Consider the following 115,343-nt stretch of genomic DNA (forward strand, 5'->3'; position numbering starts at 1 on the left):
TGCTAGTGGACGAGTATTGGAGCTTGGCTCCGGTACGGGAGTGAATTTTCCCTTTTATCGCGATGTAGAGGTAACAGCAATTGAACCGAGTCCTTTTATGGTCACTCGTTCATTAAAACGGAAGGAGCAATCACCAGTGCCGATTGAAGTTGTTCAAGCAGGTGCAGAACAGCTTCCCTTTCCCGACAATAGCTTTGACACGGTGGTCGCGACGCTTGTTTTTTGCACAATTCCTAATGTTGAAGCTGCATTGGAAGAAATCAAACGAGTTTGTAAGCCAGATGGGAAAGTATTAATGTTTGAGCATGTTAAAATGACGCAACCAACTCTAGCAAAAGTACAAGAAGTTTTAACACCTTATTGGGAAAAGGTTTGTGATGGGTGTTGTTTAGATCGAGAAACTCATGTGTTAGTTGAAAAGAAAGGATTTTATATAGAGGAAACGAAAGATTATTATAAAAGCCTTTTTAAAACGATGATATTAAAAAATGAAAAAAAGGGTTAAGCCATGCTTTTCATCATAAGCTTTATTATAGAGGCAAACAGATTAGAGGTGGGAATTTGAAAGGAAAAGAGCGAGTTATTCAACAGTTTGGGAAGAACGCGAGCCATTATGTGACAAGCCAATCACATGCTAAAGGGGAAGACCTTCGAAAATTAGTTGAAATTATCGCGGAGAAAAATCCTTCTGGAGAACTTTTGGATATTGCAACAGGTGGGGGACATGTTGCAAACGCGTTAGCTCCTTATTTCAAACAGGTTGTTGCATTGGATCTAACCCCTGAAATGTTGGAGAAGGCGAAAGGATTTATCGAGTCAAATGGGATTAAAAACGCCGCCTTTGTCCAAGGAGATGCGGAGAACATACCATTTCCTAATGATTCTGTAGGAACAGTGACCTGTAGAATTGCGGCGCATCATTTCTCTGATGTACGGAAATTTGTTAAAGAAGTTCAGAGAATCTTAAAAGAACAGGGCATGTTTATTTTAATCGATAACGTAGCCCCAGAGGTTCGCGAATATGATTTATTTTATAATAAAGTCGAAAAGAAACGCGACCCAAGTCATGTCCGTGCCTATAAAAAATCTGAATGGATTTCGATGCTTGAACATGAAGGGTTTCTTGTTGAGGAATTGATTTGCTTTAGGAAGAAATTCTTTTTCGATACTTGGTGTGAAATGATGGATGTAACAGAAACTGAGAAGCAAAAATTAAATGACTTCATGACCCAAGCTACAAAGCCTATCCTTGATTACTTTTCAGTTGAAATTGAAGAGGGAAAGGTCCAAACATTCCAAGGTCAATCTGCGCTTATCGTAGGTACAAAAATTTAAGGGTGAAAGAAAACAGCTTTGTGTCATCATCTAAACACCTAAACATATAATATTGAAGGATTCTAGATTATATGGAGGACATGTTGATGAAGGTGATAATACTATCCTTATTAACTACTTTATTAGGTGTTTTAATCTTTCTAAATATCTCCTTGAACAACGCGAAAACAGTCTCAAACCAAGTAGAGAAAGAATATGTAACCTATCAGTATACGATTACAGAAATTGACCAATTTGGTTATTTTGGTGAAGGGGAAGATGGGCGACGCATTTACATAAAAAAGGAAAATGTGAATGTTGAGGACAACCTGAAGGAAAATGACACTATCATCGTCTATTTTGAAAAGAATAATATAAAAGATGGTCTGGTAAAGGTAGAGAAAGAACTATAAGGTTGATGAAGGCTTTATATGATGAAAAGGAGATCCCAATAAGGTTAAAAAACACGATTCTCATCGAGAATCGTGTTTTTTATGCGTAATAATTACTGTTTTGTATAAAGCTTTTGCGGAGGACTTTGTAATACATCTGAGATTGAAGCTGTGAGACTGTATGGTCCTTTCGCGTCGTGCCCTGCTTCCCACAACATCATACCACCAAAGCCGTGGCTAAGTGCTAGCTTTGTTTTTCTTTCCATCGTTTTTATACCATTAAAGTGATAGGTTGTTCCATTCATCGTGATTGTATCATTAGCTGAACTTTTGGAATCATGATTGACAATTGTTGCATAGGATAGTTGCTTTGCTGCCGGGTCTTCTGGTTGTGCATAGAAAGGCACGCCTAAAACTAGCTTTTCAGTCGAAATTTGCTGGTCTTTAAAAAGGTTGGTCCAATAAGATACGATATTTTCAGTATAGGAGTATGGTGATAGATTAGCTGCATGGTAACCACCGTCCCATTGACCGTCATAAGCCATGATGTTGACATAGTCTACATATTTAAACATTTCGGGTTCATAGACGACTGAGGTGATTTCAGTGCCTGCAACACTATGCACTTTAGCATTAACAGCAATCGATAACTGTTTATTCATGCTTTTAAGGCGCTCGCTTAACTCCTTCGTAAATGCGGCTAAAACCTTTGCATCTTCCTGTGAACGTGGATGTTCAAAGTCAATATCAATGCCGTCTAGATTTTCACGTTCTACCAAGCTAATAAGTTCGTTTACTAATTTAGAACGTGTTTTCTCGTCTTGGATAGCGGACTTGAAATAATCATATGATTCACCACCGTTGAGGTGAAACCATCCTCCGATAGCGAGCATGACACTTTTACCCTGATTATGCGCTTTTGATACCAAGGTCTGAAGATTTTTTAAGGCTGTTTCTCCACTTAATACTAGATCGCCATCTTTTGTTGGATGAGCAAATGAGAAAATGATATGAGTCAACTCTGATAGATTGATTGTTTCAGGATCACGAAAATCTTGAACGTACCCAATTAACACCTTAGAATTGGGAGTTTGAATGTTTGGCATTTGTTTCGTTTCTACTATGATCCCTGAGTGAGCCATTTCTTCAATATTTCTAGGAGATGTAGCTTCCTGGCTCGAATAATTCGAGTACAAAACCCCTGATAGAAACCCGAAGACTGTAAAAAACACAGCGATAATAAGGGGAATAAGAATTTTCCGTTTAGTCATGCAGATTCCTCCCAATTGTGATTTATAAATTGTATCAGAAAAAAACACCCCTGAGGATGGTAGAATCTAACATGTGTCAGGCACCATCCAGTTATTTACCAGATTCATATGTTAATGCATAAATATCATAAAATATGATTTTTTATTCAATTTTTTCTTGCGCCGAAGGATTTCATGCTTTATATTATAGAAAGAAGTTTTTCCTTCATCATTTTCTTGAAAGGAGATTGGAATGGGAGAGATACCGTTAAATCAAATTATTAAGGAATGCTTTTCTTCCTTGTCTCCTGGACAGAAAAGAGTGGCTGAGTATATTAAGGGGCATATGGATGAGGGTGCTCTACATACGGCTTATCAAATTGGTAAAAAAGCTGGTGTGAGTGAAACGACCGTGATTCGGTTGGCTTATGCATTAGGATTTTCTGGCTTTTCAGATTTGCAGGAAGGTTCGCCGAGACTGGTTGGAGTCAAAACAATACTTTCAGAATGAAGTTTCAGCTGCAATCAACACGGCTGAGGAAAGCCAATTATTTGAGGCTGTCATCCAGCGAGAAAAGGGAATTCTCCAGAAATTACTAAGTCAAGGAAGTTCAGAGGATTTATGGCAAGCAATTGATAAGATTATGCAGGCGGATCGTATTTTTATCGGTGGATTTGGAAGTTCCTATGCAGCAGCGTATTGGTTCTATTATTCTTTGAGACAACTACGAGAACATGTCACCATCACGAGCCCAACCGGTTTTATGCCAGAAGATGTTAGCGAGCTTACAGACAGATCATTGCTTATCGTGTTTTCCTTTCCTCGATATCGCAATGAAACCTTAAAACTTGTAAATCTAGCGAAACACCAAGACGCGCAAGTACTGGCAATCACCAACAGACAGTTATCCCCTATAGGGCAGGTTGCTGATTGGACGTTAACAACAGAGGAACAAATCGAATCAAGCCACAACTCGATTGCTTCTGTGATTACCTTGTTAGAGGTGCTGATCGCTGGGATTCATCATAAGGACGGGAAACGAATTAGCAGCAGACAACAGAAATTAGAACGAATATATGCTGATTATGGCTTATTTATAGAATAGCAGTCTTTCATATTACTAAAAACAAACTAGAGGTGCTAAACAATGACAACAAATACAGAAACAAGAGTAGAAGAACAAGTAAGTAGTAAATCAATTCCCATTAGTGACTACTTAAAGTTCATTCTCCCTTCATTAATTGGTATTCTACTATTTATTACTCCAATAAAAACAGAGGATGGAATTACCATTCCAGTTGCTTTTCTATCCAATCAAATTAACGGGGCAATTGGGGAGTTTATTCCAGCATTGGTGGTGTTGGTCATGGCAATATCAACAGTCGGATCAATCATTGCTACATTCATTAAACCGAATTTTATAACTCAAAATAAAACGTTGAATACACTATTTAGTGTAAGCAAGTTTTGGGTGGTTGCACGTTTATTGGGGACAGTATTCGCAGCGATGACTTTATTCAAAATGGGTCCGGAAATGATTCACTCAGAAAATACTGGGACACTTTTGCTATATGATTTGATTCCAATTTTATTTACAACCTTCTTACTAGCTGGCATTCTTTTACCACTATTATTAAACTTTGGTTTACTTGAATTCGTTGGTGCTTTATTTATGAAGGTTATGAGACCCATTTTCACTTTACCTGGACGTTCCTCTCTTGATTGCTTAGCTTCTTGGGTTGGTGACGGTACCATTGGTGTCCTTCTAACGTCAAAGCAATACGAGGAAGGGTACTATACAAAGCGTGAAGCAGCAGTAATCGCAACGACTTTTTCAGTGGTTTCGATTACGTTTTCAATCGTTATTCTTCAGTATCTTGAACTTGAACAATATTTTGTACCATACTATTTAACGATTATCTTTGCTGGCCTTGTAGCGGCTGTTATTATGCCAAGAATTCGTCCACTTTCTAAAAAAGCAGATACTGGCTATGAACTCACAGAATTAAAAGCAGAAGAAAAGATTCCAGAAGGGGTTTCTCAAGTTAAATGGGGACTTGATAATGCAGTAAACAAAGCGAGAAAAAATGATTCAGTTGCCAATATTTTTACAGAAGGCTTTAAAAATGTCTTAGACATGTGGCTTGGTGTACTGCCAATTGTCATGGCAATTGGAACTGTAGCTCTTGTTATTGCTGAATTCACCCCAGTGTTTACCATCCTTGGTAAGCCATTCGAGCCAATTCTGGCCCTGATGCAGGTACCTGAAGCTGCGGAAGCTGCTCAAACCATGGTCATTGGATTTGCCGACATGTTATTGCCTGCGATTATCGGAAGTGGAATTGAAAGTGAATTAACTCGATTCGTTATTGCCTGTGTTTCTGTGACGCAATTAGTTTACTTGTCCGAGATGGGTGGCTTGCTTCTAGGCTCCAAGCTTCCTGTAAGCTTCAAAGATTTAGTTCTTATTTTTATCCTACGTACTGTGATTACATTGCCAATCGTGGTACTTGTTGCTCATATTATTTTCTAATCTTATTTGACTCTATGTCGGGAGGGAGTTATTTCCGTGGATCCAATCCAATTTATTGAGGCCCAGAGAAATACGATTTTCAAAACCTATCATGAATTGCATCAGCTGGCAGAGCCTAGTTGGAAGGAAGAGAAAACCTCCCGCTTCCTTCAACAGAAATTGATCGATGCAGGGTTTACGGTTCAGACTTTTTCAGGGCATTACGGTTTTGTCGCCAATCTCCAGGGAGAAAACCCTGAGGTGATTGCGCTTCGTGCTGATATGGATGCACTAGTTCAAGAGGTAGATGGCGTCGTTCGTCCTAATCACTCATGTGGGCACGATGCCCATAGTACAATGGTATTGATGTCGGCTCTTTCACTATGTAAAACTAATATAAAATTCAAGCATAGCGTTCGGTTTATTTTTCAACCAGCTGAAGAAGTAGCTGGTGGTGCCCTCAAAATGATCGAAGATGGCGCTCTTAAGAATGTTAAATTTCTTGGTGGGGTTCATCTTCGTCCTTCATTTGAAGTTCAATATGGCAAAGCAGCTCCGGTAATCCTACATGGTTCCACGACAACCATAAAGGGCGTTATCAAAGGAGTTCCAGCGCATGCGGCAAGACCGGAAGAAGGGAATAACCCAATAGAGGCCGCCTCCCTTTTGATCCAGGCCATGAAGCAAATTAAGCTTGGGTCAGTTGGGCGTTATTCGATTAAGATGACGGAACTGCATAGCGGAGAAGCATCTAATGCAATTCCTGAGAATGCTCGCTTTACCTTTGATTTACGCTCCGAAACAAATGAGGGAATGGAATTATTGATTGCGAAAGCCCAGCAAACAGTACAGAAAATCGCTGAATTGACCGAAACGAAGATAGATACAGTCATTGAAGAATATTCTCCTGCAGCGGTGAAGAACCCCGATGCCATTCGCTTGGCAGAATCAGCAATTCTTTCAATTCTTGGGGAAGAGAATCTAGAAGTGGCTTGTGTATCCCCAGGAGCAGAGGATTTTCATTTTTATACACTAAAAAATCCACATATTTTTGCAACGATGGTTGGCTTAGGATGTGATTTGACACCTGGTTTGCATCATCCTAATATGAAGTTTAATCAAGAAGCCCTCGTTTATGGAACAAAGATTTTAACAAAACTACTAATGGAAGCAGATCAGGATAATTGGAGCTAATAGTCATTGGAGGAATAGGAAGTTGAACAAACCTGTTTTTGAAGAAATTGAAATCCGAAACCTGCAAACTGTGGTGGAGTTAGAGCGAGTACGCCAGCTTGAAGCCATTGTTTGGAGTTTCGAAGATTCGGTACCAGTGAACCAAACCATTACGGTTGTTAAAAATGGTGGGTTCATTTTAGGTGCCTTTTTACATAATGAATTGATTGGTTTTCAATATAGTTTTCCGGGTTTTGATGGGAAGCAAGTATACCTTTGCTCACATTCACTTGGAATTCATCCTGAATATCGTAAGTATGGTGTAGGAGAAAAATTGAAGTGGGCTCAAAAAGGACTTGCAGAGGCTATGGGCTATGAGTTGATTTCATGGACATATGACCCGTTAGAAACAGTAAATGGGAATTTGAATTTACATAAGTTGGGTGCGATTTGTACCTCTTATTTGGAAGATGCCTATGGGGAAATGGGTGATGGTTTAAATTCTGGGATTGCGACTGATCGATTTTTAGTGGAATGGCGAGTGGACGAGATTCAAGACAAAAAAGGGGCAACGAAATTTGAGCAAAGGGATAAACAAGTTGACCTTCAGAATTTTGTAATGGAAACCACTGAGAAGGATGGCTTTTTAATACCGGGTGAAATAAATTTCGGTTTGGATTCTGATCTACTATTTGTGCCGGTACCTGGTAATTTTCAAGAAATAAAAAGTGCTGATTTCTCACTCGCAGTTGAATGGAGAAATATTACCCGAAAAATTTTCACTCATTATTTGCCAATTGGGTGGCAGGTTACGGACTTAATAAAAAAAGATCAGAATCATTATTTGTATGTACTAGAAAAGAGGGGTTAAGGATGGAGATAGAGAGAATTATCCTACGTCAGATTAAAATGGATCTCCTGACACCTTTTACAACAAGTGTTGGGACGGAAGTGGATAAAGATATCATTTTGGTTGAAGTAGTGGGGAAAGATGGGTTATCTGGCTGGGGTGAGTCCGTTTCAATTGTCCAGCCGATGTATAACGAAGAAACGGTGAAAACGAATTGGCATATAATGACTGACTTTCTCATCCCTCTATTACTAAAAGAGCCGATTGAGCATCCTGATATGGTTTTCCCTCGTTTTCAATATGTTCGTGGCAATTACAATGCAAAAGCAGCTATTGAGGGGGCTGTTTGGGATCTTTATGCTAAGAGCCAAAATCTTTCGTTATCGAAAGCTCTTGGTGGAGTGAAAGATAAAATTGAAGTCGGTGTTAGTGTTGGTATTCAACATTCAGAACAACAGCTTCTTCAGCAAATTGAAGGGTATTTGCAGGAAGGGTATAAACGCATAAAAGTAAAAATTAAGCCTGACTGGGATGTATCGATCCTTAAGATGATTCGAAAGTCTTTTCCTCAAATCCCGTTAATGGCAGACGCAAATTGCGCTTATACGTTAGATGATATCGATCACTTACGTCACTTAGACGAGTTTAATTTAATGATGATTGAGCAACCATTGGCACATGATGATATTATTGACCACGGTGTGCTACAGGCTAACTTAGAAACACCCATTTGCCTCGACGAAAGTATTCACTCTGCTGAGGACGCTCGAAAAGCAATTGAACTAGGAAGTTGTCGGATCATTAATTTAAAAATTGGTAGAGTCGGCGGCTTGTCAGAATCAAAAAAAATTCATGATCTTTGTGTAAAACATGATATACCACTTTGGTGTGGAGGCATGCTCGAGGCAGGAATCGGCAGAGCCCATAATATCGCAATTACCTCCTTATCGAATTTTACTATCCCTGGCGATACGGCACCTTCTGCACATTATTGGAAACAGGATATCATTGAACCTGAGGTGAAAATGGAAAATGGTTTGATTGCTGTTCCAGATGGGCCAGGGATTGGATATGAGCCTAATCTTTCGTTGATTGAAAGGTTAACGGTAAAACAAAGTTCCATTTGTTTATAAGGATTTCAATATTTTAGTCTAAATAAGATATTTCGTTCATACAAATCTTTAAAAATGAAAATGTTTCCAAATGCTTCGATGGGAGATCTTTTTATGCCCCTATTGAAGCATTTTCAATTTCGAAAACAAAGCAGTTGATGAACGGAACCTCTTTGCTTTATAATGAATGAATATTCAATCATTTTTTAGTGGTAATTACATTCATTTTTTTGATACGAGGTGACAAATATGGATCGTATAGGTCCGATAAAAATTATTGAAGGGCCCAATAACAGTAGCAAAGTGCCTTTCTCACGAAGTTTGTATATTGATTGCACAGAAAAGGTATTAATTGACTCTGGTGCCGATCCAGAAAGCTTGCTGAAGCTAAATAAGGAATTTGGGATTGAACTTATTATGAATACGCATTACCATCCCGATCATACTACTCATAATTATTTGTTTCCAGAGGCTACAAAGCTAATCAATCCAATTGAATATGAAACAGCACAATCGATTGATGGTGTGGCACGTGCAAATGGAGTATATCAAGAGTGGGGCCCTAGAGGAGTCGAGGTGTGGAAAAAGAACCTCCCTGCAAGATGGGTAAAGAGTCTGGGCTTACTATCTGGGACCTATGATTATGATAAGGAGTATAACTTTGGTGGGGTAAAGGTTCAATTTTTACATTCCCCTGGACATACAAGTGGGTTATCCTGCCCGTATTTTCCAGAACTAGGCGTGGTGTTTGCAGGTGATTATGATATGACTTCTTTTGGTCCGTGGTATAACGGAACTGATGGAGATATTGATGATTTCATCCGCTCTGGGAAAAGGCTTCTTGAACTAGATGCAGATACCTATATTACTGGTCACCAAAAGGGTGTTTTTACAAAGAAAGATTTCGCAAAAGCGATGGAAGTATACTTAGCGATTATTGATAAACGTGATGAGAAAGTTGAGCATTATGTTCGTCAAGGGTTAACTTTCGATGAACTCACAAGCATTGGGATATTCTATCCTAAACGAACGTTAGAGAATGGAATTCTTAAAACGTGGGAACGAACCGGGATTAGAAAACACCTCGATCGATTAGGGTTAACGGTGCCTGAAGCTGATAGAGTTTACTTAAATACAAAATGAGGAGAGCAATAGCATTGTCTATTGCTTTTCTTTTTGAATAATAAAAGGTCAGTAGAGAAAACTATGTTCGGTTCACATACATTTGCATGGGGGTTGTTTCATGGATAAGAATATGTCTTATGGCAGTGATTATAAATACATTCCAGCTACCTCGGTCGGCAGTGGAGTGGGGATTGAGGTTTTGCCGGATATATATTCGCATACCATCCAAATCGTTAATATTTGTTTGGTGGGAAATCCTGAGGATAAAAATTATGTGTTGGTAGATGCGGGAATGCCAGAATCGGCAGATGAGATTATAGCTGTTACGGAAGAACGATTTGGGAAAGAGAATCCACCAAAGGCAATTATCCTTACACATGGGCATTTCGATCATGTTGGGGCAATTGTTGAATTGATTAAGTATTGGAATGTACCTGTTTATGCACATGAAATGGAACTCCCTTATTTGACCGGGAAAAAGAGGTACCCAGAACCAGATTCAACGGTAGAGGGGGGAATGGTTGCAAAAATGTCTCCAATGTTTCCAAACGAACCGATTCAACTTGGTGAAAATGTAGAGGCCCTTCCTAGTGATGGGAGTGTTCCATATATGTCTGAATTCCGCTGGATTCATACACCAGGACACTCAGAGGGACATGTATCGCTCTTCAGGGAAAAAGACGGTGCTTTGATTGCTGGTGATGCTTTCGTGACGGTCAAACAAGAATATTTATATAAAGTGTTGACTCAAGAGCAGGAAATTAGCGGTCCACCACGGTACCTCACTACTGATTGGAAGGCAGCTAAAGAATCGGTAAAAACGTTAGCAGAGTTGAAACCTTCAGTTGCTGTTACAGGACATGGTTTGCCTATGACCGGGCAGTTGCTTACCGATAGCCTACAAAAGCTTGTGAATGAGTTTGATCAGATTGCTGTCCCGGATTATGGGAAGTATTTGAATTAGGAAGTAAGGACAGATGCTCGGCTTTTTCATCTGTCCTTTTTGTGTTGCGATTGTCTACAACACCCTTGCAACTCAAAGACAGACAAAGCTCTATCGATTTTACTGAAATTAAACTCGTTTGGTCCAGTTATAAAAACGATAAATAATGGTTAAAAAAACAAAGTAACCGAAAAAAGAATAATAGTGTTTCCACACATCTGCATGAACGAAATAACCGAAGGGTTCGGCAATTTTCTCAAAAACAGACATCGCCAGACTCAATAGGAGAATGAAAAGGAATCTTTTAGTTCTGGTCAGTTTTGTACAAATGAAAAGAAACATAGCAACCATCAAAGGAATTCCCACTAAAGTAAAAAAAATGTGAATCGAAAATATTTCTGGGAATGGTCTCATTGGAAAGGAGTAATATTCTTTTCCAGTAAAATAAAGATCAAGATAGGTCCCCAGTAAAGAAGCCAATAATAAAGAGGGTGTTAGTTTTTTACTCCAGAATTGAGATGGCTTTTTTGGCGTAGGTGGCAAGTTCGAGTTTTTCGATTGTTCGGCAATAGTCATACTGTATCTCCCCACTAATTTTTTCTTCTGTGTCCTGTAAATCATAAACAACCTTCCAATCATGAAACCAATCCCCAATTTCTGCGCTTTCATGTTCTTGGTTTTTCCAAGCAAGCTCAAGCTGAGGACTATAGATACGAGGTGATCCACTTGTCAGCTTACAAGCTACAATTCTAGGTTTCCATTGCAAACCAGGTACCCCTTCATCCACATAATGAAAGAGTTGTGGCCAATAATCCATGCGTGATCCAGTATGGGGAGTATTGTATGCCCATTGGACTATTTTTTCGAGAAGCTGGGAATCATCAAAAAGAACCTTATACAGTCTTTTTCCTAAGAGAATTCGCTCTTGTAACCTTTCAAAATGATGAAGAGTTGCGCCTATAAGTTGTATTTTGCCGCTATTTTCGTAAGGGAATAGAATATGATTCATAGAGAGTATATCCTGTAATTTAAATTCTAAGCTGTCGAGTATAATCTTTTTATAGATAGGGTCTTGTATGACTCTTGTTTCTAAGTAATTTTGTTCATTCATAATTAACCCTAGGGTCAAAATGGACGAATCTCGCTGTTGCCAAAAATGGCTCCAAATTGTTTCCATGAATAAAGAAACATTTAAATAGGGCAACAGGTAAAATAGATTCTTCCCTGTCTTTATGCTTTCTTCATAGAGCAAAAATTGCGGATAGGCGTCTTGGAAAATCAACCAATTTCCCCGTTCCAAAAAAGCAAAAAAGTTTTTTCTTTCCTGTCCTGTCATAAGTTTAGTAAGGAATCCCCCCTTTAAATCAGTCATATTATAACCACCATTACGTGACACCATATGACCTAGAAAGGCCCAATGAATTTCGGGGAATTTTTTATAAAAATCAAGGTAGGCTTTCGTTCTCGTCACATTATTTTTATTCAACCTTCTCGTACGACTATTAATGGTTTGAATAAGGAGTGCCTCTTTTGGAAGCAGCTTGGGTGCATGTTCTGCTTTCTTGCTTTTTCGTTTAAGCTCTTTTTTTATATTAACCAGGGATGGGGACAGTGGTTTTGTTTTCGCCTTTTTAAGTAGATTCAATATGGTTCCCCCCAATAAATGAATGCTCCTACTGTCCATTGAATATGTATGGTTGAACGCCATTTTGTAGCGAGAGGAGGAGAATGATGGAACGTAAGGTAGCTGAAGGGATGGAACAGATTATTGATACGTTGAAACAAGATCAATCTCCCAATGGCTCGTGGAATTATCCCTTTGAAACAGGTATTTCAACCGATTGCTATATGATTATTTTATTAAGGTCGTTAGAAATAAATGAAGAAAACTTGATAGAAGCTTTAACTAAGCGGATATTGAGTAAGCAGGAAGACAACGGGGCTTGGAAGCTTTTTTATGATGAAGGAGAAGGGAACTTGACAGCAACAGTGGAGGCATACTACGCACTCCTCTATTCAGGGTATTATCCCAAAAATGATCAGAGATTGAGAAACGCGAAAAAGTTTATCCTTAGAAATGGCGGATTGGAAAGTGCGCATATGTTTACGAAAATCATGCTAGCGTTAACAGGACAACAAAAGTGGCCAGCGTTTTTCCCCATCCCAATCGAAATGATTCTACTCCCACAAAGCTTTCCGTTGAATTTTTACAGTTTTTCTGAGTACGGGAGAACCAATCTTACGCCAATAATGATTCTTGCTGACAAGAAATATAGTGTTAAGACTGATAAAAGCCCTGATTTGTCAGATTTGTATACTAGAAGAAATGAATTCTTTTCTGATAGGGAAGAGGAAGAATGGCGATCGCTTCATTCCACTTTTAAGGACATGATTAAAAAACTAATCGGTTTCCCTAACGAACTCCATCGCTTAGCAACAGAACAGGCAAAGCAGTATATGCTCCACAGAATTGAAGCAGATGGAACGTTTTATGGCTATTTTAGTTCTACTTTTTTAATGATTTTTGCGTTACTTTCGCTAGGATATTCGAAAAACAATTCTACGATTACCAACGCGGTTGCTGGTTTAATTTCCATGAAAACTGAAATAAAGGGTTATCCACATATGCAATATACAACTGCAACGGTGTGGAATACCTCATTAATTAGCTATGCCTTGCAAGAAGCGAGAGTTTCGCCCTCAGATCCAATGGTAAAAAAGGCGAACGAGTACTTAATTCGTCGCCAGCATGTTAAATTCGGGGATTGGGCGGTTCATAATCCCAATGCATTTCCTGGGGGATGGGGATTTGCTGACCAAAACAGTATTCATCCAGATGTTGATGATACAACAGCATCCTTAAGAGCCATTGCGAGAGAAGCCGTGTTGAGGCAAGAATATTTATACCCATGGCAACGAGGAACAGAGTGGGTTTTGTCAATGCAGAATGACGATGGAGGATGGCCAGCGTTTGAGAAAAACACCGATAGCAAAATCTTAAAGCTATTGCCAATAGAAAAAGCGGAATTTATTTTAACGGACCCTTCATCAGCGGATTTAACAGGGAGAACTTTGGAGTACCTTGGGGCGATGACCAATCTTCAAAAAAATCATGATGCAATAAGAGCAGGTATCCGTTGGCTAAAAGCGAACCAGGAGCAAAATGGCTCATGGTACGGGAGATGGGGGATTTGTTATATTTATGGGACATGGGGGGCCGTTACAGGTCTTATAGCAGTCGGTATGTTACCAACTCGGTCTGCGATTACGAAAGCGGTAAGCTGGTTAAAATCCATTCAAAACCCTGATGGCGGTTGGGGTGAATCATGTAAGAGTGATGAAAAAGGTGAATACGTACCTTTAAAGGCAAGTACAATAACTCATACAGCCTGGGCGGTGGATACATTAATTGCGGTAGCTGATAAGCCTTCTAAGGCTATTAATAGTGGGATTCAGTATATCTTAAATCATATCGATAAGGATGACTGGACGACTGATTATCCTAAGGGACAGGGAATGGCCGGTGATTTTTATATCCATTATCATAGCTATCGTTATATTTTCCCATTGCTGACACTGGCTCATTACCGAAATAAATTTATCGGAAAATAATAATTTATTATTAGAATATTTGATAAATTTGTATTATACTAGTTTTATGTTAATGAAATTAGTTGAGAGGAGTAGAGTTGAGGATGAAGAGTGTGAGCGAAGAGGTTAAGGGATTTTACGGAGAATTTGGGGGAAGCTTTGTCCCAGATAGTCTACAGGAAGTTATGAACATTCTTGAAGAACAATTTTTAAGATATAAAGATGATCCTGAATTTCAAAAAGAATTTAAGTTTTATTTAAAAGAATATGTTGGGCGCGAGAACCCACTTACATTTGCAGAAAACTTAACTAAGCAAGTAGGTGGAGCAAAGATTTACTTGAAACGAGAAGATTTAAACCATACAGGTTCTCATAAGATAAATAATGTCTTAGGGCAGATTTTACTAGCAAAAAGAATGGGTGCAAAGAGAGTAATCGCGGAAACAGGAGCCGGCCAGCATGGGGTTGCCACTGCAACAGTTTGTGCAATGTTCGGGATGGAATGCGTGATTTATATGGGGAAACTCGATACAGAACGGCAAGCGCTTAATGTGTTCCGTATGGAATTATTGGGAGCAAAAGTTGTTCCTGTTGAAGCTGGGCAAGGACGCTTAAAAGATGCGGTAGATGCAGCACTTGGTGACCTTATTGAAAACTATCAAAATACATTTTATCTTTTAGGTTCTGCGGTTGGTCCACATCCGTATCCAAGCATGGTAAAGCATTTTCAAGCTGTAATTAGTGAAGAATCTAAGCACCAAATTTTAGAAAAAGAAGGCAAGTTGCCAACCGCTGTCCTTGCTTGTACTGGTGGTGGGAGCAATGCGATTGGAGCCTTTGCTCATTATATCGATGAACCGAATGTTCGCTTGATTGGGATCGAGCCTGCTGAAGCGGCAACAATGTCCGAGGGAGTACCTGCCGTGATTCATGGCTTTAAATGTTTGACGTTAATTGATGAACAAGGTCAACCAAAACCAACTTATTCGATTGCAGCTGGATTAGACTATCCAGGGGTTGGACCTGAACATAGTCACTTGAAGGTAAGTGGCAGAGCGGAGTACGTTACAGCTAGTGGGCAGGAGGCGTTGGAAGCTTTTCAGTTATTGTCCAAAACAGAAGGAATTATTCCTGCACTTGAAAGCTCACATGCCGTAGCACATGCGGTTAAATTGGCAAAGGAACTTACACCTGAGGATATCTTGATTGTAAACATCTCTGGTCGTGGTGACAAGGATGTTGAACAAGTATTTAAAATGCTAAGCGAAAACTAAATGGAGAAATGAAACGAAAGCAGCCTCGCATGAGGCTGCTTTCATCGGTATATGTGACTAGTCCTTGGTATTATCATCATCTTGGCTTCTTACATCAGGTTTTACTGGAGTAAATTCCTCTGCATTTTCAGCTGAGTATTGTAGCTGTGGGAGACTTCGACGATTGATTTTAACGTCATCGTTTGAATCGACAATATTCCTTTTAAGATACTGATGAAAAAAGGCCTCGAATAGTGTAAGCCCAATGGCTGCAATTAATGATACCCCAAAGGTACGAACCCCGGTGGTCATACTCAAGGTCATCAGCCATATAAGTGGAAACGCTAGACCGAAATCGGCAATGGTAGCGATTGTATTATTTGTTTTTGGCAAGATGAGCATATCTCCTAGGAGATACGAAATCACACCAAGAACTAAGGTTATTAGAAACACGTTTATAAACGACATTCCAAAGAATAGGCCTAGAATGACATACAATAATACAAGGGTGGACACAAACTTAATGGCCATTGCTGTTAAATGCTTCATATAGAACCCCCTTTAACAATAGCTTGTTTGATTTCACTGTTAATATTCAAAAGGTACGTTAGTAGTATCTGGGAACAGTTCAAATTAAAAACGAACGAGATCCAATGTCTCGTTCGTTTGAATTATGCAGCTTGCTTGGCGTAGTCGTTTTTGTCCTTTTGTTTAAACGAAATGATGCGTAAAACATACCAGCCAAGTATGATTGTAGTTAGAATTGAGCCAATAATCATGGAAATTCTATAGCTTAGTTGGAATCCTTCCGGAGCATAAAAAATATAAGTTGAAACAACAGCTGTCATAAATAAGGCAGGAAGTGCGCAAATCCAATGGAATTTCCTGTTCTTTAGTAAGTAAATCGCACCGGTCCAAAGCATAACGGTAGCAACAAGTTGATTCGTCCAGCCAACATATCTCCAAAGAAACGTATAGTCAATTGTAGAAAGGTAAAAGGTCGGTACCGCAACAGATAAAGTGACAATTGACACCTTCCATTTCCCGTCCATATTCATTACAGAGGAAAGCATGTCGGACAACATCATCCGCGAGGACCGAAGAGCGGTGTCTCCAGTGGTGATTGGAAGAATGATGACACCAAGAATTGCTAATACACCACCGAGTGATCCAAGCAAACTTTGGGAGATTTCATTGACTGCTCCTGCAGGACCACCAGCGGCAATCGCTTCCTGTAGGCCACCGGTTCCACCAAAAAAGGTCATCCCAGCAGCTGCCCACACCATGGCGATGATACCCTCTCCAATCATCGCTCCGAAAAATACTTTGCGTCCTTCAGACTCTTTCTTCAATGTTCTAGCCACAATCGGGCTTTGGGTTGAGTGAAAACCGGATATCGCTCCGCACGAGATAGTAACCATTAACAATGGCCAAACTGGCAGATCACCAGGGTGCAGATTAGCCAAGGTTAAGTTTGGAATTTGTTTCCCACTAAACATTAATGCGACGGCTATGGAAACGGCCATAAAGATGAGAATTGCCCCAAACACTGGATAAATTTTCCCAATAATTTTATTAACTGGCAATACAGCTGCCACCAAAAAATAAATAAAAACGACCACTAATGAACTAATAAAACTCAATGGAGTCAGGCTTGAAATTAGCTGCGCTGGACCAGCTGTGAAGGCCGCAGCTACTAAAATCATTAAAATGATTGAAATGAAATTGATGAATTTTTTAACATTTTGTCCTAAATAACGACCTACAAGGGCTGGGAATTGTTCGCCATTATGGCGTAAGGACATCATGCCTGAAAAATAATCATGAACAGCACCAGCAAAAATACAGCCGATTACTATCCAAAAGAAAGCAACAGGTCCATAAAGCGCACCTGAGATGGCTCCGAAAATCGGACCTAGACCAGCGATGTTCAATAACTGAATTAAACTGCCTTTCCACCAACTCATAGGAACGTAATCCAACCCGTCTTGGTTTTTATAGGCCGGAGTTGGAATTCGATCATCAACACCAAAGATGCGGTCAACTATCTTTCCATAAATAAAATAACCAGCTACTAATAATAAAATAGCCCCTAAAAAAGTAATCATGATGTATGTACCCCCTGATTATATTGTCAGAAAATTTTAGATTGAGGTAATTTTACAATTTTAGAATAACAAAATCAATATATTTTCAGAAAAAAATATTATTTCAAAAAAGTTAAGCGATTACATAGGGGAATATGCTTTTATAAGGTAGTTATGATAGTAGAAATATCGATATTCAGAGAGGGTGCATGAAAAATAAAAAAGCTAGAAAGAACGTGGGGAAGTTCTTTCTAGCCTTTTTTAATTTTCGAGGGGTTGTTTACTTTATAAGCAACAGGCTCATCGACGATGAACGCTTCATCTTCAATGTCTTTTCCTTTTGCTAATTTCTTTTTAACCATTTTTCCATCGAACTCTAGTGATTCACCTGGGGTAAGCTCGTGCTTCTTTAATGTTTTTGAGTGAGCACACCAGGCGAGTCCAATTTCAAGGGGCGGATCTTGTTGAATGATAACATCCTCCAAGACTATCACTTCATCATTGTCTTCGTTAAAGTGATTCCAAGTAAGGCCGAATTGCTTAACCTTAGCTGTGAAATGTACCTTTTCTTCAGGTAAATCAATTTTAGCTGCCTTTTCTTTCGTATCTTTCTTTTTTAGTTTGCTCGAACTTACAGGTGCCGCTTTTATAGGAGGCTTGGCAGTTTTCTTTTCTTTTTGCTGCGTACCTTCTTGCTTTTGATCGTCTACAGACTCGGGTGTTTTAATAGTCGTATTGATAATCGAGTTTTTTCCAAAGCCTGAGGATTGCATTTCTTTTAAATAAGCTGGATGGATGCAGCTAAGGTTCCCATCTTGAAATTCAATAATAATGGTATTGTAATCATCTGTTTCTCCGTATACTTGGTACCCTTTGATAGAAACTAATCTTTGATGGTCTTTTTCTTTATACCAAAATTGTCCTTTACTTGAAGATAACCCCCACTCTTTAAGCTTGGTTGCATAATGTTCGTCATCTGTGAAGGTTTCATAATCACCTTGCGGAGGGAGATAAGCTGTGCGATTTAAATCTTCAATATGTGGCAACGTAATCGCCATATTTACACTTCCTTTCAAGCATCTATTCTACACCAACTAATCTTTTTATTTGAAGGTTTTAGCATAGGTTCTTTAGAATATAATCTAGAATATAGTAATTTTACACAAAGGAGTGTTTCAATGCCAACGTTCACAGAAAGAAACGAAGTACCTGAACAGGAAAAATGGAATTTAGCTGATATTTATTCAGATTTAAATCAATGGGAAGAGGATTATCGTAAAATTGAAGCAATGACAGATTCTCTAAAGAAGTATGATGGCAATATTAACGATGGACAAAGTTTGTATCAGTATTTAAAGCTTAGTGAAGAGTTGTCGTTTTTATTCGGAAAACTTTATGCATACGCAATGCTGAAAGTGGATGAGAACACGCGCGAAACAGATCCACAAGCGTATTTAGAACGCGCAAAGCAATTAAGTGTCAAAATTAGTGCAGCGACCTCGTTTTTTATGCCATTTTTACTAGGACTTGAAGAAGCGACTCTTAAAGGATACATAGAAGCAGAAAAAGGGTTAAAGTATTTTGGAGAAGATTTACTAGAGTCTTTCCGATATAAAGCACATGTGCTAAGCAAAGAGCAAGAAGCTGTGCTTTCTCAATTAGGGGAGGCGCTTTCCGTTCCAGGTCATACCTTTGGGATGATTAATAATGCTGATATCAAGTTTGGTGAAGTTACTGGAGAAAATGGCGAGAAGATTGAGCTGACAAGGGGAATGTATTCAAAGTTAATTGAAGATGAAGACCGAGAAAAGCGGAAGGAGGCTTATAAGGCGTATTACAAACCTTACCTCCAGTTAAAGAATACTATAGCTTCAACACTTTCAGCAGCCATAAAAAACAATGTAACAACTGCAAGATTAAGGCAATATCCTTCCGCGCTTGAAAAAGGACTATTCGGTGATAAAGTTCCAAAGGAAGTGTATGAGAATCTAATTCGTACTACAAAAGAAAATATTGGGCCAATGCATCAGTACACGAAGATTCGTAAGGAGAAGCTTGGTCTCGAGGAACTTCATCAATATGACTTAAGCGTTCCGCTAGTTAGTGGTGTAAAACAGGTAATTTCATATGAGGAAGCATTTGAAACAATGCGCAAAGCCTTAGAGCCACTTGGTAAGGAGTATATTCAAATCCTAGATACCTTTAAGGAGGGGCGCTATCTTGATGTTCGTGAAACGCCGGGGAAGCGCTCTGGAGCTTATAATCTTGGGGTGTACGGGGTTCATCCATACATTTTGTTAAACCACCAAGATGATTTGGATAGTTTATTTACCTTGGTTCATGAATGTGGACATGGTGTTCATAGCTGGCTCAGTTCAAAACATCAGCCGCAAATTACCGCTCGTTACAGCATTTTTGTAGCAGAAGTTGCCTCAACGGTGAATGAGGTTTTACTAATTAATTACTTATTAAAAACGGAAAAAGATCCGGACATTCGCAAACACTTATTGAACCATTTTATTGACCAGTTTAAAGGGACTTTCTTTACCCAAGTGATGTTTGCTGAATTTGAAAAGACTACACACGAGCTCGCGGAAAAAGGAGTCCCGCTTAACGTGGATGTGTTTAGTCAAACATATGAGAAGTTATTTAGGGAGTACAATGGGAATGAGATTGTGTTTGATGATGAGGTAAAATACGGTTGGTCTAGGATACCGCATTTTTATCGACCATTTTATGTATATAAATATGCGACTGGATTTGCCTCTGCCATTCATTTAGCCACCAAGATCCTTGAAGGCGATAATAAAACATTAACGGCGTATCTAGAATTCTTAAAAAGTGGAAGCTCTGATTACCCGCTTGAGTTGTTAAAGAAGACTGGTGTTGATTTATCAACTCCTGAACCGATTGAGAACGCATTGGAGCGATTCACAGAGTTAGTAGATGAGTTAGCACAACAGTAGTGTTATATAGAATAATTGAGTGAACAGAAATAAACATTAGGGTTGTCAGTGAGGTGACAGGGTGACACCCCTAATGTTTATTTGCTTTAAGAGTATAAATTAAAAACACCAATACTTTTTAAAAGTGGGGTATGAAAAAGCTCACGTTGTAGAAAACCCCTATATAAAAACAAATAGAAAAGGAGATAATCTCCTTTCCTATAGATTTCATATTGTATTGGTTTGTCAGTTTTCATACATCAATTGCTTTTCCGATTACCTGAATATCTCGATAAATCTCTTCTTTAACTTTTGGATCCTTACAATTTTTGTAATCTGTAAACAATTGACCAAGTCGCTCAATTAGACTTAAGATTTCCAAATTACTCATGGTTACCTCCTCATTTGTATGGGAAGTATAAGGTCACCCTTGTTACCAATTAGATTCAGTTTTTTTTGTAGCCTGATGTTTACTAAATTAAAAATGACTATTCGGATTCCGATTAGTCACTTCCATCTAATTCGGTAGCTGGCTGGCGTGGTATCTTATACTTTAGCCCCTATAGCTTTGCGTCTCCACTTTTCAATGGGTTTGCCTTTATCAAATTTATATAGATCATACATTTAATTAGATTATAACACTTTGATTATAGTAGTTTCAATAAAAATCTCTATATCTATGATTATTTATTTTTTTCAAGGAATAAGGGAATGAGTATGGAATATAAGAGTAAGGGGTTGTAACTAGTCCTTTACATTTTTACTTTTGGGGGAATTTCTATGACAAACAGAAAAATATTATTAGCTAGCAGACCAGTTGGCATGCCAAGTGAAGAGAACTTCAAATTTATTGAAAGTAGTATTCCAGAGCTTGAGGACGGAGAGGTATTAATCCGTACCGTCTATCTTTCTGTAGACCCATATATGCGTGGGCGTATGTCTGATGCGAAATCCTATGCTGAGCCTTATAAAGTAGGGGAACCTATTATTGGTGGAATCGTGGGAAAAGTAACAGCATCTAAGAACCCTAGGTTTAAAGTCAATAGTTTTGTAGAAGGCCGGCTAGAATGGGCGGAGTATAATTTATCGGATGGGAGCAATATCCGGAGGCTCAATCCGGAACTAGCACCGGTATCAACTGCTTTACATGTGTTAGGAATGCCTGGATTGACCGCTTATTTTGGTTTGCTCCATATCGGGAAGCCTAAGGAAGGAGAAACGGTTGTCATTTCGGGAGCATCTGGAGCTGTTGGGACCATAGTCGGTCAAATAGCAAGATTAAAAGGGTGCAGAGTGGTCGGAATTGCAGGTTCAGAAGAGAAATGTGAGTTTTTATCAAAAGAATTAGGTTTTGATGCAGCAATCAACTATAAAACAACCCCAGACTTGTTTGAATCCCTAAAAGAGGCCTGCCCAAATGGAGTTGATATTTATTTTGATAATGTCGGCGGAAGCGTAACAGATGATGTGATGAAACTGATAAACTTCCAATCAAGGACAATTATCTGTGGCCAGATTTCTCAATATAATCTTGAAAAACCAGAAATGGGTCCTAGAGTAATGGATAAATTATTAAAAACTAGTTCACTGATGAAGGGGTTCATTGTAAGTGACTTTGCTGAGCATAACAAAGAAGGGTTAACAAATCTATCAAAATGGGTGAAAGAAGGAAAAATCACCTACCGTGAGAATATCGTTGAAGGTTTTGATCATACCGTAGAAGCTTTCCTAGGATTATTCCGAGGTGAAAATACTGGCAAACAGCTAGTGAGAGTTTCCGAAGAATAAAAAATGAATGCGATTGTGATACAGACTAACCTCCACAGTGATGTGGGGGTTTTTATTATGATCTTGGTTTGATGGAGTAAAAAAGAGGATATATAGAATTTGTGTAGAAAATAATTAAAATTCAGAATAATAAGAGGCGAAAGTGGTGGAATTCATGGAAACTGTTGTACCAAAGCAAAATCAACGAAGGAAACATCGTGGGAAAAAGATTGCTCTTTGGTCGGTGATGGTACTAGTGCTACTCCTAGTGGCCGTTCTTATCGGTGGAAATTTGTTTCTTTCAAAAGGATTACCAAAAACGACAGGTGAAATTGCGCTTGCTGGATTGAGTGCGCCTGTACAAGTGATTCGGGACTCTTCAGGAGTTCCGCATCTAAAAGCTGAAAATGAACAGGATTTATATATAGCTCAAGGCTATATACAAGCGCAGGACCGGTTATTTCAAATGGACCTAAGTAGGAGGCAGGCATCTGGTCAGCTATCAGAGGTGATTGGGGAATCCACTGTTAATAATGATAAGTTTTTTCGAACACTTGGCTTAAGAAGAGCAGCTGAGGCATCCTATGACCAATATACAGAGTCTGGTAAAAAGGTTCTTGGTTGGTTTGCAGATGGAGTCAATTTATATATGGAAGAATTGCAAGAAAGTAATAAGTGGCCAGTAGAGTTTACGATACTTGGGTATAAACCTGAACCATGGTCCCCAGTAGATTCGTTAACCATCGGAAAGTATATGGCCCATGATTTAGGTGGGCATTGGGAGAATCAAGCGTTTAGACAGTATTTACTTCAGAACTTTTCGGAAGAGGAAGCCTATGATCTGTTTCCAACTTACCCAGAGGGTGCGCCATATATAATTAGCAAAGCAGAGCTGGATATTGAAAAGAGCTTTGCAAGTGCCGTCATTCCACATGAATTCAATGGGAGCAATAACTGGGTAGTAAGTGGAGACAAAACCGCATCGGGTAAACCATTACTTGCTGATGACCCTCATCTTGGTTTAGCTACACCCTCAATTTGGTATCAAATGCATTTAGAAGCTCCAGAGGTAAATGTAAGCGGTGTCATCTTTGCGGGGATCCCGGGAATCATTCTAGGGCATAACGAAAAGATAGCCTGGGGTGTGACAAATACAGGTCCAGATGTCCAAGATTTATATATTGAAAAGAAAAATCCTGAAAAGAGTAATGAATTTTTATATTTGGACAAGTGGGAAGAAGCAACTGTTGTTAGGGAGCCAATTAAAGTGAAAGACGGAAAGACTATTGATTATGGCGTAACCATAACGCGTCATGGTCCGGTTTTATCAGAGTTTGCGGGAGACATTGGGGAAAACACCGTATTGAGTTTAAAGTGGACAGCATTAGAACCCTCGGCAGAGCTTGAAGCAATTTTAAATATGAACAAAGCAAGTAATTGGGACGAGTTTGAAGCAGCACTAGAGAAATTTGAAACACCCGCACAAAACTTTGTTTTTGCTGCAGAGGATGGAACAATTGCGTATAAAGCTAATGGGAAAATTCCGATTCGCAAAGGCAATGGACTACTACCGGTCCCTGGATGGAATGATGAGCATGAGTGGACAGGATATATTCCATTTGATGAACTCCCTCGGGTCGTGAATCCGAAGGAGGGCTTTATTTCAACAGCAAATAACAAAGTCATTTCTGATGACTATCCATATCATATTAGCAACCACTGGGCACAGCCATTTCGTCAGATGAGGATTCAGGAGGTTTTGCAGACAAAAGAAAAGTTCACAGTACAAGATATGCAATCTCTCCAGATGGACCAAAAAAATCTCCAGGCTCAAGAATTTGTCCCAAAATTTCTAGCTGTCCTCGAAGATACCTCGGATGAGAAGCAGAAACAAGCCTTGGCTACATTAAGAGACTGGGATTATATGGATTTAAAAGATTCAGCAGCGCCACTCATTTTTAATATTTGGATGACAAAGATTCCAGAAGTCCTTTTCCAAGAAAAGATTCCTGGAGAAACTTTAAAATTATTTCAAGGCCAAAAGCAAGTGGTCGATGAGCTAATTAGAAATGCTCTAGGTGGAGATTCTGGTCCGTGGATGAACCAATCAGGTGGAATTGAAGTGGTATTAAAGGAGTCTTTGAGTTTAGCATTAAATGAAATTGAAAAGGCTGCAGGAGATAAAATCGAGGATTGGAAGTGGGGCGATTTTCATCAGGTTCGATTTAATCATCCTCTCTCAAGTGTATCACCGTTGCAGTATTTATTTAATTCAAAGGGAGGAATCCCAACAGGAGGAAGTAGTGTAACCGTGCAAGCTGCAGTCTCAACAAAGGACGGCACGGTTAACCATGGAGCGTCGTGGAGGTTTGTTATTGATATTAGTGACCTTTCAACAGGTTATCATATAGTCGGACCAGGACAATCCGGTCAAGTGAAAAGTAAATGGTATGATAATCAGTTCGAGGAATGGGTAGAGGGGAAGTATCATCAAACTAGTCTAAACGGATCTGAGGGAGAAGAATTGACATTAATTCCTCAGTAACAAGAAAAGCGATGGCTTTCCATCGCTTTTTTTATTACTTGAGGTGTACTCATATTTTTACTTTTTTAGGAAAAAATACAAACGGATTTATCGTTCGCTTGCTCCTGTTTTTTTTCTAATTTAGTAATAATCGGATTCATTAAAGAAAAGAGGGAATGAAAATGGATTTGGATTGGATTTGGAAAGCAATCATCATTGTAGTTGGTGGAACCTTCTTGTTACGAGTTGCAGGGCGGAAATCCATTTCGCAGATGACACTAGCGCAAACAGTTATCATGGTCGGGATTGGGTCATTGTTAATTCAACCAGTAGCAGGTGAAAATATCTGGACAACTCTTAGTGTGGGTGCGGTTCTTGTTATTACCCTATTTTTAATGGAATTGGCCCAAGTTAAATCTGATGCAATAGAAAAACTTATTACAGGTAAGTCCAAAATACTAATAGAAAATGGACAAATTAATGAAAAAAACTTACGGAAACTACGGTTTACAGTCGATCAGTTGGAAATGAATTTAAGGCAACAAAACGTGACCAGAATAAGTGATGTTCAGTACGCTACTCTAGAACCTAATGGGCAGGTAGGGTATACATTAAAACAGGAAGCACAACCTGTTACATATAAACAATTCCATGCGCTGCAACAAGATATCCAGCAAATTAAGGAGTTACTGCTACTCCCAACTCTCCCGCAACAAAGTCAGTCAATGAATAGCCAAAATCTATTTACTAAAGTTGATCGAAACGCGCATAATGAGGATGTACCGCCTAAACATTTACAATAACGGTGAATAAGCTGCCTTTTGGATTGGTAGCTTTTTATTTTGTTACATGACCGACGTCCTCTCTATTTCGAATTCTGCAATTTCTGTACCTATAACTCTTTATGTGAACAATTTTTGAATAACAGTTTTAATCACTTTACATACTATAGAGGGGTATAGTAATATGATTGTTATTAGGAGGTGGTGTAATGGAAATCATTGATCCTAAAGTGGATTTGGATTCCTGTGATGAAAGCTGTCATTCCGAACATTCTGAACGTAAAAGTCACCATTCAGATAAACTAAAAGGCAATATGATTACCAGATTGAATCGTATTGAAGGGCAGATACGTGGAATAAAAGGAATGATTGAAAAGGATACTTATTGTGATGATGTCATTACCCAGATATCCGCAACGCAAGCAGCGTTAAACAGTGTAGCAAAGATTCTATTGGAGGGCCATTTGAAAAGTTGTGTGGTCGAACGTATCCAAGAGGGTGACGATGAGGTTGTGGATGAACTTCTAGTAACAATCCAAAAATTAATGAAAAAATAAATAATGAGAGGAGATTTTAAATATGGAAAAAGTAACTTTAAATGTAACTGGCATGTCCTGTGGGCATTGTGTTAAAGCAGTTGAGGGGAGCGTAGGTGCTCTAGAAGGTGTGAATTCTGTTCAAGTAAATCTTGATGCTGCTACCGTAGAAGTTGAGTTTAATAATGGAGTTGTCACTCTTGATAAAATAAAAGAAACAATCGATGATCAAGGATATGACGTAGCTTAACTTTAAGAAAATATAAACGCGTGCTAATTGCTTAGCACGTTCCTTTTTACAAATCTATATACCCTGCATAGGTATAAGGGGATGAAATGATGAGTAACAATGCAAAGGAAACTACCATACAAATTACTGGCATGACCTGTGCGGCTTGTGCGGTCAGAATTGAAAAAGGTTTAAAAAAAGTGGAAGGGGTAGAAGAAGCCACAGTCAATTTGGCTTTGGAACGTTCCTCTATTAAATATGACCCATCGGTGACAAATGTAACGGCTTTAGAACAAAAGGTGAAGGACCTTGGTTATGATGTCGTTACGGAGAAATCTGAATTTGAAATTACTGGAATGACTTGTGCTGCCTGCTCAACTAGGGTTGAAAAGGGATTAAATAAGTTAGCAGGAGTTTCGACCGCTAACGTCAATCTTGCTCTTGAAAGGGCAACAGTTGAATATAATCCTTCCTTAGTTTCAAAAGGAGATATTATTAAAAAGGTAGAGGCATTAGGATATGGAGCCCATATTAAGGAAGAGGACAATAACCAAGAGACGGCAGATTATCGCCAGTTGGAAATTGAAAAACAAACAGGAAAGTTTATCTTTTCGACCATTCTTTCGCTGCCGTTGCTATGGGCGATGGTTGGACATTTTTCGTTTACTTCCTTTATATATGTTCCTGATATGTTCCTAAACCCATGGGTTCAATTTGCATTAGCCACACCTGTTCAATTTGTGATAGGAAAGCAATTTTATATTGGCGCCTATAAAGCATTGAAAAATAGAAGTGCAAACATGGATGTACTTGTGGCACTAGGGACTTCTGCTGCCTATTTCTACAGTCTGTATTTATCGATTGCTTCCATTGGATCGAATGCCCATATGGTTGAGCTCTATTATGAAACAAGTGCTATTCTGATAACGTTGATTTTATTAGGTAAATTATTTGAGGCGAAAGCAAAAGGCCGTTCTTCAGAAGCGATTAAGAAATTAATGGGATTGCAGGCGAAAACAGCGATTATCGAAAGAAATGGAATCGAACAAGAGGTATCCCTTGAAAAAGTAGTTGTCGGGGATATTGTCCATGTTAAGCCTGGTGAAAAAATCCCAGTTGATGGCGTGATTGTCGAAGGGCAAACAGCAATCGACGAATCCATGTTAACAGGGGAAAGTGTTCCTGTTGATAAAAAGCCTGGTAATGAAGTGATTGGTTCGACGATTAACAAAAATGGCTTTTTAAAGATTGAGGCAACGAAGGTGGGCAGGGATACTGCACTTGCCCAAATCATTAAAGTGGTTGAAGAGGCACAAGGTTCAAAGGCACCCATTCAGCGACTTGCAGACCAAATATCTGGAGTATTCGTTCCGATTGTTGTTGGGATTGCTATAGTCACATTTTTAGTATGGTACCTCTGGGTAGTACCTGGAGATTTTGCTAATTCATTAGAAAAAATGATAGCTGTGTTAGTTATTGCCTGTCCGTGTGCGTTGGGACTTGCAACACCAACATCGATTATGGCAGGTTCTGGTCGTTCAGCGGAATTCGGCATTCTATTTAAAGGTGGAGAGCATTTGGAAATGACTCATCGGATTGAAGCCGTTATTTTAGATAAGACTGGTACTGTGACAAATGGGAAACCAGTTTTAACGGATGTGCTGGTAGCAGGTTCGTTTGAGGAAGCAGAGTTCCTTGCACTCGTTGGCTCCGCAGAAAAGCAATCAGAGCATCCACTTGCCGAAGCCATTGTTGCAGGAATTACAGATAAGCAAATTCCCCTAAAAGATGTCCAGACATTTGAGTCAATACCTGGTTATGGAATAAAAGCTACAGTAGATGGAATAGAGTTATTAGTTGGTACAAAAAAACTGATGAACAAGTATCATGTGGAGACTACAAATGTCCTAAAGAGCTTGGACGCACTTGAGCGTGAAGGGAAAACGGCCATGTTGGTCGCCTTTGATGGAGAGTTTTCCGGAATTGTTGCTGTTGCTGATACCATTAAAGAAACATCCAAAGCAGCTGTAAAGCGAATGAAAGAAATGGGTCTTGAGGTTATCATGATTACAGGGGATAATCAGCAAACTGCAAAAGCGATTGCTGCAGAGGTTGGCATTGACCATGTGATTGCCGAGGTACTTCCAGAAGGAAAAGCAGACGAAGTGAAGAAATTGCAGGCACAAGGGAAAAAGGTTGCGATGGTCGGCGATGGAATCAATGATGCTCCTGCCCTTGCTGTTGCGGACATTGGGATGGCCATCGGAACAGGTACAGATGTAGCCATGGAGGCCGCCGATATCACTCTGATTCGTGGTGATCTGAACAGTATTGCCGATGCGATATTCATGAGCAAGAAGACGATTCAAAATATCAAACAAAACTTATTCTGGGCGTTCGGATATAACACTCTAGGTATTCCTATTGCCGCATTAGGATTTCTTGCCCCTTGGCTCGCCGGGGCCGCAATGGCCTTCAGTTCTGTTTCAGTTGTCTTGAATGCCTTACGATTACAGAAAGTAAAACTATAAGGAGAGTTCATGATGGTGAAAAAATGGACGATTGCAGCAATTGTGTATTTGTTGTTCGTTATGGCTGGGTATGGAATCTATTCGGTAGCTTTACAGCATGATACTCCTACACATCAACATGGGGAGGAAGAATAATATCTTTTAGGGTGCGCTTTGCAAAATGAAAACAACAAAAAATAACCTCAGATTGAGGTTATTTTTTGTTTACTTGACGCCCACTTTTTTTCTGACTTTGTGAAGAAGAATTTCCAACTTGAAATTCAGTTCCTAATTCAATATCATTTCGATGGTCTTGCTTCTCAATTTGTTCTCTTGTTTGATTATGATGTTGCCGGCCTTGTTTTGACATGTTTTTTCAACTCGCTTTCTAAAGGATCACTAGTAGTATGCTCAAGTGACAGAAATTCACTTATTTTCTGAGTGAAATCATCCCCTTAAAATTGTAGTTGATCATTTGGTCCTTTTCATTTTTCGTATTTAAATTTTTTGTTTTTCAGTAAAAACAAGTTTGGACATTCACTTAGTTTGTTTGCACAAATAATATATTCATACAAAGGTCAAATACGTTTTAAGGAGAGAAGGCATGAAAAAGGTATTGCTTTTCGGTGACCCTGGAATTGATGATGCTATTGGGATAATTTATGCACTATTACATCCGCAAATCGACTTAATTGGGGTCGTAACGGGTTATGGAAATGTTGATGAGAAACAAGCGACAGCGAATGCAACCTATCTATTACAGTTAGCTGGGCGACCAGATATACCAGTTATTAGAGGAGCCACCGGCCCGTTCTCTGGAGAGGTAGTCACCTATTATCCTGAAATCCACGGTGAAGACGGTCTAGGTCCAATCCGACCGCCCGAAAATTTAGTCACAAATGTCCAACGGTTTAGTGCCGTGCATGAATTGATAGAAAAACACAAAGGGGATTTGAGCATTGTTGATACAGGAAGGTCTACTTCCCTAGCTGCCTCATTTATCTTGTCTGGTGCTGAACTGCTACAGTCAGTGAAGGAGATTTACCTGATGGGTGGTGCTTTTAACTACCCTGGAAATGTAACAGGGGTGGCAGAGGCGAATTTTCATGGAGACCCAATTGCGACAGACCTTGTTTTGGAGAAGGGAAAAAACATAAGTATTATCCCTCTGAATATAACCAACCGTGCAATTGTAACCCCACAAATGATTGATACAATTGCAGCATATCAATCGAACCCTTTTTCGTCACTAATCAAACCAATTATTGATTTTTATAATGAAGCTTACAAGGATTTGATTCCTGGTCTTAATGGTTCCCCGATGCATGATTCAGTTACACTCTTTGCGATGGTGAGCCCTCAATATTTTCACTTTATTTCACGGCGAGTTAGAGTCGATACATCTGAGCTATCAAGAGGAAGGACGATTGCGGATTTTCGGGTAAAGCCTGATGATGAACCACCTGAAACACTGGACCGGATTGCGGTAGATTTTAATTATCAAGCTTTTGCCAATGACTTTATGAATATCATGACAAGAAGGATTCCGAGGTATTAAATGCTTAGCTTACCTTAGGGAAAGAGAAATGCCCCGAGACAGTTAGCTCAGGGCATTTTCATTTGTTATTAAAATTTCTTTTTAGGGGAGAAGGTAGAGAACGGCAAAGAAGTGACAGACTGTTCCACCTAATACGAACAAATGCCAAACGGCATGATGGTGTTTGAATAGTTTCCACATATAAAAAATTGCTCCAACTGTATACAGAATTCCCCCGAGAGCTAATAGTAGCAAGGCAGTGGGGTGCAAATTGGTAGCTAGATCACTCCATGCAAAGACGATTAACCAGCCCATCACCACATAAAGGATTGTTGAAGTAAAGAGAAATTTCTTTACGAAAAATGATTTAAAAATGGTTCCGCCGATAGCCATGCCCCAGACAACCCCAAATAATGTCCAACCTACCCAACCTTCTACAGCGAGAAATAAAAAAGGTGTATAGGTTCCAGCAATAAAGAAATAAATGGACGAATGATCCATTATTTCGAAGAAGTCTTTTGCTCGTCCGGGACGCAGCGCATGAACTAAGGTGGAAGAGGTATATAAAAGAACCATCGTCACTCCAAATAAAGTGAAGCTGACAACATGCCAGGCTGTCCCATAGAGTGAGGCGAAAACAATTAAAATCACAAGCGCCGCAATACTAAGAAGTGCACCGATGCCATGTGTAATTGAGTTTGATAGTTCTTCTTCTTTTGTAAATACATGAGTAGTTGCCAAGAGTTATCAATCCTTTCTAAACATGCTAAACAAGCAGAACTTAAGAATGTTTAGCATTTGTTACTTAAGCGTTTATGTGCTTCTACACAGTAAAAGTTAATGAATGGTCTCATTATATTCCTTTATTATTGCCTTTGCTAGTGACGTCTGTCATGGTTAGATCTCTCATAACCGTCAGCAATGTAAATGAATTTCGAAAAAATGAATGGAGATACAACATGAAAATAGCCTGTTACACAGGTCTTTGATGACGAGTGTAACAGGCTATTGGTTGCTACTATTAAGAAGTAAACATGCCTTCTTGGTTTCTTATCGGACCGACAAATTCTTTTAACATTGTTTGTTGTTCTTCCGTGAGTGGAACCATCGGTAAGCGAACGCCGCCAACTGCAACTCCGTTCATATTCAAGGCAGCTTTTACTGGTGCTGGACTAGGTGCTGTAAACAAGGCTTTAATCGTCGGAAGAAGGGTACGGTGTGTAAATGCCGCAGCTTGAATCTTTCCGTTTTTAAAGTTCGTGATCATTTCTTGCATTTCATTTCCGATAATGTGGGAGGCAACGGAAACGACACCAGTACCGCCAATTGATAACACTGGTAACGTCATACTATCATCACCACTATATAAATAGAAATCACTCGGTGTCCTACTGATGATTTCAGCCATTGCATCTAGGTCGCCGCTTGCCTCTTTAATGCAAACTATATTGTCAATCTGCGAAAGTTGAACAACGGTATCAACAGATAAGTTCACAACGCTTCGACCGGGAATATTGTAAAGCATAACAGGTAGGGAAGTGGCATCTGCAATGGATTTAAAATGCTGATACAACCCTTCTTGTGAGGGCTTGTTATAATAAGGAGTGACGAGCATAATACCATCTACACCAGCTTTTTCAGCTTCTTTTGTTAAGCTTATCGAGGCTCTAGTATTATTCGAACCAGTTCCCGCGATGACAGGGATTCTTCCCTCGACCACTTCGACAACATATGTAAATAACGAAATCTTTTCCTCTGTTGTTAGTGTAGGGGATTCACCTGTTGTACCTGCGACCACAATTCCATCTGTTCCATTTTGAATTAAATGGTTCACTAAATTCCTAGTTGCATCAAAATCAATATCTCCATTTTGATCCAATGGAGTCACCATTGCTGTTAAAACTTGGCCTAAATTTATCATAATTCTCCTCATCCTTTTCATAAATTTTCTATTCGTGGAGAAGGACCTCAAGGGTAAACGCAAAAAAGCAACAACGAGGGTACGCTGTTGCAGTAGAAACAATCTAGTAGATATCGCTTCTGTGCGTAAGATAGCCCTCCATATAGTTTCCTATATGACAGTTCTGCATTTATTCAATAACAGAACCAACTTCAAGAAAAATGAGATTCTTGAAGCTTCGGCAAATCCCCCTTTCGACAATTATCTTCGGACCCCATTATCCTCAAATTGCTTACTCTTGGTTTTTGCACCTCTATCCTCACTTCAAAATGATTGAAATAAGAAAATATGTAATTATCTGTAATATAACAGAATTGAGCCTAAATATCAAGGGAATTTCCAGAATTCTTATACATTAGAATTTTAAAGGGGTAGATGACTGCATATTAGGGACTGAGTCATCCTTAATTATTTCCTAATTCCTTTAAGGAGTACACATTTGTTCGGTAGATTATCTTTTGGAAGGCAAGAGATAACAACTTCTAAAATATGAAAATTCAAAAATTATTCGCGCTTTCATAAAACAAGTTATACTATAATTATAAATTAATAACTTATTAATAGAAAGGCGCTATCGGTATGTTCAGTCAATTAAGAAAATGGAATACTTTACGCAACCAGATTTTATTTATCTTTATTCTTGTAATGGTGATTGTTCTACTGATTGTCAGCCTTACAACTTTAAATCAAGTTTCTTCATTATTAAAAAATAATGCTGAAAAACAGATTCAACAAGTTGCCATTGAAGCAAACGGAAGATTTGAATCGTTATATGAACAAATAAATATGGCGTCCAAGCTTGTGATTACAAACACTGGGGTCCAAGAACTCCTAACAAAGCAATTCGACGGGAAAGAAATAACCTTTCATGACCGTCAAAAATTAATGACTTTTACCAATATTATTACTGCAAACTCGGATGGAGTTTTTTCTTTTCAACTATTTGCAAATAATCAAAATCGCTTGCTTCCTTTAGATGAAGAAAATCTATTAAATAGAATTGATAAAAGTTGGATTGATCAAGCGGACAAGGCAAAGGGACGTTTAGTTTGGGTAGGGCAGGATCCAAATGATAAAAATATTTTCCTTGCACTTCGTAGAGTCAATTTAATGGAAAGGCAATACCATAATGGCGGCTATCTCTTGATTAGTATTTACCGTGAACATTTTCAATTTACGAATAAAGACTTAACAGATGAAACCAACCAGTACTCCATCCTGTTAAATTATGATAATCAACCTATCGTCTCCAATTTCCACGGTGATATAAGCGCTATCATTAATAGCGGTCAGTCAAGCGTTCAACTAAATGAAAAGGATTATATGGTGACCAAACAATCCTCCAAAACTACAGGTTGGACAGTACTTCTTTTAACGCCCGTTAGCGCGCTCACTGACGGCATTACAGGAATCAGGACGGGAATTATTTTATCAGGAATTGCAGGCTTAATTATTTTTACGATTAGTTCCTTTTTCCTTTCGACAGTTATCACAAGCCCAATTGTTAAACTGACGAAAACAATGCAGAGGGCCGGTGATGGATCTTTGCCTTCTAATCCTAGTACGACTTCTGTTTATGAGGTGAATGAACTTAATAGCACTTATAATCAGCTCGTGAAGGAAACAAATCATTTAATTCAAATGGTTTACCAAAAAGAAATATTGCGTAATAGAAGCGAATTAAAAGCACTTCAAGCACAAATAAATCCACATTTCTTGTTTAATACTTTGAGTGCTCTTCATTGGTCTCTTGAGGAGAAGAACGAGGAAGAATTGTCTGAGCGTGTATTAGCAATGTCTGATCTATTTCGCTATACGATTACAAAGGAAACAGATGACGAATGGGTTTTTATCAAAGATGAGATGAAACATATTGAAGATTATATGGATATTATGGAAATGCGGTTTGGAGATCGACTATTATGCAGGATTGATGTCCCACAAGAATACCAGTTTGTTAGGATACCGAAGCTAATAATTCAACCATTAGTCGAGAACGCCATCCTACATGGTGCAGGCAATAAACTAGGACAATGTCAAATCTCCGTTGCAGTTGAAAAGGCTGATGAGCAAACAATAATGATTTCTGTTAAAGATGATGGGCCAGGGATGGACGAGGAAAAATTGAATTCTATTCTAAAGGCTATGAAAACCGGGGAGACACTTCCACTCAATGGGAGTGGGAAAGGGATGGCTATTTCTAATGTCTATAAGCGTCTTAAGCTCTATTATCAAGAATATAGAGATACAGAACTTTCAATAACTAGCGAAATACAAAAAGGAACGCAAATATCATTTGTAATTCCTATAGATGGGGGAGAATAGCTTGATTGCAAAAAATATCTTAATTGTTGATGATGAGCATAAAACAAGACAAGGTCTTCAGAAAACCTTGGAAAATTGGAATGACGGTTCTTATTCAATTCTCACTGCTGCCAACGGTGACGAGGCACTTGAAATCATTAAGAATAAGCGAATTCATATTATGCTTACTGATATTAGAATGCCTGAAATTACTGGGTTAAAGCTCGTCAATCTCCTCAAAGAAAAGAATATGTCTCCCGTTGTAATTGTCATTTCTGCTTATTCTGAGTTCGAGTATGCCCAAGAGGCTTTGCGGTTAGGGGTAGTTAACTATCTCTTGAAGCCGATAGGTAAAAAGAAGTTAATCGAAGCAGTAGAGGAAGCCATTCTTGTTCTGGAGAAACAGGAAAGAGCGGGAATTATTGAAAAGGTTGTGGATGACAAAATAATTCATGCCACAACGAAGAGAGAATCGACTCGAGATACCATACGTGAAGCAATGATTTATATTGATCAACATTTAAAAGATGATATCAACCAAAAGGACGTTGCGGCTCACGTACATTTAAACCCAAGTTATTTTAGTGTTTTATTTAAGGAGCAAGTGGAGTTGACCTTTAGTGAATATTTGACGAGACGGAGGATTCAACGGGCCAAGGAATTAGTCATCTCAACCACACTCCCAATCAATGAAATTGCTGAAGAATCTGGCTATAAAACGGCAAAATATTTTATAAAAATTTTCAAGGAGTTGGAGGGCATAACTCCTAGCGCCTATAGAAAGCTAAATCGTGTTATTCCTTTGTGAATTTAGCAAAAGAAGTTCGCTCTTTGCCGTATAGGGAAGAGCGATTTATTCACAAACCTAAAAAAAGTGGTATTTTTCCTAACGGTTGTTGTCTTTTTAGTTGAGTTCTAGAGTGATAGAATTTAACTTGTAAGCGATTACTAAATAAATAGATAGAAGGGGGTTTCAAACTGATGAAAAAGAAAGCGTTTTCCGTGGCGATGTCACTTGCTTTAGCAGGCAGTCTAGTATTAGCAGGATGTTCGTCATCAAGTTCGTCCGAAAAAGAAGGTGAATCATCATCAAGTGGTGGTGATAAAACAGTTGTAAAAATGATGCACCTATGGCCAGAAGGAAGTTCAAAGGCTCAGTTTACAATTGTGGATGATATCATTAAGACATACGAGACCGAGCATCCCGACGTAGACATTCAAACTGAAATCTTAGCAAATGAGCAGTACAAAGAAAAAATTAAAGTTCTTTCAGCTTCTAATGAGCTTCCAGATGTAGGGATTACTTGGGCTGCGGGATATATGGAACCTTTCGTCGAGGGCAATATGTTTGCTCCTTTAGATGACATCCTTGAAAGCGGTCTAAAAGATCAATTTGTACCAGGTACAGTTGAAGCATTCGCACTTGATAATAAAACGTATGGTTTACCTCTGGAATTGAACATTGCGCCAGTCTACTACAATAAGGAAATCTTCGCAAAATATAAATTAGAGGTACCAACAACATATGATGAATTTTTAAATGTAGTGAAAACATTAGCTGATAATGGGGTTACCCCAGCAACAGTAGGGAACAAAGACCGTTGGACTGGTTCTATGTGGTATATGTATCTTGCAGACCGAATTGGTGGACCGGAATCACTAAACAACGCTATAAGTCGCACAGGTAGCTTTGAAGATCCTGCTCTAGTCAAAGCAGCTGAGGAATTAGAAAAGCTTGTAGACATGGGTGCTTTTGTTAAAGGTTATAACGGGTTATCTAATGATGAAGCAAAAGGTCACTTTATGAATGAACAAGCTGGAATGTATATCATGGGTACTTGGGAATTACCAAACTACACAACAAGCCCAGATGTTCCACAAGAGTTCAAAGACAAAATTGGTTACTTTAAGTTCCCTACCTATGAAGGTGGAAAAGGGGATATCGATAGTTTTGTAGGTGGCCCTGGTGTTGGACTGTTTGTATCTGAAGATTCTAAAGTGAAAGATGTAGCAAAAGATTTTGTTTCTTACTTAGTTGAAGAATGGGGTAAGCGTTCTGTAACAGAAGCTGGTGTTATTCCTGCAACTAAGGTTGATACATCTGGTGCTGATCTTGCACAATTGTACATCGACATTCTTGATGACTTAAATAGTGCTTCGAACATTACATTATATGCGGATGTTCAGATGTCAGCAGGTGTTGCTGATGTTCACTTGAACATGATTCAGGCATTGTTTGGTGGAGAAGTGAGCCCTAAAGAGTTCGCTAAAACACAAGAAGAAGCACTTGCTTCCGAAGAATAAGAAAAGAAAAAAAGAGGGCATATGGCTAATATGTCCTCTTCTTCATAGAAAGGTAGGGGCAAACCATGAGAAACGTAATGTCTAATAAATTTGTCATTACTCTATATACGCTTCCAGCTTTACTCCTTATTCTCGTACTTATTTACATCCCTATTGCAATGACAGGCTATTACGGGTTGATGAAATGGGACGGAATAGGTGATATGACCTTCATAGGTTTAGAAAACTACATAAAGTTGATGCAAGATGGGAAGTTCTGGACTAGCGCCGGTCATTCTTTCTTATTAGGTCTTTTTTCAACACTGAGCTTGCTTATTTATCTAGCGATTTCACTTGTGTTAGCTAGTAAAATCAAAGGTTCGGATCTTCTAAGAAAAATCTATTTGATTCCGATGTTATTGTCATCTGTTGCGATTGCTCAACTTTGGCTGAAAATTTTTGATCCGTCAAACGGGATGGCGAACCGAATACTAGAGTTTTTTGGGGTAGAAAATACACCGATCTGGTTAGCAGATCCAGATATCGCTTTATATGCGATCTTTATTCCAATTGTTTGGCAATATGCTGGATTTTATATTCTGATTTATTATGCAGCGTTAAAAAATGTACCTGAAGAGGTTGTTGAGGCAGCAAGAATTGATGGTGCAAGTCCGTTGCAAATAGCCTTTAAAATAAAATTACCACTTATCTCTGGGGTATTTAAGGTAACGATTATGCTTGCAATTGTGGGATCGCTCAAATATTTTGATTTAATCTACGTCATGACAGGTGGCGGACCAAATGGGGCAAGTGAAGTAATGGCTTCTTATATGTACAAGGAAGCGTTTAAACTGAATAATTTTGGTTATGCCAGTGCGATTGGCTTTGGTTTACTTGTCATTTGTCTTGGTATGACATGGTTGACTTCGAGATTGACCAAATCTGAAAATGACGAAGTTCAATATTAAGGGGGAGTGAAACAAGATGAGTCAGCTTGCGACTGAAAAACAAATTACACCGAACCTTTCTATTCCCAAAGAACCAAAGAAATCTTATTGGAACAAGATTGGTTATAGTCTTCTTTATGCAATATTAGGGATTTTCGCAATCGTACAGATTTATCCGTTGATATGGTTGGTTATTTTCTCATTAAAAACCAATTCAGAGGTTTTTGGAGTGTCACCGTTCGCCTTACCAAAGGACCCACAATGGGGGAATTATACGAAAGCATGGACGCAGGGAAACATCGGCCTCTATTTTTTCAATAGTGTATGGATGACTTTGTTAGCGGTTTTTCTTACGGTAATTATTGCAAGCTTTGTTACGTTTGCAATAACTAGAATGCAATGGAAACTGAGTGGACTTGTGCTTGGATTATTCATGGTAGGTTATATGATTCCGTTACATTCAACGTTGATTCCATTGTTTAATTTTTATAACAACTTAAATTTAATCGATAATCCAATTTCAATCATCTTGTCTTATACGGCATTTAATTTACCGCTAACGATTATGATTTTGTTAGGGTTTTATAAAACGCTCCCAAGGGAAATTGAAGAGGCTGCAGTGATGGACGGTTGTTCAATTCACCGAATCTTTTTCCAAGTGACGCTACCAATGACCGTGCCAGTTTTATCAACAACTGTCATTATCAATATGATTTACAACTGGAATGAATTTGTGTTTGTTAATACATTTATTAGTTCTGACAAATGGAAAACATTGACCGTTGGAATCAACAACTTTGTTGGGCAGTATTTAACTGACTGGGGTGCAATCGGAGCAACACTTGTCATTAGTATCGTTCCAATATTAATTGCATTCTTATTATTAAGCGACAAAATCGTTGAAGGTATTTCTTCAGGTTCAATTAAGGGCTGATACTACGAGGTAAAAAACTGGAATTTAATAATTAAGGCAGATAAGAAGGTTCCGCTAATTCAGAGGAACTTTCCTATCTGCCTTATTTTTTTATGTCGTTTCAGTGATTTGCTTTTTTTGTTCAATTTTAGTAAAAGCTGCATAGCATGTTGCCATTATAATCATAGAGGTAATACTACCACCAAAGAAAAATCCAATGCCAGGTATGGTTATTACGATAAAGTATACGGCAACAATTCCGCTGATCATGACAAGATTTGAAAGAGGGTTAATCAGCATGATTAGAAAGGAGTTTTTAATCATTTCAAAAAACTTAACATCATAATGAACATAAACTGGGAATAGATAAAGCAACGTCATAACACAGGTGAAAATAAACAAGTATAAAGGAATATGGATGATACTTGTAAAACTGCTACCATTGTTTTTCATGAAAACTAAATCAAGAAAAAGTAAGCCAGTAACAACAAGGATAATCATACCTAGTATATTGCTTTTTCGGAATTCCTTTTTAAAAGTTTTCCAAAAAGTAGAAAACACTGGGACATCTGTTTCTCCGATGAGCCATTTACGAATCACGGTAAACATAGAAATGGTTGACGGGAAAAAACCAAAGATACCAAGACCTGCTATAGAAAAACCTAGCCATAATAAGTTGATATAGGCAAATTTTGTAATCCATTCTGTTACAGCAAATAGCCCATTGATTGAAAATCGATTCATTTTTTCCTCCTCTAAACAAAGTGGTCAACACGAGGTTGTAAGGGTTTTCTTATCAGGTGAAATTCAAACAGATAACTACTTTTATTATATAGTAATTTATGTTTTTTCGATAGATGTGGAGGGGGCTAGGAAAGTGAAAAAAGAGAGAATAGGAGATTAACTTAACACGGTGCACTTTTTGAGGATGATTAAGATAATCGGTGATGCGAAATGAGAGTGTTCCGTTAGTATATGATGGTCGTGGCAAATTTGGTAGAGGGATTCTAAAAGCAAGCTATAAAACCGTTCATTGGTTAGTTTGTAACCAATGAACGGATTCTACTAAGTGTTTTTTATTTTATTTCCTCATCGGATAGGCTATTTTCTGTTTCAAGTCCTGAGTCAATCTCTGCGTCAAGTTCACTATTATCATTTTCCTCGGGTTTCATTTCAGTTTCCAATGACTCATCTTCTCCTTCACTGGACGCGGGATCTTCGGTATTTGTTTCACCTTCAAAAGATCCTTCGGTTTCCACTTCACTATTTGGTTCCTCTTGGTTTATATTGCCATTAACGGGTTCTTCCTGAGGAGACATATCGCCTTCTATGTCTTGAGTATTGCCACAAGCGGCAATTACCATAAAGGTAACGAATACAAACACCAATTTCCAAAGTTTTTTTGCTATCATGGTCATTCCTCCAATTGTGATTTATTCAAGGCTCCAAAATCAAATGCAACTAGACGTTTTAACATCTCCCTTCCATTAAAAACTATAGCCAAGTATAAACAAGCTTTTTTGAAAATCATGTCGATTCGTCTACATTACAGACGGTTTAAACAACTTGATAACTACTGTTAATGTTTGAAAAATTCCTATATCATGACTAAAGGTGTAGTTGTTTCTTATCACGGGAGTTCGATCATAGTCCTTCTATAAAGCTTGAAGGAATTTATTCCAGGACATTCTCCCCTCGAAAATAGTTTCCTTGGATGATTTGTCAAGACTTTTTCCTCACATTCAAAAACTGTTTTACATTTCTAACGTTACATACAGTTTACGAAGGTCAAAAATCAAAATCAGAACGACATTTAAAGTTAATAGGGTTGCTATGGAGATTAGGGGAAAATTTGAAGATTTTGTTAACAATTCAAGGTATTACAGGAAACAAGCGGAAAAGCCCTGAATATATACTAAAGGAAATATTCTAAATGTTTGAGGAGGAATAGGTGATGGCAAAAAAAGTGTTACTATTAGCGGGGGATGCGGTTGAGGCACTTGAAATCTATTATCCATATTTTAGGTGCATCGAGGAAGGCTATGATGTCCAAATTGCCGCCCCATCAAAAAAGAAGCTTCAAACTGTTGTTCACGATTTCGTTGGGTGGGATACCTATACGGAAAGTAAAGGCTACATGATCGAGGCACAGCTTTCATTTGATGAGGTTAATCCCGAGGAATACGACGGATTAATTATTCCAGGTGGTAGAGCACCAGAATATATTCGATTAGACGAGCATGTCCCGAAAATAGTTGCTCATTTTTTTGAAGCTAATAAACCGGTAGGAGCTATTTGTCACGCAACACTAGTATTATCAACCGTTCATCAATATTTAAAGGGACGAGAGCTGACAGCTTATATTGCTTGCAAGCCGGATGTAGAAGCTGCAGGTGCGACTTATATTAATGAACCTCTTCATGTGCAAGGAAACCTTGTATCCGGACACGCATGGCCAGATTTACCAGGGTTTATGAAAGAATTTATTAAGATATTAGCCTAAAGTTGTTTACTTGTTGTGTTATTCAACATAAGCGATATAGATTCATCCTCCAGCCAAAATTGGTTGGAGGAATTTTATTATTGATGAGTACAACTTTCTTAAAAGATAATGTTTTTTCTATTTAAGAGAGTACTTCATTTGTTCCTCAATTATAATAAGAAGAAAAGTGAAAAGGATGTGGACTTTTGGATTATAAATTTACTTCTTTATTTTCCGAAATTGGTGGACAGGAGACAATAGATAAATTAGTGCATGCTTTTTATCCACGTGTATATGAAGACGAAGAGCTTAAGCCGTTGTTTGAAGGAGATATGAAAGAAATTCAACGTAAGCAAAGAATGTTTTTATCTCAATTTCTGGGAGGACCACCTTTGTATAGCGAAGAGTTTGGGCCACCAGCAATGCGACAACGCCATCTTCCGTTTGAAATCACACCGAAAAGAGCAGAACGTTGGTTAAATTGTATGAGGGGCGCCTTTGATGAAATTGGTTTATCTGACACACCAGCTGGGGAAGCGTTTTATGATCGTTTAACACAAGTAGCTAAAATAATGGTTAATAGTCTGGATGAAAACTAAGAGAATCACTAATCACAATGGTACAAATAAAAGTGTTATTTACAACAAACAACTAGAAGTAAGCCAATCTTTCCAAGTGGACGATTGGTCTTTTGTCTTTTTTGTTAAAGAATCTATTCGAATAAGAAAAATTTTTAAGTACCCCTTCGTCAGACTCAAGGTAGTAAAAGAGCTGCTTGGTAAAATCATATAAGGTATTCACCCTTCTCTCATAAAGAAAATAACAAACGTGCATAATAACATCAGTATAAAGAGTAGGAGGACTTCAATGTGAGTACAAAATATACCTTATCGTTTTTTGCCTTAGGTGGGTTGAATGAAGTCGGGAAAAATATGTACGCTATCCAATATGGGGATGACATTGTCATTATTGATTGTGGGAATAAGTTTCCTGATGAAAGTCTCCTTGGAATTGATTTAATTATCCCAGATGTTAGTTATTTACAAGAGAACCGGGAAAAAATAAAGGCGCTAATTTTGACACATGGGCATGAAGACCATATTGGTGCGATTCCATTCTTTTTAAAGAAGCTAAATGTCCCTGTCTACGCAACTCGCTTTACCCTTGGGTTGATTGAATTAAAACTTAAGGAACACAAACTCTTAAGAGAAACGGAACTAAACGAAATTGATTCCAATTCAAGCTTAAGTTTCGATAAAATGAAAGTAAACTTCTTTAAGGTGAATCACAGTATTCCAGATTGTTTAGGGATTGTATTTCACACTCCAGAGGGGACCGTTGTACATACCGGTGATTTTAAATTCGATTTAACACCTGTCAACAAACAGTACGCAGACCTCCATAAAATGGCGAAAATCGGTAGTGAAGGAGTGTTGCTTCTCATTTCCGAAAGTACAAATGCTGAACGACCAGGCTTTACACCATCAGAACAAATGGTTGGGGAACATATTACAGAAGCATTTATGAAGGCTCGAGGAAAGGTGATTATTAGCACTTTTGCTTCAAATATTAATCGTGTTCAACAAGTGGTTGAAGGTGCTATCACTACTAATCGTAAACTTGCTTTACTTGGAAGAAGCATGGTCAATGTCGTTGAGGTTGCGATGGAACGAGGGTATTTAGATATGCCTGAAGGAATGCTCATTGAACCTGACCAAATTGAAGACTTGCCTCCAGAAAAAGTGGTCATCCTTTGCACAGGAAGTCAAGGGGAGCCGAACGCAGCACTGGCACGTCTATCCACCGGGAATTTCCGTGGAGTTGAAGTTTATCCGGGGGATACAGTCATCTTTGCAGCTGGTCCTATACCGGGAAATGAAAAAAACGTAACAAAAATTGTTGATAATTTATATGCATTAGGCGCAAAAGTAATCTATGGTTCTGGAAGCACAACGGGAATGCATGTATCTGGACACGGGTATCAGGAAGATTTAAAATTAATGCTCACCTTAATGAAACCGACTTACTTTATCCCTATTCACGGAGAACTAAGGATGCTTCATCATCACCGGATGCTTGCTGAATCTGTCGGAGTGGAACCAGGACATTCATTTATTTTAAATAATGGCGATGTTGTTGATATTGAGAATTCAACTGCTAGGCAAACTCGCAGTGTTCAAGTGGGGAATATTTATGTAGATGGCATTGGTGTTGGAGATGTCGGCGATGTTGTATTACGAGACCGAAAGCAACTATCCGAGGACGGTATGTTGGTGATTATTTTATCAATGGGAAAAAGAGATGGAAAGCTTGTCTCAGAACCTGATACCATCACACGCGGATTTGTTTATGCTCGCAATAATGAAGAATTATTAAAAGACGTGAATAGATTAGTAAGCAAAACCGTTAACGAACAATCTGGACGAAACAAAAATGATTGGGGAAGTATTAAACAACAAATTAAGAAATCAGTAGGCCAATATTTATTTGCACAGACGAAGCGAAAGCCGATGATTTTGCCGATTATCATTGAAGTGTAATGGAATAAAACAAGCTAGAAAAAACTCTGTCTAATGTGGTAGAGTTTTTTCTTTGTTTAAATGGTTACTTTAGTTGTGATATCCGCTTTATTTAAGGGCTCCATTACACTTTAATCCTTACGAAGGAATTAGGGGTTGAGTTTAATTAATTTTCAAAGTTGGTATTTATTCACTTTTGGTCAAATACCTTAAAACTGATGGGTACTGTGGACTGTTGTTTAGGTTTTTAAAATGGGCTAAAAGGCGTGCAATTATTTTTTATAGTTGGTTTTGTTTGCTGGAAATGGTATTCTTTTTAACAATGAATAAGTTTTCGAGAAAAAGAAACTTTTTGTATATTAAAACGTCTAATATATAGTACAAGATTGATAGACTTTGTAATTTTTTGTTACTAAGTTTAGTTCAAGCTTTTTTCGTGTAATTGTATACATATGATTTGTATATGCTTTAGGGCATTTTTGAAGCAGTAAGTATTTTTACGGTAAGTGTAAGTGGAGTAGATTGCTCACCTTGCTAGTAAGAATGGTGGAAGAAAGAAGGGTATTTATGAAGGAATGGTTTGCGAAAGACAGGTTGTTAAATAGTTTTTTAGGGTTTTTCTTTATTGCTGTTTTTCTATTATGGATGAAAACTTACATCGTCCAGATTTCTCAGTTTCATTTAGGAATTGAAAATTCAATTCAGCAATTTTTGTTGTTTTTCAATCCATTAGGATCAAGTGTATTATTCTTAGGATTTGCGTTTTTCTTTAAAGAGAAGAAAAAGTATAAATGGTTAATGGTTCTGTACTTTTTAATGTCAGTTCTTCTATATGCAAATGTGTTATATTATCGTTTTTTTAACGATTTTATCACGCTTCCTACGTTAACGCAGACACAAAATTTTGGAGATGTTAGTAGCAGTATTGCTACGCTCTTAAAACCGTATGACCTCTTGTTTTTTGTGGATTGGTTTTTGCTAATGGGTCTCCTTGCTTCTAAAAAAATTCGATTAGAGGCTATAAACCTAACACGAAAGAAAGTTGCTAGCGTCTTTTTGTTGGGATTAGGGATTTCTTCGCTTAATCTTGCTATTGCCGAAGTAGACCGCCCTGAGCTATTAACAAGAGGATTTGATCGAAATTACATTGTTAAATATTTAGGAATGTACAACTACACCATTTATGATACGGTCCAAAGTACCAAAGCATCCGCTCAAAGGGTATTGGCAAAAAGTGATGATATTACAGAGGTTATTAACTATACAAAGTCTAATCAAGCTACCCCAAACCCAGAATATTTTGGTGTTGGAAAAGACATGAATGTGATTTATGTTCATATGGAATCAATTCAAAACTTTTTGATTGATTATGAACTTCATGGGGAAGAAGTAACTCCTTTCTTAAACTCCTTAACTAGAGAGGAGAATATGCTGTATTTTGATAACTTCTTCCATCAAACGGCACAAGGAAAAACTTCGGATGCTGAATTTATGATCTCAAATTCATTATATGGGTTGGCTCAAGGGTCTGCTTTTACAACAAAAGGGTTAAATACGTACCAGAGTGCACCAGCAATCCTAGGGCAACAAGGATATACTTCTGCTGTGTTCCATGGGAACAACGGGACCTTTTGGAACCGTGACGAAATCTATAAATCAATGGGATATGATCATTTTTTTGATTCTAGTTTTTATGATATGAATGAAGTAGATATGGCAGAATACGGATTGATGGATAAACCATTCTTTGAGCAGTCCATTCCTTACTTGGAATCCTTGCCTCAGCCGTTCTATGCAAAATTAATAACAGTTACACACCATTACCCATTCAAATTACCTGAAGAAGAAGCAACCATTGCACCTCACACTACAGGGAATAAAACAGTCGATAATTATTTTCAAACAGCTCGATATGCAGATGAGGCGTTAGAGCAATTCTTTGATTATTTGAAGGAATCAGGCTTATATGAGAATAGCATTATCATAATGTACGGGGACCATTACGGAATATCTAATAATCATAATAAGGCGATGGAGCAGGTAATTGGGAAAGAAATAACAGCTTTTGAAAGTGCTGGATTGCAGCGTACCCCGTTGCTTATCCATGTACCTGGCATCAAGGGCAAGGTCATTCATGAATATAGTGGCCAAATTGATCTACTTCCTACACTTCTGCATCTTCTCGGAATGGATACCAAAAAATACGTTCATTTTGGAACAGATTTATTATCAGAACAACATGATGATGTTATTCCTTTCCGTAACGGAGATTTTGTTAGTTCAAAGTATACGCTAGCAGATGGAAAGTTCTATGATACTACAACAGGAGAATTCATAGCTGAAGATCAAATAGAAGAAGCGAAAAAATATCAGGATATGGTGAAACGGAAACTAGACCTTTCTGATAAAGTTGTGAACGGAGACTTGCTCCGTTTTTACACCCCTAAGGGTTTCGAACCTGTTGATAGAGAAAGTTACAACTACCAAGATGAAGAACAGCAATAGCAAAAAAGTGAGTACCTGCGTAGGTACTCACTTTTTTCGTACTCAACGGATGTTAAGCTTGTTTCTTCTTTTGTTTCTTCATTAGAATATACTCGAACATAGACTTCCCAATATATATAATGATGAGCGAAAAAAATATGACAAATTCTACAGGTTCCATAACAGCTAATGGAGTAAAAGCATTTCGTAGGGATGTTCTCAGGTCAAACCCTATTAAAAGGTCAATCCCAAAAGAAAGTCCAATTAGAAACACTAAAATTAGTAAGGTACTGCCCCATATTTTCATTTCAATCACCTACCCTATGTTACCCCTATTTTAAAAAGGATATTCAGACATATGTGGTTTAGGAGGAATATTTAGGTATGGTTTAGGAAAAATTGTAAAAAACGGAAAGGTCCTGAATCAACATGCCTTCATTTTTTAAACTTAGCCAACGCAAAAAATTAAGGTCAAAAGTAAAAAAACAAAAAGAAGATCCAATGAAGGTGGATGAATTAACGGAACCTATTTATCCTTTATTGGAAGATCAATTGTCTTTTATCAAAAGAAAAACAGGTAACAGTGCAGATGTCGTAGTACGTAAAGCATCCTTCGATGAAAAACTCGGAATAAAAACAGCGGTTGTCTATGTAGAAGGAATCTCTAATAGTCAATCTATCAATGAATTTTTAATTCAGTCTATTATAATGAATCGCGAGTTACACCGAAAATCTCCAGAAAAAGATCCCTTTGATATATTAAAAGAAGAAATTGTCGCTTTGGGAGATGTCAAAATTCATCTTGATTGGGACGGAGTTTTTCAATCATTAATGTCGGGTGAAACCATCGTATTAGTTGATGGATGTTCCAAAGCCCTGAGTGCAAGTACAAGGGGTGGTGAACAAAGGTCAATCGAGGAGCCAGGAAGCCAGGTAACGGTTCGGGGTCCAAGAGATGGGTTCACGGAGTCAATAGGGACTAATATTTCATTGGTACGCCGAAGGATACAAAACCCAAATCTTTGGGTGGAGACAATGAAGATTGGAACAGTAACCAAAACAGACGTTTCCTTAGTTTACATTAAGGGGATTGCCAAAGAAGACATCGTTAATGAAGTTCGTAGTCGTTTAAAACGAATAGAAATAGACAGTATCCTTGAATCCGGGTACATTGAACAATTGATTGAAGATGAAAGCTTTACAACGTTTCCGACCTTTTATTATACAGAAAGGCCAGACATCGTTGCAGGGAATTTACTAGAAGGTCGTGTTTCTATCATGGTTAATGGAACACCCTTTGCTTTAATTGCACCAACTGTGTTTATTCAATTCTTTCAATCGGTTGAGGATTACTATAGTCGCGCATACCTTGCCACTTCGTTGCGTTTTTTGCGAATTTTAATTTTTTTTATTTCAATTATTGCTCCAGCAAGTTATATAGCAGGTACGACATTCCATCAAGAAATGATCCCAACCCAATTATTGATTGCGATTGCGGCTCAACGTGAAACTGTACCTTTTCCGGCATTTGTCGAAGCCCTGATTATGGAAGTTGCTTTTGAAATTCTTAGAGAGGCAGGAGTTCGAATGCCTAGAGCCGTTGGATCTGCCATTTCAATTGTGGGGGCACTTGTAATTGGTCAAGCAGCCGTTCAAGCGGGGATTGTGTCACCGGCCATGGTCATTATCGTAGCAATTACAGCGATTGCAAACTTTGCTACACCTTCATTCGCGGTTGCGATTTCAGCCAGAATTATTCGTTTTCTGTTCATGGTTGTGGCGGCTACATTTGGTTTTTATGGAATTATATTAGGCATTTTAGTTTTGGCGATTCATTTGACAAGTCTTCGCTCATTTGGCGTCCCTTATTTTGCACCGTTGGCCCCTCTAGTTCCTTCTGGCCTTGGGGATTCCGTCGTTCGGACACCTATGTGGGCATTGAAGAAGAGGCCATCGCTCATTGCAAACAAACAAAATCAAACGCGAATGGGGAAGAACCAGCATCCGAGGCCTAATAAAAGCCGTGGAATGGTTCCCCGTCATCCACAGGAGGATCAAGAATGAAACGTAACTATCTCATTCTTACTCTACACCTTATTTTATGTGTGCTCCTTTCTGGCTGCTGGAGCAAAAAAGAGCTGACAGATTTAGCGATTATCTCCGCTATGGGCCTAGACCTTAACGACAAAGGGGAGTATGTGTCCACCCTACAGGTCATCAATCCTTCAAATGTTGCAGGAGGTTTGCAGGGGGGGGGAGGGAGTAAAGGCCCCCCTGTTACTGTTTATACGGCAACGGGGAGCAATATCATTGAAGTTAATCAAGTAGCATCAACAAAATTACCAAGAAGACGTTATTATGCTCACACAAATCTTCTAGTAATAGGAGAAGAGCTAGCTAGAAAAGAAGGAATTGATAACATCCTAGATGCTTTTGAACGCAACCCGGAATTTCGGATGACAGCTGTCATTATTATTGCACAGGGTGCAAAAGCTTCAGATTTATTGAAAGTCATGACCCCAGTTGATAAGATTCCCGCTAATAAAATCATAAAAAATTTAAAGTTTACTGAAGAGCAATGGGGCGAGTTTTTTACCATAAATCTACAAAATGCCATAAAAGATTTAACCACTACAGGTAAATCAACGGTTATTACAGGGTTTTCTGTATCAGGTTCACCGGAACAAGGAAAAAAGCTAGAAAACATTCAAGATAGTGACCCAGAGACAACTATAGGCGCAACTGGCCTTGGAATTTTTAAAGAAGGAAAACTAATCAATTGGTTCGAAGGCAAAACAGCTAGAGGGACTGGATGGATTCTCCATAAGGTAAAAAATACAGGAATTAGTTTCAGTTGGATGGATAAAGAGGATGCTGTTGTATATCAAATTATTCGTGAACAAACCAATAGTATTCCGAAGATAAAAAAGGGGAAACCACATATTACGATTGAAGTCAAAGCAGAAGGCAATATTATGGAGTTAAGGATGCCAGCCGATTTAATGGACCCACTTGTACTCTTGAAAATGGAAAAAGAAATAGAAAAAACAATAAAAGATGAACTTTTATTAGCTGTAGAGGAGGCAAAAAAGAATAAGACAGATATCTTTGGATTTGGTGAAGCATTTCACCAATCATACCCAAAAGACTGGGAGAAGCTGAAGGAGGGGTGGCATGATGTACATTTTCCTGAACTAGCTGTAGATGTGAAGGTAGACGCGTATATTCGCCGAACCGGCTTACGAAACAATGCGAATGAGTTGCAATAGGAAGATGATTGCTCAAGAAGGATGTTGAAGAAATATGGAAAAGGCAAAAATTGGTGCTTATCAGCTCTTTGTCCTAATATTATTGTTTGAACTTGGTAGTGCGGTTTTAGTACCAATTGCAATTGAAGCAAAACGAGATGCCTGGCTTGCCATCCTTCTTGGGATGGTAGGTGGGATTCTTTTGTTTTTTGTATATTATCGGTTATATCGTTTTTACCCAAAGCTCGTTCTAACAGAATATATAGAAAAGCTTGTTGGGAAAATCCTAGGGAAAATTCTATCCTTTTGCTATATCCTTTTCTTTGCCTATAGTGCAGCTAGGGTACTTCGTGATTTTGGCGAAATGCTGCTTACTTATGCTTATGTAAATACCCCTTTGTTCATCGTCAATACCTTATTAATTTTGGTGATTATTTATGCCATCCAAAAGGGGATTGAGGTATTAGCCAGAACAGGAGAGCTTTTTTTTATCCTTTTATACCTCCTAGCAATCACCGGATTTTTATTATTGATTTTTTCAGGTCTTTTTGATCTTAAACAATTAAAACCTTTTTTGGAGGATGGGTGGGGATTAGTCTTAAAAGTAGTTGCCAGCCAAACCTTATATGTCCCTTTTGGGGAGGCAATAGTGTTTGCGATGATCTTTCCATACTTAAAAGATAGTAAAAAGATAAAAATTGCTGGGGTTTGCGGAATTCTGTTAAGCGGAATTAATTTAGCTTTGGTTATGGCAATTAATATTAGTGTACTTGGGATTGATTTAGCGTCACGTTCACAGTTTCCATTATTATCGACAGTTCAAAGCATTCAAATTGCTGAATTTCTAGAACGTCTGGATGTCTTTTTTATGGTTTCGATGGTCATTGGAATCTTTTTTAAAGTAAGTCTATACTTTTATGCGGCTGTATCAGCGACAACCATATTATTTAAAATCAAGGAACCATCCAAACTGGTTTATCCCATGGGGCTTGCCATCCTTTTTATGTCAATTACGATTGCAAATAGCTACTCAGAACACATAAAGGAAGGACTTATTGTAACGACGAGGTTTTTGCACCCATTCTTCTTGGTGGTTATCCCGGTCATTCTGTTGGGGATCGCATATTTTAAAAATTGGGGTAGGAAACGGAAGTCACAAAATGGAGCTAAAAATGCGAGTATGAGCCAAAAAGGATAGTTGTAACTAGCTGTTCATTTTTTTACTCATTTTCCGGCGACCAAGGGAATTATGATAAAATGACTTTATATCATAATCGGAGGAAAAATAAATGGATAGAGAGTCATCATTCTTTTATAGTTTTTTAGAACCCATTTCGAAAGAACTTGCTCTGTTAGCAAAAGAATTAGAAAATAGTATTTTTACAAGTCCAAGGACGATGTTAACACATTCTCGTGTCTTTATTGAAAATATTTTAGAACAGGTGATCATGAAGGAACAATTGCCTGATGAACCTCGAACAAGCTTAAAAGAGCGGCTGGATTGGTTAAATGAAAAAGGATATTTAATACCCGATATTCGTGATGCATTTCATAAAGTAAGAAGGATTGGCAACCAGGCAGCTCACGATGCTAGGAGGTTCCGCTATTCAGAAGCACTGTTATCTTGGGAAGCTTTGTATGAGATTGTCAAGTGGTATGTTGAAGTATATGGGCCAGTTGAAGTGATTGTTCCTGATTATCAAGATCCAGCTCCACAAATGGAACACGGATATGATATGGGAGAGCTTGAAGTAAGACTAAAGTCACTCGAGGAATTATTAAAAGTCCCCCTTCAACAGACTAGCGGGACACAAGAATTCGAAGAGGTTGCAGTGACGGTGGAGGCACTGTCTATGATTGAAACAAAGGAAATCCCAGGGTTTACTTCGGTTCGTACGCTGAGTTTTCGAGGTCAAATGCTTGATGTTCCTTATTTTTTGCGCGATACTTTCCTCTTACCTCAGCGATTTGATAAATCCGAAACCTACTTGATTCGGTTAGGAGCTGAGCAGCAAGCGCGAATTATGAGTGAGTTGCCTAAGAATTTAGAGGGTCTGCATAAATTTGTCAAAAGGTATAGTGAAAAAAATACAGAGATCTTTTTTAAAGAGTTGAAAACGTTCATTGAAGAGGAAAAAGCGCGTAGACAGCTTACTATTAACACCCCCGGAGAATTGTTTTTCTTCTATAAAGACAAGCACATCATTGTAACGGAAGAACTCTCTAAGGTTCCACTCACTTCAAAAGAATTTACCGGTATCCCTAGTCTGCTACGTCAATTGAACGCTAATCAAGTTGAAGTTGTAGGGCAACTTCCGAAAGAATTGGTGGTTCTTGCAAAGTATGAAAATGTAGGCGTAGGAACTGTAGAAAAGCTCTTTGAGCAATTAAAGAACAAGGTTGAAACAACTCAAGTAATTAGCAATCGAGAGGAGATAACTCAAGAAACCCATAGGGCAAATAAAAAGTGGGAATCTCTCTTTTTAAATGTAAAGCATAACGACGGGATTACGGTCATCCGTGGTGAGAGTGTCCCTGCCATCTGGAAAGAGGCGTTAACGTGGATTGAAGCTCAAAATCTACATCTCCACGAATTCGTGAAAGAGGGAATTATTCTTGGTTCAACGGATAACGGAAACCGTTATGCAATCGCTTTAAATCCAGTCCATAAAAATAACCGTAGTTTTGCACAAATGCATACCTATAAATCTAGTTTAACTGGAGATATCTATTATCTTGAAACCAAAATCAATCCTCGCTCAGGCTTAGAGACACTAAGAAAAATCTTCGGCATGCTCGGAGTGCAAGTGAGCATTCCGTTGTTAGATGAACTGTCTGAATGATTCTTCGTTCGAACCGGAAAAATAAGATAAAAAAAAAACAGACTTTGCTCACACTTGGGAAGTTTTGTAAAATATATTTTAAATATCTTTGGAATATAAGTAACGTTTGTCACCACAAGGGGAGGCTGGAGTGAAAATTTTACCAGCCTCTTTTCCATGGTTAAGCATTAAAGTTTGTTTCGCTTATAGCAATTGTTATGATAGTACATGACTTTATATAGAAAGGACTTTTTTCATTGGCAAATATTCAGATACCTGTTTCTGTTTTAAATTTAGCTCCTATCCGCGAAGGCCAAGGTCCGAAAGATGCAATCGATGCAATGGTGGACCTTGCACAGGCTACGGAAAAAATGGGGTATAAACGATATTGGATAGCAGAACATCATAACACTCCAACATTGGTAAGTTCGGCGACCTCCATTTTAATTAAACATACTTTAGAACACACTGAATCCATTCGTGTTGGTTCGGGAGGAGTGATGCTTCCAAATCACTCACCGCTAGTTGTTGCTGAACAGTTTGGGACAATGGCAACGATTTACCCGAACCGGTTGGACCTTGGTCTTGGCCGTGCACCTGGAACAGATATGATGACAGCCAGTGCATTGAGACGATCTCAGAATGATTCAGTTTATACTTTTCCAGATGATGTTCAATCATTACTCACCTATTTTGGGACAGAAGATCAGCAGGATTATGTCAAAGCATATCCTGGAGTTGGTACAAATGTTCCACTTTATATCCTTGGTTCTTCTACTGATTCTGCGTATTTAGCAGCTAGCCTGGGCTTGCCATATGTGTTTGCTTCTCATTTTGCGCCTAAATATATGGATCAAGCGATTTCGATTTATCGGAGCCGATTTAAGCCTTCAGCGTACTTGGATCAACCGTATATGATTGTCTGCTTGAATGTAATTGCGGCAGAGAGTGATCAAGAAGCTAAATTACAATCCACTACGATGCAACAGTTTTTCCTTAATGTTGTCCGTGGTTCGCAAATGTTCCTCCAACCACCTGTTGAAAATATGGATTCAGTTTGGAACCCAATGGAAAAAGAAATGGCAACTTCAATGTCAAGTGTCACCTTAATGGGAAGCAAAGAAACGGTCACTGAACAATTAATCGGATTCCAAGAAAATTACAATGTTGATGAACTCATGGCTGTGTCGTATATATACGATCAAGACAAGCAAAAACAATCTTATCAAATCCTTAAAGATATTGTTGATGGAAGGTAAGTGGATGGTGATATGCATCCTTTAAGTTTTAATATAGAAAGGGAAGCCATTGAGTTTATGGCTTCCCTTTTTGTATTCTATAAAATTCATTCAATTAACTTGATTCGGGTTGGTCTTGTGAGTTGGCATTATTCTGTGATAACGCTTCATTCTTCTCTGATAAACTGGATTTTTGTTCTAATTCCTCAATTTTTTCTTCAAGGTGAATCTTCTCTTTGGAAAGTTGCTTCACTTTACGCTGCAACATAAAATTTCGGAAAAGGCCAATGGAGCCTACGATTAGTCCGCCTAATAAAGCAGAACCAAGGACAATTAAGATAAGTGGCAGATAAGCAGTGCCAAATACGTAATCCACTTTTACGGATTCCACGTTTACAACAGCAAATACTGCTACAATTAGCGCAAAGATTAACGCTAATATTAAATTCCATTGTACTTTCAAGTAGCTCTCCTCCGTTTCTCTTCAATAATCTAATGAAAGTATTCCTTAGATTCAAACTCCCTAAAGGATCATTCTAAAGAATTCTTTCTATCTAAGTAACTTCATTCATAAAACTACATAGTAATATTTCTCCTTTATATTTCCACAATAGGATTGAAACAAACATATTCCGACTTAAAATCCATCATTTCTACATAATCATGACCATAGCGAGATATAGTTTGTTACGAAAAAGTGTCAAACAGTGATATTTCTCACTACGTAGTAGACAATTAATTTTTAAAATATAGATATAAATCAAAATTAGAAAGGAACTGAAGAAAGTAGTTCTCTAATTATGATAAAAGGGAGTGGTATAATATGAAAAAGTTTTTATTGTCGTCATTCATTATCGTAGCCATTTTAGCACTTGGAGCTTGTGGCGGACAGGAAACTAGCGGAAGTGAAAGTAATGGCGGGACCGAAAGTACTTTGGACTTGAATGCGAAAAACTGGGAATTTGATAAGGAAACATACACTGTACCTGCCGGGAAGATAACGTTCAATCTAAAAAACTCAGAAGGCTATCACGGAATTGAGATTGAAGGAACTGATGTAAAAATTGATGGGGAAGGTTCTGCAACAGCTACCCTTGAACCAGGAGAGTATACAGTAAAATGTAATATCCAATGTGGTACAGGACATGAAGAGATGACAGCAAAGATTGTCGTAGAATGAGCCACAAATATGTAAAAGCGAAGTAGACACCAGGATTCTTGGTGTCTCTTTTTTGTGATTGAATAAGTGGTCAAGTTACCTGTGTGTTTATTCAGAATATTAATATAATTACTTTACCAATAGATAAATCCTTGTTAAAGTATAGAAAAGGAAGAGCATAGAAATAGATTTGACACTGGTATTTAGGTGTCCATTAGTTATTTGTTATTTACATTCTATATTAAATAAGGAGTGGAGGAAAAATTGAATATTTACGTAATCCGGCATGGGGAGTCTGAACACAATGTAGATCGGACTGTTATGGCACACACCCATGATTCTAATCATCGTTTGACCCCACTTGGCCAGAGGCAAGTAGAGAAAACCGGAGAGTTTATGAAAACCATGGTGAATGAAAGCACCGTTTTATATACCTCCCCCTATTTAAGGACAAAACAAACGGCGAAGGCGATCTACTCCCAATTACCAGGGCAGGTTCCCTTTTATGAAAGTCCTCTAATTAGAGAATGGGAACTAGGGAATCTGTATGATTTTACGGACCGTAGCCCCCAAGCGAAGAAAGAATTTAAAGCTGCAGGTCAGTTTTATTTTCGTTATCAAAATGGGGAGTCATTGGCGGATGTATATTTGAGGGCAACCATGTTTATGAATACCGTTGTCGATCGAGCGAAAAAACAACAACGCTATGAAAACATAATTATTGTTACACACGCTGCTTTTATCCAGATGTTACTTGCATTTCTCATGAACTGGCCAGTAGACGATTTAGCAGGGTTTAAACCGATTGAGAATGCGTCGGTTATTAAAGTGAATGAGGTTGATGGCGATTATCAGTATGAGAAAATCTTTGTTCCCAATGTGTAATAATGCATTCGTTTAGCTTCGGGCTGATGTATTTTTTCATTCATGGGCTACTAAAAGGAAGTTTAGGGGAGAATACCAAAAAGGAATTCATTTCTTATTCTATCTAGAGGAGGGTTCATCTTGGAAAATTTTTTGAAGATTGGCGACCACGCCCCTGACTTTTCCTTACCAGCGACGAAACAAGAACAGATTACTTTGGCTGATTATCGTGGGAAATTAAATATTGTCGTTGCCTTTTATGGGATGGATTTTACACCAGGCTGAATTAAAGAAATTGCCTCTTGGAAAGAGGATTACAAACGCTTTGACAATTTGGATGCTGATGTGCTAGCGATTAGTGCAGATCACATTCATTCGCATCGGGTTTTTGAGGCGAGTATGGGGACACTTCCTTATCCGCTTTTGTCAGATTGGCATAAAGAAGCAATAACCAAGTACCTTGTTTATAATGAAAAAGGCGGTACTGCGATTCGCTCTGTATTTGTGGTGAACAGGGAAGGAATCATCACATACATAAACACCTCATTTAAAGCAGATAAAAAAGAAGACTACGAAGCAGTGTTTCAGGAGCTAGAAAAGTTAAACTAGTGTAAATGAAAATTCCACATAGTTGTGGAATTTTTTTATGGTAATTTGAGTTACATAAGGGGAAATGTCATGACTAAATGAACAAAAGTTGAAACAGGATATACCGCTAGACTTGAACGTCAGTTACATCAACCTGTCGAAAAGATGTGGTCCTTTTTAAAAGAGAAAAAGAGCATATGAAGAATACATAAAAGCGGTAGAACAGTTATAAACTGTTTTGTTTTTAGATTATCTTTCATGTTTAATATATATCTAGTTTGCTGCAAATTATGGTAAAATACAAAAGTCGGTCATATAACAAAAAATACATTGAAAATTTACTATCGTTAAAGGGTAAACAGAAAGGAATGAAAGTGTGTTTGAATGGAAGAATCTCTTTAAAGGGATGATGATGGGGGCTAGTGACGTTGTTCCAGGTGTAAGTGGAGGAACTGTCGCCTTATTAGTAGGAATTTATGAAAGATTAATTGCAGCAATTAACGGTCTGACAACAAAGGACTGGAAAAAACATGTTATATTCTTGATTCCAGTAGGATTAGGAATGGGAATTTCAATTCTAACTTTAAGTCATCTAATCAGTTGGCTACTTGAAGTATTTCCTGTGCCTACCTTCTTCTTTTTTCTTGGACTAGTCTTTGCGGTTATTCCGCTATTGTTACGGGAGGCGGAATATAAGCAAACATTTAAAGTTGGTCATTACCTGCTTCTCGCCTTAGCAGCGGTAGCTGTTGCGTTGACTGGATTAGTAGGTCAGGACCAAGGAGCGGTGATGGGTTCACTTTCATGGTATGATTACATCTTTCTCTTTTTGGCAGGATGGTTAGCTAGTTCGGCAATGATACTGCCGGGCATTAGTGGCTCTTTGGTGCTGCTTCTTTTAGGGGCTTATGAAACCGTGATTGAGTCAATAAAAACCTTGAACCTTCCGATCATCATTGTTGTGGGACTTGGAATTGTGATTGGTCTCTTATTAACAAGTAAGCTAATCCAATATGTATTTCAGCATTATCGTGTTGCAACTTATGCAATTATAGTCGGTTTTGTTGCTGGCTCCATATTTGTGATCTATCCAGGCTGGCCTGAGGATATCCTTCTGTTGGTCATCAGTTTCCTGTGCTTTGTCATTGGATTTTTCCTTGCTTTTCTTCTTGGTAAAGCTGGAGAAAATGAAGGCTAGTTTTATGCAAAACTCTACGTTTGCAAGCATAAAGGTCAGAAATTGGTCTATAAAAGAAACACAGTTTTGAGAATAGAGCCATAGTAAAGGGGTGTGCACTGACAAACGTCGGTGCACCCTTTTTTTAATATTGAAAATATCCTTCTACCTCAAACCTGGTTTGTAGCTAAGTTACTTGATGATGATATGTTGAGTACTAGGAGGAAGCTCTTTTAAAGAAGTCTTTAAAAACTCAGGATAGAGAGTGATTTCATCAAGCTGATCTATAGGGATCCATTGATAAAGAAGACCATCCCCTTCAAGGCAAGAGAAGGCTTCATCATGATTCATTATTTTTTCAGATGAAACAAGGTAATAGAATCCTATTTCATGGAATTTAGCCTCATTATATGTAAAAAAGTTTTCTGTCACCCACAGTAGATATACTATCTCAACAGCGACCCCGAGCTCTTCCATGAGTTCTCTCTTCACCCCAGAAGCTGATTCCTCAAGCACTTTCACTCTGCCTCCAGGAAGCGCCCAATGATCATCGTTCATTTGTTTGTGAAGAAGTACATGATTATTTTCAATCATCACCCCAGCCACTCGAAAATTAAATACACCAGTGTCTACCTTAAAAACAGCATCCATCTTTCTCCTCCTATCCCTCTTCTACAATAAGCATACAAGTTTAATCGTACCATGTTTCAATGAATACGTGTCTAAAATATGGGGGTGGAACAACAGAGCTATTTGTAAAAAATATGGACAAACCTATGTCAGTTGGCAATTGTAGATACAATGCTCATTGTGGTTGATACAGTCACGCATATCAGGTGTTTGAGAATGTAGGAAAGTAGGGGATATGTTGATAAGCTGTCAGAGCAACGAGAGCAGCCAACATATTAGTATGGTATTGCAATCTATATAGGGAGCAAATCCTAGCTAATTGATTTTAATCATTAAATTAAAAGGAAAACCTCCTTTTTAGTCGAATCTTATCTTAGCCGTAATTCTTTTTTCAGTAGGAGGTACAAATGAATCAGTTTGCTGTCAATCTTTCTACAATATTTACTGAAGTTCCTTTCATGGAACGCTTTAAGAAAGCGCGTGAATGTGGGTTTTCTATTGTGGAATGCCAATTTCCGTATGAATATTCAAAGGATGAGATTTTAAAAGAGTTAGAACAGAATCACTTGAAGATGGTCTTACATAATTTACCTCCTGGAGATTGGGAGAAGGGGGATCGTGGACTTGCAGCGGATCCAAGAAGACTAGAGGAGTTTCATCAGTCTGTTGATGCTGCTATTCAATATGCAAAAGCTTTAAATGTTACTAAAGTTCATTGTATGGCCGGAATCGTACATATGGTTGAGTCTGAATTAGCACGTAAAACGTTCATGACAAACATTCACTATGCTGCTACTCAACTAGGAAAGCACGGAATCACTCTATTAATCGAACCAATAAATTCCTTTGACATTCCAGGCTATTTTTTAAATGATCTTCAACTTGCAGTTGAGATTCTCCATGAGATTAATCTCGCAAATGTTAAACTGCAATTTGACTTTTACCATATTCAAAGAATACACGGGGACCCACTATCATTGTTTAAAAAACATAAAGACAGTATTGCTCATGTACAAATAGCCGATGTACCAGGACGGCATGAACCTGGGACAGGAGAAATCAATTATCGAACTATATTGGATCATTTAGGAGAGTGCTATCAGGGAGATATTGGTTTAGAATATCTGCCATTAACCAAAAGCGAGGATAGTTTTGAGTGGATAAAAATGAAAGACAGAGGAGGGAGTATGAGATGAAAATCGGTTTTATCGGCACAGGTGTAATGGGATCGCGCATGGTAAAACGTTTACTCGACCAGAACTATGAGGTATATGTTTATACACGGTCAAAGGAGAAAGCAAGACCACTGCAAGAAATGGGTGCTGATTATGTAGGTTCCATTCCTGAGCTCGCAAAGGTATGTGATCTATTATGTACTTGTTTATCGATGCCAACCGACGTAGTAGAGGTTTATTGTGGCCCCAATGGGATTGTTGAAAATGCCCGCCACGGCACGATTTGCCTTGATTTTACAACCGTTGGGGCAGATACAAGCAAATCTATTTTCGAAATCGCGACGAAAAAAGGAATCAGCTATCTCGACTCACCTGTAAGTGGTGGACCTGAAGGGGTAGAAAACGGGTCCTTAACGATTATGGTTGGAGGAGAGAAACTTGTATTTGAGAAGGTGTTACCTATTCTTAAAGTGATTGGTGGGAAAGTAGAATTTTTAGGTCCAGCTGGTTCTGGAAGCATTGCCAAGCTCATCAATCAGTATCTCGTTGCTGTACACTCACTTGCCGCATCCGAGGCCATGGTGGCGGGTGCAGCATATGGACTAGATTCAGAGCAACTTTTTAATTTGTTAAAAGTCAGCTATGGTGACAGCAAAATACTGCGGAGGCATATGGATGAATATGTGCTTGATCGTCAATTTGAACCAGGTGGAGCAATTAAATATGTTCATAAAGATGTTCGGTTAGCCAATCAGTTATTTGAGGAAGCTGGTATGAAGGAGATTACAGGGCAACTCGCACAACGGGCTTTCCAACAAGCGGAAGAAAATGGGTTACAAGACTTAGATATGTCAGCTGTAATTTTACCAATAGAAAATGCAAGCGATGTTGTTGTGAAGAAAATAAACAAAGATACCTTATAAAATAAACCGCTCATTACGAGCGGTTTTTTACACCCCATTTAGTCTATTAGGCACATCCTATTGTCCTTAATGTTCATGGGTAGTATGTACATCTTTTCTATAATATTTTTACATAAAAAGTACGAGTTCTTGGGCCATCAAATTCACAAAAATATACCCCCTGCCATGTTCCAAGGAGAAGTTTTCCGTTTGTGACAATAATGTGCTGAGAAGGTCCGACTGTACTTGCTTTCATATGTGCAGCTGTATTTCCTTCCAGATGGCGGTCTAAACGGTGATGCCATGGATACGTTTCATCAAAGCGACGAATCATATCCCGCTTCACATCTGGGTCGGCGTTTTCGTTAATCGTAATACCTGCAGTGGTGTGTGGACAATAAACGATGACTGCTCCTTCGTTAAGGTTGTTTTGACTGACAAATTCTTGTACCTGAGAAGTCACCTCAACCATCTCATCACGACTGCTTGTTTGAATCGTAAACCTTTTTAGCATTATTCAACATCCTTTCAACGATCATTAGTCCTAATTTTAATGAATTAAGAAAAATAGATAAAGAAAATAAATCTGGATTAGGAAAATAATGTTTTGTTGTATCCTACATATTTAAGTAAAATAAATAAGTATGTGACTAGAGAGTTGAAGTGAGGATAGTATAAAAGATGTAGCATACATACTGAAATAGATTTATGGAGGTTTACTTACTTATGGATTTAGCTTACCCTGTTGAACGTTCAAAAACTACGCAAACACGTTTGGTACTTCCACCGGATACCAATCATTTACAAACCATTTTCGGTGGGAAAGTTCTTTCGTATATTGATGAAATTGCCGCACTAACCGCAATGAAGCATTGTAACCATGCGGTGGTAACCGCATCGATTGATTCTGTGGATTTCTTATCCTCGGCAACAGTTGGAGATGCGCTTTATTTGGAGGCTTTCGTTGCTTCCACCGGAAGGACCTCGATGGAGATTTACGTAAAGGTTCACTCGAATAATCTCCTAACCGGTGAAGAAAAATTAACAACTGAATCTTTCCTAACGATGGTAGCGGTGGATGAATACGGGAAGCCAGTACCTGTCCCGAAAATTATTCCAAGTTCAGAGGAAGAAAAGCGTCTTTTTGAAACTGCTGCTGCACGGAAAGAAAATCGAAAAAATCGAGGATTAATTGGGAGAGATAAATCTAAAAAATAAAAAGGAAGATCATTAAATTAGGAAAATTCTAGAAGTTGTTCTATTCTAATGAACTCAATCTTTTTAACAAATGAACATTTATCAATGTTTTGGATAATCCCCGTCAGTTCACAGTTTTTCGTGTCAGTGAGCTTTTGGCGATTATCCCTTTTTTATGTATAAAATGAACATGGAGGGTTCCTACTATCAACCATTCACATCACGTAAAAAGCATCTTCATGTAATTAGCGGTTGCTTGAAGCTATGAAAAGGGATGTAGAAGTGGAGATTCATGGTATACGAAAGTTTACTGTTCAAAATTATTAAGACAACACAACAAAAACCTACGCCAATTATAGAAGTAGCTCCAAAGTACATTAAAGGAACCTTACCCTCATTAGTCATCCATAGTCAGCATCTTTCGTTGCCAAATAATTTTTGCCTAAGAGGAGCTATCAACAAATTTTATAGTTTTTCAAAGATAACTAGATTTTTATCTCCATCGTTAAGGAAAACATTAGTTACTTTATCCACAACCAAATGCACTTATTCCTGATTTTAATGTATAATGATAGTATTAACCGTGCGATGATACAGTCCGGAGAAGGAACATCGTTTAAACGTTTTGAAACTATACTCGGTAACGGACATAAAAGGTCTTTAACGGTTATTGTTAAAGACCTTTTTTAATGAAAACAATTAAATAAAGTCTAGGAGATTGGAAAATGGAAGAATTTATTAACCAGAAAAAGGCAGAGATGCTTGAATTAATTGAGCAACTTGTCAATATAGATAGCGGGTCTTATGTAAAAAAAGGAGTGGATCAGATAGGGTCGATTTTGAATCGGAAATATGAAGAGCTTGGTTTCGTTGTTGAAGTGAACCAAGAAGAAGAGTATGGAAATAACTTAGTCATTCGTCATAAAAACAGCATTGAACCGAAAATTATCCTGCTTGCACATATGGATACTGTTTTTCCAGAGGGTACAGTGGCCGAGCGCCCTTTCCGAATTGAAGGGAAGCGTGCCTATGGACCGGGAGTGGTGGATATGAAGTCAAGCCTGGTTGAACTTTTATATGCAATAAAGGCTTTACTGCATTCAGGTTCTAACAGTGGAGAAAATATCGAGATTATTTTAAATGGAGATGAAGAAATCGGCTCTCCATCTTCCCGTGCATTGATTGAGGAGCGAGCGGAGGGGAAGGAATATGCACTTGTGATGGAACCGGCACGAAAAGATGGTTCTCTGGTTATGGCAAGACGTGGGGGCGGAAGATATACCTTAATGGTGGAAGGAAAGGCAGCTCATTCTGGAATTGAACCTGAGAAAGGGCGAAGTGCAATCGAAGAGCTTGCATATAAAATTATTCAATTACATGATTTGACCGATCACGAAAAAGGAATGAGTGTGAATGTCGGACTAATTGAAGGAGGTACGGCAGTCAATACCGTATCCGATAGTGCTGTCGCACATGTTGATGTACGTATTTCTGAAATGGAGCAAGGAGAATATTTGGAAGAGAAAATGAAAGAAATTTGTGCTACTACAGATGTTCCGGGGACAAATGTGGTATTAGAAGGTGAAATTGGACGGCCACCGATGGAACATAACGCTCAAACAAAATCCTTGCTCCATATTATCAAGGATGTCGGGGAGGAAATCGGAGTGAAAATTTCGGGCACTGCCACTGGTGGTGGTGGCGATGCTTCCTTTACTGCTGCAACAGGTGTAGCCACTGTAGATGGCTTAGGTCCTGTGGGTGGGAATGCACATAGCGACAAGGAATACTTGGAAATCGACACTCTCCCTGAGCGGACTTTATTATTGGCGATGACAATTGACAGGCTTTCTGGCAAAGAATAAAAATAAATATTGGTAGTCTTTCTATTAAAGAAAAATGCCCGGGAACATCCAACAATGGAGAATCCCGGGCACTTTTTATTTTATCCACTGAACGATCTCTTCTATGTTTTTCCTTGTTTTCGCACGAGGTTCTTGAGCACGATACCCAAAGGCAGCCATAACGGAAACTGCTAAATGACCATCCTCTAGTAAGTTCTCCTCTGCAAGGATTTGTTGGACTTTATCAAAATCAAAGCCTTCTATTGGACAAGAGTCAATCCCAATTTGTGCCCCAGCAGTCATCATATTCGCTAAGGCTAAATAAGTTTGCTTGCAAGCCCAATCAAACATCGTTCTTTCGCTGTCTAGTAAATGTAAATCATGTTCTTGAAAGCTTTTGTATCGAACCAACATTTGCGCAAAGATTTCTTCAGGGATTTTTTTAACATTCAGCATTTGGTTCCTGACATACTCTGAATCGTATTTGGTATCCTTAATCGTTCTAGCTAATATCACAAGGAAATGGCTAGCAGTCGGTAACTGACCTTGGGCTCCCCAGGAGACTTCTCGAAGTTTTTCACGTAATTCCATGTTTTGTACAACTAGAAATTTCCAAGGTTCATAGCCGACTGAGCTAGGAGATAATCTGCCTGTCTCTAAAATAAACTGAAAGTCCTCATCTGAAATTTTCTTGTTTGGATCAAACTCTTTAGTTGCATGACGAAACGAAAATGCTTTAAGAATTTCTTCCTTTTTGTTTTCATGACTCATAACAATTCCCCTTATCCCAAATCTAATCCATGAAACATTTATTGATTTGCTCTTATTCGTATGAAATAGTTTCCCTATATTTGGGTATTATTATTCTTTGCTCATTAAATGGAAGAGGGAGGGTAAATAAAAAAAAGCACCAAATCACATCCAAGAATGGATGGACCTGGAGCCTACCATTTTATTTAATACTTGTTGGGCCAACTAACGAATTAGGAGTTCGGTCAAGAATGAGTAAACATATTTTTGCGTAGCCAATTCTTTGGTAATTTGAAAACAGTTGTTTTACCAGAAAGAATTGAGGGTCTTTTGTTAAAGCGCTTAATTCTTTTTTATACATGTTAAGGACTGAGGTTGAAACAAATGTGGGGTTTTCTTCCTTACATTCTAGTTCAAGTAGGGAACAGCCTAGATAGTGGTATTTAAACTGTAAGGCTCTAGTCAATTGGACGGCATGTAGAAGCTTTTCATGTAATGCTGGCGCTTCTTTTTTGATTTTTTCTAGTGTTTGCGAAGCTTCTTGAAGGTTGGTGATACTAGATAATGTAATCATTCAATCTCCTCCTCTTTTTTTCTACGGCATTTCCAGATGAATCTCCTTTCCTGAACATTCTGGAATTTTACCTGTTTCTGATTTTGACCATTTCCATATTAGAAATGGATCTAAGTTATTACTTCAAAGTGTAAGCCGAACGTCCATGCATGTAAAATGGATAGTTTTCATCTGAAAGATAGATGTTGTCTATGTAATCGCTTTCGATTAGTGGATAACCACTCAATAAAAAAAATGAGCTCAATTAAGATGAGCTCATTGGCTGTTTCTCGGTATCAAGTTGTTTCCTTGTGAAATTGAGCCATTCTTTCGCTGCATAGGAAAGATATTGACTCTTTCTCCAAATTACGGCCAAATTCCAGTTGATTGTAGGGTTGGTTATTTTCACGGAGCTTACATTTTTATGTAGCTTATCACATACACTTTCCGGAAGCAGTGCGACGCCTAAATTATTTGCGACCATTTCAACAATATTCGATTTTTGGGTGCTTTCGGAAATAATGGTTGGATTAAAGCCAGCAGCATTACAGGATAGAATAATTCGATCATTTAGAACGAAGTCTTTATTAAATAAAATAAAAGATTCATTGGCCAAATCTCTTAAATCTACTTTCTCTTTATTTGCAAAAGGGTGCGAAGTATGTAGAACGAGTTTAAGGTCTTCTTCCATGATTGAAAAATAGTCGAAGAGGTTCTTCTTGGTTGGCAGGACAATTACCCCAACATCAAGATCATTGTTTTCCACAGCCTCCTCAATTTTCTTGCTTCCATACTCAACTAATTGAAAGGTAATTCCCGGATGCTCCTCATGGAAGTACCCTATAATTTTAAGGAAGTTTTCAGCATCGAAAATGGGGGGGAGTCCGATTCGAATATGGCCTTTTTTAAGACCAGATAACTGTTCGAGTTCTGTCCCAAGGTTTTTAAAAGCTTGGTCAATGAGCTTTGCTTGCTCGTAAATAATCTGTCCAGCATCTGTTAAAACTAACTGTTTTCGTGACCGTTCAAATAGAGTAATCTCTAACTCTCGTTCAAGATTTTTAATCATTTTACTAATTGTTGGCTGGGTAATATATAAATGATCGGCTGCCCGCGAAAAACTATTCCATTCTACGACTTCAAGAAAATATTGTAAATGTTTAATATCCATTCCTTCCACCTGCTTCTATATACAAAGTACACTGATACTATTATTTTATCATACTACCACAATCTTCATAATTTACAGTTATAGTTTAGCAAAGAGGAGGAGTATGGATCATTAGGAAAAGTAACGATTAAATTTAGAATATTATATAATTTTAGAAAAATAGGCAGGATTCGACTTTATCTTAGAGAAAATAAACCTACAGGAAGTTTTTTTCCTTAGAAATATATGATAAAAGGAGAATGGCACATGAAAGTATGGCAAGTGAAAGAGTTGGGAGACCCACAAGATGTATTAAGGATTGCAGAAGTTGAAAAACCAGAGTGGAAAGAGAATGAAGTACTAATTGAAGTGAAAGCGGTTGCGCTAAACTTTTTTGATATTCTTCTCTGTCAAGGAACCTATCAGGAAAAACCCCCTCTACCATTTACGTTTGGGTCGGAAATTTCAGGTGTTGTTCTGAAATGTAGTGAGGGGAGTAGATTTAAGGTGGGGCAAAAAGTCATGGCCCAACCAGCAGCACCTCATGGTGGCTTGGCTGAATATGTATCCGTTGATGAAAGCAGGGTATATCACATTCCAGATCAAATGCCTTGGGATGAAGCGGCAGGTTTATTCATCACGTATCACACTTCTTACTATGCGTTATTTAACAGAGCAAATATCCAAAAAGGTGAAGTCCTTCTTGTCCATGCTGGTGCTGGTGGTGTTGGTTCTGCAGCCATCCAACTAGGAAAAGCTGCAGGTGCCTATGTGATTGCAACAGCAGGTGGAAGTGAAAAGACGCAAATCTGTAAGGAACTAGGTGCGGATGTTGTGATTGATTACTTAACCGAAGATTTTGTTGAAGTAGTTAAGAAGGAAACGGGTGGGAAAGGTGCAGATGTCATTTATGATTCGGTTGGAGGAGATGTATTCGACCGTTCAAAAAAATGCATCGCCTTTGATGGCCGACTTCTTGTAATAGGGTTTGCTGGGGGGACGATTCCTTCTATTGCTACCAACCATGTTCTCGTAAAAAATTATTCAGTCGTCGGTGTTCATTGGGGATATTTCAATCGACTTTACCCTGAAAAAGTTATTAAGGAGCATGACGAAATCATGGCTCTATATGAAGCTGGTAAAGTAAAACCTCTATTATATAAACACTTTAAGTTTGACCAAGTTCCTGAAGCCCTTGAGCTTTTAGGTGGAAGAAAGACATGGGGGAAAGTCGTTATCAACATGGAAAGTAAGTAATCCCGTTTTTTAACTGCTGTGAACGAAACTGGTTCGAAAGTCAAACATGCTTAAGAAACGAACTACAAAGAGAGAGGTATTCAAAATGAACGTTCAAGAATTATTTGATCTAAAGGGTCAGGTCGCATTAATAACTGGTGGCGGCCGTGGGTTAGGAGAACAAATGGCAGAGGTATATGCGGAAATGGGATGCGACCTTGCTTTATGTTCTCGTAAAAAGGAAAACTGTGAGGAAGTGGCCGAAAGACTTACTAGAGAATATGGAATCAAAGCCCAAAGCTATACTCTTGACGTCACCAATGAAACCCAGGTAGAAGAAGTAGTTGGTCAAGTGCTAGCGGACTTTGGGAAAATAGATGTTTTAGTTAATAATAGTGGTGCCACATGGGGGGCATCCGTTGAAGAAATGCCACTTGAAGCCTGGAATAAGGTTATGAACGTCAACGTAACAGGAACTTTTTTAATGAGTAAGGCTGTTGGCAAGCATATGATTGATCAAAAGTACGGAAAAATTATCAATATTGCTTCTGCAGCTGGATTGACTGTTAGACCTCCAGAAGTGACAAATACCATTGGTTACACGACGAGCAAAGCAGCGGTCATCCATTTTACTAAAGATCTAGCGATCAAATGGGCAAGACATAATATTTATGTAAATGCCATTGCTCCCGGGATGTTTCGTAGCAAAATGACAGCGGGTACCTTGGCACAAAAGGAAAAGGCTGTATTAGAAACGATTCCATTAAGGAAAATCGGTGACGAAAACATGTTAAAAGGTGCGGCGATCTATTTGGCGACGAAAGCTAGTGATTTTGTCACAGGGACTGTCCTAAGTGTGGATGGAGGGAGTACCTTGTAAATAAAACTTTGGAGGATCAGGGCCAAACTGGGTGCTGAACTTCCAAAGGTTTTTTATTTGGTTATTTTCTTAAACTTGAAGGTAATGAACCATCGATGAGATTAGGAAGGAAAGAGAGAGTGGGTGGAATCTTAAAATGAAAAAGTTGAAGATTGCTAGTATACCAGGGGATGGAATAGGGAAGGAAGTTGTTCCGGCTTCGATAGATATATTAAATGCAATTGCAGAGGTCCATGGAGGCTTAAAGTTCGAGTTTGTTGAATTTCCATGGAGCTGTGAATATTATCTTGAACATGGAATGATGATGCCGGAAGATGGTTTAAAAAGATTGTCAGATTTTGATGGGATTTTTTTAGGAGCTGTAGGCAACCCAAAATTGGTACCAGACCATATTTCGCTTTGGGGGTTACTGATAAAGATCCGCCGAGAGTTCGAACAATCCATTAATCTACGTCCTGCTAAAGTGATAAAGGGAATACAATCCCCACTTATTAACCCAAAGGATTTTGACATCATGGTAGTTCGTGAGAATAGTGAAGGGGAGTATAGTACTGTTGGGGGCTCGATTTATCAAGGTGAGGATGAAATCGCCATCCAAAATGCTGTATTTTCTCGGAAAGCAACAGAACGTGCGATGCGCTTTGCCTTTGATTTATCAGCAAAACGCAATAAGCATGTAACTAGCGCAACTAAGTCAAACGGAATTGTGTATTCAATGCCATTTTGGGATAAGGTATTCATGGAAGTGTCGAAAGATTATCCTGAGATAAAAAAAGAAGCGCAGCATATCGATGCGTTAGCAGCCTTCTTTGTTACCCAACCATCTCGTTTTGATGTCATTGTTGCTAGTAATTTATTTGGGGATATTCTTACGGATATTGGTGCAGCGATTATGGGAAGCATCGGAATTGCGCCAGCTGCAAACATAAATGTAAATGGCAAATATCCGTCTATGTTTGAACCTGTTCACGGAAGTGCACCAGATATCGAAGGCAAAGGCATCGCTAACCCGATTGGTCAAATTTGGACAGCGAAAATGATGTTAGACCATTTCGGTGAAGAAGAGCTTGGTGCTAAACTATTGGATTGCATTGAACATGTAACTGGTGCGGGATATTTAACACCAGATTTAGGTGGAAGCAGTACGACAACGGATGTTACCACTAGCATAATTGAGCAACTGAAAAAAATTTAGAAAAACAGTGATGCCAAACTATTAGAATTGGCATCTTAGTTTAGTGTATGATTGAAGAGATTTTTTTACGAAGGCAAAGGAGAAAAAATATGACAAATGAAGGCTTTATTGAAGTTCCTGGTGGAAAGGTCTGGTACCAACACTATAATAAGAATTCCGCTAAGACACCGCTTATTATTTTACATGGAGGACCCGGTTCATCGAGCTATTCCCTCCAAAGTCTAAAAGCACTTTCAGAACATCGTCCTGTCATCCTCTATGATCAATTAGGCTGTGGACGTTCGGACAGACCTACAGATTCATCGTTATGGAAGATTGAAAGATTTGTTCAAGAATTAGCGGATATTCGCAAAGCTTTGAACTTAGAAGAAGTCCATATCCTTGGACACTCTTGGGGAACAACTTTAGCAGCTGCATATTGCTTAACAAAACCAAAGGGAGTAAAAAGTGTGGTGTTTTCTAGCTCTTGCTTAAGTGCGCCATTGTGGGAGAAAGACCAAGAACGAAACCTTAAAAAATTACCTTACGACATTCAAGAAGTCATAAAAACAAGTGAAGCGAACGGTACAACAGATTCAACAGAATATAAAGAAGCGACAAAGGTATTTAATCAACACTTTGTTTGTCGCTTAGACCCTTTTCCGGAATTTCTTAAAGCAGGAGCTCACTTAAAGAATCCTGAAGTCTACAATATTATGTGGGGACCATCAGAGTTCACGGTCACTGGAAACTTGAAAAGCTTTGACTGTACCACTCAACTACATGAAATCACTTGCCCTACTCTATACACTTGTGGTCGGTATGATGAAGCCACACCGGAAACAACAGCATACTACAAAAGCTTAACTCCGAATGCTAGAATGCATGTATTTGAAAAAAGTGCACATATGCCGTATCTGGAGGAAAAAGCTGAATATTTACAGGTTATTGGTGACTTCTTACATACAGTAGACCATGCTCAAAATCGATAGTCCTTGAAAAGGATGAAAGGACGGGTAAATCGTGAACCTTCCTTCTTTTTTAAACATAGTCATAACAAGCTTTTTTCAGTTATGGTCCCTTGTAGGAGTGTTAATCGCAGTTGGTTTTACGTTAGGAATTATTGAGCGCTATGCACATTCCTACCTAACAAAAACATTTGGGCAAAAGAAGGGAGTTCTTTTAACTGCTTGGATTGGAACACCGATTCATGAAATCGGGCATCTGCTGATGTGTTTCATCTGGGGACACAGGGTCACAAAGGTAAAACTACTACAATTAAATCCTACAAATGGCGTCCTCGGTTATGTTGAGCATCAATATAACCAAACGAGTATGTACCAGCAAATCGGTCTGTTTTTTATCGGCTTAGGTCCTATCTTCAGTGGCATTGGTTCACTGGTATTAGGCATGTACTTTATGCTTCCAAATATGTTTGAAAAGTTGACTCACTATATTCTTTATGAAATTTCCCTTGAGGAAACGACCGTTGTGGGAATAGTTGCAGAAACCTTGTCTTTTTTATTTAAAAATTTTTTTACGATTGACAATCTGATTAATCCGATGTTTTGGCTTTATATTATATTGTCAATTTGTATTTCCTCGCATATCGCACTTAGTAGATCTGATATTGAAGGGGCGTCACGAGGATTATTTGCCTTGTTTATTGCTCTACTGATGTTTAACTTTGTTGCTATTTTTTTAGGTATAGATTCCCAACATATGATAGCTAAAATCACTGCTTATAATCTGTATGTTTTAGCTTTTTCAAGTATTGCTCTGTTATTTTCCTTGGTAACATTGCTATTTAGTTATCTTATCTATAGATGGTGAAATTCCTAACTTGATTATCTGTTGTTTTCCAATTTGCATATGTTACTATATTGTATAGTCTATTAAAAATAGAACATATGAATCTCTGACAACCACGTTTTCATTCATTAAAAAAATTTGGTGAATTTAAGTATTCAAGATATTATAGGAGCGTTTAGATGGCAGGTATTTCAAAAAAGAAAAAGATACAAAGAAATTTTAATATTGTTTTGGTTTTGTTTGCTTTCATCTTTTTTGCAGTAATCATTCAACAGTTTTTTCAGCTTCAAAATCAGCCGAAGAAAGTGACATCTGTACAGACGATCATTTCTGATGATGTGGCCAAATATACGCCTGTCCTCCGCCAAGAATTAGAAAAGCTTAATCTGGAAGAATATACAGTAGTATTAGCTTCAATAATGCAACAGGAAAGTAGGGGGAAAGGTGGCGACCCAATGCAAGCTTCTGAATCAGCTGGGCTTGCGCCAAACACCATTACCGACCCACAGAAAAGCATTGAACAAGGAGTGAAACACTTCCAAAATACATTGTTGTACGGAACCAAGAAAAAGGTGGATTTTTTAACTATAATTCAGGCTTATAATATGGGGATTGGTTATATTGATTTTGTCGCTCAAAATGGGGGCAAACATAACGAAGAAATAGCAAAGAAATTCTCTTCAATCCAAGTAGACAAGAATCCATCATTGTATAACTGTGGAGGAGACCAAAGTAATTTTCGTTACCCATATTGTTATGGGGATTTTTCATACACGACGAAGGTAACAAGAAATATCGAGACTTTAACTGCTAGCAATCCAGATTTACCTGATTTGTTGGTGGATTTATAAAACTTGTTTGTAAAAAAACTCCGGTATACTGCAGAAAATGAAATTTCATGAAATAGATTGAAGGATTTTCCCTCATCTCCTCGAATAATGTAATAAAAAGGAGATGATGGCATGGAGCAGGTTGCCGATCAACAGTATATTTGCTCTGAATGTAATAAAGTCATTACCGAAGAAGTGGAGTATATCGATAACAACGGAGTTTGTGACGAATGCTATAGTATCCCGATTAAAAAGAGAATAGGCAAGGTTAGAGTTTAAAATAATGAGCAATGCGATAAACAATTCGCATTGCTTTTTTTATCCTCAAAATAATTTATTGGAATTCTGCATGGAAATGACGAACATGGAGATAATAGCTGTAAGGACTTGTAGCTCAATGGTGAGAGCAGTCAACAATTTCTATATAAATTGTTGTTCTTCTTGTGGGTTCGACTCCCACCAAGTCCGTTCCCGTGCACATATAAATAAAAAGGCCATACACCTATCACTGGGTTGTATGGCCTTTTTACTTGTATTTTTATTCACTTTTTACAGTTATTCAGCAAAAGCAATAGAAGATAAACAATGTGGGAACCAGGTTCATGAGGGATTAGTCATGGATACAGTAACAAACATTTGAACATATTAGGCTCCCTGACAGCAGGATTGATTCAGTAGCAACAAGTCTAGTAGAAAGCAGAAGAAATAATGATTATTGAGCTTCTTTTTGAAAATGTAAGAATAAATCGACAATCCATTTTGAAAGACCTAAGATAACAAGATATGTTAATAATAAGTGAAAGTAATTCGCACCCATATGAAATTTAAATAAATTCATTGATACAAAGAACCATTTTAGCCCAAATGATAAAATTAAACTTAAAAGAAATGCATAAAAATAATAATTTTTATTATGATTTTTGACCCATTGGTATAGCAAGATGAATAGTACTGGAACCAGAGATGCATCTAACCCAACACTATTGGGTAGAAACGGAAGCATTTGAAATGGATACGTCCAAAATCCTTGCCTGGTTCCCAATGTATCAAAATAAGCAAACCAAACATGGATATTTAACCCGAAAAAGCCAAGCTCAAGAGCTTTTTTTCTGTCTAATTTAAAGTATAAAACAATTAACGGCACTACAAACATCACTACATGAAACCAAAACGGCCATGTTGAAAAAGAAGAGAAGTCTTCCCAATATTGAAACCAATCACTTGCAATTTCTTGTTGTTTTTCACTTATTTTTTCTAATGCTTCATTTTGTTTTGTCAAGTTAAATCACTTCTTTACAACAGTATTTTCATGAATCGTTTATGAATTGATGGTTCTCTTGTTTCCTTCCTTGAATTGTTATCTATTTTCAATTGGAATATGTACAGGTATTCCAAATAACCAAAGTAAATAAATCGTGAACGGGACACTGATTAGTATGGTTATTAAAGGCTTTTTATCATGCAACCGTAGGAATGGAAACATAATACAATCGAAAGCCGCGGACCAAAGTAAACTCCACCCATATTTGTAGAGAATACTCCCTTTTAATAATAAGAGGATTTCGGTAACAACATATAAACCAACCCAAAAAGCATAATGGCGAAAGATTCTCCATTTCCCTTGCCCCTCAGGATATCGAGATAAAAACATAAGGGCTGTTGCAGGGAAGGTTATAAAAGTATAGGACATTTCAAGTAAGGTATGATTAAACCATTTGATCGCATCAGGAGATAATCTCCATAACCAGTGATTAGCACATAAAAAATTGTAAGTAAGGTTACCAATCGCAATAAATTGCATCGTGCTGTAATACTTCCCCCAGTTGCGGTAATCTCCCCTGTACCAAACGGCAATAATACTGATTAGTGCTAGGAGAAGATGCATATTTTGTTTCCCTCTACATTTTTTTGTTATTTTGTCCAAAAATTGAATTATCATTATTCCAATAAAAACTCTCTACCTAAGACACTCAAGTTTCTCATGTATTTTTACCAGTGTGATTCATGTGTTAGATTTTGGATACTTTAACGGTAAGGAATCAAGTGATGAGGAAGTGGTTAAATGGTCAATGAATGGGTAAAAACCATTGGGAAAGATCCTTCAGTGGAATCAAAGTATATTCAGCAGCATCTAGCTAATGAACGCACGTTTTTAGCTTGGGTGCGTACGGCAATTGCCATTATGGGGGTGGGTTTCCTAGTAACTAATCTGCACTCTAGTATGATTGATACTTTAAGCGCAAGAGGAGATCTAATTGCCAAGATGATAGGTTTAGCCTCTGTCGGACTTGTGTATTAACGGTGTTAATGTCCATGATTGTATATTTTAAAAAAATTGATTCGATTAATAACCAAACATTCGTTTCTTCAAAAACATATATTCTAATTTTGAGTACAATGATCATCATCATCGCAATATTGCTTGCCGTTTATTTTATCATTGTCTAGTTACATACATTGCAGATTACAAAAATTAGGTTTAATTAAGCACTAGTGCTGCTCCCTATAGGTAGGAATTTGTTTTATAAAAAATGAATACCTTTGATAATGGACATTTTTACTAGGAGGGTTAGCGGGTGGAGAATAAGAAGTGGGAGATAGTAAATGGTGGGGTAATGGTATTAGGAGAAAAACCAGAATCCCTTTCGAAGCATGCATTTGTATCCTTGACAAGAGGAGAAGGATTGAACTTTGCGCAGCTAGTCATTAACCAAGTTTTTACCTTGTTGGTCATGAACCAAATGAAAAAAACTCCTGGACTTCTTTATGCTGAGGTGGAGGGAGAACTGAAACGAGGGAAAGGCTATGGACAAACAATGACCGTTTGGGATGGCAAGACCATGCCTCAATTACGAAACAGTGGTTCGCATGGGTTTGCTATGAAGTTTCTTGGATGGGTAATCCATCGTAAAAATACTAAAACCTTTTACCTCACCTACAAAGCAAACGGTAATATCCCAACGAAGGACCAAGCAACTAAAATTCTAAAAAACTTCGGAAAATATTATGATCAGGAGTTTTAGTTCGAAAAGCAACACCGCCGAATCTAGATGGAATTATATCCTAGAATTCAAGTCCTTAGTGTAATATTTATTAATGATAATAACATTTAAATTGTATGAAACGATAATACAACGTGGTTTCTTTTTAATCTCACAATATCTCAATTCTCCGTATTTTAAAATAGACTAGTTTTGAACAGACTGTAAGTAAAAAAGTCTGTTTTTCTTTTGCTATGGCTTCTTTTTAAAAATTTGTTACTTTTGGATACAAAAAGGATAGATTATTAAGTCTCACTCCAAAATAGCTTTTGTTATCTGTGTAAGAGCTTGCGAACGTACCAAATAGCTTATATTCCGTTGAAATCGGCTTAGGATTTTAAACACTCTATACGAAAACAGCCTTTGCAAAAATTTCGATATGACAGAATCATCCTCATCTAATATATTCTGAAGATTTTGTAATATATGTAAAGGACAAACGATAAAATGGTGATAGAGTTGTTCGTTTATCCCTGACCTATTGATCGTGATACAAAAAAGGGAGGAGGAGAAAGCAATGCTTAAATCTGTCACCTTATTTTTTGACCGACTGGTTCAGCGATACCTGCCTGATGCATTTTTATTTGCAATTCTTTTAACCCTTGTTGTTTTTCTATTAGGAATTGGACTAACGGAAAGTTCACCAACGGAAATGGTCCAACATTGGGGCAACGGGTTTTGGGATTTATTATCTTTTGCCATGCAGATGGCACTTATTGTTGTTACTGGGTATGTATTAGCAAACAGTCCATTTTTTGAGTCAGTATTGGCAAAATTAGCACGACTTGCGAAAACACCAGGGAAGGCGATAGTGCTCGTATCGATTATCACGATGATTGCTTGTTTAATTAACTATGGGTTTGGTTTAGTGATTGGAGCTTTATTTGCCCGTCATTTAATCCGCCAAGTGCCTACTGTTAGTTACCGATTGTTGGTAGCCAGTGCCTATACGGGGATGTTGGTCTGGCATGGTGGGTTATCTGGTTCGATTCCCTTAACAATTGCGACGCCTGGTCATTTTTTAGAGGATACATTAAGTACGATTCCAATTACAGAGACGTTGTTTTCCAGCTTTAATATTTTTATCGTCTTGGCATTAATGGTAACGCTTCCGATTTTAAATTTCTTTTTGTTAAAGGCTATCGAAGATACAGAAAAAACGGATTTGCGTCGTTCTCAAAATGAACTGGCTGCTGCAGCGAAACCGCCAACTCATTCCAATCTAGAGCAGACAGCTGATGCGATGACATCACCTGCAGATCGTCTCGAAAACAGTCGAGTCATTTCGATTATAATCGGCGTATTAGGGTTACTATTTATCATGTATCACTTCGTGCAAAATGGTTTAGATTTAAATATTAACATCGTCAATTTTATCTTTTTGTTTCTAGGGATTCTCTTTCATCAGACTCCACGTCGTTTTTTAAATAGTGTGAGTGATGCGGTGAAAAATGCTGGAGGAATTATTATCCAATTTCCTTTTTATGCAGGGATAATGGGTATGATGGTAACCTCTGGTCTATCAGAGCAAATGTCGCTTTGGTTTGTTAGTATATCCAATGAATTTACCTTCCCATTATTCACTTTTATTAGTGCGGGAATAGTCAATTTCTTTGTTCCTTCTGGGGGAGGACAATGGGCGGTACAAGGCCCAATCATGATCCCAGCGGCGATTGAGCTTGGCGTTGATACAGCGAAGACAGCAATGGCTGTTGCATGGGGAGATGCTTGGACCAATATGATTCAACCGTTCTGGACATTGCCTTTACTCGCTATTGCAGGGTTAAAAGTCAAAGATATCATCGGCTTTTGTGTGATTGCTATGCTATGGGCGTTCATCCCAATCTCAATTGGATTGTTGTTTCTTTAATTCTATGATTACGCTATACAATCACTAGAATGAGTGGACCCTAGGTCTGCTCTTTTCTTTTGGACATCAACTTTTTTCATCTATTAACATTAAAGTGGTAAAATACGCAATTGTAAAATTTTTGTAAAATGAACCTTAAGACTTAATCCTATTATGTTAAAATATGTATATAGATAAAATTCAGAAAAATCCGCCTGGTTATCGCAAATCTTTTACATAGAGTATATTGATTAATGAATTGGGGGAGATAGGATTGGTAAAAACAGGTTATCTTTGGTTTATGGTAGTACTACTATTATTCCTCTCGGCTTGCTCTAGTTCCGCAAGCACATCAGGTGACAAGGAAATTAACCTTCCCGTAACAGCAGATTTACCTAAAGGTAGAAAAGTAGGCAAAATCATATTGAATGTGCCGACTAAAGAGGAAGACTTCATTCAGCATGAGTATGGATTCCTGCTTGCAGAGGAATGGAAAAAGCTAGGTTTGGATGTGGTAGTTGAACCCCTAAACGGGGAAAGCTTGGTTAGACTTACTGAAAACGAAACTGAATTTGATGTTATGACAGGCACTTGGAATGGTAATACTGATAAATTCGACCCCGATTTTTTTATTTATCAAACGTTGCATTCTACCCTTACTGCAAATAGTGGATACAATAAAACTGGATATAAAAATCCCGATTATGATGCCTTAGCAGCTAATCAAAGAACAGCCATGGATCAAACGATACGGAAAGAAATCGTAACAAAAGCGGAGGAATTATTTCTCAAAGACATTCCCTATGCTCCTGTTTTTCACCGTGATTTACTCATAGCCTATAACGACGAAAAATTCACCAATTTTCAATTTACGAGCGGAGAGGACTTAAATAGTTTCTGGACTTTTATGTCTATAGAACCGACGGGTATCAATAAATATGTACGTTGGGCAAGTTCAAATGAAATTGAATCACTAAATCCTATTGCCTCAACAAGTATGCAAGATTTTCAAGTTACGAGACTCATTTATGATACCTTGGTTAAGGTTAATGATAGAGGTGAGATTGAAAATTGGGCAGCAAAATCTGTAGAAGATGTGAATGGAGATGGGTTAACCTACCTGATTAAACTTAGTGAAGGAATGAAATTCCATGATGGAGAAAAGCTCACAGCTGAAGATGTCCAATTTTCTTTTAATCTAGTAAAACAAGCGAAGTCGGATGCCTTTTCGCACTTGGTGGAGATCGTGGATAAAGTGGAGGTATTGGATGAGCAATCCTTGCAAATTACGCTTAAAGAAGCTAATGCAGCGTTTGTGAATCAGACCCTATCACAACTGTATATTTTCCCGTTACATTATTGGGGACCAATTCTTGAGAAGGATGGGCCAAAAGGAGTAATCGAACATAAAAATGAAAAACCAATAGGGAGTGGTCCGTTTACTCTAGATTATTGGGAAAAAGGGAAAGAGGTTAAGCTAGATGCTAATAACGGTCACTTTTCGCCAGCAAAAGTGAATGGTGTTCTTCGTCTTCTCTATAAGGATAGTGACGAGATGATTGCTGCTATTAAAAATGGTCAAGCCGAAATTGGTGGAGATAGTCTTTTGCCAAAACAAGCAGACGCAATAAAGGGAAGCAGAAATGTTCAAATCGCCCAAGTACCTAATATTGGCCTAGACCATATTATTTATAATAATCGAAAAAAACCATTTGACGCTATAGCTGTGCGTAAAGCGTTGACACTCTCGATTCCAAAGGAAACGATTGTAAAAGAGATTTTAAAAGGGGCAGGACAAGCAGCGAATTCCCTCATATCGCCCACTAATGAAAGATGGCATAGTCCGGACCTTAGTGGCTATGAATATAATCTCACAACTGCTGTTGATACCCTTAAAGAAGCAGGTTACGAGTGGGATGAGAAAGGAAAATTATATTACCCTGATGGGGAATGATAGAATCCTAAACTGAGTTACTTAAAAAATTCCTAATTAACATGGAATTATTTCAGCACAAGATCTGCTTAAACCAGGTTAGCTTACAAACCTGGTTTTTTCCTATTGAAAAAAGTTCATTATTTATACATATTTGTTTGCGAATTTCCATTTATTAACCGCTTAAATTACGTGTATGATAGAGTATGTTGGAGCAGGACAAATGACTTAGAAAAGTTATTATTAAATCCATAGGCAAACCATTTTTGAAAGAATGGGACGCAAAGCCACGGGTCTAAGGTAGGTAAGAAGTACTACTACGACAGCCGGGTTACCAAAAGAGGACGGCTCTGGATTCATTCTTTTGGATGAATCCTTTTTGTGGTTATTCCAGTTGCAAATAAAAACTATAAAAAATAGGTGATATCTTTGAAATATACAATGCGGATAAGCATTACAGCCATTCTCCTTATCGTAAACTTTATTTTCTACTTTTATTATAATCTACGTTTTTCGGTGTACGATACCTTTGCTTTTCTATTAAATGCGTTAGCAGGCTGGGTTATTGGATATTACCTTGATAAATATTTCTTTTCCAAGAAAATGCTTCTTTCTACCAAGAATGTACTACTAGATTACTCCTATGCCTTAGATTCGGTAGGGGATGCAATTGGAATTACAAATGAGGTTGGACAATTTGAGTATGTAAATGAAGCACATGCTGTGCTTTATGGATATAAAAACAAAGACGAATTCTCAACAAAATCTTGGAAGGATTGTTACTCCTCAGAGATACTTGAAGAAGTTAGTCAGTCAATCATTATTTCTCTCCAAAATAAAGGGCAGTGGCGAGGGGAAGCGGTCGGAGTGAAGAAGGATGGTACTACATTTCCCATCGAACTCACTTTATCGATGATTGGGGAAACGAAAAAAACAATATGTTTGGTACGTGATATCACAGAGCAAAAAGAGTACGAGGATCAAATGAGAAAGATGGCTGAACATAACGAACTGACCAATTTGCCTAATCGCAGGAGGTTAATTAAAGACCTAAAAAGACTCCTAGAAGAATCCGTTCCTTTATCTGTTATGTTTATAGATTTAAATCATTTTAAGTTGGTAAATGACACTCTTGGACATGACGCAGGGGACGAGTTGTTAAAACTAGTTGCAGAAAGATTGGAGAACTTTCAAAATCAGCTGGTTCATGTATATCACCATGGCGGAGATGAATTTATTGTTGTTGCTCAAATAAATATGGCCAAAAAAAATCGTGAAAATATTGCGAGTGACCTGATTAACTTATTGAAAGAACCGTTTTATATAAATGGAAATGAAGTAATGATTACCTCAAGTATTGGAGCAAGTTGTTACCCTGAGCACACGAGTTCAATTAATGAATTAATAAAGATGGCTGACACTGCAATGTATTACGCCAAAATCGAAGGAAAAAACTCTTATAAACTATTCAATAACGATTTAAAACTTCAGTTGGAAAGAAAAGCTTCAATTGAGGTGGAGCTTACTAAAGCAATCACGAATGATGAGTTTACAATCTACTACCAACCAAAGTTCAACATGATAACAGGTGAACTTGTTGGAATTGAAGCGTTATTACGATGGTTTAATCCTAAGTTGGGTTTTGTATCGCCAGGGGAGTTTATTCCGGTTGCTGAAGAATCAGGGCTGATAATTGAAATTGGAAACTGGGTCATAAAGCAAGTAGTGGAACAAATGGATAGATGGAAGGAAAAAGGGAACCAGTTAGTAAAAGTTTCTGTTAACGTGTCACAACGTCAATTTCGAAATGATCATTTTGTTGCCTTTATTAAAGGTACATTAAACTCTTCCAACGTCGATCCCGCATATTTTGAGATTGAAATTACTGAGAGTGTATTAGGAGATCATGATGTCGTGGTTCCGAAATTAGATCAGCTTAAAGGTCTTGGGATTGGCATTTCTATTGATGATTTCGGTACTGGTTATTCTTCTTTAAGTATGTTGAAGAATTTTCCGATAGATACATTAAAAATTGATCAGTCGTTTGTTCGTGATTCGATTGATAATGCACAAAATAATCTACTCATTAAAACCATAATTGAAATCGGAAACATCCTGAACTTAAATGTTGTTGCAGAAGGGATTGAAACGGAAGAGCACCTAGCTTTGCTAGTCCAATATGATTGCTCAATTGGACAAGGCTACTATTATAGTCGCCCCTTACATCCAGCCGATTTTGAAGTACAGTTTTTAAATAGAATAAAGATTCATAGTTAACATCTGAAAATCCTTCCATTGCCAAGCAGGAAGGATTTTTAGTTTTTTTGCTTATAGCATTTCATATAAACAAGGTAAAACCTTCAATCCACATCTAACATTTTGTGTTAGATTTTATGACATATTTGTATGATTGAAATTTTCAAAATGTTATAAAGTACTAGAGGAATCCAAACTGACAAGGAGGATTGCATATGAAAAAGAAAAAGCTAGTACTAATGGGAAATGGAATGGCTGGAATAAGGACTTTAGAAGAAATCCTTAAGCTCAACCCAGATGGATTTGATATAACTGTTTTTGGTTCAGAGCCATACCCTAACTATAATCGCATTCAATTATCAAAGGTGTTACAAGGAGACACCACATTAAGGGATATCACTTTAAATGAATGGCAGTGGTATGAAGATAACAATATTCGTTTGTATCCTGGAGAAACCGTTACGAGCATCAATAAGGACAAACAAATTGTCTATACCGACAAGGGAAAGGCACAGCCCTTTGACAAACTCATTATTGCAACAGGTTCTAATCCTTTCATGCTGCCATTGCCGGGAGTAGAAAAAGAAGGGGTCATTGCTTTTCGTAACATAAAAGATACCGAGACGATTGTGGAGTATGCTAAAAAATATAAAAAGGCTGCGGTTATTGGTGGAGGATTATTAGGGCTAGAAGCAGCACGGGGATTATTAAATCTAGGGATGCAAGTAGATGTTATTCATATTCATGACTTTTTAATGGAACGCCAATTGGATCGAACCGCGGGGAAATTGTTACAGGCTGAATTGGAATTGCAAGGCATGAACTTCCTATTGCAAAAATCTACGATTGAAATTCTTGGAAAAAAACAAGTTACAGGCTTACGGTTTAAAGACGGCAGTAGAATCAAAGCTGATTTGGTGGTGATGGCAGTCGGGATTAAGCCCAATGTAGCTATTGCTAAAGAAGCAGGTATTCCTGTCAGTCGTGGCATTCTTGTTAATGATTATTTAGAAACAGGGATTCCCAATATTTATGCTGTAGGGGAATGTGCGGAACACCGTGGTATGGTGTACGGATTGGTTGCCCCGTTATACCAACAAGGTGAGATACTTGCGAAACACTTATGCGGAGTTGAAACAGAAGGGTATAAAGGATCGGTCCTATCAACTCAATTGAAGGTATCTGGAGTAGATGTCTTTTCTACTGGGAAAATCATTGAAGAAGAGAACTCCAAAGTGTCAAAAATGCATGATGACCTGCGTGGTTTGTACCAGAAAATTATTTTTGAAAAAGGGAAAATGGCCGGAGCTGTCTTGTATGGGAATACAAAGGACGGCAATAAATTGCTCAATTATATTAAAAAAGGGACCACGATAGAAGAGTATTTAGAGGCAACGCAAAATCCAGAAAAAGAAATTAATTCGGTCGGAGATATGCCCGACGAGGAAATGATTTGTGGTTGTAATGGCATTACAAAGGGAGCAATTGTTGAGGCAATCCACACACAAGGGTTAACAACGGTGGAGCAAGTCAAAGGTTGCACGAATGCCTCTCGATCCTGTGGAGGGTGTAAATCACTTGTTTCTGAATTACTTCAATGTACACTTGGTGATTCGTATGATGTAAATCCGAAAGAAGCGATCTGTAGCTGTACAACATTATCACGAGACGAAGTCGTTCAAGAAATTCGTTCAAAAGGCTTAACACATATTCGTGAAGTTATGAATGTACTTGGCTGGAAAACTGACGGTTGTTCGAAGTGTAAGCCTGCACTCAACTATTACCTAGGGATGATTGCCCCTCTTAAGTACAAAGATGAAAAAGAAGCGCGCTTTGTGAATGAACGTCTCCATGCCAATATTCAAAAGGATGGGACCTACTCTGTCGTCCCAAGAATGTATGGAGGAGTCACAACATCAGAAGCTCTTCGGAAAATTGCCGATGTGGCAGATAAATATCAGGTAGGAACAATTAAGGTAACGGGTGGGCAACGGATTGATTTACTAGGAGTTAAGAAAGATGATCTTCCTAAAATATGGGCAGAGCTTGATATGCCGTCCGGTTCTGCATATGCAAAAGGACTTCGAACCGTCAAGACTTGCGTTGGGGAGAGTTATTGTCGTTTTGGCACCCAGGATTCAATGGGGATGGGGATCAAACTTGAGAAGAAATTTGAGGGCTTAAACACACCTCATAAATTTAAAATGGCAGTCTCCGCCTGTCCACGAAATTGTGCTGAAAGTGGCATCAAGGATGTAGGGATTGTAGGAGTAGACGGAGCTTGGGAAATGTATGTTGGTGGCAACGGAGGGACCCATCTTCGCCAGGGTGACTTATTATTCAAGTTTAAATCTGAGGAAGAATTAATTGAAATGATTGGAGCGTTTTTACAATATTACCGTGAAACAGCCAATTATTTAGAAAGAACCTCAGCTTGGGTGGATCGCTTAGGGCTTGACCATATCAAAGAAGTGCTCTCTGTTGAGTCAATGGTGAAGAGTTTAAATGCAAGAATGGAAGAAGCCTTGTCGATTGTTCAAGATCCGTGGCAAGAAGCTATAAACAATAAAACGTTATTAAAAGACCTTTATCAAACAGTAAAGGTTCCGACCAAAGTTGAATAATCAATTGGAGGTTATCTAATGGAAAATACGCTACGTCCAGTATTAGTTGGAAATGTCACCGATTTACCAGAAAAGCTAGGGAAAACCGTTAAGATTGGCACGAAAGAGATTGCTGTTTTTAGATTGGAAAATGGCCAGATTCGAGCCATTGAAAATCGTTGTCCCCATAAAGGTGGAGTCTTAGCCGAAGGAATTGTGAGTGGGGAATATGTATTTTGTCCAATGCACGACTGGAAAATTAGCGTCGCGGATGGGAAGGTTCAAGACCCTGATGTAGGGTGTGTCCAGTCCTATCGTATTGAAATTATGAATGAACAAGTATTTGTTTTTTTAGAAGACTAAATGCCTTTTTAAAAAATATCATTATTACATTAAATTACCTATAAAAAATCCACTGATACGGTTTTGGGTGATAATTTGACATCTAATTGGAGGATTTCTCTATGTCTTCCTATCATTTTTAACGATTACCCAGCTTGGTCAAGTAACCGACCATGGAATATGATGAAAATTGAGTCTGTTGCTGAAGCAAAAACATTAGGGTTCAAGAGCATTGTTAGTCTTTTCGTTGTTTTCGTGAAATCAATGTTATGTAATTGGAAGGTTTCGCTTGATGCTGTCATGGCAATGACAGGAATGATGCCTCTATTAAGGACGTTATAAACAATAGCCTGTTTATGCGTTTTTTTTTATGTTTTCAAATATCTTAATCCTTTTCATCATATTTCATGCTTTAGTGCAAATACTGAAATATAAATGTTTGGGAGGTAAGGGTATGAATGTCTGTGAGCTTTGTGGAAGAAAAGAAGTGGAGACAACTGTACATCACTTACTCCCAAAGGAAATGGGAGGTACTTTTGGAGAGACAGCAGAGCTTTGCATCCCATGTCATAAGCAAATTCATGCTTTATACACCAACCAAGAAATTGCTGTACGGCTATCTACCTTAAAAGAATTGCGGGAAGATGAAAAGCTTGCACGTTTTATCAAATGGATTAGAAAACAACCCGCAACTAAGATAATGAAAATAAGAAAGTCGAAGGAACGAAGACAGAAGTAGGAGCTCATATTATGCATTTTCTAACAATAGCTGAATGGGACGAGGGAATATGGCAGAAGGTTAGGAGCATATACCAAGAAGCTTTTGCCAACCACGGGGGAAAACCAGAAAAAGTTATAAGAAATATGTTTATTAGGTGCAATTGCCATCTACATGTTGTTTTAAATAGAGATTTTCCAGTTGGAATGGCTATAACGGGCGAAATAAATTCATCCAAGGTGCTAATTATCGATTATTTTGCTATTATACCAAATTATAGGGGGCAGGGGATTGGTAAAGAATTTGTTCAATACCTTAAAACTTGGGCGAACCAGCATGAATACTATCATTCCCTCTTACTTGAAGTGGAAAACGATCAAACAAAGGAGACCTCTAATAGAATCACTTTTTGGGAAAGATGTGGTTTTACGTTGTTGAAAAATTATATTCATCATTATATTTGGGTGCCAGAACCCTATCAAGCCATGACCCTTATGCTTCAAGATTCGATTCCCCTATTAAGAGGTGAAGAAGCTTTTAAATACATTTCTGCGTTTCATCGTAAATCCTTTCAAGGAACTAACTAGATTTTTAATGTCGTTTACATAAAAATACCCTGGGATTCCCAGGGGTTCGCTGCATTTATTAAACTGGATCATTGTCCATTTCTACATAGGATTTCAACGCGTGCTCTAGTGCATTAAAGGCCTGCCCAAAAGCTGCAGATGACGAAACATCCCCGGCATTCTCTAGCGCCGGCATTGCATGTTTAGCTTGTGTTAATGCTGTGATGGCATCTTCTAGCATTGTTCCTTTATCCCCAGATTGCTCTCTAGCTGTTTGTAGTTGTTGAATGCTTTGGTCTAAATCAAAAGTGCCGGGGTTGCTGTATGCCTTTTCTAAATCTTCTTTCACTTGCTGTAAAATTTCTTTCATCTTGGACCCTCATTTCCTTCTTAATCATTTCCCCCAATGTATTTTGACCTGAGACTTAAATTACTATTCATATTTAGAAAGGAGAGAGGATTGTATAGAAGCGCATTGTTGTAGATAGAATAACTATTCCTGTAGATATGGAAGGTAAGACTCTCACGGTCCTATTAACTACTTTCTTGTAACCAATTAAGGGGATCACCTGAGGATTTATAGGTCTTTTTGACTACACATTGCATAATCATACAAGAAAGTTTTTTTGGATTTTTATCAGAATATTATATCAATATGGTAGACAATCTCCCAGTTTTGTATTTTAATAGGATTAAGCTTTGAAAATATTAAGATAATTTAAACAATGGGGGTAAAAAAATGAAAAGGACGTTTAAACGTGTTGCTCAGTTTTCCGCGTTGGCGAGCTTGTTAACTTTAGCTGCCTGCGGTGGAGGCGGAGAGCAAGCAACTGGGGAAAAAGGTGGACAAGATAGTGGTGGAGAAGTTGTAAAAGCTGATATCGGAGTGGTTTCATTCCTTAGTGGATCAGGGGCTGCATACGGAGAAGCGATTACGAGCGGACTTGAATTAGCGCTTGAAGAAATCAATGCAAAAGGCGAAGTCGAAATCAACCTTATTATCGAAGACTCCGCTGGAAAACAGGACCAGGCATTAACGGCAGCACAAAAGTTAATGAACTCGGAAAATGTAACAGCACTAATTGGACCAACCTTAAGTACTGAAATGAATGTAGTTGGACCAGAAGCAGACTTAAATGGAGTCCCAACAATCGGAACTTCGACAACTGCTGAAGGAATTCCGCAAATTGGGGAATACATCTTCCGTAATTCATTACCTGAAGCATTGGCAATCCCTGCATCCATCGATAAAGCGATTGAAAAATACGGTGCAAAAAAGGTCGCAATTATTTATGGTAATGATGACGTGTTTACTAAATCAGGATTTGACACTATGAAAGCCGCAGCAGAAGAAAAGGGACTGGAAATTTTAACCATTGAAACATTCCAAAAAGGTCAATCTGACTATAATGCACAGTTAACAAAAATTAAGGGTCTAAACCCAGATTTAATTCTCGCTTCTGCTCTATATAATGAAGGAGCGGTTATTATGGACCAAGCCCGTAAAATGGGCATTGATGTTCCATTTGTTGGAGGAAACGGCTTTAACTCTCCTGAGGTCATTGAAATTGCTGGCGATGCCGCAGATGGCTTGATTGTTGCAACACCTTGGTATGCTGAAAAAGATGATCCGAAGGTACAAGACTTTGTGGGCAAGTTTGAAGAGAAGTATGGCAAGAAGCCAGACCAGTTTGCTGCACAGGCATACGACGCACTGTATATTTATGCTGAAGCATTGAAAAATGCTGGTTCTGATGACCGAGATGCTTTCCGTGATGCTCTAGCAGAAGTGGAAATTTCCGGAATTCTTGGTGACTTTGCGTTTGATGATGAAGGAGACGTTATTATGGATCCAACAGTACTAGTCATCGAGGATGGAGCATTTAAAGTTTTTAAATAGTTTAGACACTTATACAATATGGTTCGAACAACATCAAGAGTGAAGACAATTTTTTTAGCAAATTTGATTCATGAATGAAATGCATTTTCGGGCAGTGTTATCCCAAAGCTTATTTGCTTAATCTGGGTTATGCTGCCTTTTCTTTCATAACGGAAGCTGTTTTCTTGTATTTTGAGAAAAGAGCAATACTTAAAAATTACGTAAGTAGGTGAGATGCCTTGTTAATAGAACAACTCATTAATGGATTAACATTAGGAAGTATATATGCAATTGTTGCCCTAGGTTTTACACTGGTTTTCGGAGTTCTGGGCATCATCAATATGGCACATGGAGAAATCTTTATGTTCGGTGCCTTTATCGGGGTTATGATTACCTCAATTTTCGACGCGCCTTTATGGGTTGCCTTCGGAGTAGCGGTACTTGTTACTGCGGTTTTAGGATTCTTCCTTGAATCCTTTGCGTTAAGACCGCTTCGTAGCAAGCAGGGAGTCTCCCATCTAGCACCATTGATCAGTACGATTGGCGTCTCAATTTTTCTTGAAAATCTTTCTCATCATTTATTTGGTGCCGGAAATAAGCCGTTTGAAGCACCTTTTGCAGAAATCAGTATTCAATTCGGTTCAATTACCGTTTACCTTGTGCAAATTGTTATTTTTGTCATTTCGGTGATCTTAATGATCGCTCTGTCATTCTGGTTAGGGAAGACAAAGGCAGGAAAGGCGTTACGAGCAACAGCGGAAAATCTTGAAACAGCCAGCCTTCTTGGCATCAATACAAAACGAATTATTACGATGACCGTCATCATTGCTTCGGCAATGGGAGGAATTGCCGGAATTCTTGTCGGAATGGCTTTTAACTCGGTTAACCCACAAATGGGGTTATCAATGGGGTTAAAAGGATTAGCCATCATTATTCTTGGTGGGATGGGTAATGTACGGGGAGCAATGGCAGGGGGTCTCATCCTTGGATTGGCAGAAACATTCGTGGTTGTATACGGAGATTCTGGATACAAGGATGCCATTGCTTTCTTGGCCATTATCGTCATTCTCCTTATCAGACCACAAGGTTTATTTGGTAAAAAAATCACAACGTAAGAAGGTGTACCAATGCTAGCTGAATTAATCAATCCATATTATTTACAAATTGGCTGTTTTGTTTTAATTAATATTATTCTAGCACTAAGCGTATACGTCCCTCTCTCTACAGGGCAATTATCTCTTGCTAGTGCTGGTTTCATGGGATTGGGAGCTTATACTTCCGCTCTACTAACGATCAATTTTGAATTACCTATTTTAGTTGGAATTATTGCGGGTACTTTAATGGCGGGCCTCTTTGGAATCATTATTGGTCTTCCGACTTTAAGGCTTCAGGGTGTTTATTTAGCCATCGTTACCCTTGGATTCGGTGAAGTTATTCGTGTTGTGTTTGTAAATTGGGAATCATTAACGAAAGGCTCTGTTGGAATCTCTGGTATTCCCCATATTGGACGTGAGATTCTTAAAACGGTAAAAGAGTTCGGGTTCAACCCGCAAAACATGGGGTTACAAAACAATCAATTTATCTTTTTAAGTATCTTTTTGCTCCTTTTAGTAATTGCTATTTTCTTAGTTTGGTTTTTTAGAAGACAAAGTCGCTCTCGTGTTGGACGTGCTTACGCAGCCATTAATCTTGATGAGAAAGCAGCTGAATCGATGGGAATTAACATCACCTATTACAAGGTTTTGGCGTTTACTCAAGGAGCGTTACTCGCAGGTTTTGCAGGTAGTTTATACGCTCATGTTCTCGCTTATATCAGCCCGGCAGACTTCTCATATCATCGCGCTGTAGATATTCTAGTATTTACAATATTTGGTGGTAGCGAAGTAATTTGGGGGCCAGTATTTGGGGCAATCTTTCTTACTTTTCTTCCAGAGGTATTACGTTTTATTAGTGAATATCGATATATGATTTATGGTTTAATGATTATTATATTAATGGCTGTTCGACCACAAGGGTTGATTGACGTGAGTTTGATCAATTGGATTAAATCTAAAGTTTCGAAAAGGGGTGTCAAGCATGGTTCTAGCAGTGGAAAAAGCATGTAAAAACTTCGGTGGTCTAGCAGCCGTATCTGATGTCTCTTTTACGATTCAAAAGGGTGAAATCTTTGGCTTGATTGGACCAAATGGGGCTGGAAAAACAACGATGTTTAATTTAATTACATCAATGTTCCCGTTATCATCTGGCGAAGTCCTCTTTAAAGATGAAAACATTAATGGACTTAAACCAAATAAGATTACCGAGAAGGGAATTTGTCGTACGTTCCAAAATATTCGTTTGTTCCCAAAAATGTCCGCTGAAGAGAATGTCATGGTCGGTGTTCATTGTCGAAGTAAGTCTGGTGTTTTAAGTAGTGTTTTCCGAACAAAATCGCAGCGTAAAGAGGAGGAAGAAATTCGCCAACGTGCAAACGAGTTACTTGAATTTGTTGGGCTAGAAGGGTATGCGGATGTCACCGCAGAGAACCTTGCATATGGACAACAAAGAAGGCTTGAAATCGCCCGTGCGATGGCGAGTGATCCACAACTATTGCTTTTAGACGAACCAGCAGCAGGAATGAATGAGACGGAAACGAGTGATCTCTTTCAGTTGATAAAAAAAATTCAAACCCGGGGGATTACAGTTCTATTAATTGAGCATGATATGCCACTGGTTATGAATTTATGTGACCGCATCGCGGTTCTCAATTTTGGAAAAAAGATTGCAGAAGGTACACCAGAAGAAATTCAAAATAATCCAGATGTCATCGAGGCCTACCTCGGCAGTGAAGAGGAGGAAGACTATGCTTAAGGTTAGTGGACTTAATGCTTCTTATGGAAAAATACAAGTCTTAAAAAATATTTCTCTGGAAGTGGAGGAAGGAAGCATTGTTACGATTCTTGGTGCGAACGGTGCCGGAAAAACGACGACGATGAAGTCTATATCGGGTCTATTAAAACCTCAGGAGGGAAAAATTGAATTTCTTGGGGAGGATGTAACTGGCTTAAGGCCTGATCAGCTGTTAAAGAAAGGAGTTGCCCTTGTTCCCGAGGGCCGGCAAATCCTTGCTGGTATGACCGTTCTAGAGAATTTAGAAATGGGAGCTTATCATCGAAGGGACAACGAAATCGATAAAGACCTTGAGAAAATGTTTGCTCGTTTTCCGATATTAAAAGAAAGAGAGAAGCAACTTGGCGGAACCCTTTCCGGTGGACAGCAACAAATGCTTGCGATTGCACGAGCGATTATGAGTCGCCCTAAGCTTTTACTTTTAGATGAACCATCAATGGGTCTTGCTCCATTGGTTGTTGCGGATATTTTTAAAATTATTAAAGAAATCAACCAAAGTGGAACCACTGTGCTACTTGTTGAACAAAATGCAAGACAAGCACTAAAAGTCTCCGATTATGGATACGTTTTAGAAACAGGAAAAATCATTGCAGATGGTAAATCAACGGATCTTTTGAATGATCCAAGAATTATGGAAGCATATCTTGGACGTAAATCGAGTTGATTTCTCCTCAACATGGCTGGCATCAGAGATGTCAGCCATTTTACTTGTTTGATAAGAGCTCTTTTTGTAAAGATTGTGGAAAAATCCAATGCAAGTTTCATATTTTGTCAGCCATATTGTTTGTTTCTCGCTAATAAAAACATTGTTGAATATAGGACGTTTTTTAAAACTTAAGTAAATTAGAAAAAACTTGTTCCAAATGAAATAATTGTCATTTATAGTATTTCTAGGTGGTTCGCACTATCTAAATTTCTAGTAAGAGGGGGGAGCGTTGGTGGGGGCGATGATTGAGGTTAACGGGGTATCAAAATCATTTGGGAGTCAGTTGGTTTTAAGGGATATCCACTTTACGGTTGAATCAGGTAAAATTGTGGGCCTTCTAGGCCCAAATGGAGCAGGAAAGACAACTTTTATACGAATCTTAAATGGTGTTATTAAAGCAGACGCAGGTTCAATATCAATAATGGGGTTGAGTCCCAATAGTCATGGAGATGAAATTCGCTCTATGTCAGGAATTGTAACGGAAAGCGCTGGGTTATACCACCAAATGACTGGGATCGAAAATTTAGAGTTCTTTGCTGATTTATATGGTGTGACTGATAAAAATCAAATACAGAAGCTATTAAAATTGTTTGAGTTAGATATCCATCAGCAAAAACTAGTGGGCACTTACAGTACGGGTATGAAGAAAAGGCTTGCTTTGTGCAAAGCGCTTTTACATAACCCGAAAATCTTATTCCTAGATGAACCAACAAACGGATTAGACCCCGATGGAATTAAAATGGTTCTATCCTATTTGAAAAAATACAATGAAGAAACAGAGACTACCATTATTATTTGTTCTCATGTGTTGCATCAGCTCGAGCCAATCTGTGATTCGTTTGCTTTCTTGGAGGACAGAACCATCATTGAACAAGGCTCGATGTCAGACCTTGAGGCAACCTATTTAACAGATGTCATTGTACGAATCGGAACGGATTATACTCCATCCAAAAAAACGATAGGAGGGTATCCTTGTGAGCACAGCTCAGGGGGAATTTTAGTTACACTGCCTAAAAAGGAAGAAATCTCGACGGTTTTAAGAGAGCTTTTAAAACATCATCAAGTTTTTTCAGTCGAAATTGTGAATAATGACCTCGAATCTATTTATTTTAAAGTAAGGGAGAGGGGTAACCGATGAACAAGGTGATGATGAAGGCAATCATAAAAAAAGATTTAAGGGATATATTTCGAACCAAGAGTTTATTAACCACAATCATCATTATTCCGATCGTATTTTCAGTAATATTTCCAACAATATTAATCGGTTCTGCATTACTATTTGATCTCGAAAAAGCAATGGGTGCGGATATGCAGAAAATGATTGGAATGTTTTTAGCAGAAACTAAAAATGCGGATGTTCTTTTTGATACAACCGAACAAAAGATTGTGTATTTGATTATCAACTATTTGCTTCCTTCATTGTTTTTATTAGTGCCGATAATTGCTGCTAGTGTTGTAGCTGCAAACAGCTTTGTTGGTGAAAAAGAGCGCCGAACTCTTGAGAGCCTATTGTTTTCACCAGTTTCAATAAAAACCCTATTTATTAGTAAAACACTTGCATCCTTTATTCCATCCTTCCTTGTTTCACTCATTAGTTTTATCCTTTGTGGCTTCATTATTAATGGGCTAGGATATCAACTGTTTGGGGAAATCATCTTTCCATCAAGTAATTGGGTTGCTTTAATTGCTTGTCTTTCTCCAATGGTTATATTAATGACGGTCTTATTAAATATCTTTATATCTTCAAGAGTTAAAACCTATCAAGAAGCACAAAACATTGGTGGGATTATCGTTCTCCCCGTTGTGGGCTTAATTGTCGGGCAAGCAAGTGGATTGTTTTTAGTAGGAGCACAGCTTACTTTAATTATTTCTGCTGGGATATTGGTTCTAAACTTAGTATTGCTACAAAGAATGACGAAATTAAATGATCGCCATGTCTTATTTGAAAATCAAATTCATTAATGGAAAAAAGGCTAGAGCATATTAAATACGTCTGGGTAAAACAGGTCCAACCTTCATTATGGTTGGACTGTTTGTTTTACGATAGGATAAATGAAATTACAGGCACCACTATCGTAAGCAGCATAGCAGATGTAGTCATTGCCACACTGCCCATGGCACCTTCCTCTTCTCCCCAAGCAAGTGAAGTATTTGCTCCAATCATTTGTGCAGAAGTCCCCATCGCCAGCCCTTTTGCAGATTTACTCTTAATTCCCAATGTAGTAAATAATCTTGGTCCCATCCACACTGAGAATAATGCAGATATCACAACGAAAAGAATTGTCATAGAACTAATGCCTCCGAGGTTATCTGAAATCGTTAAAGCAATCGGAAGAGTAACAGAGCGGGGAATTAAGGAGGCGAGTAGCTGATGCGATATGTGGAAAATCTGGGACAAGACCAATACGGCCATCAGTCCTATAAACGTTCCAGAAACAACGCCTGTAATAATCTTTTTGTAATGCTTCTTTAAAAATTGCCATTGTTTATAAAGCGGAAGTGCTAATGAAACAACAGCTAGCTGTAAAAGGAAGCTAAAAATAGAGGATGCATGTTGGTAAGTTTCCTCTTTTACATGAAAAACAAGCAGTAAGAATACTAATAAGATTGATCCGGTGAACAGCGGATTTAACCATGCTTTCTTATATAGATAGAAAAGTTTAAGACTAAGAAAGTAACAACAAAGTGTAAGTAAAATGTAAACCACGGTAGTAAAGACTATATTCACTTGGTTCTCCTCCCTTTTCGATTTTCATACCATTCAACTGTTATAGCGGTGCCTAACAGACAGCTTATACTGCTTACTATTAAAACCAACATAATGTCCCACTGTAATACTTTAAAGATACTAGAAGAAATAAATAACGTAGCTATTGGAGGAATGAACAATAATGGCAGATGTTTTAAATGAAAAGAGGATACCTTTTCAACCCATTCTAGTTTAATTACCCCAGCTAAAAGGAAAAGAAAAAGTAGCAGCATCCCAATTACGCTAGCAGGCAATGGGATTGGAACAACGATTTCAATCCCATAGCCGAGGAGAAGGAATCCGATGATTATGAAAAACTGAAAAATCCACTTTATTCTCATAGTCAATCTCCTCCAATGGCTAAATTCTATTTTTAGCTTAGACTAGAAAGGATTCTTTGTCAGCAAACCTGTTAGGAAAGTTGACGGGATTTTGAATTATGGGAGGAATCATGACAAAAAGTTGGTGATACATAGGAAAGAGGAGATAAATACAGAAGGGGAAGGGATGAGGAAAAAAGGAAGACCCGCTACTCATCGAGAGGCAGGTCGTTACTTTCAAATGTTCAATAGGCCATATCATAAACACTTACAAAGGTAGCCATATAACGCACAAATCCATGCAGCGCAATTAGTTCGGCGATACCTTCTTTTGTAAGCCCAAGTTGTTCAAGGTTCTTAAGGACATCTCGATCCACATTTACAGGATTTACTGCTAATGACTTTGCTAATTTTGCGACGAGGATCTGTCTTTCGTTCATTCGTGCGGGGTAATTTTCTCGTAAAAGATCTTCAAATTGTTGGCGGTTCCATCCCATATCCTTTTTTAATATCATTAAATGAGCAACGAGTAATTCTTGGAGTCCAAGTGTATGAGCGATCACTGCAGCACATATTCTTTTATCTTCATGTTCTGCTTGCCCCGTTCTAAAAGTAACTCCGGCCAGTGCCCAAAGTCTTGATAAAACACCAGCATCCGCGGCAGCATAATAGGTGTTTGGAATACTTCCGTAATAGTCTTGTACTTCATGGAGTACCTTTTGTGTTCTATCATCATATTGTTTCATGTGATCCACTCCTTTTATTAGAATATTCAGATTAATAATAGCATAAATAGAGCGTTAAATGGAAATCTATTAATGTTGAAGGTTACACCTAGCAAAATATCTAGATATTCCCCCAATATGAACTATTTTTGTAAAAGTGAATACAAAACAACACTTTAATTTCCAGTATACTAAGGCATAATACTATTGACCATTGATTAAGTATTTGATTTTGCTTACTAAATATTATTTTAATGTTAATCAGTCTGTGTATGATCAAATATGGTACGACTTAATACAAAAATATTGTAACAAGCGTTGCTGAAAGGAGCAGGATGGCATGAAGGTGTTTGTTGTTGGAGCGAATGGCCAGATTGGACGACATTTGGTACATCTTTTAAAGGAAAGCAAGGAACATTCAGTTAGAGCTTTGATAAGAAAAGAAGAGCAGAAAGAATCTTTTAACCAATTAGGTATTGAAACTGCGGTCGCAAGCCTTGAAGATACAGTTGATGTTATCGCTAAGGCAGCAAATGGGTGCGATGCAATTGTGTTTACAGCAGGTTCAGGAGGGAAAACGGGTCCGGACAAAACCCTTCTTATTGATTTGGATGGAGCAGTAAAAACCATTGAGGTAGCTGAAGAACTTGGCATTAACCGATTTGTTATGGTTAGTGCACTTCAAGCACACAAAAGAGAAAATTGGAATGAACACATTAAACCTTATTATGTGGCCAAGCACTATGCAGATAGGGTTCTGATTCAAAGTGAACTCAATTACACGATTATTCGACCTGGTGGCCTGTTGAATGAATCGGGTACTGGAAAAATCACTGCAGGAGAATCTGTACAGGGAACAACAATTCCACGTGAAGATGTGGCGAGAATCATTTTGGAGTCATTGGAAGAAGTCAATACCTATAAGCGTTCTTTTGATGTCGTGAGCGGAGATACACCGATTCCCGATGCATTAAAAGCACTTTAATTTAATCAGGGAAATAAAATATTTGATTATCAGGAACTGAACATAGAAGCAGTTAAATTTATTCTGGAAAAATCACTCTGGCACCAAGCATTACCTTAGACCTTGCGACAGGCTGAACACCAGGAACATTTGGTCTTGCATACGATCAAAGGTATCAGACATGTTATTAAGGCATAACACCTTTTAATCTTGATGAATATGCCACATACGATTCCTATGGGATTAGGGACAATCATGGAAAGTAAAGAAATATTATTATTAGTTGCAGGGAGTCCATACAAGTAGCTTCGGCTGGTTGCTAAGCGGTAAGCTAGATGAATGCTTTACAGAATTCATATTAGTAAACCATTAAATTATAACAATTATTACGGATGAAGTTTTGCCCATAAGGGGTGGCTAACCTTCTAAGGAAGTTTTGAGGGAAGGGCCACCCTTTTTCATGTTTTCAGGATGGGATTTCTGGTTAAACTGGTAGCCATCATTTAGTTTTAGATTATACAAGGAGATGACACTCTTAATGAGAACAACAAAAGCTCCACAAGAGATAGATAAACAATTGAACAGCCGTGCCATCTTGTCGGGAATTTTATTTGGAGTAGGTCTGGTTACCTTTATAGATGAAATGGTTTTTCATCAACTTTTACATTGGCATCATTTTTATGACAAATCCACTACAAGTTTAGGTCTAATTTCTGATGGATTTTTCCATGGACTGAGTTGGTTGACGACTGTTGGAGGGTTGTTCTTAGTGGCAGATCTTCGCCGCAGAAATGCGTGGAATTGGAAAAGGTGGCTTGGTAGCGTTTTGTTAGGGGCTGGGGTATTTCAATTTTATGACGGAACAATCCAACATAAACTGATGATGCTTCACCAAATTCGGTATAATGTGGTCATACTCCCGTATGATTTAATTTGGAATCTTACTGCGATTGGCATGGTTGTCATTGGATACTATTTGGTTAGAAAATCTAAAAATTCATATAAACAAATGAATTTAACTGGTTCTAACTCATGACCTCTAATTTAATAAACCTATTTTTTGTTGCGATTGGGGTACTAGCTATTTTTGTATATCTATTAGCGGTTAGGTCATCAAATCAACATTACAAAAAATGGCCCTCCTATAGATCTTTATATTGGGTAATGGGCGTTTTTTCGGCGGAGGCAGCCCTTGTTGGTCCAATCGCAACACAAGCTCATCATAATTTCGCTGTACATATGGTGGGGCATTTATTGCTTGGGATGCTAGCACCACTCCTATTAGTGCTTAGTGCGCCCGTAACATTAATCTTAAGGAGTTTATCGATTTCGAAAGGTCGCCGTTTATCCAAAATGCTGAAAAGTAGGTTTGTAAAATTTGTGGGTGATCCTTTCGTTGCATCCGTTCTTAATATCGGTGGACTTTGGCTGCTATACACAACTGAATTATATTCAGCCATGCACCATCATGTGTTCCTGCATCTATTGATCCATTTCCATGTGTTTTTAGCTGGATATCTTTTTACCGCTTCCATGATTTATATTGACCCTATTTCCCATAGGCGGAGCTACCTTTATCGGGGGATTGTATTGGTGATTGCTCTCTCTGGCCATGGTATTTTATCAAAATATATCTACGGAACTCCACCAGTTGGAGTCCCATCTATTCAGGCGGAGCAGGGAGGAATGCTTATGTACTATGGAGGGGATGCGATTGACTTAGTTCTGATTTTTATTTATTGGCTTCAATGGTATAAGGGTAATCGACCAAGGGAGTCTCAAGATTTAAGAGAATCGATATGAGATAGTTTTTTTGTTACATTCATTAAGCGTTTTGATTGATTCCACCGTGCCCAAGCAGTTGATGAGTACATGCAAATGGTCACGGTGAAAGTTTCCATTGTTAGATTGACCTTCTCTACTAAAGTATCTTACCGTCTGTCATTAGTTTCGGTAACGCTGTTGGTAGGTGCTGGAATTTTCCAACATGAAACAAGCCTTGAACGGTGAGCTTTAATTCCGGAATGACTGGCAATGCTAGAAAAGAGAGTGTTAAAAAGGGGTTAAACCCAACAGATACTCCTAATTCCTTCAATGCGTCATTTACTTTCTGAAGCTTCGTGTATACCACCTGATAAGGAAGAGGGGAGAGGAGTCCGCTAATAGGGAGGTCAAGGGAAGCTAGTATTGCTCCGTTATTAACTACGATCAATCCGCCTTGCCTTTTATTGAGCTCAGAGGCGGCTAATAACATATCTTCATCATTTTCGCCACACAGAATAAGATTATGAGAATCATGGGAAACAGTAGAAGCAATCGCACCTGATTTTAAACCAAGACCTTTCACAATTCCTAATCCAATCTGACCTGTCATATTGTGGCGTTCAATTACCGCAAGCTTTAATAAATCATTGCCTACTGAGGTCTGAAATAAATTATCATGATTGACATCCACTTCCTCAATGCAGTGTCGTGTTACCAGACTATTAGGAATCACCTCAATGATATTGGCATATTTTCCGGTAACCGTAATATCTAAATCGTCTAGCAATAAGTTTAAAAAACGTACACTTTGCGTTAAATGAGGAGTAGACGTGGATTTGCTTGCACCCACTGAATTCTTTAGTACCCCATTTTGGACAATCTCCAATCCATCCTTGAATACCCGTTGAATGTTCATCTCTGTTAGGTTATCAATTAATAAAAGATCAGCTTTGTACCCTGGTGCTATGGCTCCGCGATCACGAAGCCCAAAGCATTCGGCGGCATTTAAAGTAGCCATTTGAATAGCTGTTATTGGGTTGAGTCCACATTGGATGGCGAGTTTAATATTAAAGTCAATGCTCCCCTCGTCAATTAAATCGTCCAGATGTTTATCATCGGTAACGAATAGGCATCGGCGTGCGTTCTTTTCATTTACAATTCCAATAATATTCTTTAAATCTTTTGCCACAGTCCCCTCACGTATCATCAGATACATCCCTTTTTGTAAGCGAGCCTTCGCTTCAGCGAGCGTAGTGCATTCATGATCCGTCCGAATTCCAGCTGCCATATAAATATTTAAGTCATCTGGTTGAAGACCAGCGGCATGACCGTCAATTATTTTTCCAAGAGATGACGTTTGACTAAGCTTTTCGAGCATTTGTCTCTCGCCATATTTTACTGCAGGAAAGTTCATGACCTCTGCCAATCCTAAGACCCTTGGATGGTGTAAGAAAGGTTGTAAGTCTTCCATACTTAGCTTGGCACCAGCATATTCAAATTCAGTTGCAGGAACGCACGAGGGCAGCATGACAAAAAGGTCGAGAATGGTGTTTTCTGATGAATCGAGAATGTACTTTATTCCATCTATCCCTGAGACGTTGGCAATTTCATGAGGATCGGTAATCGCGGTCGTGACCCCTTGTTTAAGAAGAACCTTTGCAAATTCTTGAGGAGTAACCATAGAAGATTCAACATGCACATGGCCATCAATTAATCCGGGGGAAATATAGCTTTTCTTGGCGTCCAACTCTTCTTTCCCTTTGTAACGTCCAATTCCAGCGATAAAACCATCAACAATAGCAAGATCATCTTCTATGATCTCACCATTAAATACATCGATGATTCTACCATTTTTTATCACAAGGTCCGCTTTTTCACGACCCGCAGCGACCGCAATTCTCCGCGCAAAAGTCTTATCCACTCTCGTCAGCCCTTTCAAGTTTAATAGGTGATTTTATCATTTGATTTTGTCCATGCCTTAAAAGCTGAATCTGCATTTTTAAGGGACACTTTCACCATTGGAATTTTTCGATTCTCATGGGGAACCTCAAGTTGTTCATATATAAATTTGTCATCAAAGCCTATATTGGCAGCATCTTCCTTTGTACAAGCAAAATATACTGCTTTAGGTCTTGCCCAAAAGATGGCACCTAGGCACATCGGACATGGTTCACAGCTCGTATAAAGTTCACAATCCTCTAGTTGATAGGAATTTAATAACTGACATGCATCGCGAATCGCTTGTACTTCCGCATGGGCAGTAGGGTCGTTTAGGCTGGTTACATGATTTTGGCCAACACCGACAATTTCGCCGTCCTTCACTACGACAGCACCAAAAGGGCCTCCTGTATTGTTTACTACATTATCCAGTGCAAGCTGAACAGCCATCTCCATAAACATATTCATCTATCATTCACTCACTTTCTTTAACTGGAAAATTTATTTTAGTTGCATTCCTCCATTACGGGGGAAATACGTTTCCAAATATCATATAAAAATCTTCCATTCTTTTAAATAAATATGGAAGGAAAGTTAACAGGGTATTTCATCATATTCTTATTACCTTAGCTAGTGAGAATAACTGATTGTATGAACGGAGGAATAGGTTGTCTCGAGTATTTTTTTAATTCATACTTTACAACTCGGAATACTAAGGTTATGATATTGGTAACCTATTAAAGAAAACAAGAATGTAATTGTAAAGAGCATAAGGAGGTCATGGTTATGAAGGAAAAATACCCTGTTATTGATGGTGCTGAGACATTTTTTTATAAAGGAAATGAAGTAGGGATACTCCTTTCGCACGGTTTTGTAGGCACACCACAAAGTGTACAGTTTATTGGAGAGAGACTTGCGGAGTATGGGTATACTGTTTTGGCACCCCGTTTACCAGGGCATGGGACCCACTTCCATGACCTTGAAAATTGTACCTATGATGACTGGTTTGCAGCTTTAGAAAATGGATACCACTATTTAGCTAAAGAATGCTCCACTGTATTTGTATTAGGCCAATCAATGGGTGGCACCTTGACGCTTAAGTTGGCACATAAATACCCTGAAATACGGGGAATTGTTACTGTCAACGCAGCCTTGTCGCTTCCTGCATTTGAGTACCTAAAAGATAGTCAGGTGCCACAGTTTCTTCCTGAAGGTGAGCCTGATATTAAGGCAAAAGGAGTCTATGAAATTACCTATGATCAGACACCTTTAAAAGCAATCCATCAACTTCAAGCGTTAATGGCAAGTACACCAAGGTTACTACCTGACATTACAACCCCAATCTTATGTGTGAAATCTTCCGTTGACCATGTTGTTCCACCTGAAAATACGGCATTTATATATAAAAAGGTAAACTCCAAAGTAAAAGATCTTATTACTTTGGAAAATTCTTACCATGTTGCATCGATGGACAATGACAAAGAACAGATTGTTGAAAATGTGGTTAACTTTGTTCAACAGCAGTTAGCAAAGGAACTAATTGCCTCTAATTCATAAAAAACGAGTGGCGGTTCACAGTGAACAGCCACTCGTTTTTTTTTTATAGTACAAAGTTTGCAAGGATAAACAAAATGATAATACTTATGAAAATACATATATTCGCTATTGTGCCAATTAAGCGGGTTGTTGAATAGTTAAATTCATGGGAATAGGGAATGACAGCTAGTCCAATTGGCAATAGAAATCCTATTAGAATCGTAATTCTAAACATATGACTCACTGGTAGCAAAAAATAAAAAGCTAACCCAAAAAGCAGCCCCAACCCATAGCGATAAAGCAAATACTTAAAGATGGGACGAACATATTGTTTTTCGAAGGTGAAATTCATATAAAGTCCTAAAAGAATTAAGGATAATGGCATATTGGCTTTTGAAATAATTGTGGCTAGATCAATGAATTCTGTTGGAAGTTTGATGTTCACGAGGTTTAGAATAGTCATGATGATATAGCTCATGAACGGAATCGACTTGCTAAATTTTTTTACAATTCCGATAGGATTAAGACTAAGACCATCTTTAGAATAATAACTTCCTAGAATATAGGATACCCCAAAGATGAGAATAGAATTGCCTGCATCAAACATTCCAAAATACAAAAGACCCTCAGCGCCCCAAAATGCTTCTACAAGAGGGAAGGCAAATAATCCTACATTGTATCCGGGAGAAAGCATCATCAAGGTCCCTTTTAATTCTTTATCTTCATTTTTAAAAACAAAATAAGCAAATAAAACGGATATTAACCCATAGCTGACGACAATAAAAGGGAGGAGCATTAAGGATGGTTCAATTTGGACGGAGTTCAGGGAGATAATCACAAGCGCAGGTAATGTAATATTAAAAATAATCCTTGAAATAACCTCACCATCTGATTCTTTTAAGATGTTCAGTTTTTTGAATAGATATCCAACACCAATTAATAGCATGATCGTTACAATTTCTTGGTTCATCTTGATACTCCTCTTGTTTCTAGCGCAATTTTATAATGGTATTTTTATATAATTTTAAGTTTGCTGATTCACATACAATTATATTATTATATCACCGATTTAATTCGCTGGGGAGAAAAAAGACCTGCTCCTAAAAGGCGCAGATCGTTAAAAAGTGTTATAAATGTTATCACATTCGCCACTTCGCGGTTCGTAAAAGCAGTGACGTTTAAAGCGACCCACTAGTGGTTGATTGTACCAAGTGGCCGGACAATCACCACCTGGTCGGAAGTACCAAAGACTGAATTTTGCTGGCCACTCCCGATGACCTCTTACCGCTTTTCGTGCAAGCTTTTTTTCCGCCTCTCTAGCTCTCTGATAAAAATACCCTTTTTGAGTAGCTTCGAACGCATGCTCTTGGTAAATCATTTGAGGAATCGTCCTTATCCCTTTAAAATCCGAGCAGTTCCCTCTAATCCGGTTTATGCCAACTGAACCTACATGCATCATGCCTTGAATACCTTCGCCTTCAGCTTCAGCCCTCAGCAATCTTGCCAACAGATTGATATCTGATTCAGTATGTTTCACCACGGCCATAAGCCCACCTCCACTATACCTTATCATATTGCAATAAGATGAAGATGGTTCCCTACTATAACAAACTTGACCCAATAGAAGTAAGTGAATCTGGCCTGATCGGCAAAACGAAAAGCGATAGCTACAATCTTGTTAATATGCTCATTGTTGGCCGTTTTCGTAAAAAAGGTGTTGTTCCTATCTTAAAGTCGAATTTAATGTAAATAAGTTTGCAAGCTCTTTTCTACTGCAGCGAAACAAGGCTAAAACATCCAATATTAAAGGAAAAAAGTGATCAAATTGTGAGATATGTCTAGAGATTGGTATGGTTTGAACGTAGTTTATCGTGGTAAAAGATTGTTTTATGTGAATTTCACTATCATTTTGTCAGATAAAATAGTATTATGTAAAAATATTCAGCTTGAGGCACAAAAGGAGAATTCTTATTTATGAAGACACATGAACAATGGACATCCAAGCTTGGCTTCATTCTAGCAGCGGCTGGTTCCGCGATAGGATTAGGAGCTATTTGGAAGTTTCCCTATATGGCTGGTACGAATGGGGGAGCCATATTTTTCTTGTTTTTTATCCTATTAACCATATTCGTAGGCGCCCCGATATTAATTGCGGAGTTTTTGATTGGCCGGAATAGTCAAAAGGATGCAATCCGGGCGTATCAAAAGCTTGCTCCTGGAACCAAATGGCATTATATTGGCGGAGCTGGTGTGATCTTTTCCTTTATCTTGCTATCATTTTATAGTGTTGTTGGGGGATGGATCCTTTCGTATTTGGGAAGAAGCATCACCGGTTCTTTATCAAATGCTAATTACGGGGAATTATTTAATGAAATTATTGCTAACCCAATAGAAGTGGTGGTCTGTCAGTTTATTTTTATGATCATGACGATTATGGTCGTGAAAGGTGGCGTCCAGAAGGGAATTGAACGAGCAAGTAAATATATGATGCCTGCACTTTTTCTTTTATTTATTATTCTTGCAATTCGTTCGTTAACATTAGAAGGGGCAGGAGCAGGTATTGAGTTTTTGCTCAAACCGGATTTCTCGGCATTAACAGCAGAAACCATTCTTTTGGCATTAGGACAAGCTTTTTTCACCTTAAGTGTCGGAATTTCCGTCATGGTGACGTATGCTTCTTACCTATCTAAATCAGAAAACATCGTCAAATCCGCTTTTTCGGTTGCAGGCTTAAACATCTTAATTTGTTTCCTAGCAGGAATTGTTATCTTCCCAGCTGTGTTTGCGCTCGGTTTTGAGCCTGGCCAGGGACCTGGATTAGTGTTTGTCGTCTTGCCAGCTGTGTTTAATGAAATGGCCTTTGGCAGTGTATTCTTATTTATTTTTCTTGTCCTGCTTTTATTCGCAACGCTTACCTCGGCCTTTTCAATTTTAGAAATAGTTGTCGCCGTTCTGGTAAAAGATGAAAAGGAAAAGCGGGGCAAATTGGCTTGGATTAGTGGACTTTTGATTTTTCTTGTTGGTGTACCTAGTGCGCTTTCGTTTGGTGTCTTTTCAGAAGTTCAACTTTTTGGAAAGTCGATTTTTGATGCAGCAGATTTCCTCGTCAGCAATATAGGGTTACCGCTTGGAGCTTTATTCATTTCATTATTTGTTGGCTACAGACTCCCACGTAATTTGGTGAAGGAAGAATTATCAATGGGAACAAATGGTCTAGGGATTTTTTACGATATTTGGTACTTTTCCATTCGCTTTGTTGTTCCGATTGCTATTGCTGTTGTATTCCTGCAATCCATCGGGCTTCTTTAAGCCACTGAACTTGATACTCATTTAAAGAAACATGCAAAGGGCTGTCTTATTGATGGCTCTTTTTGCATACCTATAAATCAAGTGAATCGAGTGAGATGAATAGAATGGGGGGAAATCATGCAAAATCAAGTGTACTTACCCGACCTTCAAAAAAAGGCTTTTATTCATGCTCCTATTGAAACAGTGTGGGCAGCTGTAGCAACGTCTGAGGGTCTGGCAAGCTGGTTTATGCTTAATGATTTTAAGCCGTTGAAAGGTCATAAATTTGAATTGAACCGTGGACAGTTTGGCGTTTCGCCTTGTTATGTAAAAGAAGTGAGCCCAACCCATCATCTTTCTTTTACATGGGGAAAAGATTGGACCGTTGCATTTGAACTGAAAGAGCATGGGGACTTAACGGAATTTACGGTCACTCATTCTGGTTGGGATCCGGAAAAGATAACTGAATTTCGTGCGGCACACTCCGTTGTTCATGAAAACATGGATATTGGTTGGTCGAACTTAATCAAGAAACTATACGACTATGTTGAAGGAAATAATAGGTCGTAATAGACATTAAAAAGACGCCAAGTTATAAAAGTAAGTAGTTCGGTTTTTAAAAACAGATTATATAAAACATAGCCTTTTTGGACTAACGGGTAGCGATCCTTCAATAACGAAGGATCGCTTTTTTAATCGAAGCAAATGCAGCAGAATAGTTGAACAAGATTTCAACTGAGTCAGCACTATTATCACAGTACAAATTTCCTCTTTTTGATAAAATATTCAATCTATTATTATCCTCTAATGTATAATTAGTTTATTGTGTATTGTAGCTGTTCAAATACAGGTGCAAGTTGTTGAAAAATAGTTTTGGAGGGATTATGTGAAATCTATTATTCTAAATCGTCTTACCGATATTCAGAGTCAGAATGAATTCTCAGGAAGTGTTTTGGTTAAAAAAGATAATGGAGTTTTGACAGAAGTTAGCTATGGGTATGCTAATCGTTCTGAGCAAATTGAAAATAGCTCCTTTACACGATATGGAATAGCATCAGGATGCAAACTGTTTACGTCAATAGCAATTTGTCAGCTTGTAGAAGATGGAAAATTAACTTTTGAAACAAAGTTAGCAGATTGCCTTAAATTTTCTTTTCCAAATTTTGATAAAGATATAACCATTCACCACCTATTAACACATACAGCTGGTATACCAGATTATTTTGACGAGGAAGTAATGGATGACTTTGAAGAATTGTGGGTTAAGAACCCAATGTATCATATTAGAACCTTGGAAAACTTCTTACCACTTTTTCAGAACCAGCCAATGAAAGCAAAAGTAAATGAAAGATTCCATTATAATAATGCTGGCTATATTTTACTTGGGTTAATTGTAGAGCAAGTAAGTCAGCTTCAATTTGCTGAATATATTGAAGAAAATATCTTTAAAAAAGCAGGGATGATCAACTCGGGTTATTTCGAATTTGATTCCCTTCCTAAAAATACTGCACTTGGTTATATAGACTATCCGAATGGTACTTGGAAGACAAATATTTACTCATTGCCTGTTAAAGGTGGTTCAGATGGTGGGGCATTTGTAACCGTGAACGACATGGCACTCTTCTGGGATTCGCTTGTAAACAATCAATTACTTAGTGAAGAATACACTTATATGATACTTAATCCATATGTTCAAACGAATAAAAAAAATAGCTTTTATGGGTATGGATTATGGATTGAAAAGAATGATGATGAAATTTATAAATATCATATAATGGGGTATGACCCTGGGGTTAGTTTTCATTCTGCATATTATCCCAAGAACTCAATTAAAAGTGTCATTTGTTCTAATAAATCTGAAGGAGCATATGACATGATGAAAGGAATTGAGGATGAAATATAAAAACTACCTTTGTTTGTGAAGAAATGTACTCAGAGTAAGAGGGATTTAATTGAATAAACAATAAAAGAAACGCTCAGAAACTTCTGAGCGTTTTTCAGTGCTAATAATATTATGATTTCTCTTGTTATTTTGGATGCTGAGAAATTCAGCGGCATTTTAGCCTTCTACTCATTTTGCACTCCAAAACAGAACCTGTTATGTAAAAGGGAGCGTCTTTTTTAACTGTTTTTATTCGAAAGATTCACCGGTGGCTGTTTGTGTCATGACTTCGCATAAAAAATTGGCTACTTGGTGTTCAAGCTCAATATACTCACTTAACAAGAAGGCAGCACCTTGAAAAAGCGGGGATTTTGTTGAGTGTATCAGTTTCTCACAGAATGTTGGTGCCCATCTTCCTAAGTGTTCGTTTAAAAAGTAGGTATGATCCTCAATTAATTTCTTTGTATCTGCATCATCATCACTTTCAAAAATCTCCTGAGTCAGGTAGCTCATAAACTCCAATTCAAGCACAATATGGTCTTCAGGTTCATTATTTTCATTGTTAATATACAAACCGTACTGTTGATAACATTTTCGAACTTGGAGGGTCTGCTCATTGAACAATAGATGTTCTCGTCCTAGATAGACGGATTCCCATAGTGGCGCAGGGAGAGCGTGAGGACCAACAAATAGTCGAGTATATTCATCCTTTGCATCTTGCATGGATTTTGGTCCTAACAGCAAAGAATCAATTGATTTTGAAATTACACTTGCGTTATCACTAATCTCACATAGAGATTGGAAAGTTGGATTATTTTTAAGTGCATACAATGAATCTTTTTCAGGTGAACGATTCAAAATAAAACGGACCACTTCGTTCATGATAGATCTTGTCTGGAATAAGATGCCGAAAGTATGCTCTTTTTCTGTGATAGCCGTCATTTCTTTTCCCTCTTTCTAATATAGGAATAAAGTATATAAGAAAATTGTATATGAGAGAGGGAGTTTTTTATTATATAAAGATCAGTTGTCATACAATTGTCTAAGTTTTATTAAAAAATGATGAACATTACGGTCTAACACAGTAAAAGTAAGCTTTTTTAGGCAGGTTAGGTAAGGGAGGGAACGCAATTTTTGGACAAACATGACATTTATCATATATAACTTATGACACCTGGTACTACTATTGCATTTTTTCCTTACTTATAATTAGGTTATCAACATAACGGAAGGGGAAATTGTAAATTATGAAAGATCCAAAACAACGAGCTTTAAGGAAGCAGGTTGCCCCTTATGAAAAAGCTGAATTACGAAATAGTATCTTACAGATTGTTAATACATTGGGGCCATTTTTCGTCCTTTGGTTTTTAGCTTATAAGAGCTTGTCGGTTTCGTATTTCCTTACTCTAGGGATTTGTATCGTGGCATCAGGATTTTTAGTGCGTACGTTCATCATATTCCATGACTGTACACATTACTCTTTTTTCAAAAGCAGAAAAGCCAATCGAGTACTTGGGACCATCACAGGAATTTTAACGTTGTTTCCGTTTGAAAAATGGGGTCACGATCACGCTATCCATCATGCAACAAGTAGTAATTTAGATAAGCGTGGAACAGGCGACCTATGGATGCTCACAGTAGAAGAATATATGGAAGCATCCTTATGGACAAAAATTCAATATCGTTTATACCGGAACCCATTTGTAATGTTTGTTTTAGGGCCCATTTATGTGTTCGGGATTGAAAATCGCTTTAATCACCGAGGAGCAAGACGCAAAGAACGTATGAATACGTATTTAACCAACGTGTTGCTTGTTGTCGTAATCACATTGCTTTGTATGCTAATCGGTTGGCAGAGCTTCCTATTAATCCAGGGACCAATCTTTATGATTTCGGGTGCCCTTGGCATTTGGTTATTCTATATCCAACATACTTTCGAGGATTCTTATTTCGAGGAAGATGAGCACTGGGAATATGTCAAAGCAGCTGTAGAGGGAAGTTCATTCTACAAACTTCCGAAAGTCCTTCAATGGTTAACAGGTAATATTGGGTATCACCATGTTCATCATTTAAGTCCAAGAGTACCGAACTATAAGCTAGAAGAAGTACATGAGAATACAGCTCCACTACAGAATGTACCGACAATCACACTAGCAACAAGTTTAGGTTCATTGAGATTCCGCCTATGGGATGAAGAAAGTAAGAAATTTGTTCCATTTAGCCACTTGAAAAAAGTTGCAAAGAGGCGAGTATCAGTAGAAGCAAAGCCAGAAGTATAAATCAGTAAGACTCTCCTTGGCATGATGAGGAGGGTCTTTTATTAAAATTAAGCTATATTGACTATCTTGAAGTATTGTGGTGTTCATTGTTGATTTATTACAGGTTAATGGAGTGAAATCAAACACAACCCTGTTTACAACAGCTTACCCATAAGAAATATGGTAAAATATAGAGAATAATAGAAGGTTTGAGGGTGCTGAATGCTTAAACAATATTGGAATTTGTTAAAAACCACAGGGATATCCCCTTATATATGGACCATTCTTGGTATCTTGCCATTTTATTTTATTTTTTCACAGTCTGCGTCAACAGCAGAAATCATCAATGGAATCATTCTAACATTAGCATTCTTTCTCTTTTATCGATTGGCCTTTGCATCAAAATCCTGGACGGTTTATCTCTGGAGCAGTATTCTCATTGGAATATCCGTTTTCTTGACCTTGTTCTTTAGTTACGTTTATTTTGCCTTCTTTATTGCCTATTTGGTTGGCCGAATTCAAAATCGCATTCCTTTTTTTGTCTTATACTTTATTCATCTTGTCTGCATGTCGGCGGCAATCAATCTTGAATTGGTTTTCAGAGAAGCTCTATTTTTAAGTCAACTCCCGTTTATCATCATTGTTTGGCTAAGTATTATTTTATTGCCCCTTAGCATGCGCAATAAAAAAGTAACCGGACGTTTAGAAGAAAAGCTTGAAGATGCAAATAAGCGGATTGCTGAGCTCGTAAAAGCGGAGGAGCGTCAACGGATTGCACGTGACCTCCACGATACGTTAGGGCAAAAGTTGTCATTGATAGGATTAAAAAGCGATCTTGCAGGTAAATTGGTGTATAAAGATCCAGAGCAGGCTCGAGCGGAATTGAAGGATGTACAAAGCACCGCAAGAACGGCTTTAAATGAAGTACGAAAAATGGTATCAGAGATGCGCGGGATTCGTTTAAAAGATGAACTTCTACGTGTGGAACAAATCCTTAATGCAGCAGAAATTCACCTAGATTTAGAGGTTGATTTATCTTCAAAAACGATTTCGCCATTTATCGAAAATATCTTAAGCATGTGTCTAAAAGAAGCTGTAACCAATGTTGTCAAACATAGCAAAGCTTCAAGTTGTCTCGTTACACTCAACCAATCTGATAAGGATATCACTTTAAAAATTAAAGATGATGGAATTGGAGAGGTCACCGAATCAGATTTTTCAAAAGGTAGCGGTTTAAATGGCATGAGAGAACGTCTTGAATTTGTAAATGGAACTCTTGATGTGGTGAGTGAGAATGGAAATGTCCTGATTATTAAAGTGCCAAGAGTTATTAAACAATCTTAAGGGGAGGGAGCAACTTGATTACCATCGTCATTGCTGAGGATCAGCGAATGCTGCTAGGAGCTTTAGGTTCCTTGCTTAGCTTAGAAGAGGATATGGAAGTGGTAGGAAAAGCGAATAATGGGGAAGAAGCAGTGGAACTCGTCAAGAAGCTGCAACCAGATATATGCATTATGGATATTGAGATGCCAGGTAAAACGGGGCTAGAAGCCGCAGAAGAGCTAAAGTCAACAGATTGTAAGGTAATTATTTTAACTACATTTGCTCGCTCAGGTTATTTCCAACGAGCGATAAAAGCAGGAGTAAAAGGCTATTTATTGAAAGATAGCCCAAGTGAGGAATTGGCTAGCTCCATCCGCAATGTGATGGCTGGGCGAAGAGTGTACGCTCCTGAACTTATGGATGATCTTTACAGTGAAGAAAATCCATTAACAGAAAGAGAAATGGAAGTACTTGGCTTAGTAGCAGACGGTAAAAACACCAAAGACATTGCTTCTCAGCTAACGATTACGACGGGCACAGTTCGGAATTATATTTCTACTATCCTAGATAAATTAGAAGTTACCAACCGGATTGAAGCAATTCGCCAATCAAAAGAAAAAGGTTGGTTTAAATAAGGTTGAGTTTTGGAGTGGACAAAGCTTTATTTATCGTGCATCAAGGTCTAAGAGTAGAGCCTTTCATCAAGAAGCTTGCACCCAAGTGAAAAAGTACTGGGAGCAAGCTTCTTTTTATTGGAGTTTTTTTAAGATGGCTGACTCTAACATCTTCCAGGGTAAGAATTTCTTTAAAAGGATATTCGCTTTCACGCCTTTTCCGATTGGATATCGTAGTTTTGGTTTCTGGGGTTGGCTAGCGATTTGAGCCACTAGTTTGGCGATTTCAACTGGGTTGCCATGGTTTGATTTCCCGCGTTCAATTTCATTTTTTAATGTTTTCATATAATTGAAATAAGGGGACTTCTCAGTTAGTTCGACTTCATCCATACCAGACCATATATTCGTTTTATAGGAGCCAGGCTCTACGAGAACAACGTCAATACCAAAGGGAGCTAACTCAAGTCGAAGACTTTCACTATAGCCCTCAAGCGCATGCTTCGATGCTGTATATGGCGATAATCCGGGAAACCCGATCCTCCCACTAATACTGCTCATATTAATGATTCTACCTCTATGATTTGCTCGCATTAAAGGCAAGACAGCTTGGGTAACGGCAATAACCCCGAAGAAGTTGGTTTCAAATTGTCTGCGATAATCTTCAAGTGTTAGCTCCTCACTAGTACCACCAATGGCCATGCCGGCGTTGTTCACAAGCACATCCACTGAATCTAGCTTTTCTACTACTGTCTTCAACTCTTGGGTGGATTCTGGTGAAGTTACATCCAGTGTTTCAAGTTGAATTGAAGAAGATAATTCCAAACTCTTTGCCATGTCTAAAAGCGCCACGCCCTTGTCTAGATTTCTCATGGTGGCAATGACATGAAAGTCATTTTTGGCGAGTTCAAGAACACTGAGTAAACCAAAGCCATTTGATGCCCCTGTTACAATTGCTGTTTTTTTCAATACATCGTTCTCCTTTTGACTGCTTTCTTTCCATTTTAAAGGGTATAGGTTTAAACGTCGAATCCATGCATTCATTTTTCTATTTAGCTTTATTTAGTTGTCTATTGATAATAGACTGAATTTTCTCAATTATGTATAATAGATAAATGAGGATAATAGCTTGTTAGGCAACAACAGAAATGTAATCGTTTTCGCTAGATTCAAATGAAGAAAGGATGGTTATTTTGAGTAAATCTCTATACTGGCCACAAGATGTTTCACAAAAGTTGGAGTATCGTTTGGGAGAAAAACCTTTGCATGAATATTTGAAGGCTAACGCAGCAGCGTTTCCGAACAAAGTTGCCTATTCATTTTATGGGAATGATCTTACTTGGAGTCAAATGGATGAGTATGTTGACCGATTTGCATCCTTCTTGGGGGAAGAAGGGGTATCAAAAGGAGACTGTGTCGCCTTGTTTCTGCAAAACTGTCCACAGTATATTATTGCTCATTACGGTATCCAACGCCTAGGTGGAACTGTTGTCCCGTTGAATCCAATGTATAAGCAAGCCGAGCTTGAATACTTGTTGAATGAGGCAAAGGTAAAAGGAATTCTTTCAGGTCAGGAACTTTACGGACAGCTTCAGGGAGCCTGTCAAAACATTTCTTCGTTAGAATTTATTGTAACGACCAATTACGCAGATTTTTTACCAGAACATCCTACCTTACCTATGCCAGAGGAGTTAAAAATAGAGAAAAAACTAATAGCTGAAACAAAGGATTTTGCATCGATCTTAAAGGAAAAGCAGCCTTACCAGGGTCATGTAGAGGTTGATTTGGAGAATGATATAGGTCTTATGGTGTTTACGTCAGGAACAACTGGACGACCAAAAGCGGCGATGTTGCCATTTAAGAGTGCGTTGTTTAAGACTGCTGCAACTGTTCAGGCCAATAACGTTCTAAAAGAGGATAAATCCTTGGCTGTGGCTCCTTTATGCCATATTGCCGGGATGGTCATGGGAGTGAATACGCCTGTATATAGTGGTTGCACATCTGTGTTACTCACAAGGTTTGACCCACAAGCAGCGGTTGATGCTATTGAAAAATACGAAGTAACTGTTTGGTACAGCGTTGCCCCGATGAATGTTGCGCTTCTACATACTCCGGGGATTGAAAATCGTAATCTGTGTTCACTAAGAGTGAATATGGCAACGAGCTTCGGTATTCCGGTAACTCAGCAACTGGCGGAACAATGGAAAAAGCTAACGAAAGGATGCCTTATGTACGAAGCAGCTTATGGTCTTAGCGAAACGCATACATGTGATACTTTTATGCCTGCAGATAAAATCAAGTGGGGAAGCTGCGGCATTCCTACCTTTGAGACCGAAATAAAAATCATAGACTTTGAGACTGGAGAACAGGTACCGGCAGGTGAGAAAGGGGAAATTGCTCTTAAAAACCCTGGAGTCTTCAAAGGCTATTTGAATCGTCCTGATGCAACAGCTGAAACTTTACGAGATGGTTGGGTATATACAGGAGATATTGGGAGCCTTGATGAAGATGGTTACTTATATTTCCATGGGCGCTTAAAGGAAATGATCAAATGCTCGGGTTATAGCGTGTTTCCAGAAGACGTAGAAGTTTTGATGAACGAGCATCCTGGAATTCTCCAAAGTGCAGCTATTGGAGTTCCTGACCCAGTAAGAGGGGAAAGTGTGAAGATGTTTGTCGTTTTAAAGCCTGGATACCAGGGAAAGGTTACCGAGGAGGAAATGATTGAATGGGCAAAAGAGAAAATGGCGGCCTATAAATATCCACGGTCCATTGAATTTATTGACCAACTTCCTGCGACAAGCTCCGGAAAGGTACTACGCCGATTACTCAAAGAGCCACAAGGGGAAGAAGTTTAACTTGTTGGCTACCGAACGATAGAGTGAAAACTTAGCATATAGTAATTAAAATGCCTGACCTTTTAATAAAGGGGTCAGGCATTTTTTTCATACTAAAGTTGTAGAGAAACTTGCCTCTTTCTAATGAGGAAGAGATTACCAAAACTCGGTAATGTATACATATAAACCATTTAGGTGAAGGAGAGAAGAAAATGAAATTAAACAAAGAAAAGGTAGTTATGATTACTGGAGCATCAAAGGGATTAGGGAAGGCATTAACCTTGGCATTTGCCACCGAAGGAGTACGCCTCGCCATCTGTAGTAGAACGGCGGACGAGTTGAACCTTGTAAAAGTAGAAGCGGAGAAAATGGGCGCCGCTGAGGTATTAGCCGTTCCCACCGATCTATCCAAATCAAGAGAGGTTGAAAGGTTTGTTGGGATGACGGAGGAAGCTTACGGGAGAGTGGATGTGTTAATCAATAATGCGTCGATATTAGGACCAAGTCCTATGCCATTATTGCTTGATTATCCTGAAGAGGATTTCGCACAGGTGTTAAGAATTAATGCTATCTCCCCCTTTTTAGTTACGCGAAGAGTCCTTCCCGGAATGCTTCAGCGGAATCACGGTTCTATCATTAATCTAACTTCAGAGGCAGGAAATGTAGGTTATGCCGGATGGGGAGCATATGGAATTTCAAAGTTTGCTGTCGAAGGGCTGACAGAAACCTGGGCCGATGAATTAAGTAGCACAAATATTAGAGTGAATATGGTGGATCCGGGAGAAATGGACACCGAGATGCATCGGTTAGCGGTCCCAGACTGTGATTATCCTTTAGCAAAACCAGAAAATCTTGTCGACGTATTTTTATATTTAGCTTCTGAGAAGTCTGTTGGCATCAATGGAAAAAGGTTTGAAGCACAAGCGTTTGAGGAGGTGGAGTAAATGACCACAACCTCGTTAGATTTTTATCTTCCAAATGAATTAAACGCAACTCATCCTCCAGAGCGGCGGGGCGTGAGAAGGGACCAGGTTAAAATGATGGTCCTTGACCGTGAAACAGGTCACATCATCCATGATAAGTTCTCTCAAATAACAGATTTCCTTAAAGCAGGTGATCTATTGATATTAAATAATAGTCGGACGATCCCTGCCATATTTAAAATAAGCTGGGAACGGAGAGGGACAATTCTTAAAAAGCAAGTTGAAGTTCGGTTAGCAAGGCGCCGAGGAGATAGTGTGTGGGATGTGTTGGTAGTAAAAGAAAACTTAAAGGCGGGAGATATCCTTTATTTTTCTGATAGGTTAACAGCAAGTGTGAAGGGGCCAGCAATTAATAACCCTAAGCTTAGAACTCTTATTTTTTCACTTAGTGGAATAGAACTGTTTCATCAGCTCTATTCGTTAGGAGAACCGGTTCGTTATGAATATATCCATCACCCATGGGATTTAGATTATTATCAAACGGTTTTTGCAAGTACCCCTGGATCCGTTGAAATGCCTTCTGCAGGGAGGGCGTTTAGTTGGGAACTATTGTTTAATCTGCAAAGGAAAGGGGTTCAGATTGATTTTATTCAATTGCATACAGGTTTAAGCTATATGTTCGATGAAGACAAGTTGCCTTCTCCCGAAGATAATTATGAGGAATATTCAATCAACCAAGAAACGATGACAAAAATCTCTACTACAAAAGCGAATGGTGGGAGAGTCATTGCAGTGGGTACAACAGTGGTTCGCGCTTTAGAAACCGCATCCAAAAAGGGGGTTTTGCAGGGATGGACGAATCTTTATATTCAAAAAGGCTATAGATTAGAAATTGTAGATGGGATTATTACGGGGTTTCATGAACCAAAAGCAAGTCATCTGGATATGTTAACAGCTTTTGTAGAAGAAAGGCATATATTAAACGCTTATCGTAAGGCGATTGAACACGAGTATTTATGGCATGAATTTGGGGACATGAACTTGATTGTTTGAGGGGGAAGAAATTGCGTATTCATCATTATGGAATAGAAGTGAATGATTTAGAGATTTCTAGAGAATTTTATCAAAAAATGTTCCAGCTCAATCAAGAAAGTGTGGTTGAGTTCCAGGGAGAAGACTTGATTTTCCTTTCATCCAATACGTTCTGTCTTGAACTTATTCCCCAGAAACAAAAGAGAAATCCAGAGCAGACGACGCATTTATGTTTTGAAGTTAAGGATATAAAACAGATGATAACAAGGTTTAATGGTCATGGTTTTGAAGTTCTAGAGGGACCATATATTCTTAGTAATGGTTGGCAAACGGTATTTTTTGAAGGTCCTGACCATGAAATTCTTGAGTTTTTGGAAATGTCGGGTGAAGTGTAAAGGAATGGTTCCCATGTTATACATGAAGGATTTCTTCTATTTACTTGTGCGCTGCTGGCCACTTTTCTAACAATCTTTATATGGCTGAGTCCTTATATATTAAGGATGTCAGCCTATTATTTATAAACGTTTTTTTCTCAAGTATGGAGCCCTAGTAACTATTTGTTCTATTGCGAATCCAGTATTAGAATTTTAGCAACAATTTATCTTCCAAAACAGCCTTTGTAAACGCAACCCATCATTTGCATCTAGTGGTCTAATCATTCTATCATGTTCAATAAGAAGAACAATTTGTAGTGAAAGGATGGATGGAATGAAAAAACTTCCACCTGGTCAATTCGAAACAGATAAATGGCCAATTCTTCATGTTGGAGATGTTTATGAATTTAATGAAGATACTTGGGACTTTACTCTTTTTGGGGAAGTAAAAGAAGAGGTAACTCTTTCCTTTCAGGAGTTTAT

At 38.3% G+C, this 115,343-nt stretch carries 115 protein-coding genes and 3 riboswitches (2 of these 118 cut by a window edge); of the genes, 84 read left to right on the forward strand and 31 right to left on the reverse strand.

Annotation, left to right across the window (positions count from 1 at the left end):
* From H0185_RS03840 to H0185_RS03850, 3 genes are all read left to right on the forward strand, one after another.
* A protein-coding gene (locus H0185_RS03840) for a class I SAM-dependent methyltransferase (protein ID WP_221871360.1) crosses the window boundary here: on the forward strand, positions 1 to 505 show its 3' portion. The gene continues 92 nt to the left of window position 1, outside the view; only the last 505 of its 597 coding nucleotides appear in the window; its start codon lies off the left edge, out of view; it ends in the stop codon at positions 503 to 505.
* A gap of 56 nt (positions 506 to 561) precedes the next feature.
* Positions 562 to 1,335, forward strand: coding sequence for a class I SAM-dependent methyltransferase (locus tag H0185_RS03845; protein ID WP_221871361.1), 774 nt, complete (start codon positions 562 to 564; stop codon positions 1,333 to 1,335).
* An 86-nt stretch (positions 1,336 to 1,421) separates the two neighbouring features.
* Entirely contained in the window at positions 1,422 to 1,727 is a 306-nt protein-coding gene (locus tag H0185_RS03850; protein WP_221871363.1) for a hypothetical protein, read from the forward strand.
* A 92-nt stretch (positions 1,728 to 1,819) separates the two neighbouring features.
* On the opposite strand, the gene H0185_RS03855 is transcribed toward H0185_RS03850, so the two are convergent.
* Positions 1,820 to 2,977 (reverse strand): glycoside hydrolase family 18 protein, encoded by a 1,158-nt coding sequence (locus tag H0185_RS03855; RefSeq protein WP_221871365.1) that lies wholly within the window; start codon positions 2,975 to 2,977, stop codon positions 1,820 to 1,822.
* 232 nt (positions 2,978 to 3,209) lie between these two features.
* On the opposite strand from H0185_RS03855, the gene H0185_RS23905 reads away from it, so the two are divergent.
* From H0185_RS23905 to H0185_RS03890, 8 genes are all read left to right on the forward strand, one after another.
* Positions 3,210 to 3,467: a MurR/RpiR family transcriptional regulator gene (locus tag H0185_RS23905; protein ID WP_246628988.1), complete on the forward strand. Its 258-nt coding sequence runs from the start codon at positions 3,210 to 3,212 to the stop codon at positions 3,465 to 3,467.
* On the forward strand, positions 3,439 to 4,062 hold the full coding sequence (locus H0185_RS03860; RefSeq protein WP_246628989.1) for a MurR/RpiR family transcriptional regulator: 624 nt from the start codon (positions 3,439 to 3,441) through the stop codon (positions 4,060 to 4,062). Before H0185_RS23905 ends, H0185_RS03860 begins: the two co-directional genes overlap by 29 nt.
* Positions 4,063 to 4,104: 42 nt before the next feature.
* Complete coding sequence (locus H0185_RS03865; protein ID WP_221871367.1) at positions 4,105 to 5,490, forward strand: YjiH family protein; 1,386 nt, start codon at positions 4,105 to 4,107, stop codon at positions 5,488 to 5,490.
* Between the two features lie 36 nt (positions 5,491 to 5,526).
* Complete coding sequence (locus H0185_RS03870; RefSeq protein ID WP_221871368.1) at positions 5,527 to 6,663, forward strand: amidohydrolase; 1,137 nt, start codon at positions 5,527 to 5,529, stop codon at positions 6,661 to 6,663.
* 22 nt (positions 6,664 to 6,685) lie between these two features.
* Entirely contained in the window at positions 6,686 to 7,513 is an 828-nt protein-coding gene (locus H0185_RS03875; protein WP_221871370.1) for a GNAT family N-acetyltransferase, read from the forward strand.
* 2 nt (positions 7,514 to 7,515) lie between these two features.
* A complete protein-coding gene (menC, locus tag H0185_RS03880) occupies positions 7,516 to 8,625 on the forward strand; it encodes an o-succinylbenzoate synthase (protein ID WP_221871372.1) in 1,110 nt (369 codons plus the stop codon).
* 228 nt (positions 8,626 to 8,853) lie between these two features.
* Positions 8,854 to 9,747, forward strand: a complete 894-nt coding sequence (locus H0185_RS03885; protein WP_221871374.1) for an MBL fold metallo-hydrolase — start codon at positions 8,854 to 8,856, stop codon at positions 9,745 to 9,747.
* Positions 9,748 to 9,847: 100 nt separating this feature from the next.
* A complete protein-coding gene (locus H0185_RS03890; protein ID WP_221871376.1) occupies positions 9,848 to 10,693 on the forward strand; it encodes an MBL fold metallo-hydrolase in 846 nt (281 codons plus the stop codon).
* Positions 10,694 to 10,801: 108 nt separating this feature from the next.
* Here the strand turns inward: H0185_RS03890 and H0185_RS24210 are convergent, their stop codons facing one another.
* Together H0185_RS24210 and H0185_RS03895 are read right to left on the reverse strand one after the other, a co-directional pair.
* Positions 10,802 to 11,293 (reverse strand): CBO0543 family protein, encoded by a 492-nt coding sequence (locus H0185_RS24210; RefSeq protein WP_343223077.1) that lies wholly within the window; start codon positions 11,291 to 11,293, stop codon positions 10,802 to 10,804.
* On the reverse strand, positions 11,175 to 12,356 hold the full coding sequence (locus H0185_RS03895; RefSeq protein ID WP_221871378.1) for a DUF2515 domain-containing protein: 1,182 nt from the start codon (positions 12,354 to 12,356) through the stop codon (positions 11,175 to 11,177). Before H0185_RS03895 ends, H0185_RS24210 begins: the two co-directional genes overlap by 119 nt.
* A gap of 47 nt (positions 12,357 to 12,403) precedes the next feature.
* Between H0185_RS03895 and shc the strand changes: the two genes are divergently transcribed.
* Positions 12,404 to 14,284: a squalene--hopene cyclase gene (gene shc, locus H0185_RS03900; RefSeq protein ID WP_221871886.1), complete on the forward strand. Its 1,881-nt coding sequence runs from the start codon at positions 12,404 to 12,406 to the stop codon at positions 14,282 to 14,284.
* An 83-nt stretch (positions 14,285 to 14,367) separates the two neighbouring features.
* Positions 14,368 to 15,537, forward strand: coding sequence for a tryptophan synthase subunit beta (trpB, locus tag H0185_RS03905; RefSeq protein WP_221871380.1), 1,170 nt, complete (start codon positions 14,368 to 14,370; stop codon positions 15,535 to 15,537).
* A 57-nt stretch (positions 15,538 to 15,594) separates the two neighbouring features.
* On the opposite strand, the gene H0185_RS03910 is transcribed toward trpB, so the two are convergent.
* The 3 genes from H0185_RS03910 to H0185_RS03920 all read right to left on the reverse strand — a co-directional run bounded on the left by H0185_RS03910 (position 15,595) and on the right by H0185_RS03920 (position 18,661).
* Positions 15,595 to 16,065, reverse strand: a complete 471-nt coding sequence (locus tag H0185_RS03910; RefSeq protein ID WP_221871382.1) for a YndM family protein — start codon at positions 16,063 to 16,065, stop codon at positions 15,595 to 15,597.
* Between the two features lie 122 nt (positions 16,066 to 16,187).
* The gene (locus tag H0185_RS03915; RefSeq protein ID WP_221871384.1) at positions 16,188 to 17,624 is read right to left on the reverse strand and encodes a carbon starvation CstA family protein; all 1,437 of its coding nucleotides are present in this window, start codon (positions 17,622 to 17,624) and stop codon (positions 16,188 to 16,190) included.
* A 230-nt stretch (positions 17,625 to 17,854) separates the two neighbouring features.
* Positions 17,855 to 18,661 (reverse strand): hypothetical protein, encoded by an 807-nt coding sequence (locus H0185_RS03920; RefSeq protein WP_221871386.1) that lies wholly within the window; start codon positions 18,659 to 18,661, stop codon positions 17,855 to 17,857.
* 120 nt (positions 18,662 to 18,781) lie between these two features.
* Between H0185_RS03920 and pepF the strand changes: the two genes are divergently transcribed.
* A complete protein-coding gene (gene pepF, locus H0185_RS03925) occupies positions 18,782 to 20,569 on the forward strand; it encodes an oligoendopeptidase F (RefSeq protein ID WP_221871387.1) in 1,788 nt (595 codons plus the stop codon).
* A gap of 232 nt (positions 20,570 to 20,801) precedes the next feature.
* Here the strand turns inward: pepF and H0185_RS03930 are convergent, their stop codons facing one another.
* Positions 20,802 to 20,939 carry a hypothetical protein gene (locus H0185_RS03930; protein WP_221871389.1) on the reverse strand — a complete coding sequence of 46 codons (138 nt, stop codon included), beginning with the start codon at positions 20,937 to 20,939 and terminating at the stop codon, positions 20,802 to 20,804.
* Between the two features lie 130 nt (positions 20,940 to 21,069).
* A riboswitch (cyclic di-GMP riboswitch) is annotated at positions 21,070 to 21,155 on the reverse strand.
* A 173-nt stretch (positions 21,156 to 21,328) separates the two neighbouring features.
* Between H0185_RS03930 and H0185_RS03935 the strand changes: the two genes are divergently transcribed.
* From H0185_RS03935 to H0185_RS24215, 7 genes are all read left to right on the forward strand, one after another.
* Complete coding sequence (locus H0185_RS03935; RefSeq protein WP_221871391.1) at positions 21,329 to 22,336, forward strand: NADP-dependent oxidoreductase; 1,008 nt, start codon at positions 21,329 to 21,331, stop codon at positions 22,334 to 22,336.
* Between the two features lie 154 nt (positions 22,337 to 22,490).
* The gene (locus H0185_RS03940; protein WP_221871393.1) at positions 22,491 to 24,860 is read left to right on the forward strand and encodes a penicillin acylase family protein; all 2,370 of its coding nucleotides are present in this window, start codon (positions 22,491 to 22,493) and stop codon (positions 24,858 to 24,860) included.
* Positions 24,861 to 25,021: 161 nt separating this feature from the next.
* Positions 25,022 to 25,642, forward strand: a complete 621-nt coding sequence (locus H0185_RS03945; RefSeq protein WP_221871395.1) for a DUF421 domain-containing protein — start codon at positions 25,022 to 25,024, stop codon at positions 25,640 to 25,642.
* Between the two features lie 188 nt (positions 25,643 to 25,830).
* Positions 25,831 to 26,178: a metal-sensitive transcriptional regulator gene (locus H0185_RS03950; RefSeq protein ID WP_221871397.1), complete on the forward strand. Its 348-nt coding sequence runs from the start codon at positions 25,831 to 25,833 to the stop codon at positions 26,176 to 26,178.
* A gap of 22 nt (positions 26,179 to 26,200) precedes the next feature.
* The gene (copZ, locus tag H0185_RS03955; RefSeq protein ID WP_221871399.1) at positions 26,201 to 26,407 is read left to right on the forward strand and encodes a copper chaperone CopZ; all 207 of its coding nucleotides are present in this window, start codon (positions 26,201 to 26,203) and stop codon (positions 26,405 to 26,407) included.
* A gap of 89 nt (positions 26,408 to 26,496) precedes the next feature.
* Entirely contained in the window at positions 26,497 to 28,917 is a 2,421-nt protein-coding gene (locus H0185_RS03960) for a heavy metal translocating P-type ATPase (protein ID WP_221871888.1), read from the forward strand.
* Between the two features lie 9 nt (positions 28,918 to 28,926).
* A complete protein-coding gene (locus tag H0185_RS24215; RefSeq protein WP_281427543.1) occupies positions 28,927 to 29,052 on the forward strand; it encodes a hypothetical protein in 126 nt (41 codons plus the stop codon).
* Between the two features lie 58 nt (positions 29,053 to 29,110).
* Here H0185_RS24215 and H0185_RS03965 read toward each other — a convergent pair whose 3' ends face one another.
* Positions 29,111 to 29,266 carry a hypothetical protein gene (locus tag H0185_RS03965; protein WP_221871401.1) on the reverse strand — a complete coding sequence of 52 codons (156 nt, stop codon included), beginning with the start codon at positions 29,264 to 29,266 and terminating at the stop codon, positions 29,111 to 29,113.
* A 234-nt stretch (positions 29,267 to 29,500) separates the two neighbouring features.
* On the opposite strand from H0185_RS03965, the gene H0185_RS03970 reads away from it, so the two are divergent.
* The gene (locus tag H0185_RS03970; RefSeq protein WP_221871403.1) at positions 29,501 to 30,454 is read left to right on the forward strand and encodes a nucleoside hydrolase; all 954 of its coding nucleotides are present in this window, start codon (positions 29,501 to 29,503) and stop codon (positions 30,452 to 30,454) included.
* Positions 30,455 to 30,535: 81 nt separating this feature from the next.
* Here H0185_RS03970 and trhA read toward each other — a convergent pair whose 3' ends face one another.
* Entirely contained in the window at positions 30,536 to 31,174 is a 639-nt protein-coding gene (gene trhA / locus H0185_RS03975; protein WP_221871405.1) for a PAQR family membrane homeostasis protein TrhA, read from the reverse strand.
* Positions 31,175 to 31,454: 280 nt separating this feature from the next.
* On the reverse strand, positions 31,455 to 32,351 hold the full coding sequence (dapA, locus tag H0185_RS03980) for a 4-hydroxy-tetrahydrodipicolinate synthase (protein WP_221871890.1): 897 nt from the start codon (positions 32,349 to 32,351) through the stop codon (positions 31,455 to 31,457).
* Positions 32,352 to 32,477: 126 nt separating this feature from the next.
* Positions 32,478 to 32,657: riboswitch (Lysine riboswitch) on the reverse strand.
* A 315-nt stretch (positions 32,658 to 32,972) separates the two neighbouring features.
* Between dapA and H0185_RS03985 the strand changes: the two genes are divergently transcribed.
* The 5 genes from H0185_RS03985 to H0185_RS04005 all read left to right on the forward strand — a co-directional run bounded on the left by H0185_RS03985 (position 32,973) and on the right by H0185_RS04005 (position 38,861).
* A complete protein-coding gene (locus H0185_RS03985; RefSeq protein WP_221871407.1) occupies positions 32,973 to 34,718 on the forward strand; it encodes a sensor histidine kinase in 1,746 nt (581 codons plus the stop codon).
* A gap of 1 nt (position 34,719) precedes the next feature.
* Entirely contained in the window at positions 34,720 to 35,505 is a 786-nt protein-coding gene (locus tag H0185_RS03990) for a response regulator transcription factor (protein ID WP_221871409.1), read from the forward strand.
* Positions 35,506 to 35,678: 173 nt separating this feature from the next.
* Positions 35,679 to 37,001, forward strand: coding sequence for an extracellular solute-binding protein (locus H0185_RS03995; RefSeq protein ID WP_221871411.1), 1,323 nt, complete (start codon positions 35,679 to 35,681; stop codon positions 36,999 to 37,001).
* Between the two features lie 65 nt (positions 37,002 to 37,066).
* Positions 37,067 to 37,948, forward strand: a complete 882-nt coding sequence (locus tag H0185_RS04000; RefSeq protein ID WP_221871413.1) for a carbohydrate ABC transporter permease — start codon at positions 37,067 to 37,069, stop codon at positions 37,946 to 37,948.
* 16 nt (positions 37,949 to 37,964) lie between these two features.
* A complete protein-coding gene (locus tag H0185_RS04005; protein ID WP_221871415.1) occupies positions 37,965 to 38,861 on the forward strand; it encodes a carbohydrate ABC transporter permease in 897 nt (298 codons plus the stop codon).
* A gap of 90 nt (positions 38,862 to 38,951) precedes the next feature.
* Here H0185_RS04005 and H0185_RS04010 read toward each other — a convergent pair whose 3' ends face one another.
* Together H0185_RS04010 and H0185_RS04015 are read right to left on the reverse strand one after the other, a co-directional pair.
* Positions 38,952 to 39,584, reverse strand: coding sequence for a YesL family protein (locus H0185_RS04010; RefSeq protein WP_221871417.1), 633 nt, complete (start codon positions 39,582 to 39,584; stop codon positions 38,952 to 38,954).
* 332 nt (positions 39,585 to 39,916) lie between these two features.
* Positions 39,917 to 40,252 (reverse strand): hypothetical protein, encoded by a 336-nt coding sequence (locus H0185_RS04015; protein WP_221871419.1) that lies wholly within the window; start codon positions 40,250 to 40,252, stop codon positions 39,917 to 39,919.
* Between the two features lie 542 nt (positions 40,253 to 40,794).
* Between H0185_RS04015 and H0185_RS04020 the strand changes: the two genes are divergently transcribed.
* From H0185_RS04020 to ltaS, 4 genes are all read left to right on the forward strand, one after another.
* Entirely contained in the window at positions 40,795 to 41,343 is a 549-nt protein-coding gene (locus H0185_RS04020) for a DJ-1/PfpI family protein (RefSeq protein ID WP_221871421.1), read from the forward strand.
* 185 nt (positions 41,344 to 41,528) lie between these two features.
* Positions 41,529 to 41,921: a globin domain-containing protein gene (locus H0185_RS04025; protein ID WP_221871423.1), complete on the forward strand. Its 393-nt coding sequence runs from the start codon at positions 41,529 to 41,531 to the stop codon at positions 41,919 to 41,921.
* A gap of 270 nt (positions 41,922 to 42,191) precedes the next feature.
* Positions 42,192 to 43,862, forward strand: a complete 1,671-nt coding sequence (locus H0185_RS04030; RefSeq protein ID WP_221871425.1) for a ribonuclease J — start codon at positions 42,192 to 42,194, stop codon at positions 43,860 to 43,862.
* A gap of 546 nt (positions 43,863 to 44,408) precedes the next feature.
* Complete coding sequence (ltaS, locus tag H0185_RS04035; protein ID WP_221871427.1) at positions 44,409 to 46,346, forward strand: lipoteichoic acid synthase; 1,938 nt, start codon at positions 44,409 to 44,411, stop codon at positions 46,344 to 46,346.
* 52 nt (positions 46,347 to 46,398) lie between these two features.
* Here the strand turns inward: ltaS and H0185_RS04040 are convergent, their stop codons facing one another.
* Positions 46,399 to 46,632 carry a YczF family membrane protein gene (locus H0185_RS04040; protein ID WP_485020620.1) on the reverse strand — a complete coding sequence of 78 codons (234 nt, stop codon included), beginning with the start codon at positions 46,630 to 46,632 and terminating at the stop codon, positions 46,399 to 46,401.
* A 122-nt stretch (positions 46,633 to 46,754) separates the two neighbouring features.
* Between H0185_RS04040 and H0185_RS04045 the strand changes: the two genes are divergently transcribed.
* The 5 genes from H0185_RS04045 (at position 46,755) to H0185_RS04065 (ending at position 53,654) form a co-directional block, all read left to right on the forward strand.
* On the forward strand, positions 46,755 to 48,389 hold the full coding sequence (locus H0185_RS04045; RefSeq protein ID WP_221871431.1) for a spore germination protein: 1,635 nt from the start codon (positions 46,755 to 46,757) through the stop codon (positions 48,387 to 48,389).
* Positions 48,386 to 49,594: a Ger(x)C family spore germination protein gene (locus H0185_RS04050; RefSeq protein ID WP_221871433.1), complete on the forward strand. Its 1,209-nt coding sequence runs from the start codon at positions 48,386 to 48,388 to the stop codon at positions 49,592 to 49,594. The genes H0185_RS04045 and H0185_RS04050 overlap by 4 nt, the downstream gene beginning before the upstream one ends.
* 34 nt (positions 49,595 to 49,628) lie before the next feature.
* Entirely contained in the window at positions 49,629 to 50,771 is a 1,143-nt protein-coding gene (locus H0185_RS04055) for a GerAB/ArcD/ProY family transporter (protein ID WP_221871435.1), read from the forward strand.
* Positions 50,772 to 50,862: 91 nt separating this feature from the next.
* Positions 50,863 to 52,416: a DUF4145 domain-containing protein gene (locus H0185_RS04060; protein ID WP_246628994.1), complete on the forward strand. Its 1,554-nt coding sequence runs from the start codon at positions 50,863 to 50,865 to the stop codon at positions 52,414 to 52,416.
* Between the two features lie 236 nt (positions 52,417 to 52,652).
* The gene (locus H0185_RS04065) at positions 52,653 to 53,654 is read left to right on the forward strand and encodes an LLM class flavin-dependent oxidoreductase (RefSeq protein ID WP_221871437.1); all 1,002 of its coding nucleotides are present in this window, start codon (positions 52,653 to 52,655) and stop codon (positions 53,652 to 53,654) included.
* A gap of 94 nt (positions 53,655 to 53,748) precedes the next feature.
* Here the strand turns inward: H0185_RS04065 and H0185_RS04070 are convergent, their stop codons facing one another.
* The gene (locus H0185_RS04070) at positions 53,749 to 54,096 is read right to left on the reverse strand and encodes a LapA family protein (RefSeq protein WP_221871439.1); all 348 of its coding nucleotides are present in this window, start codon (positions 54,094 to 54,096) and stop codon (positions 53,749 to 53,751) included.
* A gap of 360 nt (positions 54,097 to 54,456) precedes the next feature.
* Here H0185_RS04070 and H0185_RS04075 point away from each other — a divergent pair, with 360 nt between their 5' ends.
* From H0185_RS04075 to H0185_RS04095, 4 genes are all read left to right on the forward strand, one after another.
* Positions 54,457 to 54,813: a cupredoxin domain-containing protein gene (locus H0185_RS04075; protein WP_221871441.1), complete on the forward strand. Its 357-nt coding sequence runs from the start codon at positions 54,457 to 54,459 to the stop codon at positions 54,811 to 54,813.
* Positions 54,814 to 55,056: 243 nt separating this feature from the next.
* Entirely contained in the window at positions 55,057 to 55,677 is a 621-nt protein-coding gene (locus tag H0185_RS04080) for a histidine phosphatase family protein (protein ID WP_221871443.1), read from the forward strand.
* Positions 55,678 to 55,809: 132 nt separating this feature from the next.
* Positions 55,810 to 56,265 (forward strand): redoxin domain-containing protein, encoded by a 456-nt coding sequence (locus H0185_RS04090; protein WP_281427575.1) that lies wholly within the window; start codon positions 55,810 to 55,812, stop codon positions 56,263 to 56,265.
* 355 nt (positions 56,266 to 56,620) lie between these two features.
* Positions 56,621 to 57,442 (forward strand): DUF368 domain-containing protein, encoded by an 822-nt coding sequence (locus tag H0185_RS04095; RefSeq protein ID WP_221871448.1) that lies wholly within the window; start codon positions 56,621 to 56,623, stop codon positions 57,440 to 57,442.
* A 171-nt stretch (positions 57,443 to 57,613) separates the two neighbouring features.
* On the opposite strand, the gene H0185_RS04100 is transcribed toward H0185_RS04095, so the two are convergent.
* Complete coding sequence (locus H0185_RS04100; RefSeq protein WP_221871450.1) at positions 57,614 to 58,072, reverse strand: NUDIX hydrolase; 459 nt, start codon at positions 58,070 to 58,072, stop codon at positions 57,614 to 57,616.
* 386 nt (positions 58,073 to 58,458) lie between these two features.
* Between H0185_RS04100 and H0185_RS04105 the strand changes: the two genes are divergently transcribed.
* Both H0185_RS04105 and H0185_RS04110 read left to right on the forward strand, forming a co-directional pair.
* Positions 58,459 to 59,247: a hydroxypyruvate isomerase family protein gene (locus H0185_RS04105; protein ID WP_221871452.1), complete on the forward strand. Its 789-nt coding sequence runs from the start codon at positions 58,459 to 58,461 to the stop codon at positions 59,245 to 59,247.
* A complete protein-coding gene (locus H0185_RS04110) occupies positions 59,244 to 60,149 on the forward strand; it encodes an NAD(P)-dependent oxidoreductase (protein WP_221871454.1) in 906 nt (301 codons plus the stop codon). Before H0185_RS04105 ends, H0185_RS04110 begins: the two co-directional genes overlap by 4 nt.
* Before the next feature lie 97 nt (positions 60,150 to 60,246).
* On the opposite strand, the gene H0185_RS04115 is transcribed toward H0185_RS04110, so the two are convergent.
* Positions 60,247 to 60,642: a secondary thiamine-phosphate synthase enzyme YjbQ gene (locus tag H0185_RS04115; protein WP_221871456.1), complete on the reverse strand. Its 396-nt coding sequence runs from the start codon at positions 60,640 to 60,642 to the stop codon at positions 60,247 to 60,249.
* 212 nt (positions 60,643 to 60,854) lie between these two features.
* Here H0185_RS04115 and H0185_RS04120 point away from each other — a divergent pair, with 212 nt between their 5' ends.
* Positions 60,855 to 61,346 (forward strand): acyl-CoA thioesterase, encoded by a 492-nt coding sequence (locus H0185_RS04120; RefSeq protein WP_221871457.1) that lies wholly within the window; start codon positions 60,855 to 60,857, stop codon positions 61,344 to 61,346.
* 704 nt (positions 61,347 to 62,050) lie between these two features.
* Positions 62,051 to 63,190 (forward strand): M20 family metallopeptidase, encoded by a 1,140-nt coding sequence (locus H0185_RS04125; RefSeq protein WP_221871459.1) that lies wholly within the window; start codon positions 62,051 to 62,053, stop codon positions 63,188 to 63,190.
* Positions 63,191 to 63,265: 75 nt separating this feature from the next.
* Here the strand turns inward: H0185_RS04125 and H0185_RS04130 are convergent, their stop codons facing one another.
* The 3 genes from H0185_RS04130 to cidR form a co-directional block, all read right to left on the reverse strand.
* On the reverse strand, positions 63,266 to 63,940 hold the full coding sequence (locus tag H0185_RS04130; RefSeq protein WP_221871461.1) for an NAD(P)H-dependent oxidoreductase: 675 nt from the start codon (positions 63,938 to 63,940) through the stop codon (positions 63,266 to 63,268).
* A gap of 181 nt (positions 63,941 to 64,121) precedes the next feature.
* Positions 64,122 to 64,493: a hypothetical protein gene (locus tag H0185_RS04135; protein ID WP_221871463.1), complete on the reverse strand. Its 372-nt coding sequence runs from the start codon at positions 64,491 to 64,493 to the stop codon at positions 64,122 to 64,124.
* Positions 64,494 to 64,737: 244 nt separating this feature from the next.
* Positions 64,738 to 65,643, reverse strand: coding sequence for a cidABC operon transcriptional activator CidR (gene cidR, locus H0185_RS04140; RefSeq protein WP_221871464.1), 906 nt, complete (start codon positions 65,641 to 65,643; stop codon positions 64,738 to 64,740).
* A 246-nt stretch (positions 65,644 to 65,889) separates the two neighbouring features.
* Between cidR and H0185_RS04145 the strand changes: the two genes are divergently transcribed.
* The 7 genes from H0185_RS04145 to H0185_RS04175 all read left to right on the forward strand — a co-directional run bounded on the left by H0185_RS04145 (position 65,890) and on the right by H0185_RS04175 (position 71,833).
* The gene (locus H0185_RS04145; protein ID WP_221871466.1) at positions 65,890 to 66,879 is read left to right on the forward strand and encodes an NADPH:quinone oxidoreductase family protein; all 990 of its coding nucleotides are present in this window, start codon (positions 65,890 to 65,892) and stop codon (positions 66,877 to 66,879) included.
* A gap of 85 nt (positions 66,880 to 66,964) precedes the next feature.
* Positions 66,965 to 67,738 carry an SDR family oxidoreductase gene (locus tag H0185_RS04150; RefSeq protein WP_221871468.1) on the forward strand — a complete coding sequence of 258 codons (774 nt, stop codon included), beginning with the start codon at positions 66,965 to 66,967 and terminating at the stop codon, positions 67,736 to 67,738.
* Positions 67,739 to 67,874: 136 nt separating this feature from the next.
* On the forward strand, positions 67,875 to 68,933 hold the full coding sequence (locus tag H0185_RS04155; protein ID WP_221871470.1) for a tartrate dehydrogenase: 1,059 nt from the start codon (positions 67,875 to 67,877) through the stop codon (positions 68,931 to 68,933).
* 89 nt (positions 68,934 to 69,022) lie between these two features.
* Positions 69,023 to 69,904 carry a proline iminopeptidase-family hydrolase gene (locus tag H0185_RS04160; protein ID WP_221871472.1) on the forward strand — a complete coding sequence of 294 codons (882 nt, stop codon included), beginning with the start codon at positions 69,023 to 69,025 and terminating at the stop codon, positions 69,902 to 69,904.
* Between the two features lie 31 nt (positions 69,905 to 69,935).
* Positions 69,936 to 70,745, forward strand: coding sequence for a hypothetical protein (locus H0185_RS04165; RefSeq protein WP_221871474.1), 810 nt, complete (start codon positions 69,936 to 69,938; stop codon positions 70,743 to 70,745).
* A gap of 158 nt (positions 70,746 to 70,903) precedes the next feature.
* A complete protein-coding gene (locus tag H0185_RS04170; protein ID WP_221871476.1) occupies positions 70,904 to 71,575 on the forward strand; it encodes a lysozyme family protein in 672 nt (223 codons plus the stop codon).
* 111 nt (positions 71,576 to 71,686) lie between these two features.
* Positions 71,687 to 71,833: a hypothetical protein gene (locus H0185_RS04175; RefSeq protein ID WP_221871477.1), complete on the forward strand. Its 147-nt coding sequence runs from the start codon at positions 71,687 to 71,689 to the stop codon at positions 71,831 to 71,833.
* A gap of 433 nt (positions 71,834 to 72,266) precedes the next feature.
* Here H0185_RS04175 and H0185_RS04180 read toward each other — a convergent pair whose 3' ends face one another.
* Positions 72,267 to 72,833, reverse strand: a complete 567-nt coding sequence (locus H0185_RS04180; RefSeq protein ID WP_221871479.1) for a CBO0543 family protein — start codon at positions 72,831 to 72,833, stop codon at positions 72,267 to 72,269.
* A 78-nt stretch (positions 72,834 to 72,911) separates the two neighbouring features.
* On the reverse strand, positions 72,912 to 73,439 hold the full coding sequence (locus tag H0185_RS04185; protein ID WP_221871480.1) for a CBO0543 family protein: 528 nt from the start codon (positions 73,437 to 73,439) through the stop codon (positions 72,912 to 72,914).
* Between the two features lie 177 nt (positions 73,440 to 73,616).
* Here H0185_RS04185 and H0185_RS23910 point away from each other — a divergent pair, with 177 nt between their 5' ends.
* The 11 genes from H0185_RS23910 (at position 73,617) to H0185_RS04235 (ending at position 84,883) form a co-directional block, all read left to right on the forward strand.
* A complete protein-coding gene (locus H0185_RS23910) occupies positions 73,617 to 73,853 on the forward strand; it encodes a YidH family protein (RefSeq protein ID WP_246628995.1) in 237 nt (78 codons plus the stop codon).
* A gap of 14 nt (positions 73,854 to 73,867) precedes the next feature.
* Positions 73,868 to 74,002: a hypothetical protein gene (locus H0185_RS24220; protein WP_281427547.1), complete on the forward strand. Its 135-nt coding sequence runs from the start codon at positions 73,868 to 73,870 to the stop codon at positions 74,000 to 74,002.
* Between the two features lie 128 nt (positions 74,003 to 74,130).
* A complete protein-coding gene (locus H0185_RS04195; RefSeq protein ID WP_246628996.1) occupies positions 74,131 to 74,577 on the forward strand; it encodes a hypothetical protein in 447 nt (148 codons plus the stop codon).
* 535 nt (positions 74,578 to 75,112) lie between these two features.
* Positions 75,113 to 76,465, forward strand: a complete 1,353-nt coding sequence (locus H0185_RS04200; RefSeq protein ID WP_221871482.1) for a short-chain fatty acid transporter — start codon at positions 75,113 to 75,115, stop codon at positions 76,463 to 76,465.
* Between the two features lie 253 nt (positions 76,466 to 76,718).
* Positions 76,719 to 78,398 (forward strand): ABC transporter substrate-binding protein, encoded by a 1,680-nt coding sequence (locus tag H0185_RS04205; RefSeq protein WP_221871484.1) that lies wholly within the window; start codon positions 76,719 to 76,721, stop codon positions 78,396 to 78,398.
* A gap of 223 nt (positions 78,399 to 78,621) precedes the next feature.
* Positions 78,622 to 78,716, forward strand: a riboswitch (cyclic di-GMP riboswitch).
* Between the two features lie 81 nt (positions 78,717 to 78,797).
* Positions 78,798 to 80,654: a sensor domain-containing protein gene (locus tag H0185_RS04210; RefSeq protein ID WP_343223079.1), complete on the forward strand. Its 1,857-nt coding sequence runs from the start codon at positions 78,798 to 78,800 to the stop codon at positions 80,652 to 80,654.
* A gap of 194 nt (positions 80,655 to 80,848) precedes the next feature.
* The gene (nirB, locus tag H0185_RS04215) at positions 80,849 to 83,257 is read left to right on the forward strand and encodes a nitrite reductase large subunit NirB (RefSeq protein WP_221871486.1); all 2,409 of its coding nucleotides are present in this window, start codon (positions 80,849 to 80,851) and stop codon (positions 83,255 to 83,257) included.
* A gap of 18 nt (positions 83,258 to 83,275) precedes the next feature.
* Positions 83,276 to 83,599: a nitrite reductase small subunit NirD gene (gene nirD / locus H0185_RS04220; RefSeq protein WP_221871488.1), complete on the forward strand. Its 324-nt coding sequence runs from the start codon at positions 83,276 to 83,278 to the stop codon at positions 83,597 to 83,599.
* A gap of 75 nt (positions 83,600 to 83,674) precedes the next feature.
* The gene (locus tag H0185_RS04225; RefSeq protein WP_221871490.1) at positions 83,675 to 83,920 is read left to right on the forward strand and encodes a hypothetical protein; all 246 of its coding nucleotides are present in this window, start codon (positions 83,675 to 83,677) and stop codon (positions 83,918 to 83,920) included.
* 112 nt (positions 83,921 to 84,032) lie between these two features.
* Positions 84,033 to 84,317 carry an HNH endonuclease gene (locus H0185_RS04230; RefSeq protein WP_221871492.1) on the forward strand — a complete coding sequence of 95 codons (285 nt, stop codon included), beginning with the start codon at positions 84,033 to 84,035 and terminating at the stop codon, positions 84,315 to 84,317.
* 11 nt (positions 84,318 to 84,328) lie between these two features.
* Positions 84,329 to 84,883: a GNAT family N-acetyltransferase gene (locus H0185_RS04235; protein WP_221871494.1), complete on the forward strand. Its 555-nt coding sequence runs from the start codon at positions 84,329 to 84,331 to the stop codon at positions 84,881 to 84,883.
* A 58-nt stretch (positions 84,884 to 84,941) separates the two neighbouring features.
* On the opposite strand, the gene H0185_RS04240 is transcribed toward H0185_RS04235, so the two are convergent.
* Positions 84,942 to 85,232 carry a hypothetical protein gene (locus tag H0185_RS04240; protein WP_221871496.1) on the reverse strand — a complete coding sequence of 97 codons (291 nt, stop codon included), beginning with the start codon at positions 85,230 to 85,232 and terminating at the stop codon, positions 84,942 to 84,944.
* 369 nt (positions 85,233 to 85,601) lie between these two features.
* Between H0185_RS04240 and H0185_RS04245 the strand changes: the two genes are divergently transcribed.
* From H0185_RS04245 to H0185_RS04275, 7 genes are all read left to right on the forward strand, one after another.
* Positions 85,602 to 86,762, forward strand: a complete 1,161-nt coding sequence (locus tag H0185_RS04245) for an ABC transporter substrate-binding protein (RefSeq protein WP_221871498.1) — start codon at positions 85,602 to 85,604, stop codon at positions 86,760 to 86,762.
* Positions 86,763 to 86,980: 218 nt separating this feature from the next.
* Positions 86,981 to 87,856 (forward strand): branched-chain amino acid ABC transporter permease, encoded by an 876-nt coding sequence (locus H0185_RS04250; RefSeq protein WP_221871500.1) that lies wholly within the window; start codon positions 86,981 to 86,983, stop codon positions 87,854 to 87,856.
* A gap of 12 nt (positions 87,857 to 87,868) precedes the next feature.
* A complete protein-coding gene (locus H0185_RS04255) occupies positions 87,869 to 88,846 on the forward strand; it encodes a branched-chain amino acid ABC transporter permease (protein WP_221871502.1) in 978 nt (325 codons plus the stop codon).
* Positions 88,818 to 89,591: an ABC transporter ATP-binding protein gene (locus H0185_RS04260; protein WP_221871504.1), complete on the forward strand. Its 774-nt coding sequence runs from the start codon at positions 88,818 to 88,820 to the stop codon at positions 89,589 to 89,591. The genes H0185_RS04255 and H0185_RS04260 overlap by 29 nt, the downstream gene beginning before the upstream one ends.
* The gene (locus H0185_RS04265) at positions 89,584 to 90,294 is read left to right on the forward strand and encodes an ABC transporter ATP-binding protein (protein WP_221871506.1); all 711 of its coding nucleotides are present in this window, start codon (positions 89,584 to 89,586) and stop codon (positions 90,292 to 90,294) included. Before H0185_RS04260 ends, H0185_RS04265 begins: the two co-directional genes overlap by 8 nt.
* A 283-nt stretch (positions 90,295 to 90,577) precedes the next feature.
* Entirely contained in the window at positions 90,578 to 91,474 is an 897-nt protein-coding gene (locus H0185_RS04270) for an ABC transporter ATP-binding protein (protein WP_246629025.1), read from the forward strand.
* Positions 91,471 to 92,298, forward strand: a complete 828-nt coding sequence (locus H0185_RS04275) for an ABC transporter permease (protein ID WP_221871511.1) — start codon at positions 91,471 to 91,473, stop codon at positions 92,296 to 92,298. The genes H0185_RS04270 and H0185_RS04275 overlap by 4 nt, the downstream gene beginning before the upstream one ends.
* A 76-nt stretch (positions 92,299 to 92,374) precedes the next feature.
* On the opposite strand, the gene H0185_RS04280 is transcribed toward H0185_RS04275, so the two are convergent.
* The 3 genes from H0185_RS04280 to H0185_RS04290 form a co-directional block, all read right to left on the reverse strand.
* Complete coding sequence (locus H0185_RS04280; protein WP_221871513.1) at positions 92,375 to 93,064, reverse strand: LrgB family protein; 690 nt, start codon at positions 93,062 to 93,064, stop codon at positions 92,375 to 92,377.
* Positions 93,061 to 93,426, reverse strand: a complete 366-nt coding sequence (locus H0185_RS04285; protein WP_221871515.1) for a CidA/LrgA family protein — start codon at positions 93,424 to 93,426, stop codon at positions 93,061 to 93,063. Before H0185_RS04285 ends, H0185_RS04280 begins: the two co-directional genes overlap by 4 nt.
* 224 nt (positions 93,427 to 93,650) lie before the next feature.
* Positions 93,651 to 94,151, reverse strand: coding sequence for a hypothetical protein (locus H0185_RS04290; protein ID WP_221871517.1), 501 nt, complete (start codon positions 94,149 to 94,151; stop codon positions 93,651 to 93,653).
* Positions 94,152 to 94,470: 319 nt separating this feature from the next.
* Between H0185_RS04290 and H0185_RS04295 the strand changes: the two genes are divergently transcribed.
* The 3 genes from H0185_RS04295 (at position 94,471) to H0185_RS04305 (ending at position 96,897) form a co-directional block, all read left to right on the forward strand.
* Positions 94,471 to 95,115: an SDR family oxidoreductase gene (locus H0185_RS04295; RefSeq protein ID WP_221871519.1), complete on the forward strand. Its 645-nt coding sequence runs from the start codon at positions 94,471 to 94,473 to the stop codon at positions 95,113 to 95,115.
* Between the two features lie 517 nt (positions 95,116 to 95,632).
* Complete coding sequence (locus H0185_RS04300; protein WP_246628998.1) at positions 95,633 to 96,130, forward strand: DUF2243 domain-containing protein; 498 nt, start codon at positions 95,633 to 95,635, stop codon at positions 96,128 to 96,130.
* Positions 96,127 to 96,897 (forward strand): cytochrome c oxidase assembly protein, encoded by a 771-nt coding sequence (locus tag H0185_RS04305; protein ID WP_221871523.1) that lies wholly within the window; start codon positions 96,127 to 96,129, stop codon positions 96,895 to 96,897. Before H0185_RS04300 ends, H0185_RS04305 begins: the two co-directional genes overlap by 4 nt.
* Before the next feature lie 118 nt (positions 96,898 to 97,015).
* On the opposite strand, the gene ade is transcribed toward H0185_RS04305, so the two are convergent.
* Positions 97,016 to 98,788: an adenine deaminase gene (gene ade / locus H0185_RS04310; protein WP_221871896.1), complete on the reverse strand. Its 1,773-nt coding sequence runs from the start codon at positions 98,786 to 98,788 to the stop codon at positions 97,016 to 97,018.
* A gap of 11 nt (positions 98,789 to 98,799) precedes the next feature.
* On the reverse strand, positions 98,800 to 99,264 hold the full coding sequence (locus H0185_RS04315) for a nucleoside deaminase (RefSeq protein WP_221871525.1): 465 nt from the start codon (positions 99,262 to 99,264) through the stop codon (positions 98,800 to 98,802).
* Positions 99,265 to 99,582: 318 nt separating this feature from the next.
* Here H0185_RS04315 and H0185_RS04320 point away from each other — a divergent pair, with 318 nt between their 5' ends.
* On the forward strand, positions 99,583 to 100,353 hold the full coding sequence (locus H0185_RS04320) for an alpha/beta hydrolase (RefSeq protein WP_221871527.1): 771 nt from the start codon (positions 99,583 to 99,585) through the stop codon (positions 100,351 to 100,353).
* Between the two features lie 43 nt (positions 100,354 to 100,396).
* Here the strand turns inward: H0185_RS04320 and H0185_RS04325 are convergent, their stop codons facing one another.
* Both H0185_RS04325 and H0185_RS04330 read right to left on the reverse strand, forming a co-directional pair.
* Positions 100,397 to 101,302 (reverse strand): AEC family transporter, encoded by a 906-nt coding sequence (locus tag H0185_RS04325; protein WP_221871529.1) that lies wholly within the window; start codon positions 101,300 to 101,302, stop codon positions 100,397 to 100,399.
* Positions 101,303 to 101,449: 147 nt separating this feature from the next.
* A complete protein-coding gene (locus H0185_RS04330; protein ID WP_221871531.1) occupies positions 101,450 to 101,878 on the reverse strand; it encodes a cell wall hydrolase in 429 nt (142 codons plus the stop codon).
* Positions 101,879 to 102,306: 428 nt separating this feature from the next.
* Here H0185_RS04330 and H0185_RS04335 point away from each other — a divergent pair, with 428 nt between their 5' ends.
* From H0185_RS04335 to H0185_RS04345, 3 genes are all read left to right on the forward strand, one after another.
* Positions 102,307 to 103,641 (forward strand): sodium-dependent transporter, encoded by a 1,335-nt coding sequence (locus tag H0185_RS04335; protein ID WP_221871533.1) that lies wholly within the window; start codon positions 102,307 to 102,309, stop codon positions 103,639 to 103,641.
* A 117-nt stretch (positions 103,642 to 103,758) separates the two neighbouring features.
* Complete coding sequence (locus H0185_RS04340; RefSeq protein WP_221871535.1) at positions 103,759 to 104,190, forward strand: SRPBCC family protein; 432 nt, start codon at positions 103,759 to 103,761, stop codon at positions 104,188 to 104,190.
* A 316-nt stretch (positions 104,191 to 104,506) separates the two neighbouring features.
* On the forward strand, positions 104,507 to 105,523 hold the full coding sequence (locus H0185_RS04345) for a serine hydrolase domain-containing protein (RefSeq protein ID WP_221871537.1): 1,017 nt from the start codon (positions 104,507 to 104,509) through the stop codon (positions 105,521 to 105,523).
* Between the two features lie 228 nt (positions 105,524 to 105,751).
* Here the strand turns inward: H0185_RS04345 and H0185_RS04350 are convergent, their stop codons facing one another.
* Positions 105,752 to 106,444: a TorD/DmsD family molecular chaperone gene (locus H0185_RS04350; protein WP_221871539.1), complete on the reverse strand. Its 693-nt coding sequence runs from the start codon at positions 106,442 to 106,444 to the stop codon at positions 105,752 to 105,754.
* A 305-nt stretch (positions 106,445 to 106,749) separates the two neighbouring features.
* On the opposite strand from H0185_RS04350, the gene desA reads away from it, so the two are divergent.
* The 3 genes from desA to H0185_RS04365 all read left to right on the forward strand — a co-directional run bounded on the left by desA (position 106,750) and on the right by H0185_RS04365 (position 109,718).
* On the forward strand, positions 106,750 to 107,781 hold the full coding sequence (gene desA / locus H0185_RS04355) for a Delta(5) desaturase DesA (protein WP_221871541.1): 1,032 nt from the start codon (positions 106,750 to 106,752) through the stop codon (positions 107,779 to 107,781).
* A 201-nt stretch (positions 107,782 to 107,982) separates the two neighbouring features.
* Complete coding sequence (locus tag H0185_RS04360; RefSeq protein ID WP_221871543.1) at positions 107,983 to 109,104, forward strand: sensor histidine kinase; 1,122 nt, start codon at positions 107,983 to 107,985, stop codon at positions 109,102 to 109,104.
* Positions 109,105 to 109,118: 14 nt separating this feature from the next.
* Positions 109,119 to 109,718, forward strand: a complete 600-nt coding sequence (locus tag H0185_RS04365; RefSeq protein WP_221871545.1) for a response regulator transcription factor — start codon at positions 109,119 to 109,121, stop codon at positions 109,716 to 109,718.
* Positions 109,719 to 109,832: 114 nt separating this feature from the next.
* Here the strand turns inward: H0185_RS04365 and H0185_RS04370 are convergent, their stop codons facing one another.
* Positions 109,833 to 110,663: an SDR family oxidoreductase gene (locus H0185_RS04370; RefSeq protein WP_246628999.1), complete on the reverse strand. Its 831-nt coding sequence runs from the start codon at positions 110,661 to 110,663 to the stop codon at positions 109,833 to 109,835.
* A 215-nt stretch (positions 110,664 to 110,878) separates the two neighbouring features.
* Between H0185_RS04370 and H0185_RS04375 the strand changes: the two genes are divergently transcribed.
* The 5 genes from H0185_RS04375 to H0185_RS04395 all read left to right on the forward strand — a co-directional run.
* Complete coding sequence (locus H0185_RS04375) at positions 110,879 to 112,552, forward strand: AMP-binding protein (protein ID WP_221871549.1); 1,674 nt, start codon at positions 110,879 to 110,881, stop codon at positions 112,550 to 112,552.
* A 191-nt stretch (positions 112,553 to 112,743) separates the two neighbouring features.
* Positions 112,744 to 113,475 carry an SDR family oxidoreductase gene (locus H0185_RS04380; RefSeq protein ID WP_221871551.1) on the forward strand — a complete coding sequence of 244 codons (732 nt, stop codon included), beginning with the start codon at positions 112,744 to 112,746 and terminating at the stop codon, positions 113,473 to 113,475.
* Positions 113,476 to 114,507, forward strand: coding sequence for an S-adenosylmethionine:tRNA ribosyltransferase-isomerase (locus H0185_RS04385; RefSeq protein ID WP_221871553.1), 1,032 nt, complete (start codon positions 113,476 to 113,478; stop codon positions 114,505 to 114,507). It begins immediately after the preceding gene.
* Positions 114,508 to 114,518: 11 nt separating this feature from the next.
* Positions 114,519 to 114,881, forward strand: coding sequence for a VOC family protein (locus H0185_RS04390; protein WP_221871555.1), 363 nt, complete (start codon positions 114,519 to 114,521; stop codon positions 114,879 to 114,881).
* Between the two features lie 313 nt (positions 114,882 to 115,194).
* Positions 115,195 to 115,343, forward strand: partial view of a molybdopterin-dependent oxidoreductase gene (locus H0185_RS04395; protein WP_425515809.1) — the 5' end (the start) only. 439 nt of this gene lie beyond the right edge of the window; 149 of the gene's 588 nt are visible here — the first part of the coding sequence; its start codon is at positions 115,195 to 115,197; its stop codon lies off the right edge, out of view.

The sequence above is a fragment of the Mesobacillus maritimus genome, from assembly GCF_019749255.1.
GTDB classification, from domain to species: domain Bacteria; phylum Bacillota; class Bacilli; order Bacillales; family Cytobacillaceae; genus Mesobacillus_B; species Mesobacillus_B maritimus_A.

Excerpts from the sequence above, each read along its gene's own strand:
- H0185_RS03850 (WP_221871363.1), top strand. The coding sequence starts at position 1,422 with ATGAAGGTGATAATACTATCCTTATTAACTACTTTATTAGGTGTTTTA.
- H0185_RS03855 (WP_221871365.1), bottom strand. The coding sequence starts at position 2,977 with ATGACTAAACGGAAAATTCTTATTCCCCTTATTATCGCTGTGTTTTTT.
- H0185_RS23905 (WP_246628988.1), top strand. The coding sequence starts at position 3,210 with ATGGGAGAGATACCGTTAAATCAAATTATTAAGGAATGCTTTTCTTCC.
- H0185_RS03865 (WP_221871367.1), top strand. The coding sequence starts at position 4,105 with ATGACAACAAATACAGAAACAAGAGTAGAAGAACAAGTAAGTAGTAAA.
- menC (WP_221871372.1), top strand. The coding sequence starts at position 7,516 with ATGGAGATAGAGAGAATTATCCTACGTCAGATTAAAATGGATCTCCTG.
- H0185_RS03885 (WP_221871374.1), top strand. The coding sequence starts at position 8,854 with ATGGATCGTATAGGTCCGATAAAAATTATTGAAGGGCCCAATAACAGT.
- H0185_RS03890 (WP_221871376.1), top strand. The coding sequence starts at position 9,848 with ATGGATAAGAATATGTCTTATGGCAGTGATTATAAATACATTCCAGCT.
- H0185_RS24210 (WP_343223077.1), bottom strand. The coding sequence starts at position 11,293 with ATGATTTACAGGACACAGAAGAAAAAATTAGTGGGGAGATACAGTATG.
- H0185_RS03895 (WP_221871378.1), bottom strand. The coding sequence starts at position 12,356 with ATGGACAGTAGGAGCATTCATTTATTGGGGGGAACCATATTGAATCTA.
- shc (WP_221871886.1), top strand. The coding sequence starts at position 12,404 with ATGGAACGTAAGGTAGCTGAAGGGATGGAACAGATTATTGATACGTTG.
- trpB (WP_221871380.1), top strand. The coding sequence starts at position 14,368 with ATGAAGAGTGTGAGCGAAGAGGTTAAGGGATTTTACGGAGAATTTGGG.
- H0185_RS03910 (WP_221871382.1), bottom strand. The coding sequence starts at position 16,065 with ATGAAGCATTTAACAGCAATGGCCATTAAGTTTGTGTCCACCCTTGTA.
- H0185_RS03915 (WP_221871384.1), bottom strand. The coding sequence starts at position 17,624 with ATGATTACTTTTTTAGGGGCTATTTTATTATTAGTAGCTGGTTATTTT.
- H0185_RS03920 (WP_221871386.1), bottom strand. The coding sequence starts at position 18,661 with ATGGCGATTACGTTGCCACATATTGAAGATTTAAATCGCACAGCTTAT.
- pepF (WP_221871387.1), top strand. The coding sequence starts at position 18,782 with ATGCCAACGTTCACAGAAAGAAACGAAGTACCTGAACAGGAAAAATGG.
- H0185_RS03930 (WP_221871389.1), bottom strand. The coding sequence starts at position 20,939 with ATGAGTAATTTGGAAATCTTAAGTCTAATTGAGCGACTTGGTCAATTG.
- H0185_RS03935 (WP_221871391.1), top strand. The coding sequence starts at position 21,329 with ATGACAAACAGAAAAATATTATTAGCTAGCAGACCAGTTGGCATGCCA.
- H0185_RS03940 (WP_221871393.1), top strand. The coding sequence starts at position 22,491 with ATGGAAACTGTTGTACCAAAGCAAAATCAACGAAGGAAACATCGTGGG.
- H0185_RS03945 (WP_221871395.1), top strand. The coding sequence starts at position 25,022 with ATGGATTTGGATTGGATTTGGAAAGCAATCATCATTGTAGTTGGTGGA.
- H0185_RS03950 (WP_221871397.1), top strand. The coding sequence starts at position 25,831 with ATGGAAATCATTGATCCTAAAGTGGATTTGGATTCCTGTGATGAAAGC.
- copZ (WP_221871399.1), top strand. The coding sequence starts at position 26,201 with ATGGAAAAAGTAACTTTAAATGTAACTGGCATGTCCTGTGGGCATTGT.
- H0185_RS03960 (WP_221871888.1), top strand. The coding sequence starts at position 26,497 with ATGAGTAACAATGCAAAGGAAACTACCATACAAATTACTGGCATGACC.
- H0185_RS24215 (WP_281427543.1), top strand. The coding sequence starts at position 28,927 with ATGATGGTGAAAAAATGGACGATTGCAGCAATTGTGTATTTGTTGTTC.
- H0185_RS03965 (WP_221871401.1), bottom strand. The coding sequence starts at position 29,266 with ATGTCAAAACAAGGCCGGCAACATCATAATCAAACAAGAGAACAAATT.
- H0185_RS03970 (WP_221871403.1), top strand. The coding sequence starts at position 29,501 with ATGAAAAAGGTATTGCTTTTCGGTGACCCTGGAATTGATGATGCTATT.
- H0185_RS03985 (WP_221871407.1), top strand. The coding sequence starts at position 32,973 with ATGTTCAGTCAATTAAGAAAATGGAATACTTTACGCAACCAGATTTTA.
- H0185_RS03995 (WP_221871411.1), top strand. The coding sequence starts at position 35,679 with ATGAAAAAGAAAGCGTTTTCCGTGGCGATGTCACTTGCTTTAGCAGGC.
- H0185_RS04000 (WP_221871413.1), top strand. The coding sequence starts at position 37,067 with ATGAGAAACGTAATGTCTAATAAATTTGTCATTACTCTATATACGCTT.
- H0185_RS04005 (WP_221871415.1), top strand. The coding sequence starts at position 37,965 with ATGAGTCAGCTTGCGACTGAAAAACAAATTACACCGAACCTTTCTATT.
- H0185_RS04010 (WP_221871417.1), bottom strand. The coding sequence starts at position 39,584 with ATGAATCGATTTTCAATCAATGGGCTATTTGCTGTAACAGAATGGATT.
- H0185_RS04015 (WP_221871419.1), bottom strand. The coding sequence starts at position 40,252 with ATGATAGCAAAAAAACTTTGGAAATTGGTGTTTGTATTCGTTACCTTT.
- H0185_RS04020 (WP_221871421.1), top strand. The coding sequence starts at position 40,795 with ATGGCAAAAAAAGTGTTACTATTAGCGGGGGATGCGGTTGAGGCACTT.
- ltaS (WP_221871427.1), top strand. The coding sequence starts at position 44,409 with ATGAAGGAATGGTTTGCGAAAGACAGGTTGTTAAATAGTTTTTTAGGG.
- H0185_RS04040 (WP_485020620.1), bottom strand. The coding sequence starts at position 46,632 with ATGAAAATATGGGGCAGTACCTTACTAATTTTAGTGTTTCTAATTGGA.
- H0185_RS04045 (WP_221871431.1), top strand. The coding sequence starts at position 46,755 with ATGCCTTCATTTTTTAAACTTAGCCAACGCAAAAAATTAAGGTCAAAA.
- H0185_RS04050 (WP_221871433.1), top strand. The coding sequence starts at position 48,386 with ATGAAACGTAACTATCTCATTCTTACTCTACACCTTATTTTATGTGTG.
- H0185_RS04055 (WP_221871435.1), top strand. The coding sequence starts at position 49,629 with ATGGAAAAGGCAAAAATTGGTGCTTATCAGCTCTTTGTCCTAATATTA.
- H0185_RS04060 (WP_246628994.1), top strand. The coding sequence starts at position 50,863 with ATGGATAGAGAGTCATCATTCTTTTATAGTTTTTTAGAACCCATTTCG.
- H0185_RS04075 (WP_221871441.1), top strand. The coding sequence starts at position 54,457 with ATGAAAAAGTTTTTATTGTCGTCATTCATTATCGTAGCCATTTTAGCA.
- H0185_RS04100 (WP_221871450.1), bottom strand. The coding sequence starts at position 58,072 with ATGGATGCTGTTTTTAAGGTAGACACTGGTGTATTTAATTTTCGAGTG.
- H0185_RS04105 (WP_221871452.1), top strand. The coding sequence starts at position 58,459 with ATGAATCAGTTTGCTGTCAATCTTTCTACAATATTTACTGAAGTTCCT.
- H0185_RS04110 (WP_221871454.1), top strand. The coding sequence starts at position 59,244 with ATGAAAATCGGTTTTATCGGCACAGGTGTAATGGGATCGCGCATGGTA.
- H0185_RS04115 (WP_221871456.1), bottom strand. The coding sequence starts at position 60,642 with ATGCTAAAAAGGTTTACGATTCAAACAAGCAGTCGTGATGAGATGGTT.
- H0185_RS04120 (WP_221871457.1), top strand. The coding sequence starts at position 60,855 with ATGGATTTAGCTTACCCTGTTGAACGTTCAAAAACTACGCAAACACGT.
- H0185_RS04125 (WP_221871459.1), top strand. The coding sequence starts at position 62,051 with ATGGAAGAATTTATTAACCAGAAAAAGGCAGAGATGCTTGAATTAATT.
- H0185_RS04130 (WP_221871461.1), bottom strand. The coding sequence starts at position 63,940 with ATGAGTCATGAAAACAAAAAGGAAGAAATTCTTAAAGCATTTTCGTTT.
- H0185_RS04135 (WP_221871463.1), bottom strand. The coding sequence starts at position 64,493 with ATGATTACATTATCTAGTATCACCAACCTTCAAGAAGCTTCGCAAACA.
- cidR (WP_221871464.1), bottom strand. The coding sequence starts at position 65,643 with ATGGATATTAAACATTTACAATATTTTCTTGAAGTCGTAGAATGGAAT.
- H0185_RS04145 (WP_221871466.1), top strand. The coding sequence starts at position 65,890 with ATGAAAGTATGGCAAGTGAAAGAGTTGGGAGACCCACAAGATGTATTA.
- H0185_RS04150 (WP_221871468.1), top strand. The coding sequence starts at position 66,965 with ATGAACGTTCAAGAATTATTTGATCTAAAGGGTCAGGTCGCATTAATA.
- H0185_RS04155 (WP_221871470.1), top strand. The coding sequence starts at position 67,875 with ATGAAAAAGTTGAAGATTGCTAGTATACCAGGGGATGGAATAGGGAAG.
- H0185_RS04160 (WP_221871472.1), top strand. The coding sequence starts at position 69,023 with ATGACAAATGAAGGCTTTATTGAAGTTCCTGGTGGAAAGGTCTGGTAC.
- H0185_RS04170 (WP_221871476.1), top strand. The coding sequence starts at position 70,904 with ATGGCAGGTATTTCAAAAAAGAAAAAGATACAAAGAAATTTTAATATT.
- H0185_RS04175 (WP_221871477.1), top strand. The coding sequence starts at position 71,687 with ATGGAGCAGGTTGCCGATCAACAGTATATTTGCTCTGAATGTAATAAA.
- H0185_RS04185 (WP_221871480.1), bottom strand. The coding sequence starts at position 73,439 with ATGCATCTTCTCCTAGCACTAATCAGTATTATTGCCGTTTGGTACAGG.
- H0185_RS23910 (WP_246628995.1), top strand. The coding sequence starts at position 73,617 with ATGGTCAATGAATGGGTAAAAACCATTGGGAAAGATCCTTCAGTGGAA.
- H0185_RS24220 (WP_281427547.1), top strand. The coding sequence starts at position 73,868 with ATGATTGTATATTTTAAAAAAATTGATTCGATTAATAACCAAACATTC.
- H0185_RS04200 (WP_221871482.1), top strand. The coding sequence starts at position 75,113 with ATGCTTAAATCTGTCACCTTATTTTTTGACCGACTGGTTCAGCGATAC.
- nirB (WP_221871486.1), top strand. The coding sequence starts at position 80,849 with ATGAAAAAGAAAAAGCTAGTACTAATGGGAAATGGAATGGCTGGAATA.
- nirD (WP_221871488.1), top strand. The coding sequence starts at position 83,276 with ATGGAAAATACGCTACGTCCAGTATTAGTTGGAAATGTCACCGATTTA.
- H0185_RS04230 (WP_221871492.1), top strand. The coding sequence starts at position 84,033 with ATGAATGTCTGTGAGCTTTGTGGAAGAAAAGAAGTGGAGACAACTGTA.
- H0185_RS04235 (WP_221871494.1), top strand. The coding sequence starts at position 84,329 with ATGCATTTTCTAACAATAGCTGAATGGGACGAGGGAATATGGCAGAAG.
- H0185_RS04240 (WP_221871496.1), bottom strand. The coding sequence starts at position 85,232 with ATGAAAGAAATTTTACAGCAAGTGAAAGAAGATTTAGAAAAGGCATAC.
- H0185_RS04245 (WP_221871498.1), top strand. The coding sequence starts at position 85,602 with ATGAAAAGGACGTTTAAACGTGTTGCTCAGTTTTCCGCGTTGGCGAGC.
- H0185_RS04255 (WP_221871502.1), top strand. The coding sequence starts at position 87,869 with ATGCTAGCTGAATTAATCAATCCATATTATTTACAAATTGGCTGTTTT.
- H0185_RS04260 (WP_221871504.1), top strand. The coding sequence starts at position 88,818 with ATGGTTCTAGCAGTGGAAAAAGCATGTAAAAACTTCGGTGGTCTAGCA.
- H0185_RS04265 (WP_221871506.1), top strand. The coding sequence starts at position 89,584 with ATGCTTAAGGTTAGTGGACTTAATGCTTCTTATGGAAAAATACAAGTC.
- H0185_RS04270 (WP_246629025.1), top strand. The coding sequence starts at position 90,578 with ATGATTGAGGTTAACGGGGTATCAAAATCATTTGGGAGTCAGTTGGTT.
- H0185_RS04275 (WP_221871511.1), top strand. The coding sequence starts at position 91,471 with ATGAACAAGGTGATGATGAAGGCAATCATAAAAAAAGATTTAAGGGAT.
- H0185_RS04285 (WP_221871515.1), bottom strand. The coding sequence starts at position 93,426 with ATGAGAATAAAGTGGATTTTTCAGTTTTTCATAATCATCGGATTCCTT.
- H0185_RS04290 (WP_221871517.1), bottom strand. The coding sequence starts at position 94,151 with ATGAAACAATATGATGATAGAACACAAAAGGTACTCCATGAAGTACAA.
- H0185_RS04295 (WP_221871519.1), top strand. The coding sequence starts at position 94,471 with ATGAAGGTGTTTGTTGTTGGAGCGAATGGCCAGATTGGACGACATTTG.
- H0185_RS04300 (WP_246628998.1), top strand. The coding sequence starts at position 95,633 with ATGAGAACAACAAAAGCTCCACAAGAGATAGATAAACAATTGAACAGC.
- H0185_RS04305 (WP_221871523.1), top strand. The coding sequence starts at position 96,127 with ATGACCTCTAATTTAATAAACCTATTTTTTGTTGCGATTGGGGTACTA.
- H0185_RS04315 (WP_221871525.1), bottom strand. The coding sequence starts at position 99,264 with ATGAATATGTTTATGGAGATGGCTGTTCAGCTTGCACTGGATAATGTA.
- H0185_RS04320 (WP_221871527.1), top strand. The coding sequence starts at position 99,583 with ATGAAGGAAAAATACCCTGTTATTGATGGTGCTGAGACATTTTTTTAT.
- H0185_RS04325 (WP_221871529.1), bottom strand. The coding sequence starts at position 101,302 with ATGAACCAAGAAATTGTAACGATCATGCTATTAATTGGTGTTGGATAT.
- H0185_RS04330 (WP_221871531.1), bottom strand. The coding sequence starts at position 101,878 with ATGGCCGTGGTGAAACATACTGAATCAGATATCAATCTGTTGGCAAGA.
- H0185_RS04335 (WP_221871533.1), top strand. The coding sequence starts at position 102,307 with ATGAAGACACATGAACAATGGACATCCAAGCTTGGCTTCATTCTAGCA.
- H0185_RS04340 (WP_221871535.1), top strand. The coding sequence starts at position 103,759 with ATGCAAAATCAAGTGTACTTACCCGACCTTCAAAAAAAGGCTTTTATT.
- H0185_RS04350 (WP_221871539.1), bottom strand. The coding sequence starts at position 106,444 with ATGACGGCTATCACAGAAAAAGAGCATACTTTCGGCATCTTATTCCAG.
- desA (WP_221871541.1), top strand. The coding sequence starts at position 106,750 with ATGAAAGATCCAAAACAACGAGCTTTAAGGAAGCAGGTTGCCCCTTAT.
- H0185_RS04360 (WP_221871543.1), top strand. The coding sequence starts at position 107,983 with ATGCTTAAACAATATTGGAATTTGTTAAAAACCACAGGGATATCCCCT.
- H0185_RS04375 (WP_221871549.1), top strand. The coding sequence starts at position 110,879 with ATGGTTATTTTGAGTAAATCTCTATACTGGCCACAAGATGTTTCACAA.
- H0185_RS04380 (WP_221871551.1), top strand. The coding sequence starts at position 112,744 with ATGAAATTAAACAAAGAAAAGGTAGTTATGATTACTGGAGCATCAAAG.
- H0185_RS04385 (WP_221871553.1), top strand. The coding sequence starts at position 113,476 with ATGACCACAACCTCGTTAGATTTTTATCTTCCAAATGAATTAAACGCA.